This window comes from Pantoea sp. sgz302252, assembly GCF_042610525.1.
Taxonomy (GTDB): Bacteria; Pseudomonadota; Gammaproteobacteria; order Enterobacterales; family Enterobacteriaceae; genus Erwinia.
This window is the reverse complement of the sequence record NZ_JBHDVM010000006.1, coordinates 206,982-322,324: the sequence shown is the minus strand read 5'-3', so window position 1 is coordinate 322,324 and position 115,343 is coordinate 206,982. Positions and strand designations below refer to the sequence as shown.

Below are 115,343 nucleotides of genomic sequence, written 5' to 3'. Positions count from 1 at the left end.
TGCACAAAGCGGTCGCGGCGCGCCTGATAAAAAGCGGGCAGCTCGCGGTAGTGCTCAGGCTCGGCGTTAAGCATATCGGCCAGCGCCAGCTGCGCGGGCGTATTGACCGCGAAGGTCAGATACTGATGCACCTTGCGTACCTCCGCCGTTAAAGCCGCTGGCGCTACGCAATAGCCGACCTTCCAGCCGGTCATATGAAAAGTTTTGCCAAAAGAGGAAACGGCAATCGCGCGTTCGCGTAGCTGAGGATGCGCCAGTACACTGGCGTGACCTTCCTTTGCAAAGCAAATATGTTCGTATACTTCATCGCTCAGGACATAAATTTCCTGCGCTTTGACCGCCTGCCACAGCGACTCAAAATCGCTTTTTTGCCAGACGGTAGCGGAAGGATTATGCGGCGTATTCAGGATCACCAGGCGAGTGCGCGGGGAAAGTAGATCGGTAAACGTCTGCCAGTCAACGTTGAAGGCTGGTGGCTGTAACGCGATACGTTTCATTACGCCGCCAGCCAGCGTTACCGCTGGTGCATAGCTGTCGTAGCTTGGATCAAAGCAAATAACCTCATCGCCCGGGCGTACCAGCGCGGTAATGGCCGCGTAGAGAGCTTCGGTAGCGCCTGCCGTAACCGTAATCTCGCTGTCAACGTCAGGCCTGTAGCCATACAGCTCTGCCGTTTTCGCCGCAATCGCTTCTCGCAGCGGCTGCACGCCGGTCATTGGCGCATACTGGTTGGCGCCTGCGCTCACATGATGTGCCAGCCGCGCTTTCAGATAGTCCGGGCCGTCGAAGTCGGGAAAGCCCTGAGAAAGATTGATAGCGTTATGCTGCTGCGCCAGCGCGCTCATTTGCGAAAAAATAGTGGTGCCCAGTGCGGGAAGCTTACTCTCAGGCGTAATCGACGTCTGGCTCATTATCAGTACCCTTGCGGAACGTTTTGGCCTGCTTTAATCCTGCTTTCGACAACTGCCTGTTGCTCGTTGGAGGGCTGGCTTGCTGTAGCGCGAGGAGTAAAGGGCGTTCATGATGTGTTAGCTCATTGCCGCACTATAACGTCGATGATAGTATTTGGCAATCAAGACGCTTAGACGTCTAAACATATAACGTTATGCCATGCTTAGAAAAAAGGAAGGCTATGACAACATCGCAACTTGACCAGCTGGTGGCGGCCTGCCACTGGATTGGGGCTAAAGGCTGGGCACCCGCAACCGGCGGCAATATGTCGGTGCGTGAAAACGGCGAATTTTGCCTGCTCAGCGAATCCGGCAAGGACAAGGGAACGCTAACCAGTGGGGATTTCATTCGGGTCAGTATTGCTGATAACAGCGTGGCTTCTGGCCGCAAACCTTCTGCGGAAACAGGACTGCATACGCTGATTTACCGACTGTTCCCTGAGGCAGGTGCCGTACTGCATACCCACACGGTGAACTCGACCGTGCTTTCCAGGGTCGAGAAGGGCGCCGCGCTTAAGCTGCAAGGTTATGAAATGCAGAAAACGCTGGCCGGGCAAAGCTCGCATCTCGATAGCGTGAGCATCGCGCTTTTCGATAACGATCAGGATATTGCCGCGCTGGCGGGCCGGATTGAAAGCTTTGCTGCCGTTAATCCGCTGCGCTACGGCTTTCTGCTGCGCGGACACGGCCTTACCTGCTGGGGGCGCGACGTTAACGAGGCTCGCCGCCATCTTGAGGGGCTGGAATTTCTGTTCCAGTGTGAATTACAGCTAAGACTTCTGGAGGCGAAATGATCCGCGCTATTGTCACCGATATTGAAGGCACTACCAGCGATATCCGCTTTGTGCATAACGTGCTTTTCCCTTACGCGCGAGAAAATCTGGCCGCTTTTGTCGCCGCATTCCAGCATCGTGAAGATGTGGCGCAGGCGTTAAGCGATCTGCGGGACGAAATCGCGCAGCCGCAGGCCACGATTGAAGATTTAATCACCGTGCTTTTCGGCTTTATGGATGAAGATCGCAAATCCACCTCGCTAAAAGCGTTGCAGGGCATGATCTGGCGCGACGGTTATCTGAACGGTAGCTTTACCGGGCACCTTTATCCCGATGTGCTGCCCGCGTTTAAAGCCTGGCAGACACAGGGAATAAAACTGTATGTTTATTCATCTGGATCAGTAGCTGCGCAGAAATTGTTATTTGGCTACAGCGACGAGGGTGATATTACCTCATTGTTCAGCGGCTATTTTGATACGCGCGTCGGTGCCAAGCGTGAGACCGCCTCTTATCAGAATATTGCTGCCGATATTGGACTGCCGCCGAATGAATTGCTGTTTTTATCGGATATTCATCAGGAGCTGGATGCCGCGCAGCAAGCTGGCTGGTACACAGTTCAGCTTATTCGCGATGAAGCGGACAGCGGCAGCAGCCATTGTCAGGTCAATCAATTTAGTGAAATTAACACGGAGCGGTTTGCATGAGCGCACTGACTATTTTTACCGACAGCGAAGCCAGCACGCCAGTCTGGCAAAGCAGCGATGCCGAAGAGATTCGCCACAAGCTCAACAGCAAAAACGTGCGCTTCGAGCGCTGGGAAGCGAACCGCGATTTGGGCGTGGATCCCCAGCCGGAAACGGTAATTAAAGCCTACCAGCACGCCATCGATCGGCTGGTGGCAGAGAAGGGCTATCAAAGCTGGGATGTCATCAGCATGCGCTCGGATAATCCGCAAAAAGAGACGCTGCGCGAAAAATTTCTTTCCGAGCACACGCATGGCGAAGATGAAGTACGTTTTTTTGTCGAAGGCGCCGGGCTGTTCTGTCTGCATCTGGATGGGCATATTTACCAGATTCTGTGTGAGAAAAACGACCTGATCTCCGTGCCGGCGGGGACGCCGCACTGGTTCGATATGGGATCTTCGCCACACTTTACCGCAATCCGCATCTTTGATAATCAGGAAGGCTGGATAGCGAATTTTACCGGCGATAACATTGCGGATGCTTATCCACGCCTGCCTTAACTGGGCTGTAAGCAACCAGGCAGGGTAGTAAGCTTTTCAAAGAGCGTAGCGAGAAGCTGCTGCTCTGCATAGCAGCAAAAAGCCCGGGCTGAAACGACCACCGGGCTTTTTGCGTTAAGGGCTACTGTTATTTAGCCATTAATCGGGGCGTTTTTTTGGCTATACGCCACAGTTTGATTAGCCCGGGCATTTATCCGGAAAATATTTTTTTGCGAGTCGCCTTTATTTATTCTGGTGGTGCTTTATTGCATATTTTTACGGGCCGCAAACTGTGGCGAGAAAGTTTTATGGAAATTAATAAGAGTTATCGCGCTAATTAAAGGCGTAATAAATCGTAGAAGGAAGACTGAAATGAGAGAGATAACCACGCAGGAAACAGGCTACGTCAGCGGCGGCTCGTTTGTCAGCAATATTAATCTGGCCGGGCTCTCCTTTGCTGCCGGGCTATTTACAGCCGGTTTTATTATCCTGGGCGGCATAGTCTTGTTAAATGGCATTCACCAGGGGAATAATACTCCTCCGTTTGCATCGCCAGGGCCGACTCCTTATCCATCACCAGCCCCGACTCCCTTTCCAGAGCCTGATGTGACCTGATAAAACCTCTGGCAGTCTGATACACCTTTATTTAAGGCGTATCAGACGCCAGTTTCTTGTTGCTCAGTTTTGTCTGGCTTCCCCCTCTTTTTATGGCAAACTACGTAAAAGCCGATAGTGGGTGGCAGGTATGCGAAGCCTGAACGGATGCGACCAGTAAATTCAGCACATAGCTGCGCATTTACTACCCAAACCATCGTCAAATAAAGCTCGTTGATTAAGAATGGCCCTTAACGATTAACAGGGGTTATTGCTTTTCAAAAAAATAATAAGCACGCATTGGTGTGTAATAACTGCCGTAATTTACTTTTTACCCTATACAGGGTTCTGGATATTTATAAGGTGTTTTATGCACTATAAACAATAATTCCTGAATTATCTATTTTAATTTTTCCAAATATCCCTTATCTCAGGTTAATCTGAAATATAATTATCCTTTAGTTATTTTTAGGGGAAAGGTAAAAATAATTGAAGTAACTAATTTCTCTTGTTACCATGCGCTGGCTATATTTAACTTGCTGTCGCTAATGGCTATGCCGGTTACGTATAGCACCTTGTAAAAATTGCTACTCTCTGTCAGCTAAAAAACCTGGATAAACGCTAATGGTTTTCAGCTGCAGGGACTCACTTATTAATGAAAGGAAACATACAATGAGAGAGTTAAACCCACAGGAAGTTAATGAAGTCAGCGGCGGCTGCTTCAGCAGTTTGGGCACTGTTTTTAATAGTATTTTTAGCGCCTTATTAAGCATTTTTGGCTTGTCCAGTTCAAGCTCTGGCTCAAGTTCCGGTTCCGGCTCAAGCTCTGGTACCGGCACAACATCTTAATTAGTACGGTGTTATTTATCAGGCCGTCCGCGGCGGCCTGATAGTTGGTTCCAATCAGACAACTATTTTAAAAACGTAAAACGGCTGTATAAATTAATTATTACCTTAAAGCCGATAAACAGAACGGCTTTTTTTCTTTTCGTCAATTTCTTCCCGCGCATTGGCAGAGTAGCTACTTTTTTGTCAACGGCGGCCAGCGGCCCTGCAAACAGGCTGCGGATTGGTTTTACTGATAACTTTATCCGCCCGGCCTGAAATTCTTATCCTGAGATTTTGTTATGGCACAGCCTTCCTTGCCCGGTTAACCTGTTGGCGTTTTGCAGGCATAACCTCAAAGGATCCACTATGAAAGATGCACATATTCGCCTGGCTATCGTCGGCGTTACTGGTCGCATGGGGCGCCAGCTGGTTCAGGCTGCTCACGAAGCGCAAGGCGTGTCGTTAGGCGCCGCGCTGGCGCGAGAAGGCTCTTCGCTTATCGGCAGCGATGCGGGCGAACTGGCCGGGATCGGCGCGCTGGGGATCAAAGTCAGCGATCGGCTGGTCGCAGATGAGTTTGACGTATTGATCGATTTTACGCGTCCGGAAGGCACGCTGGAGTATATGGCTTTTTGCCGCCAGCATCAGAAAGCGATGATTATCGGCACCACGGGTTTTGACGAAGCGGGTAAAGCAGCGATTAAAGCGGCTGCGCAGGAGATTGCCATCGTGTTCGCCGCTAACTTCAGCGTTGGTGTGAATCTGGTGCTGAAGCTACTGGAAAAAACGGCCAAAGTGATGGGCGACTATGCTGATATCGAAATCACAGAAGCGCATCATCGGCATAAGGTCGATGCACCATCCGGCACCGCGCTGGCGATGGGAGAGGCTATTGCCGATGCTATGGCATGGGATCTCAACGAGCATGCGGTCTACAGTCGTGAAGGCCATACTGGCGAGCGCAAGCCGCAAACTATTGGTTTTGCTACGGTACGCGCTGGCGATATCGTTGGCGAGCATACGGCGATGTTTGCCGATATCGGCGAACGCATTGAGATTACGCATAAGGCTTCGAGCCGAATGACTTTTGCCAAAGGCGCGGTTCGCGCGGCTGAGTGGGTAAAGTCTAGGAAAACAGGCTTGTTTGATATGCGTGACGTGCTTAATCTCGAAAATATCTGATCTATTCGTTAATTATATATTCTTTATAAACAAATAGTTAAGGGTGCTTAGTGTGCCCTTTTTGTTTTTTTAAGGGTTAAACTAATTATTTATCCATAAATCGGATTTTATGACTATTTGTGCCGTTTTTGTAGCGGAGTTCACATTAATTTTGACCATTTGGTCTGCTATTTATGCTGACTTTCTGCTTTTTGCTATTGATTTCCACAGGCAACCGTTTTTATCACTATGATAGCTGCTGTTTTTGGCGGTTATTGACTATCTTGCTCACCAGTTGCGTAAAAAACCATGCTTAAGGGTGGACATTAGCCAGAGCGATCATTAGAATGCGCGCAATTTGCCAAAAATCGAGCAGTCAGGCGGTTTTTGCATTGATTTAAGGGGTCTCTCTGAATTAATATGCAAATAATGTGACTGTTTATTCTCTGGAGGATGTTTTGATTAAGTCAGCGCTATTGGTTCTGGAAGACGGAACCCAATTCCACGGTCGGGCCATTGGGGCAACCGGAACGGCCGTGGGAGAAGTTGTTTTCAACACTTCGATGACCGGTTATCAAGAAATCCTCACTGATCCTTCCTATTCCCGCCAGATTGTTACTCTTACCTATCCTCATATCGGCAACGTCGGCACTAATATCGCAGACGAAGAGTCCGCTCAGGTTCACGCCGAAGGTCTGGTTATCCGCGATCTGCCGCTGATTGCCAGCAACTTCCGTAATGAAGAAGGGCTGTCTGCCTATCTTCAGCGCCTGAATATCGTGGCTATTGCCGATATTGATACGCGTAAGCTGACCCGCCTGCTGCGTGAAAAAGGCGCGCAGAACGGCTGCATCATCGCAGGCGACGCGCCTGATGCCGAACTGGCGCTACAGAAAGCAAAAGCTTTCCCGGGCCTGAAGGGCATGGATCTGGCGAAAGAAGTCACTACCAAAGAAAGCTATAAGTGGCTGCAGGGCAGCTGGACGCTGGGCGGTCTGCCGACGCCGAAGAAAGAAGAAGAGCTGCCTTACCACGTGGTTGCTTACGATTATGGCGTTAAGCGTAATATCCTGCGTATGCTGGTGGATCGCGGCTGCCGCCTGACGGTAGTGCCGGCGCAAACGCCAGCGGCAGAAGTGCTGAAAATGAACCCGGACGGGATTTTTCTTTCCAACGGCCCGGGCGATCCGGAGCCTTGCGATTACGCTATCGACGCGATTAAAGCCTTCCTGGAAACGGAAATTCCGGTATTCGGCATCTGCCTGGGCCACCAGCTGCTGGCGCTGGCGAGTGATGTAAAAACCGTGAAAATGAAGCTGGGCCACCACGGCGGCAACCATCCGGTTAAAGATCATGATAACAACACCGTGATGATTACCGCGCAAAACCACGGTTTCGCCGTAGACAACAATAATCTGCCAGCGAACCTGCGCATCACCCATACCTCGCTGTTTGACCATACGGTGCAGGGTATTCACCGCACGGATAAACCGGCGTTCAGCTTCCAGGGCCACCCTGAAGCCAGCCCCGGCCCGCACGATGCCGCACCGCTGTTCGATCACTTTATCGAACTGATCGAAGCCTACCGTTCAAATAAATAATCAGGAGCGAGAACATGCCAAAACGTACCGACATAAAAAGTATCCTGATCCTTGGCGCTGGCCCAATCGTTATCGGCCAGGCCTGCGAATTCGACTATTCAGGCGCACAGGCCTGTAAAGCGCTGCGTGAAGAGGGTTACCGCGTTATCCTGGTAAACTCTAACCCGGCGACTATCATGACCGACCCGGAAATGGCCGATGCGACCTATATCGAGCCTATTCACTGGGAAGTCGTGCGCAAAATCATCGAGAAAGAGCGTCCGGATGCGGTGCTGCCAACTATGGGCGGCCAGACCGCGCTGAACTGTGCGCTGGAGCTGGAGCGTCAGGGCGTGCTGGAAGAGTTCGGCGTCGCCATGATTGGCGCGACGGCGGACGCCATCGACAAAGCAGAAGATCGTCGCCGTTTTGACGTGGCGATGAAGAAAATCGGTCTGGAAACCGCACGTTCCGGCATCGCGCACAATATGGAAGAAGCGCTGAAGGTGGCGGAAGACGTAGGCTTCCCGTGCATTATCCGTCCTTCCTTTACCATGGGCGGCACCGGCGGCGGTATTGCTTACAATCGTGAAGAGTTCGAAGAGATTTGCGAGCGCGGTCTTGACCTCTCGCCGACCAACGAGCTGCTGATCGATGAGTCGCTGATTGGCTGGAAAGAGTATGAAATGGAAGTAGTGCGCGACAAAAATGATAACTGCATCATTGTCTGCTCCATTGAAAACTTTGACGCCATGGGCATTCACACCGGCGACTCTATTACCGTAGCGCCTGCGCAAACGTTGACCGATAAAGAATATCAAATCATGCGTAACGCCTCGATGGCGGTGCTGCGTGAAATCGGCGTGGAAACCGGCGGTTCAAACGTGCAGTTCTCGGTCAACCCGGAGAATGGCCGTCTGATCATTATCGAAATGAACCCGCGCGTTTCCCGTTCTTCCGCGCTGGCTTCTAAAGCCACCGGCTTCCCGATTGCGAAAATCGCCGCCAAGCTGGCCGTAGGCTACACGCTGGATGAGCTGATGAACGACATCACCGGCGGACGCACGCCAGCGTCGTTCGAGCCTTCAATCGACTATGTCGTGACTAAAATCCCTCGCTTCAACTTCGAAAAATTTGCGGGCGCTAACGACCGTTTGACCACGCAGATGAAATCCGTGGGTGAAGTGATGGCGATTGGCCGCACGCTGCAGGAATCTATGCAGAAAGCCCTGCGCGGCCTGGAAGTCGGCGCGCACGGTTTCGACCCGAAAGTGGATCTGAACGATGCGGAAGCGCTGACCACTATTCGCCGCGAGCTGAAAGATGCCGGTTCCGATCGTATTTGGTACATTGCCGACGCTTTCCGCGCCGGAATGTCCGTAGACGGCGTCTTCAACCTGACCAATATTGACCGCTGGTTTCTGGTGCAGATTGAAGAGCTGGTGCGTCTGGAAGAGCAGGTAGCGCGTCAGGGCATCAACGGCCTGACGGCAGATTTTCTGCGCACGCTAAAACGCAAAGGCTTTGCTGACGCTCGCCTGGCCGCGCTGGCTGGCGTAGCGGAATCCGAAGTGCGTAAGCTGCGCGAAAGCTATAACCTGTATCCGGTTTACAAGCGCGTGGACACCTGTGCGGCGGAATTCTCTACCGACACCGCTTATATGTACTCAACTTATGAAGAAGAGTGCGAAGCGAATCCAAATCAGGATCGCGATAAAATCATGGTGCTGGGCGGCGGGCCAAACCGTATCGGTCAGGGTATCGAATTCGACTACTGCTGCGTTCATGCCGCGCTGGCGCTGCGCGAAGACGGTTTCGAAACCATCATGGTTAACTGTAACCCTGAGACCGTTTCTACCGACTACGATACTTCCGACCGTCTGTACTTTGAGCCGGTTACGCTGGAAGACGTGCTGGAAATCGTACGTATTGAGAAGCCAAAAGGCGTGATCGTACAGTACGGCGGCCAGACTCCGCTTAAGCTGGCTCGCGAATTAGAAGCTGCTGGCGTGCCGGTTATCGGCACCAGCCCGGATGCTATTGACCGCGCGGAAGACCGCGAGCGTTTCCAGCAGGCAGTAGATCGCCTGGGCCTGAAGCAGCCAGCCAACGCCACGGTAACGGCGCTGGAGCAGGCGGTCGAGAAAGCGGCCGCTATCGGCTATCCGCTGGTAGTGCGTCCTTCTTACGTGCTGGGCGGCCGCGCGATGGAAATCGTCTATGACGAAATCGACCTGAAGCGCTACTTCCAGACGGCGGTATCCGTCTCTAACGATGCGCCAGTACTGCTGGATCGCTTCCTGGATGATGCGGTAGAAGTAGACGTTGACGCGATTTGCGACGGCGAACGCGTGCTGATTGGCGGCATTATGGAACATATCGAGCAGGCTGGCGTGCATTCCGGCGACTCGGCCTGTTCGCTGCCAGCCTATACGCTGAGCAAAGCTATTCAGGATGTGATGCGTCAGCAAGTAGAAAAGCTGGCCTTTGAACTGCGCGTACGCGGCCTGATGAACGTGCAGTTTGCCGTCAAGGATAACGAGGTTTATCTGATTGAGGTCAACCCGCGCGCCGCCCGTACCGTGCCTTTTGTCTCCAAGGCGACCGGCGTGCCGCTGGCGAAAGTCGCTGCGCGCGTGATGGCAGGCAAAACGCTGGCGGAGCAGGGCGTAACGGAAGAAGTGATTCCGCCTTACTACTCCGTAAAAGAAGTGGTACTGCCGTTTAACAAATTCCAGGGCGTCGATCCTATCCTCGGCCCGGAAATGCGCTCTACCGGTGAAGTGATGGGCGTTGGCCGGACTTTCGCGGAAGCTTTCGCCAAAGCAATGCTGGGCGCGCAGAGCAATATGAAAAAGAGCGGCCGCGCGCTGCTTTCCGTGCGCGACGGCGACAAAAAACGCATCGTCGATTTGGCCGCCAAGCTGCAAAAGTTTGGTTTCGAGCTGGATGCCACGCACGGTACTGCGGTGGTGCTGGGTGAAGCAGGCATCAATCCGCGTCTGGTTAACAAGGTGCACGAAGGCCGTCCGCATATTCAGGATCGTCTGAAGAACGGTGAGTATGCCTATATCGTCAATACCACGGCAGGACGCCAGGCAATTGAGGATTCCAAGCTGATCCGCCGCAGCGCGCTGCAGTATAAAGTGCACTACGACACCACGCTGAATGGTGGTTTTGCCACGGCGATGTCGCTGAATGCGGATCCCACCGAGCAGGTGATTTCAGTGCAGGAAATGCATGCGCAGATTAACGGCTAAGCTAGCTACCTGAACTAACAGAATCCCCGCTTCGGCGGGGATTTTTTTATATAGCGTTCAGCAACCCGGACGCTCTCCTGCTGAATTTGTGATCTCGCCAGCGGCGCGGCCAGCGACAATTTCTTATAGTCACCCCCCACCATGGAGCATTACTACTTAGCTAATATATAAGGGATTTTAATGAAGAAAACACTTTTTGCCGCTATTACCCTGGCCATCGCCTTTCCCTCTTTTGCCGTTTTTGACGTCACTACCGACCCCGATCTGTTTTTCCTGAAAGAGTCCCAGTCTTTTGACAGTCTGGCTTTGCTGCCGCCGCCGCCAGCGGGAGACAGCATCGAATTTCTCAACGATAAAGCGCAGTACGATGCGGCTAAATTGCTGAGAAATACGCCGCGCGGGAAGCAGGCGTGGCAGGATGCGCACGTTGGTGGCAACGGCCTGCCAGAGGTCTTTTCCGCGGCCTTCGGCCATGAAATCAGCAAAGAAAAAACGCCGGAAATTCATCGCCTGATGACGAAAATGATCGAAGATGCAGGCACGCTCGCTACCCGCACCGCCAAAAAACGCTATATGCGCATCAGACCCTTTGCTTTTTATAACGAACCGACCTGCCGACCTGAAGATCAGGAACATCTCTCCAGAGACGGCTCTTATCCTTCCGGCCATACCTCAATCGGTTGGGCAACCGCGCTGGTACTCTCTGAAATCAATCCGGCCAGGCAGGATGTCATTCTTAAACGGGGTTACGAGCTGGGGCAAAGCCGGGTTATCTGCGGCTATCACTGGCAAAGCGACGTAACGGCCGCGCGGGTGGTAGGCAGTGCGATTGTGGCCCGCCTGCATGCTGATGAAAACTTTGCCCGCCAGCTGCAAAAAGCGAAAGAAGAGTTCGCTCGTCTCGCCTCGTGAGGCCGGAAGCTGTTGCCGGTAAATAAGGTCGGCTATGCGTATAGAGAAAATTTATAACTGCCTGAAAAAAGAGGCAGGCGAGCAGGGAATTTCCACACTGCGAATCGCACAGCTGACGGGCGTGGGGCGGGCGAACGTCAGTAGCGATTTAAATAAGCTTGTCGCAGCAGGCCGGGTCAGAAAAAGCCGGGGAAAACCGGTGCTCTATTTTCCTCTGGAGCCGCGCGGGCCGATTGATGCCGAGACAGATGCCTTTAGCCGCTTTGCCGATCCCAGCTTACATGCGGCCATCGCCCAGGCGAAGGCGGCCGTGCTTTATCCGCCTGCGGGCATGAATGTTTTGATCTCAGGCGAGACGGGCGTAGGCAAATCTTTGTTTGCCGAGCTGATGTATGATTACGCCAGGGCTGTGCACCAGCTGCCAGCCGCCGCGCCTTTTATTATTTTTAACTGCGCCGACTATGCCAGCAATCCGCAGTTGCTGTCAGGGCAGCTTTTTGGCAGCAAGAAAGGTGCCTATACCGGGTCGACCGAAAATCGTATTGGCCTGCTGGAACAGGCGGATGGTGGCGTACTTTTTCTTGATGAGGTACACCGCCTGCCGCCGGAAGGTCAGGAGATGTTCTTTACTTTTATTGATAAAGGCTTCTTCCGCCGAGTTGGGGAAACGGATAGCGAGCGACGGGTTAAGGTGCGGATTTTCGCTTCCACCACGGAGGAACCAGAAGAAAGCCTGCTGCGAACCTTTACCCGCCGCTTTCCCATGGTGCTTCGGCTTCCCGCATTACGGGAGCGCTCGTGCCAGGCGCGTTTTGATCTGATCCGCCGTTTGTTCAACCATGAAGCGGCCCACCTGAAACAGAACATTACCGTTTCGATTAACGCGCTGCGGGCACTGCTCAGCTATGACTATCCCGGCAATATTGGTCAACTGAAGTCGGATATTCATTTTGCCTGCGCGGGCGCCTATGCCGAATATATTTCCGGCAAGGCCAAAAGAGTCTATTTATGCAGCCGGATGTTGCCAGCTCATAGCCGTTCCGCGCTGTTCGACGCCATCGGGCATCGTCAGCTATGGCCTGTTATAGCCGGCATCAACAAGCAGAGCATAACTTTTACCGGACGCGATGAGCCGATCCTGTTTAACGAGAATCGGACGGAGGATATTTACGATCTGATCGCTCTGCGGGTCTCGGAATTAAAAAGCATGGGCATGGATAATGCCGTGGTCGAAGAAGAAATCGAGAGCGAAATTGCCGGTTATTTGCAGACTTATCTTGCTGAGACAGCACGGCGTTTTGACAGCCGTAAGCTGGCGAATCTGGTGTCGGCCAGGGTTCTTAACCTGACCGAAGAGATCATCAGCTATGCCGGTCATATGCTGCAAAAATCGTTCGACAATAAAATTTATTACGGGCTGGCGACTCATATAGAAAAGGCTGTTGCGCGACTTCGCCAGAACAAACATATTGTTAATCCCCAGCTTAATCGCATTCGTACCGCGCACAAGGCAGTTTTCAACATCGCGCTGGACTGTTTACGCATGATTGAAAGAGTAATGGAAATTACTTTGCCTGTTGATGAAGCAGGTTTTTTGGCCATGTTCTTTCTCTATAGCGAAAGCGAGTTCGGCCAGCCTCGGTCGGCGGGCGTCACCGTGCTGGTAGTTGCGCACGGTAGCCGGACGGCCAGCGCTATCGTTGAGACGGCAAACGAACTGCTTGGCACAGATTATGCCTTGGCTTTTAACGTGCCGCTGGAGGTAAAAGCGCAGACCGTGCTGGAAGATATCGTCAGCTATATTAATGGCCTGCCGGAACAGGCTGACATTCTTTTATTGGTTGATATGGGGTCTCTGACAGCTTTCGGAGCCGCTATCGAAGCGCGCTGCGAGGTTAATGTCCGGGCTTTACAGTTAGTCAGCACTCTGCATGTGATAGAAGCCGTCCAGCACGCCATGAACGGTTGCTCTCTTGATGACATTTATCGTTCGGTTCTGAACGTTAACCTGGAGTTTGAACAGGCTATTTGTCATCACGCTTTGCAGCCAGCGGTCGCCGAGCCGACGATACCAGTGAACAAGCTGGCGCTTATTACGGTATGTACCACGGGTGAAGGCACGGCAAAAGTAGTAGAAAATTTACTCACAACCGTGCTGGCGCATCGCAAAAATATTATCGATATTATTTCGCTGAGTCTTACCGACGAGCAGGATATCTATCGGCAAATCCGGCAGCTGACGCAAACCGTGGTGGCCATAATTAGCCCGTTTCCTTTACAAACGCCGATTCTCCAGTTTGATCTGGCGGATGTTCTGCACCGGCAGGGGCTGAATAAACTTCAGGAAATTATCGATACGGAAGCGACCTGGGTGATGCTCGAAGGCACAGTGCGGCAGATGTTGCGATATCTTCAGCCTGCGGATTTTTTAGCTTACGTCAGGGTATTCACTGCTAATATCGGCGAGGCATTGACGTTTCACTTTTCCGGCAACAGGTTGATTGGTCTGACCCTGCATTTAGCCTCACTGTTTGAACGCTACAGAGAGGGAGCCGTCGGGCATGATTTCCCTGAGAAAGAAGACTATATGCGGGAGCATTCAGCAGCGATAGCGCTGATCCGCCAGCATCTTGAGCCATTAGAGCAGGCGTTCGCCGTCAGGCTGGCCGATGACGAACTCTGCTCCCTCCACCGCTTTTTTCTGCTGGCCTGAAAACGGCATCAACAGGCCAGCAGCGGCGATCCTACTTTTTCGCCAGCAGCAGCGATTTTATTTGCTCAATCGTCGTCGGAGTAATGCCTAACCCCTGTGTCAGATAGCGATTAAATGAACCATATCTGAGGTCGATCTCGTCAAAGGCTGCGGCAAGCCAGGCTTCCCGTGTTTCCATAATCGAAGAGAGAAAAGCCAGAACCTGAGGGTTGCTGGTTTCCTGACGATAGGCCGCCATGCGTTGGCGGTTCCTGTATTTCCTCAGCTCGCCCGTCATCATAAAATCTTTAAATACGCTCTCTTTACGTACCCCCAGCAGGGTCAGGATCAGGGCAGCGCCAAAACCTGTACGATCCTTGCCGCCACGACAGTGCTGATTAACCGGCAGATTTTCAGGGTCGGCAATTAAATTAAGCATATTGCGGTAAGCTGCCAGCGACGCCTCGCTGGTTACGAAGCTACGGTACTGCTCCAGCATCAGCAAACCAGAGCCATCCATCACGCCGCTGTTGATTTTTGCCAGCGTCAGCAGATGAGCGACTTTATCCGCATCGCTGGCCGCTTTAGCTGCCAGTTCGGCAGAGGCTGCATCGGGGATAAACCGGTAAGTAGTGACGCCTTCCGGCATGCAGTTTGGTTGCTTAGCCGCTTCTGCCAGCGTGCGGTAATCGATATTGGATTTTAGCCGCAGCGAGCCAAGATAGTGAAGGTCGTCCTGGGTCAGGCGCGCCAGATGGTCGGAACGGTATAGATTTCCCCATTTGACGTAGCGCCCGTCATCCGTTTCATAACCGCCAAGATCGCGAAAATTATAGGCGCCCTCCAGCGGCAATACCCGTTCAGAAAGGATCGCTTCTTCATCCGGCGCTTTGAGCAGAAAATAGGGTTTATAGTAGTCGCTACAGTGAATAGTTAACCCGGTTTTCCCTTCGCCGATGCGGCGACAAAAAGCTGGATCGTCTAATGACAATTCAAAGACGCTGATATTCTGCTGGCTGCATGCCGGCCATTCAAGACGCAGGACGTTTTTGGAACAGCGCAGTAGCCTGGTGTTTGCAAGAGATTTCATGATGGCTCCTTAACGCTGTCCGTTTTGAGGTGCATTTCCATAGCGAGTTTTTGCCTGTCCATACAGCGCAGGAAGGGATAATAGACCAGCATTGCAACCAGCAATAAGACCAGATGCCAGAGGGCCATCTGCCAGCCGCCGATCATAAATCCTTTAATGATTTCCGGCGTGCCTGCCGCTGGCAGAGGCATCCCGTTAACCCGGGGAATAATATTGGCGTCGGTAGCAAACCAGGAAAGGGCGACATTAATAGTGCCTGCCATAATTAGCGGAATGAACAGAACCGGGTTCAGTACCATCGGCAGACCGAATTTATAGGGTTCGCTGATACCGAAGCAGCCGGGTATAACGCCTATTTTGCCCAAACTTTTCATCTGGGCGCTTTTACATCTGAGCAGTAATATCGACATCGCCAGGTAGCGAGGGCCTTTCTGCGCATTAATGAACGTCATGGTAACGATAAAAGGTAGCGCCGTTCCGGCCTGAAAAGCCTGCAAGTTTGCCACATCAAAGGGATAAAACAGCGTAAATAAAATTGCTGATGTTGCCATAGTGCCATGTATGCCGAAGAACCATAAAAATTCAGCTAAAAATACGATTAGCAAAGCGGCCGTCAGGCTGGCGCCCAGTCCCTGTAGCGGCATCTGGATAATCTGATAGATAAAATCGTGTACGTTGCCGTAGCGGGTAGCGGCTACGGCGGTGCTGAAAAGAGCAAAGATGGCAGCGATAATAAAGGCGGGTAACAGACTGGAAAAAGATTTAGAAACAAAATCGGGAACGGAGTCCGGCATTTTAAGCGAGATATTTAAATCAAGCAGATAAATATATAAGCGGGTCGCCAGCAATGCCGTTATCATCGCCACGATCATCCCGCGAGCCCCGAAAAAGACTATCTCGATAAACTTTGTCTTTTCAAAAGAGGATACCGGCGTCAGTAAAAAAAACACCATCAGGGCAACCAGCAACGCCAGAATGCCGTCTTTTTTGTATGCTTCCGCCATTTTGTAAGAAATGGCCGCAACAACATAGAGAGAGATAACGTTAATGGTGGCTAAAGATCCCAGGTTAAAAGCGCTCTTTAAACTGTAAGCAGCAATGAAATGCTGATAAGAGGCAATATTTATGCTGCCAAGAATACTGGAAAATGCGCCAACCATCATAACGGGCAGCAGTAGCATCATGCCGCCGGAAACGGCCTGAACATATTTGCTGCTCTGGATGGCGCCCATGATTTTTTGCAGCGCGTTTCTGAACGAAGTGAGATTAAAAGTGTGACTCATAGCTTCTCCTTGCTTGCCAGCCTGCCAGAACCCGCAGGTCAGCTTTCCATATCGACCTTAGCCGTTAACGATGCCGTTGCAGTTCCCTGAGTGCCGTATCCAGAACTTTTTCGCCATTCATCATGCCGTAATCCACAGGCTCGATGACCCTCACAGGAAAAGGGAATTGTGTCTGTAGATCTGCCAGCATATGGCTTACCTGCGGCCCAAGCAGAAGAATGTCGGGAAATTCCAGCTTCATGAGTTCTGTCTCGGCGACGGCCTCAATATCAACATCCATATTTTTCTCCTGAGCCGCAGCCCGCATTTTTTTTACCAGCATGCCGGTGGAAAAGCCGCCCATGCAGGCCAGCATGATTTTGTATTTCATTTCGCTATCCTTAATTTAATTTGGTAATCATGATCATTTCAGTAACCAGATCCCGAACCGTCTGCGCATTCATCAAATGATCCTGCGCGTGGATCATAATCAAGCTAATGGGCACAGTTTCTCCTCTAATCTCATCCTGAATAAGCGTTGTTTGTACTGAGTGAGCAGCTGAAAGACGCTCTTTTGCCTGGAAAAGCAGCTCTTCTGCTTCTTCAAATTGGCGCTGCCGAGCCAGTTTAAGCGCATTCAGACACAGGCTCCGGGCTTCTCCGCTGTTGACGATAATTTGCATGATAATTTCTTCTGTTTGCTCCATTTCCGCACTCATTCCTTCTGATGTTTTAATTGAATAACTCTCTTTATCATCAGGAGCATATTTTGTGCCAACAATAAAATTTGCTTTTAAATCAAAGCGCAAGGAGAAACTATTTATGACTGTTTTAATGTGTTTTGCTGATCCCGGCCATCTGTATGCTGGCCGGGAAGCAATTGTTCTTTCCGTTTTTAAGGTCAGTACAGAAGCCAATCGTGACAGGCACAAAGCCGCCCGACCTGCTACAGCGGGCAGACGCGGCACTAACTTTGGTGAGGGACGAAAATGGTCGCCGCGTTCAGCGGTTTTATCCGCTTTAGCGGCAATCTGCAAAGCCGCGCGGCCCTGTGCTCAAAACGGCAAACGGGGCCGCCAGCCGGGCTTTACGCAGACAGCGCCGCCAGCGTTTGCAGCAGCTCAGGATCTTTCTCGACCATTTTGATCAGCAGGATCGCCTGGTTATTGGGTTTGGCACGACCCTGTTCCCAGTTCTGGTAAGTGGTGAGGCCGGTATGCAAATACTGCGCGAACAGGGCCTGGGAGAGCTGCAGCGACTCGCGTATTTTCCGCAGCTCTTCTGCCGTCAGCCTGATATCGCGCGTAATACTCAGCCGATGGGTTTTAAGGGTTTTTTTGCCCGCATTCAGCTCGCCCCAGGCATCCATTCCCTCGACCAGTTCGGTAAATAAATCACGTTTTTTCATGGTTCCGTTTCCGCTATATGTTTATCCAGCAGCTGACGCAGCAGCGTTTTCTGCGCAGGCGTCAGATCGCTCATCTCGCCCTTGTTATAGAGCGTAAAAAGAAGAAACTGCTTTTTCTCCTGCCACCAGTAGTAGACGATCCGCAGGCCGCCGCGTTTTCCCTGTTGACGGTTCGCATCGCCCAGCCTGAGCTTGCGCAGGCCGCCTGTATGCTGCATAACATCGCCGCACCAGGGCGAAAGCAGCAGCAAATTTTGCAGGCTGCGAAAAGCTTCGTCAGACAGGTAATCTGCGCGGTGGCGTGCGAAAGGGGGCAATTCAATAAATAAAGCATCCACTGCCATCACTCCTTTTCCCGGTTAAACTATCCCCATATAAAGGTTAGTTCAATGTGTTTGATCAATGTTTCGCCGCTTATTATGCCTGCGGCAGCGCAAGGCACCCGGAAAAGATGCCGGGATTGCGTAATGTCTCGCAGGTTTTTTGCGCCCGGGGAAAAGAGAGGAAAAGCAAAGGCGCCGCAGGCCTGCGGCACCTCGATCAGGAGAGAGCGACTTTAATGCCGAAGGCTATCAGTACGGTTCCCAGTAGCTTATCGATAACCTTTTGCGCTTTAGCCAGACCGCGACGCACCGGCGCGCTCTGGATCAGGATGACCAGCGTCGGCCACCAGAGGGAAGAGAGCGTTAATATAATGCCCGCATACCAAATTTTTTCGCCCAGGCCTGAGTTTACGTTCAGCACCTGAGTGAACATCGACAGAAAAAACAGGGTCGCTTTCGGGTTCAACAGATTGCAGAGATAGCCCTGCATAAAGGCTTTCTTCAGGGAAGTTTTTTCCGGCGCTACGCCGCTAAGATCCATTTTGCCGCCGCCGCGTGACAGCAGGGCCTGAATGCCCACATAGATAAGGTAAGCCGCGCCAGCATACTTCAGCAGCATAAATAGCCACGGCGTGGTGGTGATCACCACGGCCAGACCGGCGACGCAGTAGGTCATATGTGTCGCTACGGCGCAGTTGACGCCCAGCGCTGTCATTAAGGCCGCTCGGCGAGGATAGCGCGCCGCATTTTTGATGATCAGAAAAAAGTCGGGGCCGGGCGAAAGCATGCCCAGGGCTGCAATAGTAGCGATAAGGAAGCTGGTCTCTAACATGATGTTCTGGCGCTTTTTCAGGAAAAAGGGATAATTAGTCGGTTGCTGCGGCTATTTTAGCCCGAAGTTCTGCTAAAAGACACGCAAAGGCTGGCCAGGAAACCTTTACGTAATTCGCTAACCTTTGCTATCGACGAAAGTTTCGCCTTTACGTATGATGGCGCCAATTTTACACCTTGTGAGTATGTTCAGATGATAAGCCTGATTGCGGCCATGGCGGCCGACCGCGTTATTGGGATGGAAAATGCGATGCCGTGGCATCTGCCAGCCGACCTGGCCTGGTTTAAGCAAAACACCCTGAACAAGCCGGTTATTATGGGGCGCCGCACTTTTGAATCCATCGGCCGTCCGCTGCCGAACAGATTGAATATCGTTATCAGCAGTCAGCAGGGCGAGGCAGAAGGTGTTACCTGGGTCTCCTCAATTGAAGAGGCGCTGAAGGCGGCGGGCGAAGCCGAAGAGATTATGGTTATTGGCGGCGGGCGCGTTTATGAACAGCTGCTGCCGCGCGCCGATCGTCTTTACCTGACGCATATTGATGCAGAAGTCGAAGGCGACACCACTTTCCCGGACTATGAGCCGGATCAGTGGCAGTCAACCTTCAGCGAATTTCACGATGCTGACGAGAAAAATACTCACAGCTACTGTTTCGAAATTCTCGACCGACGTTAAAAACAAGGGCGGATAATCTCCGCCCTTTTTATTTACTCTTCTGTTGCGCGCTCGCGGTTTGAGGCCTGGGTAAACCAGGTTTTATCCTCCCAGCGCAGCATGGTCAGGTTACCGCCCCAGCAGCAGCCGGTATCCAGCCCTAAAATGCCTTCCGGCGTGCCTTTACCTTCCAGCGAAGCCCAGTGGCCAAATACAATGGTATAGTCGCGCGACACCGGGCCGGGAATGGCGAACCACGGCTTCAGCGGCGCGGGTGCCGAAGCAGGCGTATCCTTACAGATCATATCCAGCTGGCCGTTAGGAAAGCAAAAACGCATGCGGGTCAGCGCATTGGTGCTGAAGCGCAGCCGGGCCAGGCCGCTTAACTCCGGCGTCCAGTTGTTAGGCATATCGCCGTACATGGCATCCAGAAACAGCGGATAGGTATCGCTGGCGAGTACGGCCTCGACCTCGCGGGCGCAGGTTTGCGCCGTGGCAAGATCCCACTGCGGCGTAATCCCCGCATGCGCCATCACCAGCTTTTTCTCTTCATCGACCTGCAGCAGCGGCTGGCGACGCAGCCAGTTGATCAGCTCGTCTGCATCTTCCGCCTCCAGCAGCGGCGTCAGACGATCTTTTGGCTTGTTGCGGCTGATGCCGGCAAACACGGCCAGCAGATGCAGATCGTGATTGCCCAGCACTATTTTGACGGCGTCGCCCAGCGAACGGACATAGCGCAGGACTTCCAGCGAATCAGGGCCACGCGCCACCAGATCGCCCGTTAGCCAGAGGCTGTCACGCGCGGGATCGAAGGCCACCTGCCGCAGCAGCGACCGGAATTCGTCATAGCAGCCGTGAATGTCGCCAATCAGGTAAGTGCTCATAAAAAATCCGAACCTCTGCGCCGGGCAGCGCCCGGATCGCAATCAGAATTAGTGAATATGGCTGGGAATGGCCAGACGGAACACCGGGATCGCCACGCGGAAGGCTTCGCCCTCGCTGTCGATCATCTCGTAATGTCCCTGCATGGTGCCCATAGGGGTTTCCAGTACTGCGCCGCTGGTATACTGGAATTCGCTGCCGGACGCGATAAAAGGCTGTTCGCCGATCACACCTTCGCCCTGAACTTCCGTTTCGCGGCCGTTGCCGTTGGTGATCAGCCAGTAGCGGCCCAGCAGTTGCACGGCGTGACGCCCCAGGTTACGGATAGTAATGGTGTAGGCAAAAACGTAGCGGTTCTCTTCCGGCGCGGACTGCGACGCAATATAAGCGCTCTGAACATGCACACAAACTCGGGGCGTATCGCTCATGGTTTAACTCTCCTGCGGCGGCTGCTGAGGATGCGCGGACAGCCAGTTAGCCAGCTGGCAGTACTGTGCCACAGAGATGTTTTCCGCGCGCAGCGTCGGATCGATATTCATCTCCTGCAGCGCTTCCAGCGTGAACAGATGGCCGAGGCTGTTGCGCAGGGTTTTACGGCGCTTGCCGAACGCTTCGGTAGTGATCCTGCTCAGGACTTTGATATCCTGCACCGGATGAGGAAGCGTGGCATGCGGCACCAGACGCACTACGGCGGAATCCACCTTTGGCGCTGGCGTAAAGGATTCCGGCGGCACTTCCAGTACCGGGATCACCTGACAATAATATTGCGCCATCACCGTCAGGCGGCCGTAAGCTTTGCTGCCCGGCCCGGCTACCAGACGGTTGACCACCTCTTTCTGCAACATAAAGTGCATGTCGCGGATCGCATCAGTATAGCTGAAAAGGTGGAACATCAACGGCGTAGAGATATTGTAGGGCAGGTTGCCGAAGACGCGCAGAGACTGGCCTTTTTCACGGGCGTAGGCCGCGAAATCAAAGGTCATGGCATCCTGCTGGAAAATAGTTAACTTAGGGCCCAGGAAAGGATGGGTCTGTAAACGAGCCGCCAGATCGCGGTCGAGTTCAATTACCGTCATCGCTTCCAGCCTGTCGCCAACCGGTTCGGTTAACGCGCCCAGACCGGGGCCGATCTCAACGACCGCCTCGCCCGCCTGTGGGTGGATTGCAGAGACGATGCTGTCGATAATGTACTGATCGTTAAGGAAGTTCTGGCCGAAACGTTTGCGGGCGAAATGGCCCTGATGGACGCGATTATTCATTACTGCTCTTGATCATGGTGATGGCGAGGTTAAGCGCCGTAATAAAGCTGCCCGCATCCGCGTTGCCCTGGCCTGCCAGCTCTAAAGCGGTGCCGTGATCAACGGAGGTGCGGATAAAGGGCAGGCCGAGCGTGATATTCACCGCCCGTCCGAAGCCCTGGTATTTCAATACCGGCAGGCCCTGGTCATGGTACATCGCCAGAACCGCATCGGCATGCTGTAGATATTTGGGCTGAAAAAGCGTGTCGGCCGGCAGCGGGCCGGTTAGCTGCATGCCGCTACGGCGCAGCTCGTCAAGCGCGGGAATGATGACGTCGATCTCTTCACGTCCCATGTGGCCGCCTTCGCCCGCGTGCGGGTTGAGGCCGCAGACAAAGATATGCGGCTGCGCCAGGCCGAATTTACTCTGTAAATCGGCATGCAGAATACTAATAACTTCATGCAGGCTGTCGCGGGTGATGGCAGCAGAAACATCTTTCAGCGGCAGGTGTGTGGTAGCCAGCGCCACCCGCAGCTCTTCCGTTGCCAGCATCATCACCACGCGAGAACAGCTGGCGCGTTCGGCAAAGAACTCCGTATGGCCGCTGAACGGCACGCCGGCATCGTTAATGACGCCTTTATGTACCGGGCCGGTAACCAGCGCCGCGAACTCGCCGTTAAGACAGCCGTCGCAGGCGCGTGCCAGGGTTTCCAGCACGTAGCGGCCATTAGCGACGCTCAGCTCGCCCGCTTTGACCGGCTGTGGCGCCGCGACGGGCAGAACCGTCAGCGTTCCGGCAGCCTGCGGCCTGGCGGCGACGCCCGGCTGATATTCATGCAGCGTCAGAGGAAGGCCCAGCTTTGCTGCGCGAGCGCGCAGCAAAGCTGGATCGGCGACGACGACCAGTTCAACTGGCCAGTCGCGCTGGGCCAGTTGCAGAGTGACATCGGGACCAATCCCGGCGGGTTCGCCGGGAGTGATCGCCACGCGCATATTACTGAGCATTGGCATCCAGAATTTTCACGTAGGCAGAGGCGCGCTGCTCCTGCATCCAGGTTTGCGCTTCTTCTGCGAACTTACGGTTAAACAGCAGGCGGTAGGCACGCTCTTTCTGCGCCGCATCGGTTTTATCCACCTGGCGGGTATCGATCAGCTGGATCAGATGCCAGCCGAAAGAAGAGTGCACCGGCGCGCTCATCTGGCCTTTTTTCAGCTTCAGCAGCGCATCGCGGAATGCCGGATCGTAAACTTCCGGCGAGCTCCAGCCCAGATCGCCGCCCTGGTTGGCAGAGCCCGGATCCTGAGAAAGCTGTTTAGCCGCCTGGGCAAAAGAGGTTTTACCGCTGTTGATGTCGGCTGCAACCTGAGTCAGCTTCTGGCGCGCCTGGTCGTCGGTCATGATCGGCGATGGCTTCAACAGAATATGACGCGCATGCACTTCCGTTACCGAAATGCTCTGCTTGTCGCCGCGGATATCGTTTACTTTCAAAATATGAAAGCCGACGCCGGAACGGATTGGGCCGATGATATCGCCTTTTTTAGCCACGACCAGCGACTGGGCGAACAGTGAAGGCAGTTCCTGAATACGTCCCCAACCCATGTTGCCGCCTTTCAGCGCCTGGGGATCGGCGGAATAGGTGATAGCCAGCTTGCCGAAGTCCGCGCCACCTTTCGCCTGGCTGACCAGCTGCTTCGCCAGATCTTCCTGCTCGTCTACCTGCTGCTGTGTCGGGTTTTCCGGCAGCGGCAGCAGAATGTGGCTGAGGTTCAGCTCGGTAGAAGCGTTATTCTGCGAAGAGACCTGGGTCGCCAGCGAATCCACTTCCTGCGGCAGGATAGTGACGCGACGGCGTACTTCGTTGTTGCGCACTTCGGCAATCGTCATCTCTTTACGGATCTGCTCACGGTAGGTGGCATAGTTCATACCATCGTAGGCCAGACGGCTGCGCAGCTGATCGACGCTCATTTTGTTCTGGGCGGCGATGTTGGCAATAGCCTGATCGAGCTGATCGTCCTGGATCTGGATCCCGGCCTGTTTTGCCATCTGCAACAGAATATTATCCATTACCAGACGTTCAACGATCTGATGGCGAAGCGTTTTATCGTCCGGCAGCTGCTGGCCAGCCTGCTGGGCCTGGCTTTTTACCGAGCGCATCATGCCGTCGACGTCGCTTTCTAAAACCACGCCGTTATTAACTACGGCGGCTACTTTATCAACAACTTGCGGTGCTGCAAACGCGGAGCTGGCGGTTAGCGCGGCTCCCAGGATCAGCATTCTCCAGTTCTTCATACTTTTTCCATTTTCCTATCCGCACTGCGGGTTGGCATACTAATTATCACAACATCAGAAAGAGCGCTGATAAGGCAGGATGCCCTGGCGCAGCATTTGCCCGGTGCCCAGACTGTAGGATGGGCTCAGGCCGCGCAGCTCAATGTTGAACGAGATTTTGTTGTCATACGTACTGCTGTCGTTTTCCCAGCTGGTGATCTTGCGCTCGTAACCCAGACGGATAGCGTAGCAGCAGGAGCTGTACTGCACGCCCAGCAGCTGATCGGCAGGCTGTTTGGCCTTGGTATCGTAATACCAGGCGCCCACTACCGACCAGGCGTCGGCGATTGGCCAGCTTGCCGTCGCACCTACCTGCGAAATCCCCTGCTGATAGCCAGGGTTGGTGATCTGGCTCAGCGTCTGCTGGATATATTCCGGGCTGGTGTAGCGATAGTTCAGCTGCACCATGCGGTCGGCATCCCGGCGATATTCCAGCACGGCATTGCCCTGGGAGACGTTATCGAGGCGGGTATCGTACTGCACGCCGCCGCGCGCGCCCCAGCGATCGCTAATCTTCCAGTAAGTATCGCCAGCCCAGACCAGGCTGCCGCGATCGTCGCTGTCTGCGCTTTCCAGTCCGGTACGGGACGGGGTAAACGAGTAGATTTGACCAATGGAAGCGTTAAAACGTTCAACCAGATCGTTATCAAATATTCGCGTAGTCACGCCGCTGGTGAGCTGATTGGCCGAAGCGATACGGTCCAGGCCGCTGTAGGTACGATCGCGGAACAGGCCGGTATAGTCGCTTTGCAGCAGCGTAGAGTCGTAGGCGCGGATGGTGCTCTGGTCGCGGTAAGGGATGTAAAGGTACTGCAGGCGCGGCTCCAGCGTCTGCGTGTAGCCTTCTGACCAGTCCATATCGCGGTCAAAGACCATCTTGCCGTCAACCTTGAACTGCGGCATCACGCGGTTCACACTGCTTTTTAACTGGTTGACCTTGCTGGTATCGACATTGTTGTTGTAGTACTCGACGTCGTCCTGCTGATAGTGCGTTGCCAGCAGCTTCGCTTCGGTGTTGATGCTGCCCCAGCCGTTGGAAAGCGGCAGGTTAATCGTCGGCTCCAGGTGCAGTCGGGTCGCATCTGGGTAGGATTCGTTAACGTTGGTGAACTTCACTGCCTGCGCATAGAGATGCGTATCGAACGGGCCAACATTGTTCTGATAGTAGTTAAAATCGAACTGCGGCTCGGCGCGATAGACGTCGTTATTGGTTTGGGTAGAGAAGATCTGGAACTGTTTGGTCGACAGCGTCGCGTCCCAGTTTTTTTCTGCGTAGCCTACGCTAAATTTCTGTGTAACGTAGCCGTCGGTCGAGTCGCCGTAGGTGGAATCCAGATCGGTAAAGTAATAGGGATCGCTAACCTTGGTATAGTCGACGTTAAAGCGCCAGTTCTGGTCATAGACGCCGGAATGGCGCCAGAAGAAGAGCCAGCGGTTAGAGTCTTTCTCGTCCGAAAGGCCTCGCGTTGCCGCATCCTTGTTGTACTGATCGTCAGTTGGCAGATAGTCGAACTCGATCAGGCCCGCGCCCGCTTTGGTCAGGTAGCGGAATTCGTTCTGCCATTGCAGCCCGCGCTTGCTCATATAGTGCGGCGTAATGGTAGCATCCGCCTGCGGCGCGATGTTCCAGTAATAAGGCAGAATAAACTCGAAGCCGTTTGAGCTGCCGTATTTGGCATTGGGGATCAGGAAGCCCGAACGGCGGCGATCGCCAATCGGCAGCTGCAGGTAGGGGCTATAGAGCACCGGCACTGCACCGATCTTAAAGCGGGCATTCCAGATTTCCGCCACCTGCTCTTCGCGGTCTTCAATGACCTGCGTGCCCGCCACGCTCCAGCTATTGTCGCCGGGCAGACAGGAGGTAAAAGTGCCGTTTTCCAGAATGGTATAGCGATTCTCGCCGCGCAGCTTCATCTGATCGCCGCTGCCGCGCCCCTGGCGGCCCACCATCTGGTAAGTACCGTTCCAGACGTTAGTGTCTTTGGTGTTCAGATTTGACCAGGCTTTCGGACCTTTCAGGATGACCTGATTGTCGTCGTAATGCACATTACCCAACGCGTCAACGGTTCGCACCGGCGTGGTCTGGCCTGGCTGCTGGCGCTGGTGCAGCTGCACCTCATCGGAAAGCAGCTGGCTGTTGCCCTGACGAATATCGACATTGCCGGTAAATACCGCGTCGTCAGGGTAGTTGCCTTTCGCTTGATCCGCGTTGATAGTAACCGGCAGCTCGTTGGTGTTTTTACCCTGCACCAGCGGCCGATTATAGCTCGGCACGCCCAGCATACACTGCGAGGCAAGGTCATCTGCCAGACCCTGCTGGCTGTAGAGCGCTGAGCCGATAAGCGTGGCCAGCAAAGTAGGTAGTCGTTTTTTCATACGCGGTATCGAAAATTCCGTGATAGCTGGCATCATGCCGACAAACGGTCAGAGACTAACGCACTCAACTGCGTTGCGCTAGTGTTATCCAGGCTGTTTGACCGCGTTGCCGTTAGGCTCAGAGATAAATGACGGGTATGATAATGCAATTTTTAGCCTTCAGCATGGCGAATTGAGGAGTATATGCGCTATTGGGGAAAAGTAATCGGGCTTGTGCTGGGATTGTTAAGCGGCACCGGCTTTTGGGGCATAGCGATTGGCCTGCTGTTTGGTCATCTGATCGATAAGGCGCGAGCGGTACAAGGTCAGGGCTATTTTGCCAATCAGCAGACCCGTCAGGCGCTTTTTTTCAGCACGACCTTTCAGGTTATGGGCCATCTGACCAAGTCCAAGGGCCGCGTCACCGATGCGGATATCCAGATGGCATCGCTGTTGATGGAACGCATGCAGCTGCACGGCGAAGCCAGAACGGCGGCCCAGCAGGCTTTTCGCCAGGGCAAGGAAAGCGGCTATCCGCTGCGCGATAAGCTGCGGGAGCTACGCAGCGCCTGCTTTGGCCGCTTCGATCTGATTAGGATGTTTCTGGAAATCCAGATTCAGGCAGCGTTCGCCGACGGCTCGCTGCATCCCAACGAGCGGCAGGTTCTGTACGTGATTGCGGAAGAGCTGGGCATCTCCCATGCGCAGTTCGATCAGTTTTTACGCATGATGCAGGGCGGACAGCAGTTCGGCGGCGGCAGCCACGGCCACTATCAGTACCAGCAGGGCGGCGGTTCACAGGGCTATGCGCAACAGCGCGGGCCGACGCTGGAAGATGCCTGTAGCGTACTGGGGGTAAAAAGCAGCGACGATGTGGCCACTATCAAACGCGCCTACCGTAAGCTAATGAGCGAACATCATCCGGACAAGCTGGTGGCAAAGGGCCTGCCGCCGCAAATGATGGAGATGGCCAAGCAAAAAGCGCAGGAAATTCAGGCCGCTTACGATCTGATCAAGCGTGAGAAAGGCTTTAAATAGTTATTCCCTGGCCGGAGGGATCGTTTCTTCCGGCCTTGTCCTTTTAACCGCCTGGCTAATTTATTTAGCATAAACCCTGAGTAATTATTAATAATTCGCTGATTAAGTTTTAGACTTCAATTAATAATTTTTTTATAAGGTTGAGTCGGGCTCTGGCTGGCGTTTGCCGCATAATATAACAAATGATAAATGGAGACAAAGCAGGCTGGGCAAAAAGAGAATGTTTATGCTGGGTTTAAAAGCGCGCCGCTATGATAAAACTAAACCCGGAAAAAATTAATCTAAATTAATAATATATGGAAAAATATAAATATTCTCTTTTTCTTTGCATAGCAATAGCCGCAGAAATTACCGCCACTATGCTGCTGGCCTACTCCAGAGGGATGTCATCGCTGCCGCCAACGATAATGGCGCTGGCTTGCTACGTTCTCGCCTATTATTTTCTGACGCTGTCGCTGAAAAGATTCCCGCTGGGCCTGGCCTATGCGCTATGGGCTGGCACGGGCATCGTAATGAGCGCTTTAATTAATTACCTTCGCTTCCATGTTACGTTGAGCACTGGCGGCTTTATCGGTATTACCATGATAATAGCAGGCGTGATGGTTATTAATTTATTAGCAAAAAGCGAAAGAACTTCTGCGATCGAAGGTAGTAAATAATGCACAGTACGCTTATCGGAATGCTGTGGCTTTTTGTTGCTATTTTGCTGGAGGTGCTGGCGACCAGCCTGCTGCCCAAAACCAATAACTTTACACGCTGGCGATTAGCTCTGGGCGTAATGATTATTTATGTTGTCTGTTTCTACGCTTTATCGAAAGCCATTGTTCTGCTTTCCGTCGGGCTTGCTTACGCCCTCTGGGCTGGACTTGGCATTGTTATTATCAGCCTGGTCGGCGCAATTTTTTTTCGCCATAAGCTCGATAAATATTCCGTTATCGGCATCGGGCTTATCGTTATCGGCTGTATCACTTTGGGGATTTTTTAATGACCGACGTCAGCCCAGTGCTTTTACCCAGGATCGATCGTTTGCGCGAGCGCTATCTACAGGCGAAACCTTTTATTTCCGCAGCCCGCGCCAGAGCAGTCACCGAAATTTATCGCCGCTATCCCGGCATGCCCGCCATTCTTCTGCGCGCGATGGCCTTTCGGCACGCCTGTCAACAGGCACCCTTAGTGATTGCAGATGATGAGCTGATTATCAGCCATCCGGCTGGGGCGGCTCGCGGTGGCGAGATCTCGCCGGAGATAGCCTGGCGCTGGGTAGCGGATGAGCTGGAAACGATGTCAACGCGCGCCCAGGATCCTTATGAAATTAGCGAAGAGGTCAAGCGCGAGCTGCGCGAAGAGATCTTTCCTTTCTGGCAGGGACGCTCGCTGGATGAAATGGCGGAAACGCAACTGCGCCATGCCGGCCTCTGGGAATGGAGCACGGTGGAAGGTATCTGCGATTTAAGCATTAAAACGCAGAACGGCGGCGGCGACACCTGTCCTGGCTACGATATCATTCTGCTGCAGAAAGGCATGGGCGGCGTGTGTGCTGAAGCAGAAGCGGCGCTAAACGCCCTGTCATCGACCTGTCCGGAAGATCAGGAGAGGCGCTACTTTTACCAGGCGATAGTTGAAACCTGCCGGGGCGTGGTGGATTACGCAAACCGCTATGCCGACTATGCGCAGGCGCTGGCGCAGGAAACGGCAGATGCGCAGCGCAGGGCCGAACTGGAACAGCTGGCTGCTATCTGCCGTCGCGTACCGGAACAGCCGCCAGCTAATTTTTACGAGGCGCTGCAGGCGATCTGGTTCGCCCAGTCGCTGTTTATCCTTGAAGAGAACCAGACCGGCATTTCGCTGGGACGCGTCGATCAGTATCTCTGGCCGCTGCTGGAGGCGGATCTGGCTGCGGGAAGGCTGACGCTGGAACAGGCGGAAGAGCTGCTCTGCTGCTGGATGATCAAAATGTCGGAGTGCATGTGGATCTGCAGCGCCGACTCCGCTATGTATTTCGCTGGCTATCAACCTTTCGTCAATCTGGTGGTCGGCGGTCAGAAGCGCGAGGGCGGCGATGCCACCAATCCGCTTTCTCTGCTGATTATGGACTGTTCGCGCAGGCTGAAAATTTATCAGCCAAGCCTGGCGGTGCGTATTCATAACCAGTCGCCGCAGCCCTTTATGCGCAAAATCGTTGAGGTAATCCGCGCGGGTATCGGCTTCCCGGCGTGCCATTTTGACGATGCCCATATCAAAATGATGCTGCGTAAAGGTTTTGATTACGAAGATGCTCGCGACTATTGCCTGATGGGCTGCGTAGAACCGCAGCGCGCCGGGCGCATCTACCAGTGGACCTCGGTAGGCTATACCACCTTTACCTGTGCCATAGAGCTGGCGCTTAACGACGGCAAAAGCGCCAGCGGCCGCCAGATGGGGCCGCAAACCGGCACGGCGGCGGATCTGAAAAGCTGGGAGGCGTTTGAAGAAGCGGTTAAAGCGCAGCTGCGCCATATCGTTAAGCAGGCTGCCGAAGCCACGCTGATGCTACAAAAGCTGCACAGGGAGCTGGCGCCCAAGCCTTTTATCTCCTGTCTGGTGGAAGGCTGCCTGGCGCAGGGCAAGGATGTGATGCAGGGCGGCGCGCTGATTAACAACGGGCCGGGTTTGATCTGGACAGGCATGGCGGATTACGCCAACGCGATGATGGCGATGCGCGAGCTGGTCTATCAGCGGCAGATAGCGACGCCGGAAACGATGGCGCAGGCGCTGCGCGATAATTTTAGCGGCCACGAAGCGCTGCGTACGGCCTGTCTGAACGTTGCTAAATTCGGCAACGATATCGAAGAGGTCGATCTGATTGCCCGCGACCTGATCCGCTTTATTGAAAACGAACATCGGCAGTACCGCATGCTTTACGGCCCGTTTACGCACGGCACGCTTTCTATCTCCAATAACACGCCTTTTGGCCTGGCGACCGGCGCGCTGCCCAGCGGCAGGCTGGCTGGCATGCCGCTGGCGGATGGCATCAGTCCTTCGCAGCAAACCGACTACGCGGGCCCAACGGCCATTATCAATTCCGTAGGCCGTATCAATGTCGAAGAGATGGAGATCGGCATGGTGCATAACTTCAAGCTGCTGCACGGTATTCTGGATACGCAAGAGGGTGAGCAGGGCCTTATTACGCTGTTGCGCAGCGCCAGCATGCTGGGCAATGCCCAGATGCAGTTCAGTTACGTGGATAACGAAACGCTGAAAAAAGCGCAGGAAAACCCTGAGCAGTACCGCAATCTGATGATTCGGGTGGCGGGCTACAGCGCTTTTTTTGTCGAGCTAAGCCGTGAGGTTCAAAATGAAATTATCAGCCGTAGCGAGCTGCGCGCATTTAGCTGAGGTGAGCGGCAGGGTTTTTAATATCCAGCGTTTCTCTTTGCATGACGGGCCTGGCGTGCGCACCGTGGTGTTTCTGAAAGGCTGCCAGATGCGCTGTGTCTGGTGCGCTAATCCTGAAAGCCTGGCACCCCAGCCGGAAGTGCTGTTCGATCGCCAGCGCTGCGCCAAAATGGCATGCTGGCACTCTTGTCCGGGCAAGTCTGCGATGAAGACGGATGCCATAAGCTATGCAAGCTGGCCGGATGACGGCGACTGCCCGGCGGCAGCATTGCGCAAAGTGGGCAAAACGCTCAGCGTGGCGGAAGTTATGCGCGCGGTGGCGGCGGATGAAATTTATTACCGTACTTCTGGCGGCGGCATGACGCTTAGCGGCGGCGAGATCGCCATGCAGCCTGAGTTTTCCCGTGCTTTGCTGCACAGCGCCAGGCAAGAGGGAATTCATACCGCCGTGGAAACATCCGGTTTCGCCGCCTGGCCCGCGCTCTGGCAGGCTTGCGAGGCTAGCCAGCTAATTTTGTACGATCTTAAGCTGGCCGACGATGCGCTGCATCAGCGCTATACCGGCGTCAGCAACCGCAGCATTTTACAGAATCTGGCGCGGCTGCTGGAGCAAAATATCCCGCTGCGGATCCGCATTCCGGTCATACCCGAAGTTAACGACAGCGGCGAACAAGGGGAAAAGATAATAGGGCTTATCGCTGACATAACGCGGAACAGCCGCTGCTTTCAGGGTATCGACCTCTTGCCTTATCACAACTTTGGCCTGCGTAAATACACGCTGTCAGACAGGCACTATCTGTATGATGAGATGCACGCGGGGCACGGCAAGCCGCAGGTGGCGGTGTTGGAAGAGCTGGCTGGCCGCTATGGGTTGGCGACCGCCACGCTTTCTCACTGTATAGGATAGCGCCGATCAGAAATCCGCAGGCTGGCGGAAAGTCATCGGCGTCTGGTATTTGGGATGGGTGATAGTCAGCACCTCTGCATGCAGCAGCAGGCGCGGCGCCATTGCTCTGGCCTCTTCGTGCGCGTAGAAATTATCGCCCAGGATTGGATGGCCCAGCGCCAGCATATGCACCCGCAGCTGGTGGGAACGGCCTGTAATAGGTTTTAGCTGCACGCGCGCGCTGTTATCCGCCGCGTACTCCAGCACCTGGTACTCCGTCTGCGCCGGTTTGCCGGTTTCAAAGCAGACTTTCTGCTTTGGCCGTTGCGGCCAGTCGCAGATCAGCGGCAGATCGATTAACCCCTTTTCCTGCTCAGGATGGCCCCAGACGCGCGCCAGATAGGTTTTTTGCGGTTCACGCTCGCGGAACTGTCGCTTTAATTCGCGCTCGGCCGCTTTGGTCAGCGCCACCGCGATAATGCCGCTGGTTGCCATATCCAGACGGTGAACGGACTCCGCCAGCGGAAAATCGCGCTGGATACGCGTCATCACGCTGTCTTTATGCTCGGGCAGACGACCGGGCACCGACAGCAGGCCGCTGGGTTTATTGACCACGATAATGTGCTCGTCCTGGTAGAGAACGGCTAAGGGATCTTGCGAAGGGTTATAGGGTTCCATCTTTCTGCCTGTGTGGGGCGACCGAAGCCGCCCCGTGCCAATTACTGATGCGTTACCACGATCAGACGCAGCGCGTCCAGACGCCAGCCCGCTTCATCAAGCGCCGCCAGCACCTGCTCGCGGTTGCTTTCCAGCGCGTCAATCTCATCCTGACGGATGTTAGGATTGACGGCGCTCAACGCCTGCAAGCGCGACAGCTCCGCGCTCAGGTTCTCGTTGGCTTCCGCGCGTGCCGTCTCAATCAGCTTACGCGCTTCTTCCGCCGCCTGATCTTCCGCCAGCTTCAGGATGGCGTGTACATCCTGCTGCACCGCATTGACCAGCTTGCTGCCGGTATGGCGATTGACCGCATTTAGCTGGCGGTTAAAGCTTTCGAACTCTACTTTGCCCGCCAGGTTAGTGCCTTTACGGTCAACCAGCATGCGTACCGGCGTTGGCGGCAGGAAGCGGGTCAGCTGTAGCTGCTTCGGCGCCTGCGCCTCAACCACGTAGATGAGCTCCAGCAGCAGCGTACCGACCGGCAGCGCTTTGTTTTTCAGCAGCGACAGGGCGCAGCTACCGGTATCGCCGGAGAGGATCAAATCCAGACCGTTGCGAATAATCGGATGCTCCCAGGTAACGTACTGCGCATCTTCACGCGACAGCGCCTGGCCGCGATCGAAGGTGATGGTGCAGCCATCTTCCGGCAGGCCAGGGAAATCCGGCACCAGCATATGATCGCCCGGTGTCAGCACAATCAGGTTATCGCTGCGATCTTCCTGGTTGATGCCAACGATATCGAACAGGTTCAGCGCGAAGTTGACCAGTTCGATATTATTATCCTGCTCGCTAATGGTCTCTGCCAGCGCCTGCGCTTTCTCGCCGCCGTTGGAGTTGAGCTCCAGCAGGCGATCGCGCCCTTGTTCCAGCTGGCTTTTCAGCGCGTTATGCAGTTCGCGGCACTCGCCGATAAAGTCGTCCAGGCCTTCGGTATTCTCCGGCGAGGCGAGGTAGTCGACCAGCTGGCCGCTGACTTTATCGTACACCGTGCGGCCGGTCGGGCAGGTATGTTCAAAGGCATCCAGACCTTCGTGATACCAGCGCACCAGCACCGACTGCGCGGTTTTTTCCAGGTAAGGCACGTGGATCTGGATATCGTGCGCCTGGCCGATGCGGTCGAGACGGCCAATACGCTGCTCCAGCAGATCCGGGTTAGCCGGCAGATCGAACATCACCATCTGGCTGGCGAACTGGAAGTTGCGGCCTTCGGAACCGATTTCCGAGCAAAGCAGTACCTGTGCGCCATCCTCTTCGGAAGCGAACCAGGCCGCCGCGCGGTCGCGTTCAATAATCGAAAGGCCTTCATGGAACACGGCGGCGCGGATGCCTTCGCGCTCGCGCAGCACCTGCTCAAGCTGTAAGGCGGTAGCGGCTTTAGCGCAGATCACCAGCACCTTGCTGTCGCGGTTGCTGGTCAGAAAGCCCATCAGCCACTCAACGCGCGGATCGAAGTTCCACCAGGTGCCGCTGTCGCCTTCAAACTCCTGATAAATCTGCTCCGGATAAAGCATATCGCGAGCGCGCTCGTCGGCCGCTTTACGCGCGCCCATGATGCCGGAAACTTTGATCGCAGTCTGATACTGCGTCGGCAGCGGCAGGCGGATCTGGTGCAGTTCGCGTTTCGGGAAGCCTTTTACGCCATTGCGGGTATTACGGAAGAGCACGCGGCTGGTGCCGTGACGATCCATCAGCATGCTGATCAGCTCCTGACGCGCCTCCAGCTTGCCTTCGCGATCGCTGTTGGCGACCTGTAGCAGCGGCTCGATATCCTGCTCGCCCATCAGATCGTTAAGCATGTTCATTGCGTCGTTGTCGATCGGCTTATCGGCCAGCAGACCGGCTACGGCATCCGCAATCGGGCGGAAGTGCTGCTGCTCTTCAACAAAAGCATCGAAATCGTGGAAGCGATCCGGATCCAGCAGGCGCAGACGGGCGAAGTGGCTTTCCATCCCCAGCTGTTCCGGCGTAGCGGTCAGCAGCAGCACGCCAGGGATCTGCTCGGCCAGCTGTTCTATTACCTGGTATTCGCGGCTTGGCTGACCTTCTTCCCAGGCCAGGTGGTGCGCTTCGTCTACGATCAGCAGATCCCACTCCGCTTCTGCCAGCATCTCCAGACGCTGCTTGTTGCGGCGCACGAAATCCAGCGAGCAGATCACCAGCTGTTCGGTGTCGAAAGCATTGTCGCTATCCAGACGTGCCTGCGCGTAGCGGTCATCATCAAAGAGTGCGAAACGCAGGTTAAAGCGGCGCAGCATCTCGACCAGCCACTGGTGCTGTAAGGTCTCCGGCACTACGATCAGTACGCGCTCGGCGCGACCAGCCAGCAGCTGCTGATGAATAATCATACCCGCTTCAATAGTCTTACCGAGACCTACTTCGTCTGCCAGCAGTACGCGCGGCGCATGGCGACGGCCAACATCGTGCGCAATATGTAGCTGATGCGGGATCAGGCTGGTGCGCATACCGCGCAGGCCGCTAACCGCCAGGCGATACTGTTCGCTCTGGTATTTGCGCGCGCGAAAGCGAAGGGCGAAACGATCCATGCGATCCAACTGGCCTGCGAACAGACGATCCTGCGGCTTGCTGAACACCAGCTTGCTGTCGAGCATCACCTCGCGCAGCAGCACGCCGGCTTCCTCGGTGTCCAGACGAGTGCCGAGGTAGGCGACCAGGCCGTTTTCTTCAACCACTTCGGCAACTTCCAGCTGCCAGCCTTCGTGGCTGGTCACGGTGTCGCCCGGATTAAAGATCACACGAGTAATGGGCGAATCATTTTTAGCGTAAAGACGGTTTTCGCCGGTGGCGGGGAAAAGCAGCGTTACCATGCGCGTGTCTACCGCGACCACAGTTCCTAATCCCAGTTCGCTTTCCGTATCGCTGATCCAGCGTTGACCAAGTGTAAAAGGCATAGATATTCGGCTCGATTCTCGTAGAGGTTATTTCAGGCAATAGCGCTGCTGCCCGGCGAAAAAAGCCCGGCAGTGTTATCTCGTTTTGCAGGAAGGGCGCTATGGTACTGGAAGGTGGCGCGTTCGTCACCTGTCAAAAAAGCCCCAACTGACCTGTAACCAGTGTAGCAAAGTCATCCTGCACGAAAGGCAGAATGCCTTCCGCCACCGGCTGTAGCTGGCGGGAAAGGTAGTGTTCGTAGTCCAGCGGCGTCTGGCGCGCCTCCAGCGGTTCGGGGCCGGAAGTCGCCATAACGTAGCGGATCCGGCCGCCTTTTTGATACTGCAACGGCCGCCCGAGCTTGCGGTTTTGCTCATCGGCAAGGCGCGCGGCGCGCACATGCGGCGGAACGTTGCGCTGATAATCATCCAGCGGGCGCCGCAGTTTTTTGCTGTAGGTCAGCTGCTCGTCCAGTTTGCCGTCCAGCAGCTGGCTAACGGTTTCACGAATATAATCCTGGTAAGGCTGCTTTTTGAAAATCCGCAGATAAAGCGCCTGCTGAAAATTTTTCGCCAGCGGCGTCCAGTCGGTGCGTACCGTCTCCAGCCCTTTAAATACCATGCGCTCTTTATCGCCTTCGCGGATTAAACCGGCGTAGCGCTTTTTGCTGCCCTGTTCGGCGTTGCGAATGGTCGGCATCAGAAAACGGCTGAAGTGGGTTTCATACTCCAGCTCCAGCGCGCTCTCCAGCCCGAAATTTTCTTTGAGATGGCGCTGCCACCAGGCGTTAATTTTTTCCACCAGCTGCTGGCCGATCGCGGCTGCCTGACCTTCGTCATGCGGAGTCTTCAGCCAGACGAAAGTGGAGTCCGTATCGCCGTAAATCACGTCATAGCCCTCTGCCTCTACCAGCTCTTTGGTCTGGCGCATGATTTCGTGACCGCGCAGCGTAATGGAAGAGGCGAGGCGCGGGTCGAAAAAACGGCAGGAACTGGTGCCCAGCACGCCGTACAGCGCGTTCATAATGATTTTCAGCGCCTGCGACAGCGGCTTGTTACCCTGTTTTTTAGCCGCCTCGCGGCCCTGCCAGATTTGCCCGACTATTTCTGGCAGGCAGTGCGTGACGCGGGAGAAGCGCGCGCCGCGAAAGCCGCTGACTGAATCTTGATCGTCGGGATGCGCCAGACCTTCCACCAGCCCGACCGGATCGATGAGAAAGGTGCGGATAATTGAGGGATAGAGGCTTTTGTAATCCAGCACCAGCACGGAATCGTACAGGCCTGGACGCGAATCCATCACGTAGCCGCCAGGACTCGCTTCCGGCGCCACTTCGCCAATGCCTGGCGCAACAAAACCGGCGCGGTGCATACGCGGCAGATAAAGATGGCTGAATGAGGCCACCGAGCCGCCATGACGATCTACGGGCAAACCGTTGACGGTGGCGCGCTCCAGCAGAAAAGGCATGATTTCGGTGCGCTGGAAGATACGGGTAACCAGCTCGCAGTCTTTCAGGTTGTAGTGCGCCAGCGCCGGTTTATCCTCCGCAAAACGCTGCTCGATCTCCTGCATTCTGTCCCAGGGATTATTAATGGCCTTGCCTTCGCCCAGCAGCTCGCGCGAGACCGATTCCAGGCTGAAAGAGGGGAAATCCCAGAAGGCGGATTTCAGCGCATCGATGCCGTCGATAAGCAGCCGACCGGCAGCCTGGGCAAAATAAAACCCCGGCTTGAAGCCGTGCTCGCGCCACTCCAGCGCCTCGCCATCGCGGCCCAGCCGCAGCGGAATATTATAGCGATCGGCATGTTTTTGCAGTACCCGCAGATCGAACTGCACTACGTTCCAGCCAATCAGCACATCCGGATCGTGCTCGGCAAACCAGGCGTTCAGCTTTTCTATCAGCGCGGGACGCCCGGCTACGTATTCCAGCTGAAAATCCAGGCCGCTGGCATCGCCGTTTTCCGGCCCCAGCATGTAGACCACGCGCTGGCCACAGCCTTCAAGACCGATACAGGAAAGCTCGCCATGGCGCGTGGTTTCAATATCCAGCGAGACCCACTTTAGCGGCGGACGATAGTCAGGATTAGGCTTCAGACGGGCTTCTGTCAGGCCGCCGCTGGCCGCCCGGCCGCTGAACCAGACCGGCGCGGTGATAAAGCGCTCCATCAGAAAACGATCCGGCGGACGGATATCCGCTTCGTAAACCATGACGCCGTTTTCGCGCAGCAGTTTTTCCAGTTTTTGTAGCTGGCGATACTGTTTGCAGTAAAGCCCGGCTACCGGACGCTGGCGGAAATCTTTTAGCTCAAGCGGCGTCAGCCGGTAATCCCGCTCGGCACGCAGCAGTGTCTCCGCCTGCGCCATCTGCTGCTGCGGGATAAAGGCGACCGATTCCTGCGGCGGCAGCATTATCCGCTGCGGGCCTGCGTCCGTAGCCAGCCACAGCACGATTTCCGTGCCGTTGGGCGTATCCCGCCAGTGTCTGGTCAGCAGAAAGCCTGCGCGTGCGTCGTTCACCTGAATCTCCTGAGTTGCCTTTTAGCCGGGCCTGTTAGCGCCGCCATCATAACATGTTTATTTATACAGTTCTTTGTTCAATTTTGCGGCTTTGTTGTGCAACAGCAAGGCCGTTCCGGTCTGGCAACATATCCGCATTCCCATACAAAACAGCGCTTGACGGATCCCGGCAGGGTCAGGACAATCCGACCTCTTATTAAAAAAAATGTGAAATATATGGAAGCCTGGCTACAACATCTTATTACTCAATCCGTGGCCTGGTCCCTGCTGGCGGTCGGTCTGGTCGCCTTTTTTGAATCCCTTGCGCTGGTAGGGCTGCTGCTGCCCGGCACGGTGATGATGGCGTCGCTGGGCGCGCTGATCGGCAGCGGGCAAATCAGTCTTTATCCTGCCTGGGGCGTGGGTATCATCGGCTGTCTGCTGGGCGACTGGCTTTCCTATTATATCGGCTGGCAGTTCAAAGGGCCGCTGCATCGCTGGTCGTTTATTAAGAAACATCAGGCCATGCTGGATAAAACCGAACACGCGCTGCACCAGCACAGCATGTTCACTATTATTGTAGGCCGTTTCGTCGGCCCAACCCGTCCGTTAATTCCGCTGGTGGCCGGGATGCTGGAGCTGCCGGTAAAAAAGTTTATTCCGCCTAACCTGATTGGCTGCCTGCTGTGGCCGCCTCTTTATCTGTTGCCGGGCATTTTGGCTGGCGTAGCGATAGATGTGCCGAAGGATGCACAAAGCGGCCTGTTTAAATGGCTGCTGCTGGCGGTGGCGCTGCTGGTATGGCTCGGCGGCTGGCTGGGCTGGCGCTGGCTGCGCGCCAAAAAGCAAAACGACTGGGCGACGGCTTATCTGCCCGCTGGCCGCCTGCGCTGGCTGGCACCGCTGATGATGACGGCTGGCCTGGCCAGCTTTGTGGCTATTCAGTTCCATCCGATGATGCCGGTGTTCCGACATTTGCTGCGGCAGGTATTTATCGGCTAGTTTTGTTCTGGCCGCCACACTTGAAGGAACAAACAGCGATGCCGGTAAATTTTGACCTGAACGATCTTTATGCCTTCCGGGCGCTGGTGGAATATGGCAACTTCCGCCTGGCGGCGGAATCGGTCTGCCTTTCCCAGTCGGCGCTAAGCCGCAGAATTGATAAGCTGGAGAGCTCGCTGGGCCTGAAACTGTTTGAGCGCACTACCCGGCGCGTCAGCCTGACGCTGGTCGGGCAGAGCTTTGCCGAACGCTCGGGGCGGTTGCTGAACGATTTTGAAGAGGTGATGGCGGATCTCAGCGAGGTTAACCAGAACCGTACCGGCCTGGTCACCGTTGCCTGCGTTCCCTCAGCAGCTTATTACTTTATGCCCGATGTTATCCGCCGATTTCAAAGCCGCTATCCGCGCGTGCGCGTCAAACTTATCGACAGCAGCGCCAGCAATGTGTATGACTCGGTGGTCAGCGGCCAGGCAGATTTTGGCATCAGTTTTTCTGGCCGAACGCAGGCGGATATCGAATTTTTACCGCTGCTGGAAGATAGCTATGTCGCCGCCTGTCGGCATGAGCATCCCCTGGCTAAGCGTAAAAGCGTTACCTGGGAAGCGTTCTACCAGCATGACTGGATCGGCCTGGATAAAACCTCCGGCAATCGTAACCTGCTTGATCAGGCGCTGGCGCAAATCGTTCCGTCGCGGCCCAGCATCTGTGAAACAAGGCACGTTACTACCATGCTGGGCATGGTTGAAGCGGGGCTCGGCATCGCTGCGGTGCCCGCTATGTCGATGCCGTCTTCGGGACATTCCGTGCTGACCAGCCTGCCGCTTACCGAACCTGTGGTGCAGCGTACGGTTGGTCTGCTCAGGCGTAGCGGGCGCGTGCTGTCGCACGTCGCCGCTGAACTTGAGAAGTTGATTACTGAACGGTATCCGGCTGCCTGACCGTCTGCGCCGCAGCAGTTTTCAGACCGGTGGCGCGGACGGTTTGCTGAACCGCTGGCGAAGCGAGATAACGCAGCAGCTTTTGCGCCTCTTGCCTGTTGGCGGAGGTTTTCGTAACGGCACCAGCGAAACGGGTCGTGTACTGCACGCTGGCTGGCAGCTCGCCGATAAAAGTTACGCCGGGAACGGGCAGCAGCTCGCTGACCTGCTGAAAACCCAGCGCATATTTTCCCTCTGCCACTACCGAGGCGACAGGGATCCTTTCTATTATCCGCGCCTTACTTTTTACCCGATCCGCGATACCCAGCTTCTCAAACAGCTGGCCGCTGACATATCTGCCGCTGGCGCTGTCTGAATAGGCAACCGACTGGGCTTGCAGCAATACAGCGCGCAGCTCTTTTTCTGTTTTGATGCTGACAGGTGTCGCGCCTTTTTTGACCACCGCGCCCACAGGCGAATCAGCCAGTTCGATGCGAGAGCCTTTGAGGATCCAGCCTGTTTTATCCAGCTTGTCCACCGCATCGCCGACCATGATCACCACATCCGCCCGTTCACCACGGGCCAGTCTGGCGGGAATGGCCTGCGGCGACTGGCCCATTGAAGGCCCGGCAACCGTAATCACTTTATAGCCTTCCTGCGCGGCGAAACGCGGGGCCAGCTGCTCCCACGCGGCTTTGAAACCGCCGGAGATCATGACCGTTAATTCTTTTGCCTGTACGCCCATGCTGAGAAAAAGCAGCGCAGCTAAATAACCTTTTTTAATCATGATTTTCCCTTAGCTAAATGGTTTGACCGCTGGTTGCAAATGCGCGGAACTGCGGCGATAGAGATAAAGCGTCGCCAGCAGCGCGCAAACGGCGGCAAAACTCATCCAGTAAGCGGGTGAAGCCTTATCGCCCGTCAGTTCGATCAACGCGGTGGAAACTACAGGCGTAAATCCGCCAAAAATTGCGGTCGCCAGGCTGTAGGCCAGCGAGAAACCGGCAACCCGGACTTCCGCTGGCATGATTTCCGTCAGCGCCGGGATCATCGCACCGTTGTAAAGACCGTAGATAAAGGACAGCCACAGCAGCACGCCCAGCATCATGTAAAAGCCCGGCGCGTCCGCCAGCAGGCTCAGGGCAGGCCAGGAAGTGGCCAGCGCCAGCAACGTCATAGCTATCAGTACCGGTCTGCGGCCAAAACGGTCGGACAGCGCGCCGCCTATCGGCAGCCAGAAGAAATTGGATATAGCGACCAGCAGCGTGACCAGCAGGCTGTCGGAAGCGCTGAGCATCAGCACTCTTTTGCCGAAGGTAGGGGCATAAACGGTAATCAAATAGAAAGTTGTAGTGGTCATCGCCACCATCAGCATGCCCGCGATAACCACCTGCCAGTTAGCCAGCAGCGTTTTAAATACCTGGCTCATCGCCAGATGAGTGCGGCGCGCGCTGAATTCCTGAGTTTCTTCCAGCCTGCGACGCAGGAAAAAAATAAAAGGTACGATTAGACAGCCGAACAGAAACGGAATGCGCCAGCCCCATTCACGAATAGCGGTTTCCTCAAGCAAGGCGTTAAGGGCAAAGCCCATCGCCGCCGCCACCATTATGGCGACCTGCTGGCTACCTGACTGCCAGCTGGTATAGAAGCCTTTACGGCCCGGCGTAGCGATTTCAGCCAGGTAGACCGAAACGCCGCCCAGCTCTGCGCCAGCGGAGAAACCCTGTAACAGACGTCCTGTCAGCACCAGCAGAGGCGCCCAGAGTCCGATAGCCTGATAGGACGGGATCAGCACGATCAGAAAGGTGCCTGCCGCCATAATCGAAAGCGTGACTATCAAGCCTTTGCGTCTGCCCACTTTATCGATATAAGCACCCAGCACGACTGCGCCGATGGGCCGCATCAGAAAGCCCGCGCCGAAAACGGCGAAAGTCATCATCAGCGAAGCGAATTCGCTGCTGGCCGGGAAAAAAGCCTGCGCGATATAGGTGGCGTAAAAGCCGAACAGGAAAAAATCGAACTGCTCCAGAAAGTTGCCTGAGGTAACGCGGAAGATAGCGCCAATACGGGCGCGGGTGCCAGGTAAGCCAGAAGTAAGTTGCATAGCGATCTCCAGTTTTTTTATGGCGCTTTTGCCGCGCCTGCCCTGAAGACTGGCTGAGTAAAACCAGCTAAATAAGTGCAATTAATACATTGATTCATGCGCTGGCTGCATTAATCCGCGCGCGTAAAGCAAAAACCTTTGGATTTATTGGGATTTCCTTTTCAGCTGTTTCTGTACAGGCGAGAAGCAATGTTAATACGATATTGCTTATTTGTGACGTAATTCATAAAGGTGCAGATCAGGAATTGTATGTGGCAAAGACGGGCTGCCGATCATCGGTCAGAATCCGGGTTTTTCCGCAGCGCTGCTGCTTGAGCAATTCGCGCAGTAATTGTGGCTCCCTGCGGTACAGCACCGCAGGGGTTTTTAAGGCGCTGACAGCCAGCCTGAAAAAAGCGAGTGGGAGAGTCTGCGGCGAACGGGCTAAACGGTCAGGCCGTTAACCCTTAACATAAAGAGGTCGCCGTCCCGAATTTCTCTCTTTTTATCCATCAGTAAACCCAAATCGTCTCTGACGGTAAGATAAAGCCCGCTCAGAGATTTATATTTGCCGCTACAGAGTTTTTCAATATTTATCAGGCTCTGCTTTTCGTCAACCGTATTGCCCGCATCTTTTTCATCATAAACCCATTGCAGAGCTTTACCGCGCGCGCTGTTGCTGTCCGTGATAGTTTCAATCAAATCCGTCACCATGCCCGTTGAGTGAACCAGTCCGGGATGATAAGCATAGAGAGAAATATTTTCCCGTTTCATTTCTACAGCCAGGTTTTCGGTTAACTTAATTACCGCGGCTTTGGTTACGGAATAGGCGGTGCAATAAGGCCAACGGTAAACTCCGGCATTGCTGACAATATTAATTATAATGCCGCGCTTTTTCTGGCGCATAGGCTTGAGCGCTTCATGCGTGCAGTAAGAGAGACCCAGCAGATTAATGTTAATCGCTTCGAACCAGTCATCCAGCGCGATATCGGCAAACTTATCTACCGGGCCCCAGACGCCCGCATTATTGATAACCACATCGATATGACCGAATTTAGCGGCGATATTGGCAAAACAGGCGGCGACTGCGGCCCGGTCGGTCACATCGCATTGCAGACAGTGGATCTCGCCCTGAAACTCTTTTTCCAGCTCGGCCAGCCTTTGCGTGTCTCTGCCGGTAATAATGACCCGATGACTTTTCGCCAGGGCTCTGGCGTAAGAAAGACCAAGACCTTTGGAACCGCCGGTGATTAATATCGTTTTCTTTTGCGCATCAATCATTGCCTGTTTCCTTTAATGAAATTACCGGGCTCACTTAATTTGTTATCGCATTAGTAACACATTATTATGAATATTACATGACATCCGTCATTCATTTTAATTATGTCAATGTCATGTTTCTTTTGAAAAAAGGCAAGGCGGAGTTACTTTTTGAGTTTAATGTAGCTATAGGGCATAAATAATATTTATTTCCGTTATTAACTATTTTTTAATATAAATGGAGGCTTTGTCTTGCAGAAGGATAAAAACAGGGCCGTTTTATAATGGAGTTAATTGTGCCGGATAATAAACTGGCCCGGCCAGCAGACTGAAGATTGACTTGATGGCCTATCCTCTGAAGGGTCAGGCCAGCTGGAACAGGCTTTTCCCTGGCAAGATCGGCGGCCAGTGATTTGGGCTGGTTTCCAGCCAGCCTGAAAGTGACTGAAAGCGACTTATCGTTAGCGAGAGCCAATTCCTAAGACGGCAGCTTCTTTGACCTCGCCGTTAAGCAGGGAAGCCGTGCTGCCGTCCCAGTAAATTCGGCCATCCACCACCAGTACGCTACGCGGCGTGATGCGCGCTGCATCTTCAATACTGTGTGAAACCATCAGCAGCGTGATATTTCGCTCAAGGCAAACCTCATCCACCAGTGCCAGCATTTCTTTGCGCAGCGCCGGGTCCAGAGCGGAAAAAGGCTCGTCCAGTAACAGGATTGGCTGCTGGCGTACCAGGCAACGGGCCAGCGCGGCGCGCTGCCGCTGGCCGCCGGAAAGTTCGCCCGGCAGACGCGACAGATAGCTTTCCAGGCCGACTCTCTCCGCTATCTTTTGTAAACGCTGCTGCTGTCCGGCATCCAGCCGTAATCCCGGATGCAGGCCCAGCCCGATATTTTGCGCCACGGTCAGGTGGGGAAACAGGTTATTTTCCTGAAACAGCATGGAGACGGGCCGTTTGGCCGGTGGCGTAGAACGGTGGTCTGCACCATTGAGTTGGAGTTCGCCGCTATCGGCGGCCAGAAAACCGGCGATCAGGCTCAGCAAAGTGCTTTTGCCTGCGCCGCTGGGGCCAAGGATCGCCAGGCGTTCTCCGGCCTGCATCGACAGTGAGAAACGCATCGGCAGATGCTGATAAATCCAGGTTAAATTAGTCAGCGTCAGCATGGCGTCCCGGCAGTTTTTCAATCAGGGTAAATAACAAAAAGCAGAGTAATAGCAGCAGCAGAGCGGTTACCGCGCCATCCTCGCTGCGATAGGAGCCCATCTGCTGATAAAGATAGAAGGGCAGGGTGCGGAAATCTTCGTTGCCGAACAGCGCTACCACGCCAAAATCACCGACCGAGAGCACGCTGGCGAAAGCCATTGCCTGGGCCAGCGGCCGTTTTAACGCGCGCAGCTCTATTAGCCGCAAACGATTCAGGCCGCGAATATCCAGCGCCAGGCACAGGCGATTATAGCGTTCGGCGATATCGCGTAGCGGATTCTCAAGGACTTTCATGGCGTAGGGCACGGCCATCAGCGCATTGGTAAAGATAACGATATCGTCAGCCGACTGCGGCAAACCGACGGTATCGTTCAGCAGCAGGAAAAAGCCGGTAGCCAGCACAATGCCGGGCATCGCCAGGATCAGCATGCCACTCAGTTCCAGCATCTGGCCCGCAAAGGGCTGCTGGCGCAGGCGCAGTTCCCGGCTGCTCCACAGCAGCATCAGGGTCAGAATTACGCACAGCACGCCCGCAGCCAGCGCTATCCGTACCGACGTGAAAACGGCCTGCCAGAGCGCGGGCTGTTGTAATACGGTAAACAGATTACGGTTAAGGCCGTCTGCGATTACCGCCAGCAGCGGCGGCGCTATTAACAGCAAGGCCAGCGTCAGCATAATGGCATCAATGATTTTTGCGCCAAAGCTGTCCTGCGGATCCCGCCAGCCTTGCAGGCTTGCGCTACCGGAGGGCAGCGCTTTGCTTAGCCGCTGGCTCAGCAGCACCAGGCCCAGACAGCAGATCATTTGTAACAGCGCCAGCAACGCCGCGCGCCCGGGATCGTAGTCAAAATTCAATGCCTGAAAAATCGCCAGCTCAATAGTAGTAGCTTTTGGGCCGCCGCCCAGCGCCAGCACGGTAGCAAAGCTGGCGAAGCAGAGCATAAAAATCAGCGAGCCTGTCGGCAGTAGCTGGCGCCGCAGCCATGGCCATTCCACCAGGCGAAAATGGTGCCAGCCCGTGATGCCGAGCTGCGCTGCAAGCTGGCGCTGTTCGGACGGGATCTGCTCCAGCGTTTGCAGCAGCAGCCTGGCGGCCAGCGGCAGGTTGAAAAAAACGTGCGCCAGCAAAATGCCCTGAAGTCCGTAGGGCGTGAAGTGATAGTCCAGACCCAGCCAGCCGCAAAGCGCGGCAAGCCAGCCTGTACGGCCATAGACGCTCAGAATGCCGAAGACGGCCACCAGCACCGGCAGCACCAGCGTCATAGCACAAAGTCGCAGCAAAATATCTCTGCCGGGAAAGCGGCGGCGATAGAGCGATCTCGCCAGCGGCACGGCGGGCACCAGCGCCAGCAAAGTAGAGAGAAAAGCCTGCAGGAAGGAGAAGCGCAGCACGTGCCAGAGATAGCTATCCTGCCAGAGCGCGCCTGCGCTGACTGGCGCATTGCGCCACAGCGCCATAAAGGCACAAAGCGCAACGGCGACCAGCAGCGTAGCGGCAGTGATGCCGGGAGCGAGGCTGAGGCTGGCTAGCGGCTGACGGCGCGTTGCCATGCACTGATCCATTCGCTACGATGACTGGCAACTTCCTGCGACGAATACTGTAGCGTGGTTTTCGGCATCGTCAGCGTGTCGAAACCCGCGGGTAATTTCGTCGGCACTACCGGATACATCCAGTTGCCCTGCGGAATGGTCTGCTGGAAAGGTTTATCGAGCATAAACTGCATAAATTTTTGCGCCAGCTGCGGTTGCTTGCTGGCCTTAAGCTGACCGGCTACTTCAACCTGCAAATAGTGTCCTTCGCTAAAATCCGCCGCTGCGTACTGCGTCTTTTTCTCTTCGATCAGGTGGTAAGCCGGAGAAGTGGTATAGCTCAATACCATATCAGCTTCGCCCTTCAGAAACAGGCCGTAGGCTTCGCTCCAGCCTTTGGTGACGGTAACGGTTTTCTGCGCCAGCTTTTGCCAGGCGGCGGGCGCGTCATCGCCATAGACTTTTTGCATCCACAGCAGCAGACCCAGACCCGGCGTGCTGGTACGCGGATCTTCATAGATTATTTTCAGCGGCTGATTGCTTTCAACCAGCTCTTTCAGGCTCTTTGGCGGATTGGTCAGCCTGGTTTTGTCATAAACAAAGGCAAACCAGCCGTAGTCATAGGGAACGAAAGTGCTGTTTGTCCAGCCGCCCGGCACCTTAACGCTGCTGGTATCGACATGGCTTTCGGCAAACAGACCGGTTCTTTCCGCTGCGTTCAGCAGATTATTATCCAGCCCCAGCACGATATCCGCCTTGCTGTTTTTTCCTTCCATACGCAGGCGATTCAGTAGCGCGACGCCGTCAGCCAGCGCGACATACTTCAGTTCGCAGTTGCATTCGGCCTCGAAGGCTTTTTTAATTGCCGGGCCAGGGCCCCAGTCGGAAGAAAATGAGTCGTAGGTATAGACCGTCAGCGCGGGTTTAGCGGCAACAGCGGGAAGCGAGCAGAGCAGCAGCAGAGGCAGGACTTTTTTTAGCACTTTGCGTTCCTTGATGGTCGGGAGGAGGCGCGAGCTGAGCCGTGTGACCCAAACCCCAGCGCGCCTGAGCCGCGCGCCATTGAGCGCGCACTATTCTAATGATTTCCAAAGAGTAGCGAAAGCATCATGATTCCGGCGGCGCAAACCAGGCGGACTTGAAATCGAACCAGCCCAGCGTATTCATGCGGATCCCGCGCATGCTGCGCTCGCCTTCCAGCAGCAGCCAATGATGGAAAAGAGGATGAAAATAGCAGTTGGCTACCAGCTCTCTGCCCCAGTCGGCCAGCGGTAGCCGCTGTTCGCGCCACTGCTGAGCGGCCTGCTGCCAGTCAATGGGCACGCAGTGCTGCAATAAAGGGGTTTCATACAGCAGTGCGAACAGCGAAAACTCAAGCGGCAAGGTAAAATTAGCACTGCCCAGCCAGATATCGCTTTCCGCCTCGCCGCGATGCCAGTTGGCGTAATCCACCTGCCGGGTCAGTAATTCCACGCCCTGCGCGGCCAGCAACGGCCGCAGCAGATTGGCGATAGCCTGATGCTCAATATGATCGCCATACCAGGCGATCCTGAGCGAAGTCAGGCCTGCGGGTTTTTCCGGCGCGTCGAAATCGCGGCGATGGTGCCAGCGCGGCAGCAGTCCATAAGCCGGAAACCAGTAGCGCTGATAGCCCGTCCCGGCCTGGCTTAACAGCGTGATTGGATTAGCGATGGCGCTGACCCAGCGTCGCACCTGCTCATCACGGCCCTGCGGCGAACGCTGATCGAACAGTAGAAAATAGCAGCCTTCTTCCAGGCGGCTCTCTTCCGATTTTTCTTCCAGGCTGCCGCCTTCCAGCCTTACGCCCGAGTAAACCAGCTCCTCGCTGATTTCCGGCAATACCCAGATATTGACCTCATCAATCAAGGCGCGGTAACCGAAATAGTCGTCGAAAGCTTCGATCCGCAGCTGGCTTTGCTGATTACGCACCACTGCATAGGGGCCAGTGCCAACAGGCTGGCGGCTGAAATCCGCCATAAACGGCCACTCTTTTGGCAGGATCAGCGCGCTGACACCAGCCAGCAGCCACGGCAGCCAGCGATCGGGCTGATGCAGGTGGATATCCAGCGTCCAGGGTGCAGAAGAGCGGATGTACTGAATATTGGCGAAAAGCGGCTGCGCATTGGCCCGCTCCAGCGTTGCTATCACATCCGCCATTTCCAGCTCACGTCCATGATGGAAATGAACGGCGGGCCGCAAATAAAAACGCCAGTGCAGCGGCGTTACGGGCTGCCAGTGATGAGCGACATCCGGCTCGATTTCCCCGTTTTCCTCATTTATGCGCATGAGGCTACTAAAGATCTGTCTGGCAAGGTGTGTTTCCGAGCGGCGTAGTGGCGTGGCTGGATTAAGATTTGGCAGAGAGCGGTAGTAGAGCACCCGGAGAATATGCTTTCCCTGACGAAAACTACGGCCCAGATGCGAGATCAGCATTTGCCGCACGGCATTTTTGTCGCCGACTAACTGCACCAGCTGATCGATGCGATCCTGTTCCAGCAGATCCTCAGCCCGCTGCTGCTGCAGCGCCAGGCCTGTATAGTGGAAGGTAAGGGTTGAGCGTTTACCGCGCCCGGCCTCGGCCTGCCACTCCAGCCAGCCTGCCTGCTGCATGGCGCCAAGCAGGTTGCGCATATGGCGGCGCGAACAGCTGAGCTGCACGGCCAATTGGTCGAGCGTAGTTTCCTGCGGCTGGCCTTCGCAACTCTGCCATAGCCGGATAAACTGCTGCTGTAAACGCTTTGATGTCATAAAAGAGGAACTCTCAGCCAAATCTCGCCTGTTTTTTCTGCCCTATATTACGACCATACTGGGCAGTGTTGAAAGCGCGGGAGGCATTCTTTTGAATGGCGCGTTTTCAAAGACTTTATATCTGAGTATGGTGCGTTTTCACCGGCCAGCGGCCTTTTGCCCGCTGGCTTTTTTCATTCCCGCTTTTCTTCTATGCTTGCTGTTCGTGTCTGCCTGTCGGCGGACATTTTTGCTTTTAAAGGACTCGGTATGAAATCGCTGCTTATGCGTCGTCGAATTAACCCGATTTACCTCGCTTTTATGGCTGTCTCTTTTATGGTGGGCGTAGCGGGCGCATTGCAGGCGCCGACGCTGAGCCTGTTTTTGACGCGTGAGGTGGCGGTGCGGCCTTTCTGGGTCGGGCTGTTTTATACCGTAAATGCGATCGCCGGGATCGTGGTTAGCCTGCTGCTGGCGAAAAGATCGGATAACAGTGGCGATCGCCGTATGCTGATCCTTTTTTGCTGTCTGATGGCGGTGGGCAACGCACTCCTTTTCGCTTTTAACCGCCATTATCTGACGCTGATAACTTTTGGCGTGCTGCTGTCGGCGCTGGCCAGCGTAGCCATGCCGCAAATTTTTGCCCTGGCACGAGAATATGCGGACAGTTCCGCACGTGAAGTGGTGATGTTCAGTTCAGTGATGCGGGCCCAGCTTTCGCTGGCATGGGTGATCGGGCCGCCACTCTCTTTTGCCCTGGCGCTGAACTATGGCTTTACCACTATGTTTACCGTCGCCGCCGGGCTGTTTGTCATTTGTATCGCACTAATCTGGTTTGCATTGCCTTCCGTGCCGCGCGTTGAACAGCCGACGGAAGTCGTGATTACCCAAATCAGCGCCTGGAAAAACCGGGATGTGCGACTGCTGTTTATTGCCTCGCTGCTGATGTGGACCTGCAATACCATGTATATCATTGATATGCCGATTTACATCAGTAGCGTACTGGGATTGCCGGACAGGCTCGCCGGTCTGCTGATGGGTGTAGCGGCAGGGCTGGAAATCCCGGCAATGCTGCTGGCGGGCCATTATGTTAAACGTTTTGGCAAACGCAAAATGATGTTGTTTGCCGTAGCCGCTGGCGCGCTTTTCTATCTGGGGCTGGTGCTGTTTCATTCACGTGCTGCGCTAATGGCGCTACAGATTTTCAACGCCGTTTTTATCGGCATTATTGCTGGGATCGGCATGCTTTATTTTCAGGATTTAATGCCGGGCAGGCCTGGCGCGGCTACCACGCTTTTCACCAACAGTATCTCAACCGGCGTTATTCTGGCGGGCGTTTTACAGGGGGCGCTGGCCGAGACGTTTGGGCATTATTCTGTTTATTGGGGGGCACTGATCCTCTCCGTAGCGGCGCTGGCGATGTCGGCAAAGGTAAAGGATGTTTGAGCTATAGAGTGCTAAAAATTTTCAAAAACAGTACCGTTTTTTCTTGTAAAAGCGAGCGGGGCGCTGCACAATTCGTCTGGTTATAATTTGTTCTGGCGGGCGCAGGGGCAGCATTGAACGCGCTGCCTTTTAATCATGATGGATGGAGTCAACATGTTGGCAATCAAGGAAATCCCCAAGCCTTCCAGGACAGAAAAGGCTTGGTATGGCTACCCTCTGGCTATGGAGAATCAGGAAGGAGCAGTTATGGATAACGTAAAGGAAAGAATCGCCCTGCTGGAAAGCCAAACCAGCCAGATTCAAAAGGATGTAGCGGTGCTGGTTGAACGTTCAAAGCATGCCGCCAATCAGTCCTCGCTGGATACGCTGGCGGAACAGGCGAAAGGGTTTGCCAGCCAGGCGGCGCTGGATGCGCTGGCGGAAAAGGCGAAAGGGTTTGCCAGTCAGGCGGCGCTGGATACGCTGGTCGAACGCTCGGAGAGCTTTGCGACCAAAACCGATGTCAGTCTGCTACGAAGCGATCTTTATAAGGAAATAGGGCTGCTACATAAGGAAGTAGGGCTGGTGCGAAGCGATCTTCAAAAAGAGATTTACGCTTCTGAAAGCCGCATGAACGATAAGTTTGACGCTATCAATAACAAAATTACCTGGACGCTGCTGCTGCCCGCGCTGACGGCCATTGTTCTCTGGTTCGTTAAGGTCGCCATCCTGAAAGTGTAAACAGGGCAGGTATTTGCCGCCAGGCTATCGGGGCCGCAGCCCCAATGGCCTTTAACGCAAAAATGCCGGCTGGCGCTGCTCGTAATCGCTGATGCTGGCTTCATGCTGGAGCGTCAGGCCAATATTATCCAGGCCATTCAGCAGACAGTGGCGGCGGAAGGCGTCGATAGCAAACGCATAGCGCTGTTCGCCAGCAATAACTTCCTGCTTTTCCAAATCCACCGTAAAGCGGATGCCCGGTTCGGTGGCGACCAGCCGGAACAGCTCATCCATTTCCGCTTCGCCCAGCTTCACCAGCAGCAGCTGATTATTAAAGGCGTTGTTGGCAAAAATATCGGCAAAATCACTGCCGACAATCGCCTGAATACCGTAATCGGTCAGCGCCCAGGGGGCATGCTCTCTTGAGGAGCCACAGCCGAAATTTTCCCGCGTCAGCATAATGCTGGCACCGCGGAATTCCGGTTTATTCAAAACAAAATCCGGGTTGGGGATTTGGCCTTCGGCATCCGTGTAGCGCCAGTCGTAAAACAGATTGCGGCCAAAGCCGGTGCGCGTCACCATCTGCAAAAACTGCTTGGGGATAATCGCGTCGGTATCGACGTTGGCGGCATCCATCGGCACCACAACGCCGGTGTGCTGCGTAAATTTCTTCGCCATAGTTACTCCTGAGTCAGCTCGCGGATATCGGCAAAATGGCCTGCAACTGCTGCCGCTGCGGCCATCGCCGGGCTGAGCAGATGCGTACGGCCGCCGCGTCCCTGGCGTCCTTCAAAGTTACGGTTGCTGGTAGAGGCGCAACGCTCGCCGGGGCTTAAACGATCGTTGTTCATCGCCAGGCACATGGAGCAGCCCGGTAGACGCCATTCAAAACCGGCCGCCAGAAAAATTTTATCCAGGCCTTCTGCTTCGGCCTGCGCCTTAACCGGACCGGAGCCGGGAACCACGTAGGCCTGCACGCCCGCAGCAATTTTATGGCCTTTAACTACGGAAGCCGCCGCGCGTAAATCTTCAATGCGCGAATTGGTGCAGGAACCGATAAAGACCTTATCGATGCGGACTTCAGTGAGTTTGACGCCCGGTTTGAGATCCATATAGGCCAGCGCTTTTTCCGCTGAGGCGCGCTCAATAGGGTCGCTAAAGCTGGCCGGATCGGGAATGGCCTCGTTCACGGCGATAACCTGGCCCGGATTGGTGCCCCAGGTAACCTGCGGCGCAATATCGGCGGCGTTAAGCGTAACGACTTTATCAAACCGCGCGCCGCTGTCTGACTTCAGCGTGCGCCAGTAAGCAACGGCTTCTTGCCAGTCCTGCTCTTTTGGCGCGAACTGGCGGCCCTTAACATAGTTAAAAGTAGTGTCGTCCGGCGCTACCAAACCTGCTTTCGCGCCCAGCTCAATCGCCATATTGCACAGCGTCATGCGGCCTTCCATACTGAGCTGCTCTACTGCCGGGCCGCAAAACTCCACCACATGACCATTGCCGCCGCCGCTGCCGGTTTTGCCAATAATCGCCAGCGCGATATCTTTGGCGGTAATGCCCGGCGCGGTTTCTCCCACTACTTCAATCTTCATGGTTTTAGCGCGCGCCTGCTTCAGCGTCTGCGTTGCCAGCACGTGTTCAACCTCTGAAGTGCCGATGCCGAACGCCAGCGCGCCAAACGCGCCATGGGTAGAAGTGTGCGAGTCGCCGCAGACAATAGTCATACCGGGCAGCGACATCCCTTGTTCAGGGCCGATAACATGCACTATGCCCTGAAAAGGATGCTTCAGGTCATACAGGCGTACGCCGAACTCTTCGCAGTTTTTAATTAGCATGGACATCTGGATCCGCGCCATCTCGCCGCTGGCGTTGATATCGCGCGTTTGGGTAGAAACGTTGTGATCCATAGTGGCGAAAGTTTTTGTCGGCTGACGCACCGGACGGCCGTGCGTGCGCAGGCCATCAAATGCCTGTGCCGAAGTCACCTCATGCACCAGATGCCTGTCGATATAGAGCAGCGGCGTTTCATCAGGCGCTTCATACACCACATGGGCGTCAAACAGCTTCTCGTATAATGTTTTCATAATCAGGCTTCGCGGATAAATCGGGCGATAACGGCACCCATTTCCTCTGTGCTGACGGCCTCGCCGCCGCCGGCCAAATCGCCGGTACGGTAGTTTTCCGCCAGCGCGCGGCTGATGGCCTGCTCAACGGCATCGGCCGCTTCGGCGGCGTCCAGGCTATAGCGCAACAGCAGCGCCAGCGACAGGATTTGGGCTATAGGGTTAGCAATGTTCTTTCCGGCAATATCCGGCGCGGAGCCGCCAGCGGGCTCAAACAGACCAAAACCTTGTTCGTTCAAACTGGCGGAAGGCAGCATGCCCATGGAGCCAGTGATCATCGCACACTCGTCAGAAAGAATATCGCCAAACAAGTTAGAGCAGAGCATCACGTCAAACTGCGACGGCTCTTTAATCAGCTGCATAGTGGCATTGTCGATATACATATGATGCAGTTCGACGTCCGGATAATCCTGCGCCACTTCCGTGACGATTTGCCGCCATAAAATAGAGGATTGCAGCACATTGGCTTTATCGATCGACGTCACTTTTTTGCGGCGCTTGCGAGCGGACTCGAATGCGATACGCGCAATGCGTTCGATCTCAAAGCGGTGATAGACCTCGGTGTCAAAGGCGCGCTCATATTGACCGCTGCCTTCACGGCCTTTTGGCTGGCCGAAGTAAATGCCGCCGGTCAGTTCGCGCACGACCAAAATATCAAAGCCCTTCGCCGCGATATCGGCGCGCAGCGGGCAGAAGGCTTCCAGACCCTGATGCAGGCTGGCCGGACGCAGATTGCTGAAAAGTTTAAAGTGCTTGCGCAGCGGCAGCAGCGCGCCGCGTTCCGGCTGTTCGGCTGGCGGCAGATGTTCCCATTTTGGGCCGCCAACAGAACCGAACAGAATCGCATCCGCCTGTTCACAGCCTGCGATGGTGGCTGGTGGCAACGGTTCACCATGACGATCGATAGCGATGCCGCCAACATCATATTCGCTGGTAGTGATACGCAGCCCAAAACGCTGGCGTACCGCTTCCAGCACTTTACCTGCCTGAGCCATTACTTCCGGCCCGATACCGTCTCCTGGTAAAACGGCGATATGATAGGTCCTTGTCATTATACGGCTTCCTTCTCGTTGGCTTTACGCTGCAGTTCCTGCTCGACCTGACGCGAACGCCAGATATTATTCAGGGCGTTGACCATAGCTTTAGCGGAGGATTCCACGATATCCGTCGCCAGGCCTACGCCATGGAATTTACGGCCGTTGTAGTTCACCACGATATCGACCTGGCCCAGCGCGTCTTTGCCGTGGCCTTTCGCGGTCAGCTGATATTTCACCAGCTCCGCATCGAATTCGGTAATGCGGTTGATCGCCTGATATACGGCATCGACCGGGCCGTTACCCGTTGCCGCTTCGGCGATAGATTCGTCGCCGCAGGCCAGCTTGACCGAGGCGGTCGCCATTACGCTGGAACCGGACTGTACGCTGAAGTAATCCAGGCGAAAATGCTCCGGCTCTTCGTTTTGTTTGTTGATAAAGGCCAGCGCTTCCAGATCATAATCGAACACCTGGCCCTTTTTATCGGCCAGCTTCAGGAAGGCGTCATACAGGCTGTCCAGATTGTAATCGTTCTCTTTGTAGCCCATCTCGTCCATACGGTGCTTCACGGCGGCGCGGCCGGAGCGCGAAGTCAGGTTCAGCTGGATTTGATGCAGGCCGATCGATTCCGGCGTCATGATTTCGTAGTTTTCGCGGTTTTTCAGCACGCCGTCCTGGTGAATGCCGGATGAGTGGGCGAAAGCGCCGCTGCCGACCACTGCCTTGTTCGCCGGGATCGGCATATTGCAGATCTGGCTGACCAGCTGGCTGGTACGATAGATTTCCTGATGATGGATATTGGTATGCACGTTCATCATCTGGCTGCGGGTTTTGATCGCCATGATGACTTCTTCCAGCGCGCAGTTGCCTGCACGTTCGCCCAGACCGTTGATGGTGCCCTCGATCTGGCGCGCGCCAGCCTGTACGGCGGCGATAGAGTTGCCGACCGCCATGCCCAGATCGTCGTGGGTATGTACGGACAAAATAGCTTTATCTATGTTCGGCACGCGGTTGCGCAGTTGGGTGAAAATGTTGCTGTACTCGTCAGGCAGAGTATAACCTACAGTGTCCGGGATGTTGATGGTAGTTGCACCTGCGTTAATAGCAGCCTCCACCACGCGGCACAAATCGTCAATCGGCGTACGGCCACCGTCTTCGCAGGAGAATTCAACATCGTCCGTATAGTTACGGGCATGTTTCACCATGCGCGCGGCGCGTTCGATCACTTCCGGCAGCGTACTGCGCAGCTTGGTAGCGATATGCATTGGCGAGGTCGCCAGAAAGGTATGAATACGATAAGCCTCAGCTACACGCAGTGCTTCATAAGCCGCGTCGATATCCTTTTCCACACAGCGGGCCAGCGCGCAAACACGGCTGTTCTTGATCTGGCGGGCGATGGTCTGTACGGATTCAAAATCGCCCGGCGAAGAAACGGGAAAACCGACCTCCATCACGTCAACGCCCATACGCTCCAGCGCCAGCGCTATTTGTAATTTCTCTTTCACGCTCAGGCTGGCCTGTAATGCCTGTTCGCCGTCACGCAGCGTGGTATCGAAAATAATAACTTGTTGGCTCATCAGATCATTCCTTTCATGTTTGCATCGCTAATGCTACGAGCATAAAAAAACCCGCGCAGTAGCGCGGGTTTCTTAGGTTTGCAAGCCTGAATCAGTGATTCATTCCGCCCACAAGTCTACCGCGCATAAATCTGCGTTTAGTAGTAGACCGAGTAGGAGGAGGGTACGAATCATTGAGTCAGGCCTCGTAAATTTACTGTTCCTTTATTGATACTTGAAAGCAGGGGGCGATGTCAAGACGAGTTGCAAGGTTATAAACCACGGTGAAAAAACCGCGGCAGGGAAATTATTCTGGCTCAGCGAGCTCATACAGAAGAAACGGGCAACCTTGCCGTGCAACAGCACAAGTGGGGCGTAAATAAAACGGATTTTAAACGCTCATATTCGTTAAAAAATTATTTATATTCATGTGGTTGCATAAGCTTTTCTTATCACCCTCGCTCGCTATTAAACGCGGGTTTGTCAGTTCATTGTATTATAAAAATAAATTCGGATAGCAGAAAAAACTAAATCAGCGGCGTTGTTTGAACGGGTCAGCTCTATTCAAATAATTTCACCTGTAAATAACAAAACGATCGCGCTGAAAAAGAAGTTCCTGTCAGCATAATTCGCTTTTTTCCTGGCGCATCATTAGCGCAAACGTCGCTACCTGAGCGGAACAGGCAGTGCCTTAGCGCTTCTCTTTATTGTTTATTCACGTGCCGGAGGTTTGCCTGCCAGGTTTTCTGCGGTTATGGTAAATCCTCATTTTAAAGTAAAAATAAAACGGGCATCGCCCTGTACCTGGCGGCTGAAAATATTTTCAGCGTCTGAATTAACACAGGTTTTGAACTTATCGGCGCGTGGGCCCTGAATAAAGCACGCTGGTAAATCAGCACCTTAAAGCCTGGAGGCAAAAATGGAGATGTTGTCAGGAGCCGAAATGGTAGTCCGATCGTTGATCGATCAGGGCGTAAAACATGTGTTCGGTTACCCCGGCGGGGCTGTACTGGATATTTATGACGCATTGCAAACCGTGGGTGGCATCGACCACGTGCTGGTGCGGCATGAACAGGGCGCTGTGCATATGGCGGATGGCTATGCGCGCGCGACCGGCGAAACGGGCGTGGTGCTGGTCACTTCCGGGCCTGGCGCCACTAACGCTATTACCGGCATCGCTACCGCCTATATGGATTCTATTCCTATGGTGGTGCTCTCCGGGCAGGTTCCCTCTTCGCTGATCGGCTATGATGCCTTTCAGGAGTGCGATATGGTCGGCATTTCACGGCCGATCGTGAAACACAGTTTTATGGTGAAGCAGGTCGAAGATATTCCCACCGTGGTGAAAAAAGCTTTCTGGCTGGCGGCCAGCGGGCGTCCTGGGCCAGTGGTTATCGATCTGCCGAAAGATATGATGAACCCGGCAAACAAGCTGCCTTACCAGTGGCCGGAATCGGTCAGCATGCGCTCATATAATCCAACGACGCAGGGCCATCGCGGCCAGATCAAGCGTGCGCTGCAAAGCCTGCTGGCCGCCAAAAAACCAGTGCTTTACGCGGGTGGCGGCGTAATTAACGCCGACTGCGCTAAAGAACTGCGCGAGATCGCTGAACAGCTTAATCTGCCGGTGACCTGCTCGCTGATGGGCCTGGGCGCTTTTCCCGGCACGCACCGCCAGTGTTTGGGGATGTTAGGCATGCACGGCACCTATGAAGCCAACATGACCATGCACAATGCCGACGTCATTTTCGCTGTTGGCGTACGCTTCGACGATCGTACTACCAATAACCTGATGAAGTATTGCCCGAACGCGACCGTGCTGCACATTGATATCGATCCTGCTTCTATCTCCAAGACAGTGTCGGCAGATGTGCCAATCGTCGGAGATGCGCGTGACGTACTGCAACAGATGCTGGAGATGACGAAACAGAGCAGCGAGCAGGATTATGACAGCCTGCGCGACTGGTGGCAGAGCATTGAACAGTGGCGCGCCCGCAAGTGTCTGGACTTCGACCGCAGCAGCGAAAAGATTAAGCCGCAGTCGGTCATTGAAACTATCTGGCGTTTGACCAATGGCGATGCCTATGTGACTTCGGATGTAGGCCAACATCAGATGTTCGCCGCGCTTTATTATCCTTTCGACAAGCCACGCCGCTGGATCAACTCGGGCGGTCTGGGCACCATGGGTTTTGGGCTGCCTGCCGCCCTGGGCGTGAAGCTGGCGCTGCCGGACGAAACGGTAGTGTGCGTCACCGGCGACGGCAGTATCCAGATGAATATTCAGGAGCTGTCGACCGCGCTGCAATACGATCTGCCGGTGCTGGTGTTAAGCCTTAATAACCGTTATCTGGGTATGGTTAAGCAGTGGCAGGATATGATCTACTCGGGCCGCCATTCGCAATCCTATATGGAGTCGCTGCCTGATTTTATTAAGCTGGCGGAAGCTTACGGTCATGTCGGCATCAGCATCGACCATCCGCACGAGCTGGAGGCTAAACTGAGCCAGGCGCTGGCGGAGTTGCAAAAAGGCCGCCTGGTGTTTGTCGATGTCAACGTTGACGGCAGCGAGCACGTCTACCCGATGCAGATCCGCGGCGGCGGAATGGATGAAATGTGGCTGAGCAAAACGGAGAGGACATAATTATGCGTCGTGTTTTATCGGTACTGCTGGAAAACGAATCCGGCGCATTATCGCGCGTGGTGGGGCTTTTTTCCCAGCGCGGCTACAACATCGAAAGCCTGACCGTGGCGCCTACGGACGATCCCACGCTGTCGCGAATGACGATCCAGACCGTCGGCGATGAAAAGGCGCTGGAGCAGATTGAAAAGCAGCTGCATAAACTGGTGGATGTACTGCGGGTGACGGAGCTGGGTCAGGGCGCTTTCGTCGAGCGCGAGATCATGCTGGTGAAAATTCAGGCGACCGGCTACGGCCGCGAAGAGGTAAAACGCAGCGCGGAAATTTTCCGTGGCCAGATCGTCGACGTCACGCCTTCGCTTTATACGGTTCAGCTCGCTGGCACCAGCGACAAGCTGGATGCCTTTTTAAATACCGTTCGTGAAGTGGCGGAAATCGTTGAGGTCGCGCGTTCAGGTGTTGTCGGCGTCGCCCGTGGCGAGCGAATTATGCGCTAATTTCCTGCCGTGATTATTACAAAAACCCTCTAACCCGGCGTAATGCCGGGTTTTTTTATTTTTGCCGGAAAGCTCCCGCCTGGCGCTAAAAGAGGTTGCTGGCGCCGCTATTCTGCTGTTAGATGTAAAGATAATCTTATCCTTAGCCGCGACGTGGCTATTTTTTCTGCGTCGTCACGGTGCCTGAAGCGTGGAGCTATTGTGAAACTGGATGAAATTGCGCGTCTTGCTGGTGTATCGCGCACGACGGCCAGCTACGTTATAAACGGTAAAGCCCGGCAGTATCGTGTCAGCGACAAGACGGTAGAAAAAGTCATGGCGGTGGTGCGCGAACATAATTACCATCCAAACGCGGTCGCCGCCGGGCTGCGTGCTGGCCGTACCCGCTCAATAGGCCTGGTTATTCCCGATTTGGAGAATACCAGCTATACGCGTATCGCTAACTACCTTGAGCGCCAGGCGCGTCAGCGCGGCTATCAGCTGCTGATTGCCTGCTCAGAAGATCAGCCAGACAACGAAATGCGCTGCGTGGAGCATCTGCTGCAGCGCAAAGTAGATGCCATCATCGTTTCCACCTCTTTACCGCCGGAACACCCTTTCTATCAGCGCTGGATCAACGATCCGCTGCCGATAGTCGCACTGGATCGCGCGCTGGACCGCGAACACTTTACCAGCGTGGTTGGCGCAGATCAGGATGATGCAGAGATGCTGGCCGCGGAACTGCGCAAGCAGCCTGCTGAATCCATTCTTTATCTTGGCGCGCTACCGGAGCTCTCCGTGAGCTTTCTGCGCGAGATGGGTTTCCGTCAGGCCTGGCAGGGCGATGAGCGTCAAATCGATTTTATCTATGCCAACAGCTTCGAGCGTACTGCGGCGGCGGCGCTGTTTGAAGAGTGGCTGGAAACGCACGCCATGCCGGATGCGCTGTTTACCACCTCTTTTGGCCTGTTGCAGGGCGTAATGGACGTGGCGCTAAAGCGTGAAGGCCGTATGCCAACAGATCTGTCGATCGCAACCTTCGGCGATCACGAGCTGCTGGATTTTCTGGACTGCCCGGTGCTGGCGGTGGGGCAGCGTCATCGCGACGTAGCGGAACGCGTGCTGGAGCTGGTGTTGGCCAGCCTGGATGAGCCGCGTAAACCCAAGGCGGGCCTGACCCGCATTCGGCGTAATCTTTACCGGCGTGGCCGATTAAGTCGTAAAGAGAATTAATGATTGAAGAAAAGGGTGACTTTTATTGTCACCTTTCTTTTTACGGTTTGCCTCCGCCTGGTCGGCTTTCTATCGCCTAATTACCCGTGTTTCACGATTAAGCATTTGCGTAAATAAAAGTAAAGATAAAGTTTCAAACTATTTTAGCGTTATTAAACTCGCCACTTATTAAAAAGTTAGCCTGCCACCGCGCCCGGGATGTCAGGCAGAACGGGGCTGTCAGCGCCATTTATTAGGAAATTCCTTAAAATGTCGACTGGCTCGCAAAGCCTGCAGCGGATTTTTTATAACCGTTAGCTGGTATATTTTTGAACAATTTGAAAATTCCAAAAAAATTCCTGCCATTATTCATCAGCTTAATTTCTAATTACGGGCTAAAGCCTCGTCTTTTTTAACTCTTTGCCGTTTTTTCAGGAAAAGAAATAATCCATCAGGTCCTGCGCTGTCGCTTGACAAGGATTTCCTCCGCTCCGTAAACTCCTCCGGGTGGGAATTTGTGGTGTAAAGTGGGGCTTAAGGATAACTGAAGGGGAAGGCTGGCATGTTCCGTGGAGCAACGTTAGTCAATCTCGACGGCAAAGGGCGACTCGCTGTACCTGTGCGCTATCGCGAAAAGCTGATCGGGGAATCTCAGGGGCAAATGGTTTGCACTATTGACCTCCATCAGCCGTGCCTGCTGCTTTACACCCTGCCTGAATGGGAAATTATTGAACTTAAGCTGGCTCGCTTATCGAGCATGAACCCCGTAGAGCGCCGAATTCAGCGCCTGCTGCTGGGGCATGCCAGCGAATGCCAGATGGATAATGCAGGCCGTCTGCTGATTGCGAGCACGCTCCGTCAGCACGCGAATCTGACCAAAGAAGTGATGCTGGTTGGACAGTTTAACAAGTTTGAGCTGTGGGATGAACAGACCTGGTATCAACAAGTCAGGGAGGATATTGACGCGGAGCAGTCGTCTCAGGAACCGCTATCTGAGCGCTTGCAGGATTTGTCATTATAACTATGCAGGAAAATTTCAAACATACCACGGTGCTGTTGGACGAGGCCGTTAACGGGCTCAATATCAAACCCGACGGCATCTATATCGATGGCACTTTTGGACGAGGCGGGCATTCCCGGCTGATCCTTTCCGCGCTGGGCGAACAGGGGCATCTTTACGCTATTGACCGCGATCCGCAGGCCATCGCTGCGGCTGCTGCTATTACCGATCCGCGCTTCACCATTATTCACGGACCTTTTTCCGCGCTGGCGGAGTATGCCGAAGCGCGCGGGCTAACCGGTCGCATTGACGGTATCTTGCTCGATCTTGGCGTTTCGTCGCCGCAGCTGGACGATGCCGAACGCGGTTTTTCGTTTATGCGCGACGGCCCGCTGGATATGCGTATGGATCCAACCAAAGGGGTGTCCGCAGCCGAGTGGCTATTGCAGGCAGAAGAGAGCGATATCGCCTTTGTGCTTAAAACCTTTGGCGAAGAGCGGTTTGCGAAACGCATTGCGCGAGCCATCGTTGAGCGCAACCGAGAACAACCGATGACCCGCACTAAAGAGCTGGCGGACGTTATCTACGCCGCTACGCCGGTTAAAGACAAGTATAAGCATCCGGCGACGCGTAGCTTCCAGGCTATTCGCATCTGGGTAAACAGCGAGCTGGAAGAGATCGAACAGGCGCTGAAAGGTGCATTGACCGCGCTGGCGCCCGAAGGCCGCCTGTCGGTGATCAGCTTCCACTCGCTGGAAGATCGTATCGTGAAGCGCTTTATGCGCGAGCAGAGCCGCGGCCCGCAGGTGCCTGCCGGTCTTCCGATGACGGAAGAGCAATTGAGTAAGCTTGGCGGCCGCCAGCTGAAAGCGCTGGGCAAAATGATGCCGGGCGAAGCGGAAGTCGCGGAGAACCCGCGTGCCCGCAGCTCGGTATTACGTATCGCTGAGAGGACGAGCGCATGATTGGCAACGAGCGACACAGTTTACCGGGCGTTATTGCGGGCGATCTTTTACGCCACGGAAAAATCCCGCTGATTCTGGCTGTCGCCGTGCTGGTCTCCGCGGTGCTGGTAGTCACCACAGCGCATAAAACCCGCCTGCTTACCGCTCAGCGTGAACAGCTGGTTCTGGAACGCGATGCGCTGGATATCGAATGGCGTAACCTGATTCTGGAAGAAAACGCGCTGGGCGATCACAGCCGCGTGGAAAGAACAGCCATGGAAAAACTGCAGATGCAGCATGTGGATCCATCGCAGGAAAATATTGTGGTACAGCCATAAGGGCATAAATGAAAGCCGCAGTTAAGACGCTTAAGACAAAACGTCAGGAAGATCAGGCCAGCTTTGTCAGCTGGCGTTTTGCGTTGTTGTGCGGCTGTATTTTACTCGCGCTGGGCGGGCTGCTGGCGCGGATGGCTTATCTCCAGGTGATAAATCCGGATAAGCTGGTACGGGAAGGCGATATGCGCTCACTGCGCGTGCAGGCCGTGCCGACCTCGCGCGGCATGATCACCGATCGCGCCGGGCGTCCGCTGGCGGTCAGCGTGCCGGTCAACGCCATCTGGGCCGATCCCAAAGAGCTGCATGCCAAAGGTGGCATCACCTTAGATAGCCGCTGGCAGGCGCTTTCCGATGCGCTCTCCATACCGCTGGATCAACTGGCGGCACGCGTTAACGCCAATCCCAAAGGCCGCTTTGTTTATCTGGCGCGCCAGGTCAATCCCGCCATCGGCGACTACGTCAAAAAGCTCAAGCTTCCCGGTATCTTTTTACGCGAAGAGTCGCGCCGCTATTATCCAGCGGGCCAGGTTACCTCACATCTGATCGGTTTTACCAATATCGACGGTCAGGGCATTGAGGGCGTGGAAAAAAGCTTTGATAAGTGGCTGACCGGCGAGCCGGGCGAACGTACCGTGCGTAAAGATCGCCATGGCCGAGTTATTGAGGATGTCTCTTCCGTGGACAGCCGCGCCGCGCATAACCTGGCGTTAAGTATCGACGAACGTTTGCAGGCACTGGTTTACCGCGAGCTGAATAACGCCGTTGCCTTTAACAAAGCGGAGTCGGGCACTGCTGTACTGGTAGATGTGAATACCGGCGAAGTGCTGGCGATGGCCAACAGCCCGGCCTATAACCCCAATAATCTCACCGGCACAACCAAAGACGTTATGCGCAACCGCGCCATCACCGATATCTTCGAGCCTGGCTCGACCGTCAAGCCGATGGTAGTGATGACCGCGCTCCAGCGCGGCGTGGTGCGCGAGAACAGCGTGCTGAATACGGTGCCTTACCGGATCAACGGCCATGAAATCAAAGACGTGGCGCGCTATAACGAATTGACTCTTACCGGAGTATTGCAGAAATCGAGTAACGTCGGCGTTTCCAGGCTGGCGTTAGCGATGCCCTCCTCAGCGCTGGTAGAAACCTACGCGCGCTTTGGGCTGGGCAAGGCGACCAATCTGGGACTGGTCGGAGAAAGCAGTGGCTTATATCCCCAAAAACAACGGTGGTCTGACATAGAGAGGGCCACCTTCTCTTTCGGCTACGGGCTAATGGTAACGCCGTTACAGTTAGCGCGAGTCTACGCCACAATCGGCAGCTATGGCCTCTATCGCCCACTGTCGATTACTAAAGTCGATCCGCCCGTTGGCGGACAGCGCGTATTTCCTGCAGAGCTGGTACGTACCGTTATGCACATGATGGAAAGCGTAGCGCTGCCCGGCGGCGGCGGCGTAAAGGCGGCCATCAAAGGCTATCGCATCGCGATTAAAACCGGCACGGCGAAAAAAGTCGGGCCGGATGGACGCTACGTTAACAAATATATTGCTTACACCGCTGGCGTGGCGCCGGCAAGCCGTCCCCGTTTTGCGCTGGTAGTGGTGATCAACGATCCCCAGGCCGGTAAGTATTATGGCGGCGCGGTTTCCGCACCGGTATTCGGCGCCATTATGGGCGGTGTATTGCGCACCATGAATATTGAACCTGATGCGCTGCCTGTCGTTGAGAAAAACGAGGTGGCGGACAACAGAAGTGAGGGATCAAGTGACAGATCGTAATCTGTACGACCTGGTGGCGCCCTGGGTGCCCGGCGCGCCTTCGCTGCCGCTTCGTGAAATGATTCTGGACAGTCGCCAGGCGGCTGCCGGCGATCTCTTTGTGGCCGTGAAGGGCCATGCAGCAGACGGCCGCCGTTTTATTCCCCAGGCCATCGCCCAGGGCGTGGCGGCGGTGATTGCCGAAGCGGAAGGCGAAGCGGAAGATGGCGACATCGTTACGCAGCACGGCGTGCCGATAATTTACCTGGCGCAGCTGAGCCAGCGCCTTTCTGCGCTGGCCGGACGTTTTTACCAGCAGCCGGGTGAAAAGCTGCGGCTGATTGGTGTAACCGGCACTAACGGTAAAACCACCACCACACAGCTGCTTGCCCAGTGGGCGCAGTTATTGGGTGAAACTGGCGCGGTTATGGGCACTACGGGCAACGGCCTTTATGGACGTCTTACGCCAGTTGAAAATACCACAGGCTCGGCCGTTGAAGTGCAGCAGACATTGGCCTCGCTGGCAGAGCAGGGCGCAACGCTGGCCGCGATGGAGGTTTCCTCGCATGGCCTGGTGCAGCATCGCGTAGCGGCGCTGCCTTTCGCCGCTGCCGCTTTTACCAATCTCAGCCGCGATCATCTGGACTATCACGGCGATATGGCGCGCTACGAATCCGCCAAATGGCTGCTCTTTTCCGAGCACAGGGTTGGCCAGGCAATTATCAATGCCGATGATGAAACGGGCCGCCGCTGGCTGGAAAAATTGCCCGATGCCGTCGCCGTCACCATGGAAAATAATTTGCAGCCAGGCTGTCATGGGCGCTGGCTAAAAGCGACAGAAGTTCGCTATCAGGATAACGGCGCGGCGATCCGCTTCGACTCCAGCTGGGGCGGCGGCGAACTGCAAAGCCGCCTGATGGGGGCATTTAACGTCAGCAATCTGCTGGTGGCGCTGGCGACCTTACTGGCGCTTGGCTATCCGCTAAGCGAGCTGGTCGCGACGGGCAGCCAACTGCAGCCGGTTACGGGACGAATGGAAGTGTTTAGCGCGCCAGCAAAACCAACGGTGGTAGTGGATTATGCCCATACGCCCGACGCGCTGGAAAAGGCGCTGGAAGCGGCGCGTCTGCATTGCAAAGGCAAGCTATGGTGCGTCTTTGGCTGCGGCGGCGATCGCGACAAGGGCAAACGTCCACTGATGGGCGCTATTGCCGAACAGTTTTCCGATGTAGTGGTGATCACCGACGACAACCCGCGTAGCGAAGATCCTGCCGCCATAGTGGCAGATGTGCTGACCGGTTTGCTCGATCCGGGCCGCGCTCGCGTAGTCGCCGGACGTGCGCAAGCGGTCACTAACGTCATTATGCAGGCCAAAGAAGAGGATATCGTGCTGGTTGCCGGTAAAGGTCATGAAGATTATCAAATCGTCGGCAATCGTCGGCTGGATTACTCCGACCGCGACACTGTCGCGCGGCTGCTGGGGGTGATGGCATGATCGCGCTTTCCCTGCAGAAACTGGCGGAAATTACCGGCGGCGAGCTGATTGGTAGCAACCTTACTTTTAATGAAGTCACTACCGACACACGCAAAGTCAGCGCTGGCTGCCTGTTTATCGCCTTAAAGGGCGAGCGTTTCGACGCGCACGATATGGTCGGCGACGCAATAGCCGCCGGTTCGGCGGCTCTGTTGGTCAGTAAGCACTTACCTGTGGCGGTGCCTCAGGTGGTGGTGAAAGAGACGCGGCTTGCGCTGGGCCAGCTGGCTGGCTGGGTACGCCAGCAGTCAACGGCTCGTGTCGTGGCGCTGACCGGTTCTTCCGGCAAAACCTCGGTTAAAGAGATGACCGCAGCTATTTTGCGCCAGTGTGGCGAAACGCTCTATACCGCTGGCAATCTGAATAACGATATCGGCGTGCCGCTGACGCTGCTGCGTTTAACTGCAGAGCATCAGTACGCGGTCATCGAACTGGGCGCCAACCATCAGGGCGAAATAGCCTATACCACTGCGCTGGCGCGGCCGGAAACGGCGTTGGTTAATAACCTGGCGGCAGCGCATCTGGAAGGCTTCGGTTCACTGGCGGGCGTAGCCAAAGCCAAAGGCGAAATCTTTCAGGGACTGCCGGATAGCGGCACAGCCATCCTGAACGCCGACAGCAACGATTTGCCAAACTGGCAGCCGATGCTGGCCGGCAAAAGAGTCTGGCGCTTCTCTCCGCAGCCTCAGGCGGAAAGCGAGTTTTCCGCCAGCGAAGTGCGCATCACCAGCGAAGGCACGCAGTTTCTGATGAAGACGCCAGCGGGCGAAATTGCCGTGCTGCTGCCGCTGCCGGGACGGCACAATATTGCTAATGCGCTGGCCGCAGCCGCACTGGCTCTCTCTGTTGGTGCTTCCCTTGAAACAGTACAGCAAGGGCTTAGCCAGCTTAAAGCCGTACCGGGCCGTTTGTTTCCGGTACGACTGGCGGAAAACAAGCTGCTGCTGGATGACAGCTACAACGCCAACGTTGGCTCTATGACCGCTGCGGCACAGGTGCTGGCGGAAATGCCGGGCTACCGCGTTATGGTCGTTGGCGATATGGCGGAATTAGGCGAAGAAGCTGAAGCCTGCCATCGTGAAGTGGGCGAAGCAGCGCGTCGTGCCGGTGTCGATAAGGTGCTGAGCGTAGGCACTTTAAGCCGCGTTATCAGCGAAGCAAGCGGCGCAGGCGAGCATTTTACCGATAAGGTTGCGGCCACCGCGCGTCTGCAAGAGCTGCTGGCCGACCATGCCGTTATTACCGTTTTAGTTAAAGGTTCACGTAGTGCCGCCATGGAGCAGGTAGTACAGAGCTTACAGGAGAAAGGAACATGCTAGTCTGGCTGGCCGAACATCTGGTCACTTTTTATTCTGGCTTTAACGTCTTTTCCTATCTGACGTTTCGCGCCATTGTCAGCCTGCTGACCGCCCTGTTTATTTCATTGTGGATGGGCCCGCGCATGATTGCCCGTCTGCAGGAGATGTCATTTGGCCAGGTCGTTCGTAACGACGGCCCGGAGTCGCACTTCAGCAAGCGCGGCACGCCGACAATGGGCGGCATCATGATCCTGTTTTCCATTACTGTGTCGGTGCTGATGTGGGCCTATCCATCCAATCCTTACGTCTGGTGCGTACTGGTGGTACTGATAGGCTTTGGCATTATCGGCTTTGTGGACGATTACCGGAAAGTGGTGCGCAAAGACACGAAAGGCCTGATTGCGCGCTGGAAATATTTCTGGATGTCGGTAATTTCGCTGGGCGTAGCCTTTACGCTGTATGCCACCGGCAAGGGAACGCCAGCGACGCAGCTGGTGGTACCGTTCTTCAAAGATATTATGCCGCAGCTTGGGCTTTTCTACGTGCTGCTCGCTTACTTCGTTATTGTCGGTACCGGCAATGCGGTTAACCTGACCGATGGCCTGGATGGCCTGGCGATCATGCCTACCGTTTTTGTGGCTGCTGGTTTCGCCCTCGTTGCCTGGGCGACCGGTAATATGAACTTTGCCAACTACTTGCATATTCCGTATCTACGCCACGCTGGTGAGCTGGTGATTGTCTGTACGGCTATTGTCGGCGCCGGTCTGGGCTTTTTATGGTTCAATACCTATCCGGCACAGGTATTTATGGGCGATGTCGGCTCGCTGGCGCTGGGCGGCGCGCTGGGCACTATCGCCGTGCTGCTGCGCCAGGAGTTCCTGCTGGTGATTATGGGCGGCGTTTTCGTGGTGGAGACCCTGTCAGTGATCCTGCAGGTCGGTTCGTTTAAGCTGCGCGGTCAGCGTATTTTCCGCATGGCGCCAATCCATCACCACTATGAACTCAAAGGCTGGCCAGAGCCGCGCGTGATCGTGCGCTTCTGGATTATTTCACTGATGCTGGTGCTGATTGGCCTGGCGACGCTGAAGGTGCGGTAACCATGGCAGATTACCAGGGAAAAAAAGTCGTCATTATCGGCCTGGGGCTCACCGGGCAGTCGTGCGTTGACTTCTTTTTAGCGCGTGGCGTAACGCCGCGCGTGATGGATACCCGCATCGTCCCACCGGGTCTGGAAAAGCTGCCGAAGAATATTGAGCGCTGGCTCGGCTCGCTAAATGACGACTGGCTGCAGGCGGCCGATCTGATTATCGCCAGTCCCGGTCTCGCGCTGTCGCATCCTTCGCTGACGGCGGCGGCGAAAGCGGGCGTGGAAATTATTGGCGATATTGAGCTTTTCTGCCGTGAGGCGCAGGCGCCGATTGTGGCGATCACCGGTTCCAACGGCAAAAGCACGGTGACTACCCTGGTAGGCGAAATGGCGAAAGCTGCGGGTTGGCAGGTTGGCGTAGGCGGCAATATTGGCCTGCCCGCGCTGATGCTGCTGGAAAAACCCGCTCAGCTTTACGTACTGGAGCTTTCCAGCTTCCAGCTCGAGACAACCCATAGCCTGAAAGCGGCGGCGGCAACCATCCTGAACGTTACGGAAGATCATATGGACCGCTATCCGTTCGGTATGCAGCAGTATCGTGCAGCCAAGCTGCGTGTTTACGAACAGGCAGAAGTTTGCATCGTCAATGCGGACGACGCCATGACTATGCCAGTGCGCGGCGCGGATAAACGCTGCGTCAGCTTTGGCGTGGATGTCGGCGATTACCATCTGACGCGCCAGCAGGGTAGTACCTGGCTGCGCGTCAAAGGCGAAAAAGTACTGAATACCAACGAGATGGCGCTGGTTGGCCAGCATAACTACACCAATGCCCTGGCGGCGCTGGCGCTGGCGGATGCTGTTGGCCTGCCGCGCGCCTCCAGCCTGAAAGCCTTAACCACTTTCACCGGCCTGGCGCACCGCTTCCAGTTGGCGCACGAGCGTAACGGTATTCGCTGGATTAACGATTCCAAAGCCACCAACGTCGGCAGCACCGAAGCGGCGCTGAGCGGCCTGGAAGTAAAAGGCACGCTCTGGCTGCTGCTGGGCGGCGACGGCAAATCAGCCGACTTCAGCCCGCTGGCTCGCTACCTGCAAGGTGATAACGTCAGAATTTACTGCTTTGGCAGAGATGCCGCTGCGCTGGCAGCGCTGCGTGCGGAAATCGCGGTGCAAACGGAAACGCTACAGGAAGCGATGCGGCAAATAGCAGCCAAAGCGCAGCCCGGCGATATGGTGCTGCTGTCACCTGCCTGCGCCAGCCTCGATCAGTTTAAAAACTTTGAGCAGCGCGGCAGCGTATTTACTCAACTGGCGAAGGAGCTTGGCTGATGCGCGTACCCGGATTAAGCCTGGCGACCTGGCTGTCAGAACGGCTGAAAGAGTGGGTGATGGGCTCACGCGAAAGCGATGCCAGCACCATGGTGCTTTACGACCGCACGCTGCTCTGGCTGACGATAGGGCTGGCGATCGTCGGCTTTGTGATGGTGACTTCGGCTTCCATGCCGGTAGGGCAGCGTCTGTCGGACGATCCTTTTTACTTCGCCAAGCGCGACGCCTTCTATATCGCGCTGGCGTTCGGCATCGGGCTGGTAACGCTGCGGGTGCCGATGGCTTTCTGGCAGCGCTATAGCAATATTATGCTGCTGATCACGGTGTTGATGCTGCTGGTAGTACTGGTGGTCGGCAGCTCGGTGAACGGTGCCTCGCGCTGGATAGCGCTTGGCCCGCTGCGCATCCAGCCTGCCGAACTCTCTAAGCTTTCGCTGTTCTGCTATCTCGCCAGCTATCTGGTGCGCAAAGTGGATGAAGTGCGCAACAACTTCTGGGGCTTCTGCAAGCCGATGGGCGTGATGGTGGTGCTGGCAGTGCTGCTGCTGGCGCAGCCGGATCTTGGCACCGTGGTAGTGTTGTTTGTGACTACGCTGGCGATGTTGTTCCTGGCGGGCGCGAAATTATGGCAATTTTTGGCAATTATCGGCTCCGGTATCTTTGCCGTTTGCCTGCTGATTATCGCTGAACCTTATCGTATGCGCCGCGTAACCTCTTTCTGGAACCCGTGGGAAGATCCCTTCGGCAGTGGCTACCAGCTCACCCAGTCGCTGATGGCTTTTGGCCGCGGCGAATTCTGGGGCCAGGGGCTCGGTAACTCGGTACAGAAACTGGAATATTTACCAGAGGCGCACACCGACTTTATCTTCTCGATTATTGGGGAAGAACTGGGTTATATCGGTGTGGTTCTGGCGCTGTTAATGGTATTCTTCGTCGCTTTTCGCGCGATGTCTATCGGGCGGAAAGCGCTGGAGCTGGATCAGCGCTTCGCCGGTTTTCTGGGCTGCTCTATCGGCGTCTGGTTCAGCTTCCAGGCGCTGGTTAACGTTGGCGCCGCAGCGGGGATGCTGCCGACCAAAGGCCTGACGCTGCCGCTGATCAGTTACGGCGGCTCGAGCCTGATCATTATGTCCACCGCCATCGTATTTTTGTTACGTATAGATTATGAAACGCGTTTGGCTAAAGCCCAGGCGTTTACGCGAGGTAGTCGATGAAAGGGAAGCGACTGATGGTTATGGCCGGTGGCACCGGAGGACACGTTTTCCCCGGTCTGGCGGTCGCGCACCATCTGATGGCGCAGGGCTGGCAGGTGCGCTGGCTCGGCACGGCTGACCGTATGGAAGCCGATCTGGTGCCGAAACACGGCATAGATATCGATTTTATTCGCATCAGCGGCCTGCGCGGCAAAGGGCTAAAGGCCCAGCTGGCTGCGCCACTGCGGATTTTTAACGCCGTGCGTCAGGCTCGGGCCATTATGAAAGCGTATCAGCCTGACGTGGTGCTGGGCATGGGCGGCTACGTTTCCGGGCCTGGCGGTCTGGCAGCGTGGAGCTGCGGCATACCTGTAGTGCTGCACGAGCAAAACGGCATCGCCGGGCTGACCAATAAATGGCTGGCGAAAATTGCCAAAAAAGTGATGCAGGCTTTTCCCGGCGCGTTTCCGCATGCGGATGTGGTCGGCAACCCGGTACGTACAGATGTGCTTGCTCTGCCACTGCCTGCTGAGCGCCTTGCCAACCGCAGCGGGCCGATTCGCGTACTGGTGATTGGCGGCAGTCAGGGCGCTCGCGTACTGAACCAGACGCTGCCACAGGTGGCCGCGAAGCTAGTTGACAGCATTACGCTATGGCACCAGACCGGCAAGGGCGCGCTGGCAGAGGTCAACGAAGCCTACCGCGAGGTCGGGCAGACACAGCACAAGGTCACCGAATTTATTGATGATATGGCAGCAGCCTACGCCTGGGCGGACGTTATTGTCTGCCGCTCCGGCGCGCTGACGGTCAGCGAAGTGGCTGCCGCAGGTTTACCGGCCATTTTCGTGCCGTTTCAGCATAAAGATCGCCAGCAGTACTGGAACGCGCTGCCGCTGGAAAAAGCGGGCGCGGCGAAAATTTACGAGCAGCCGCAGTTTACGGCTGACACCGTGGCGCAGACGCTGGCCGCATGGGATCGCCCAACGCTGATGGCGATGGCAGCGAAAGCCCGTGCCGTAGCGATACCGGACGCGACCGAACGAGTGGCGGCCGAAGTCAGCAAAGCGGCTTTATAGCACAGGACGAGGACTCGTCCCGGAACAAGGTGCGATAAAGCACCGACAGGCAGAAAGAGATGAATACACAACAACTGGCAAAACTGCGTTCTATCGTGCCCGAGATGCGTCGCGTCCGGCACATTCACTTTGTCGGCATCGGCGGTGCCGGCATGGGCGGTATTGCCGAAGTGTTGGCCAACGAAGGCTATGAAATCAGCGGTTCCGATCTGGCGCCGAACGCCGTCACGCAGCATCTGAGCGCGCTTGGCGCGACCATCTATTTTAACCATCGCCCTGAAAACGTCAGCGACGCCAGCGTAGTGGTGGTTTCAACTGCGGTTTCGCAGGATAACCCTGAGATCATCGCGGCGCGCGAAGCGCGTATTCCGGTAATCCGTCGGGCAGAAATGTTGGCGGAGCTGATGCGTTTCCGTCACGGCATCGCTGTCGCCGGTACGCATGGCAAAACCACCACAACAGCGATGGTTTCCAGCATCTATGCAGAAGGCGGTTTGGATCCTACTTTCGTCAACGGCGGCCTGGTAAAAGCAGCCGGCACGCATGCGCGGCTGGGTAGCAGCCGCTATCTGATCGCGGAAGCGGACGAAAGCGATGCATCTTTTCTGCATCTTCAGCCGATGGTGGCTATTGTTACTAATATCGAAGCCGATCATATGGATACCTACCAGGGCGACTTCGAAAACCTGAAGCAGACGTTTATCAATTTCCTGCACAATCTGCCGTTTTATGGGCGTGCGGTGCTGTGTGTGGACGATGCGGTAATCCGCGATTTGCTCCCGCGTGTTGGGCGACAGATTACTACCTATGGCTTTAGCGAAGATGCTGATGTGCGTATTGCAAGCTATGAGCAGCATGGCGCACAGGGGCACTTTACGCTGGCGCGCCACGACAAGCCGCTGATGCGCGTAACGCTGAATGCACCGGGCCGCCATAACGCTCTGAATGCGGCGGCGGCGGTTGCGGTCGCTACAGAAGAAGGTATTGAAGACGAAGAGATCCTCAGCGCGCTGGAGAGTTTTCAGGGCACTGGTCGCCGCTTCGATTTCCTGGGGGAATATCCGCTGCAGGAAGTTAACGGCGCAGAGGGTACCGCGATGCTGGTGGACGACTATGGCCACCATCCAACGGAAGTGGATGCGACCATCAAGGCCGCTCGCGCAGGCTGGCCGGACAAACAGCTGGTGATGATTTTCCAGCCGCATCGCTACACGCGTACTCGCGATCTCTATGATGATTTCGCCAACGTCCTGTCGCAGGTGGATGTGCTGCTAATGCTGGATGTCTATTCAGCTGGCGAGACGCCAATTCCTGGCGCGGATAGCCGCTCGCTGTGCCGCACCATCCGTGGTCGCGGCAAAGTCGATCCTATTCTGGTTTCGGATCATGACGCGGTGGCGGAGATGCTGGCGCCGAAGCTGAACGGCAACGATTTAATTCTGGTGCAGGGCGCGGGCAACGTTGGCCGTATCGCGCGCAGCCTTGCTGAGCAAAAGTTACAACCGCAGACGAAAGAAGGTAAACATCATGGCTGAGAAAGTAGCGGTATTGCTGGGTGGCACCTCTGCGGAACGTGAAGTTTCTTTAATGTCCGGCAAAGCGGTGCTGGCCGGACTGATCGAAGCGGGCATCGATGCGCACGGCGTCGATACTCGTGATTTTCCGGTCACGCGTCTGAAAGAAGAGGGCTTTGATAAAGCCTTTATTGCGCTGCACGGTCGCGGCGGCGAAGACGGCACCCTACAGGGCATGCTGGAGTTTTTAGGCATGCCTTACACCGGTAGCGGCGTGATGGCGTCCGCTATCACTATGGACAAGCTGCGCACCAAATGCCTGTGGCAGGGCTGCGGTTTGCCGGTATCGCCTTACGTAGCTATTACCCGTAAAGAGATGGATGCCGGTCTGAATGACGATATCCGTGCCCGTATCGTGGCACTTGGGCTGCCGGTATTTGTTAAGCCAAGCTGCGAAGGCTCCAGCGTCGGCATCAGCCGCGTTAACGAAGCTGGTTCGCTCCAGGCCGCGCTGACCGAGGCGTTCCGTCATGACGACGAAGTACTGGTAGAAGCTTTTCTGAGCGGCCCTGAATATACCGTGGCGGTAATCGGTGATGCTATTCTGCCCTCAATCCGCATTCAGGTGGCTTCCGAGTTCTATGACTATGAAGCTAAATACTTTTCTGACGATACTCAGTACTTCTGCCCAAGCGGTTTATCGGCAGAACAGGAAGCGGAGCTGAGCGAAATCGTGATCAAAGCATGGCGAGCGCTGGGCTGCAGCGGCTGGGGACGCGTCGATCTGATGATGGGCGGCGACGGCCAATTCTATCTGCTGGAGGTTAACACCTCGCCAGGCATGACCAGCCATAGCCTGGTGCCGATGGCGGCCAAACAGGCCGGCATGAGCTTCTCGCAGCTGGTAGCCCGTATCCTGGAACTGGCGGACTGATATGTCCCAGGCTGCTTTGAATGTTCGCAATCGCGAGGCGCAGGAAAAAGTGCGCACCGGCCGCAGCAACGGGTCGCGGCTGGCCGGCATTCTGTTCCTGCTGATGGTGCTTGGCGTAATGGCGGCAGGCGGCTACGTGGTGGCGCGCTGGATGAACGACGCTTCGCGGCTGCCGCTGTCGAAGCTGGTGGTGACGGGGCAAATGCACTACACCACCAACGACGATATTCGCCAGGCGATCCTGTCTTTAGGCGCACCTGGTACCTTTATGTCGCAGGACGTAGACGTTATCCAGCAGCAGATTGAAAGGCTGCCGTGGATCCAGCAGGTCAGCGTTCGCAAGCAGTGGCCGGACGAATTAAAGATTCATCTGGTTGAATATGTGCCGGTTGCCCGCTGGAATGACCTGCATCTGGTTGACGCGAATGGTAAATCGTTCAGCGTACCGGCTAATCATCTCGGCAAAGAGAAGATGGTGATGCTTTATGGGCCGGAAGGCAGCGAATCAGAGGTGCTGGCAGGCTGGCACCAGATGGAGGCGATGCTGGCCGCCGGAAAATTTAAGCTAAAGGCGGCGTCAATGACGGCGCGGCGCTCGTGGCAGCTGGTGCTGGACGACGATACGCGTCTGGAGCTGGGGCGCAACGACGACATGAAGCGGCTGAAACGCTTCATACAGCTCTGGCCGACGCTGCAGCAGCAGGCGCAGACGGAAAATAAGCGAATCGGCTACGTGGACCTGCGATACGACTCTGGCGCGGCAGTAGGCTGGGCACCGCCACTTATTCAGACCACTGACGGTAATGAGCAACAGAATCAGGCACAGGTTAAACAACAATGATCAAGGCGACGGACAGAAAACTGGTAGTTGGACTGGAAATCGGCACCGCGAAGGTCGCCGCTTTGGTAGGGGAAATTTTGCCCGACGGTATGGTTAATATCATCGGCGTAGGTAGCTGTCCTTCTCGCGGCATGGATAAAGGCGGCGTTAACGATCTGGAGTCGGTGGTGAAGTGTGTGCAGCGCGCCATCGATCAGGCGGAACTGATGGCGGACTGCCAGATTTCATCAGTTTATCTGGCGCTATCCGGAAAACATATCAGCTGCCAGAACGAAATAGGGATGGTTCCTATTTCCGAAGAAGAAGTGACCCAGGAAGATGTGGAAAACGTGGTGCACACCGCGAAATCCGTGCGTGTTCGTGACGAACACCGGATTTTGCACGTTATTCCGCAAGAATATGCAATCGACTATCAGGAAGGCATCAAAAATCCGGTAGGGTTATCAGGCGTACGCATGCAGGCGAAGGTGCATTTGATCACCTGTCATAACGATATGGCGAAAAACATCGTTAAAGCCGTTGAACGATGTGGGCTGAAAGTTGACCAACTGATTTTCGCCGGTCTCGCTTCCAGTTTTGCCGTGCTGACGGAAGATGAGCGCGAACTGGGCGTTTGCGTTGTAGACGTCGGCGGCGGCACAATGGATATTGCCGTCTATACTGGCGGGGCTTTGCGGCATACTAAGGTGATCCCGTATGCGGGCAACGTCGTGACCAGCGACATCGCCTATGCGTTTGGCACGCCACCGACGGATGCGGAAGCCATTAAAGTGCGTCACGGTTGCGCACTGGGCTCAATTGTCGGCAAAGACGAAAACGTCGAGGTGCCGAGCGTTGGCGGTCGTCCACCGCGCAGCCTGCAACGTCAGACGCTGGCAGAGGTAATCGAACCGCGTTACACGGAACTGCTGAACCTGGTCAACGATGAAATTTTACAGCTGCAGGAGCAGCTGCGTCAGCAGGGCGTTAAGCACCATCTGGCGGCAGGCATCGTCCTGACCGGCGGCGCGGCGCAAATTGAAGGCCTGGCGGCCTGCGCCCAGCGCGTATTCCATACGCAGGTACGCATTGGGCAGCCGCTGAATATCACCGGCTTAACAGATTATGCGCAGGAGCCTTACTACTCGACGGCGGTCGGGCTGCTGCACTACGGAAAAGAGTCTCACCTCAGCGGTGAGGCGGATGTAGAAAAAAGAGCTTCAGTGGGCAACTGGTTCAAGCGAATCAACAGCTGGCTGAAAAAAGAGTTTTAATTTAGAGAAAAGGAGATCATGCTAGGCTTATTTTATGATCTCCAGGCGACAGGCACATAACGGAGAGAAATTATGTTTGAACCTATGGAATTAACCAATGACGCGGTGATTAAAGTCATCGGCGTCGGCGGCGGCGGCGGTAACGCCGTAGAGCATATGGTGCGTGAGCGCATCGAAGGCGTAGAATTCTTTGCCGTTAACACCGACGCGCAGGCGTTGCGTAAAACGGCGGTAGGCCAGACCATTCAAATCGGTAACGGGATTACCAAGGGTCTGGGTGCCGGGGCGAACCCGGAAGTAGGACGCAATTCAGCGGAAGAAGATCGCGAAGCCCTGCGCCAGGCGCTGGAAGGCGCGGATATGGTATTTATCGCTGCCGGTATGGGCGGCGGCACCGGTACCGGCGCTGCGCCGGTAGTGGCCGAAGTAGCGAAAGATTTAGGTATCCTGACCGTTGCCGTCGTGACCAAGCCTTTTAATTTTGAAGGCAAAAAACGTATGGCTTTCGCTGAGCAGGGTATCGCCGAGCTCTCCAGGCATGTCGATTCTCTTATTACTATTCCGAACGACAAGCTGCTGAAAGTGCTGGGTCGCGGTATCTCTCTGCTGGACGCGTTCGGCGCGGCTAACGACGTGCTGAAAGGCGCAGTGCAGGGTATTGCCGAGCTGATCACCCGTCCGGGCCTGATGAACGTCGACTTCGCTGACGTGCGCACCGTGATGTCCGAAATGGGCTACGCGATGATGGGCTCCGGCGTAGCGTGCGGCGAAGACCGCGCGGAAGAGGCGGCGGAAATGGCTATCTCCAGCCCGCTGCTGGAAGATATCGACCTTTCTGGCGCGCGCGGCGTGCTGGTCAACATCACGGCGGGCTTCGACCTGCGTCTGGACGAGTTCGAAACCGTAGGTAACACTATCCGCGCCTTCGCTTCCGACAATGCGACCGTAGTTATCGGTACCTCGCTGGATCCGGAAATGAACGATGAGCTGCGTGTTACCGTGGTCGCTACCGGTATCGGCATGGATAAACGTCCTGAAATTACGCTGGTCACCAACAAGCAGTCGCAGACTCAGCCTGTGATGGATCATCGCTATCAGCAGCACGGTATGGCCCCGCTGCCTCAGGAACAAAAGCCTGCGGCGAAAGTGGTCAACGAGCCCGGCACGCAAACCAACAAAGAGCCTGACTATCTGGATATTCCGGCCTTCCTGCGCAAGCAGGCGGACTAAGAATTTCCCGAAGGTTGGGGTTCTCCGCTCTTTGTGTTAAAGTGTTCGCCCGTCAGTGATTTATACTGGCGGTCGGATGAGTAATTTTGCGAGATAATGCGATGATCAAACAACGGACATTAAAACGTATTGTTCAGGCGACTGGCGTCGGTTTGCATACCGGCAAAAAAGTCACCCTGACGTTACGCCCTGCGCCGGCTAACACCGGGGTCATCTATCGTCGCACTGACTTGAATCCACCGGTTGATTTCCCGGCTGATGCCAAATCCGTGCGTGATACCATGCTCTGTACTTGCCTGGTTAATGAGCATGACGTGCGTATTTCCACGGTTGAGCATCTGAATGCCGCGCTGGCTGGCCTTGGCATCGATAATATTGTGGTGGAAGTGAACGCGCCTGAAATTCCAATTATGGATGGCAGCGCCGCCCCCTTTATTTATCTGCTGATGGACGCGGGTATCCAGGAACTGAACAGCGCGAAAAAATTTGTGCGCATCAAACAGCCCGTGCGGGTTGAAGATGGCGACAAATGGGCCGAACTGGTGCCGCATAACGGGTTTAAACTCGATTTTACCATCGACTTTAAACACCCGGCCATCGACGCCAGCTCGCAGCGCTACAGCATGGACTTCTCTGCAGAAGCCTTTGCTCGTCAGATCAGCCGCGCACGCACCTTCGGCTTTATGCGCGACATCGAGGCGCTGCAGTCTCGCGGTCTTTGCCTGGGCGGCAGCTTCGACTGCGCCATCGTGGTAGATGATTATCGCGTGCTGAACGAAGACGGCCTGCGTTTCGAGGACGAGTTCGTGCGCCATAAGATGCTGGATGCAATCGGCGACCTGTTTATGTGCGGGCACAATATCATTGGCGCGTTTACCGCGTTCAAAGGCGGCCACGCGCTGAATAACAAGCTGCTGCAGGCCGTGCTGGCTAAGCAGGAAGCCTGGGAATGGGCGACGTTCGAAGACGAAGCCGAACTGCCGGTGACCTTCAGGGCGCCAAACCTGGTGTTGGCGTAAGCACTACTTATCACGACTGGCTGAGCGGGTACTCTCTCCGGCCAGCAAGGCCAGTCGTTCAAGCGTTTTTTTCAGTTTCTCCGGGCTACGGCTCGCGACTCCCCGTAAAATTTCCGCGCTCTGCTCGCTGAGCTGCCGCCCCGGCCCCTGCTCTTTTTGCTGCCGATTGCTGCTTTCCTGCGCGTTTTCCTGCGCTTTTGCTGCAAGCGTTGGATTTATCCTGATGTCGATTGACGTCAATGATGGTAATATCTGCGCTCGTAAAGCTGACAGCAGGCTGGACTGTTCATAGCGTAAACGCATCATCCAGCTGGCGTTAGCGGTTTCAAGCACCAGAATGCCCTGGCGAAAATTAGCCACGCGGCACCAGGGATGCAGCTGCGCGGGAATAACGCCCTGAACCGCGCGGTTCAGCTTATTCAGCGCGATCGCGCGTTGCTGAATGGATTGCAGCATGCTCTGGCCTTCGGCGGCTTCGAAAAAACTTTCAATAGATTGCGGGCGACTATCGCGCATAGCAGGCTCCGGCGGAAAACAGTGGGTATTCTTAATTGTTGGCGACAATTTGGCAGACGGTACTTTTGGCCGCATCTCCTGTTGGGGATGGTCGCGGCAAGCTTTGGTCTGCCTCACGCCTCGGGTGATACCTTACCAGAAAGCGCTCCCAGAAGCCTGAATATCAACAGCGGCGTACGCTTTGAAAGCCTGGCGCTGCTGCATGCCCGCCGTCCCAGCCTTAACGTGGACTACTGGCATCAGCATGCCATCCGCACCGTTATCCGCCACCTCTCCTTCTCGCTTACGCCAGCCAGCGTCGTGGTCGAACAGGCGACGCCGCTTGAGGTACACCGGCTGGCGCTGCTGGATACGCTGAACGCGCTGCTGACTCATGAAGCCAGGCCGCCAGCGATTGTGCGCCACACTGCACTACAACAAACCGGCCATGCGCCACGCTATCAGGCAGGTCTGTGGCTCGCCAGCGTGCAGGGTATTCGCGCCGGGCCTGGTTCTCTCGTCTAAATCGACTATAGTTCCCCCATTAAAAGTTTAGCGATATGCCGCCATAGCGGCCGAGAGAATATTTTTTATGTTAATCAAATTATTAACCAAGGTTTTTGGTAGCAGCAACGATCGTACGCTGCGTCGTATGCGTAAAGTGGTCGAGCAGATCAATAAGATGGAGCCAGACTTCGAAAAACTGTCTGACGACGAGCTGAAGGCGAAAACCGCCGAATTCCGCGCGCGTCTGGCAAAAGGCGAAGTGCTGGAAACCCTGATCCCGGAAGCTTTTGCCACCGTACGCGAGGCCAGCAAACGCGTCTTCGGCATGCGTCACTTTGACGTACAGCTACTGGGCGGCATGGTGCTGAACGATCGCTGCATCGCGGAAATGCGTACTGGTGAAGGTAAAACCCTGACCGCTACGCTGCCAGCCTATCTGAACGCACTGAGCGGCAAAGGCGTGCACGTAGTCACGGTGAACGACTACCTTGCGCAACGCGATGCGGAAAACAACCGCGCGCTGTTCGAGTTCCTGGGACTGAGCATCGGCATTAACCTGCCGGGCATGCCTGCGCCAGCCAAGCGCGAAGCCTATGCTGCCGACATTACTTACGGCACCAACAACGAGTATGGCTTTGACTACCTGCGTGACAATATGGCGTTCAGCCCGGAAGACCGCGTACAGCGTAAGCTGAACTATGCGCTGGTGGATGAAGTTGACTCCATCCTGATCGATGAAGCGCGTACGCCGCTGATTATTTCCGGCCCGGCGGAAGACAGCTCCGAGCTTTATATCAAAGTTAACAAAATTATTCCTCATCTGATCCGCCAGGAGAAAGAAGACTCCGACACCTTCCAGGGCGAAGGCGATTTCTCGGTGGATGAGAAAGCTCGTCAGGTGCACCTGACCGAGCGCGGCCTGATGAAGGTAGAAGAGCTGCTGGTCAGCGAAGGTATCATGGAAGAGGGCGAGTCTCTTTATTCGCCTTCCAATATCATGATGATGCATCACGTAACGGCGGCGCTGCGCGCTCACGCGCTCTTTACCCGCGATGTGGACTATATCGTGAAAGACGGCGAAGTCATTATCGTCGATGAGCATACTGGCCGTACCATGCAGGGTCGCCGCTGGTCAGATGGCCTGCATCAGGCGGTAGAAGCGAAAGAAGGCGTTGAGATCCAGAATGAAAACCAGACGCTGGCTTCCATCACCTTCCAGAACTACTTCCGCCTGTACGACAAGCTGGCCGGGATGACGGGTACGGCGGACACCGAAGCTTTTGAATTCAGCTCTATCTACAAGCTGGAAACCATTGTGGTGCCGACCAACCGCCCAATGGTGCGTAAAGATCTGCCGGATCTGGTCTACATGACCGAGAAAGAGAAGATCGACGCAATTATCGAAGATATCCGCGAGCGTACCGCCAAAGGCCAGCCGGTGCTGGTGGGTACCATCTCTATCGAAAAATCGGAAGTAGTGTCAGCCGAGCTGACCCGTGCCGGTATCAAACATGCGGTACTGAACGCCAAATTCCACGCCCGCGAAGCGGATATCGTGGCCCAGGCCGGTCAGCCAGGCGCGGTAACTATCGCGACCAACATGGCGGGCCGTGGTACGGATATCGTGCTGGGCGGTAGCTGGCAGGCGGAAATCGCTGAGCTGGTGGACCCGACGCCAGAGCAGATCGAAGCCATCAAGAGCGCGTGGAAAGAGCGTCACGATGCGGTTCTGGCCTCCGGCGGTCTGCATATTATCGGCACCGAGCGTCACGAATCACGCCGTATCGATAACCAGCTGCGCGGCCGTTCCGGTCGTCAGGGCGATAACGGTTCTTCCCGTTTCTACCTGTCGATGGAAGATGCGCTGATGCGTATTTTCGCCTCGGATCGCGTTTCTAATATGATGCGCAAGCTGGGCATGAAGCCGGGCGAAGCGATCGAGCACCCGTGGGTTACCAAGGCAATCGCCAACGCCCAGCGTAAAGTGGAAAGCCGCAACTTCGATATTCGTAAGCAGCTGCTGGAATATGACGATGTGGCTAACGATCAGCGTCGCGCTATCTATACCCAGCGTAATGAGCTGCTGGATGTTTCCGACGTCTCTGAAACCATCGCCAGCATCCGCGAGGATGTGTTTAAAACCACTATCGATACCTATATTCCGCCGCAGTCGCTGGAAGAGATGTGGGACGTGCCTGGCCTGCAGGAACGCCTGAAAAACGATTTCGATCTGGACCTGCCGATTGCAGAATGGCTGGATAAAGAGCCGGATCTGCATGAAGAGACGCTGCGCGAGCGCATTATGACGCAGGCCAGCGAGCAGTATCAGCGCAAAGAAGAAGTGGTTGGCGCAGAAATGATGCGCAACTTCGAAAAAGGCGTAATGCTGCAAACGCTGGATTCTCTGTGGAAGGAGCACCTGGCCGCAATGGACTATTTGCGCCAGGGCATTCATCTGCGCGGCTATGCACAGAAGGATCCTAAGCAGGAGTACAAGCGCGAATCTTTTGCTATGTTCGCCGCGATGCTGGAATCGCTGAAATATGAAGTGATCAGCACGCTGAGCAAAGTCCAGGTTCGTATGCCGGAAGAAGTGGAAGCGATGGAAGAGCAGCGCCGCGAAGAGGCCGAACGCCTGGCGCAGCAGCAGCAGCTGAGCCATGTGGATACCGAAACCGAAGCGGCGATGGCGCTGGCCGAACAGACCGGCGAGCGTAAGGTCGGACGTAACGATCCTTGCCCTTGTGGGTCTGGTAAAAAGTACAAGCAGTGCCATGGCCGTCTGGCATAACGGCAGCCATTGATAACATTTAGCGAAACCGGGGACTCCCCGGTTTTTTTATGGCTGGCGTTAGCCAGAGGTCAGGCGGGCAATAAGTGCCGCAGCCAAATCCCAAATCTGGAACCCGGAGCGCAAAGCTAAAATCAGCAGGTATAGCCTGAGCCGCTATCCATATAGCCAGAGAAATACCGCCCAGCCGGCAAAAGCCAGCGGCGGGCCGAAGGGGAAAGGCGCGTGCAGCGAATGCCCTGTTGCCAGCCATACAATAAAAAGCGCTAAAGCGGCGATTAGCGTTGCCAGCAACACTATCCAGGGCAACCGCTCTATGCCTGTCCATGCGCCCAGCGCCGCCAGCAGTTTAGCGTCGCCCAGTCCCAATCCTTCTTTGTTTCTTAGCAGCCTGTAACCGCGCGAAAGTAGCCAGAGAGCGCCGTAACCACCCGCCGCGCCGTAAATGGCCTGTTCGGCCGTCATGCCCGGCAGCGCTCCGGCCGCGCTGGCGAGCAACCCAAGCCACAGTAAGGGTAGCGTCAGGGTGTCTGGCAGCAGCAGGGATTTGAGATCCACCAGCGCCAGCATTAGCAATATCCAGCTCAGCAGCAGACCTGGTAGCCACAGGCTGACAGGAACTCGCCACATCAACACCAGCGTGACCGCCAGCAGCACCGGCGCTATGACAAACTTTTCCCGACGGCTGAGTAATAGACGCATTTTTCACCTCTTGTCTTGTCCATAAGTCGGTGACTTTCACCGTTCCTGTTTCGCCTGGGCGAATGTACTGAGCGGAATTTTACGCTTAGTTTTTATTCTGGGAACGGCACTTGAACGATTTCATGCCGTTACATAACGGATTCTGGAAACACGCCGCAAATTTCAGCCAGGCTTGTTATCGTGTGGCAACACTGGAATAGTGACGGGGAGATTTGAGCTATTCAGAGAGCGGCTATGAAACATTTGCAGGTAGCAGTAGGCATCATTCGCGATGCGCAGCAGAAAATATTTTTAACCCAGCGTTCCGCTAAATCCCATATGGCTAACCGTTGGGAGTTTCCCGGCGGAAAAATTGAGGTGGGCGAAACGCCTGAGCAGGCGCTGAAGCGCGAACTCCAGGAAGAGACGGGAATAACAGTACTGGATGCATCCGCCTGCGGCACCGCCAGCCATAAAGAAAGCGATCTCCAGATAACGCTGCATTTCTTTCTGGTAGAAGCATGGCAGGGCGAACCCTGGGGACGAGAAGGGCAGCCGCAGCGCTGGGTCGCGCAGCAGGAACTGCTGGCGGAAGAGTTTCCTCCCGCCAACACCGAGCTAATTGGTCAGTTAAAAGCGGGGCTTATCTGACAGGCCCTGCCTTAAAGCAAAAAAAGCGGGCGGCAGGGCCGCTCGCTTTTTCGGCCAGCAACATTTGTCAGTAGCGATCTTTCGGTTCTTCGCTCCACTCATCGCTGTCGGAGAGGTCGCCCTCGCTGGGAATACGTTTCTCTTCGTTGGCCCATTCGCCCAAATCAATGAGCTGGCAGCGCTTGCTGCAAAAAGGCCGGAAAGGGCTAAGTTCGTCCCAGATAACCTCTTTGTTGCAGGTCGGGCAGTTAACAGTCATTACTTCATTCATTAGCCGTCTCCTCAGCAGCAGGCGAGTTGAAAATCGAGGCGCGCCGGCACTTCGCCACGTTCGCTGTCGAGTGGAAGAAAACGAATCGCGTAGCGGCTTTTATGCCCGGAAACCTGTGGGTAGAGCGAGGAGTCCAGCGCCAGCTCCAGACGCAGCAGCTCAGCATCTTCTGCATTATCCTGATAAAAACCGTTCAGGCTGGTTTGATGGCGAAAAGCACCCGACTGGCGAATCAGATCCAGGATCAGCGTCAGCGCTTCGCGGATAGGCGACAGCGAATCCATCCACTGCGCCACCTGGCTGTCGCGTTTCTCCTGCTCTATGTGCAGCCAGATATGCAGCGTCGGCAAATCGAAACTGCAACAGCCGCCGGGAATGCTCAGACGCTGACGCACCAGGCCGATCAGACGATCTTCCCGCATTAGCTGGCCCATACGCGGTGCAGCCATCAGTACAGCCGAGCGTGATTTCAGGCTGTCGTTCAGCTTATGCACCACGTCCATATCAACGCCTGGTACTTCCGCCCAGGAGCGCAGCTTCTGCTGCTGCTTATCCAGCTCTTTAACGATCTCGGTGCGCAGCTCGCCGCGTTCAAACACATCCAGCAGCTCTGCCGCATTGCGAAAGAAGGTCAGGGCGCTTAGCGAGTCAACAATAGCCCGGCTACGCTCCAGCTGGTTGATTAAAAATTCAATGCGCAGCCAGGTACGCATTTTTTCATTTAAAGGGTACTCAAATAAAACCGTTGTGCTCATGCTTTAATCCCGATCTGTTGCCCCGGCGAGCTGGCGATAACGCTGGTCCAGCAGGGCAACTCTGGCGGCCACCTCATCAGGTGCGCCGCCGTTATCAATAATGTCGTCGGCTACCGCAAGCCGCGCTTCGCGCGTGGCCTGCGCAGCCAGAATATGTTCAGCCTGTTCACGGCTTATATTGTCTCTTGCCATAGTGCGCGTTAGCTGCGTTTCGCGATCGACGTCCACCACCAGCACCCGATCCGCCAGGTGCTGCAAATTGTTTTCGACCAGCAGAGGAACGACCCACAAGCACCAGACCGAGCGGGCTAGCGCCAGCTGGCGACGGGTTTCGCTATGGATCAACGGATGCAGAAGGGCGTTCAGCCAGGTTTTTTCTTGTGGAGAACTGAAAACCCGCTGGCGCAGCGCGGCGCGATCCAGGGTTCCATCAGGTTGGATGATCTCCTTGCCGAACCGCTCGCTAATAGCCGCCAGCGCGGGCTCGCCTGGCTTAACGACCTGACGGGCGATAACGTCGGCATCAACGATATCCACGCCTTTTGCCGCAAAAGCGTTAGCAATAGTGGATTTTCCGCTGCCGATCCCGCCGGTCAGCGCAACAGTATAGCTCATAAGCTCCGACCCTCGCGGCTTTGATGTGAATGCCTCTCGAAGTAGCTGTTAACTTAGCTAACATTAACCGGCGCAAAAATTGCGGCGCAGATCACATGAGAGAATCACAGATAAATTTATCGGATTGTAGCCTAAATAAACCTGTTTTCGCAGTCTTGCCCGTGGGTTTTTAGCGCGTATGATAAGGCTACTGGAGCTGGTCGCAGCACCCAATCGTTATGATTGCGCCATCAACCAGGAAGTGATTTATGCGTATTGAAGAAGATATTAAGTTAGGTTTTAAAGATGTGCTGATCCGTCCCAAGCGCTCGACCCTGAAAAGCCGTTCGCAGGTCGAGCTGAGCCGGCAGTTCACCTTTAAACACTCCGGCGCCGCCTGGTCAGGCGTGCCCGTTATCGCAGCCAACATGGATACCGTCGGCACCTTCAGCATGGCGGAAGCGCTCGCCTCGTTCGAACTGCTCACCGCCGTCCACAAGCACTACAGCGTGGCGCAATGGCAGGAGTTTATCGCTCGCGTACCAGAGAACGTACTAAAGCATGTGATGGTCTCCACCGGTACCTCCGATGCCGATTTTGTGAAAATGCAGCAGATCCTGGCGCTGTCGCCCGCGCTCAATTTTATCTGCATTGATGTAGCCAACGGCTACTCGCAACATTTTGTCGACTTTCTACAGCGTGCGCGTGAAGCCTGCCCGGATAAAACTATCTGCGCCGGTAACGTGGTCACGGGCGAAATGGTGGAAGAGCTTATTCTTTCCGGTGCCGATATCGTTAAGGTCGGCATCGGGCCCGGCTCAGTTTGCACTACTCGCGTTAAAACCGGCGTCGGCTATCCGCAGCTTTCCGCCGTAATAGAGTGCGCAGATGCGGCTCATGGCCTTGGCGGCCAAATCGTCAGCGACGGCGGCTGTTCGGTGCCGGGCGATGTCGCGAAAGCCTTCGGCGGCGGCGCAGATTTCGTGATGCTTGGCGGCATGCTGGCCGCGCACGATGAGTGCGAAGGGACGGTAGTAGAAGAAAACGGCGAACAGTTTATGCTGTTTTACGGCATGAGCTCCGAGTCGGCGATGAATCGTCACGTTGGCGGCGTTGCGGATTATCGCGCCGCAGAAGGCAAGACGGTTAAGCTTCCTGTTCGCGGCCCGGTAGACAATACGGCGCGGGATATCCTTGGTGGTTTGCGCTCAGCCTGTACCTATGTAGGCGCAGAGCGGTTAAAAGAGCTGACCAAACGCACTACTTTTATCCGCGTGGCGGAGCAAGAGAATCGGGTATTTAACCGCTAATATCGTTGGCCCGCTGCGTGCAGCGGGCTTTTTCTGCCTGACCTCTTGTGTTGCATATAGCGCCCTCTGGCGCACGGGCGTCTTTTAAATGACTGTTTTATTTCACCTTTATCTATCCGCTTTCCGGCGCATGCGCGTGCCGGAGCCTGCACCGTCCTGTTCTTATCCCAGCGCATCGCCCAAATTGAAGATCGGCAGATACATTGCGACAACCAGCGTACCGACCAGTACGCCGGTGACAAGCATCATCAGCGGCTCCAGCGCGGCGGCCAGATTATCTGCGAGTTCGTGCGTATTGGCCTCGTGCCATTCGCCGAGCCGCAGCAGCAGGCTGTCTAAAGCCCCTGCCTCTTCGCCAACCTTGATCAGCTGATAGCAAAGAGGGGTAAAAAGCGCATGCTGCGCCAGAGCCTGATGCAGCGGGTTGCCGCTGGCGATATGCTGCTGTAGCGCTATTATCGCTTCACGCCACAGTCGGTGGGCGAGCGTTTTTTCCACCGCCTGCAACCCTTCCAGCAGCGTCAGGCCAGCTTGCTGGGTCAGGGCCAGCGTAAGAAAAATACGGCTGAGCTGGCCGCCGCGGTAAAGCCTGCCGATAAGCGGCAGCCGCAGAAGCCACCGCTGTTCACTACGTTGCCATCCGGGCTGCCGTCGACTCTGCCAGCGCCAGCAGGCGAAGCTGGCACATGCCAGCGGCAGAATAACCATCCCGTAGCGCTGCAGTGCCCCGGACAGCGCAATAACGGCGGCGGTAAAGGCGGGCAGCGGCGCATTAAACGACTGATAGATGCTGACGAATTCCGGCAAAACGAAAACCAGCATGCCGATACTGACCAGCAGCGCCACGGCAATCACGAACAGCGGATAGCGCAGCGCCTTGATCACTTTCTTTTGCAGCAGCTGTTCTCTTTCCTGCTGGCTGGCCAGCCGCAGACAGCACTCGTCCATTCTGCCGGTTAGCTCGCCGACCGCAATCAGCGCAGGGTAGAGCGGGGGAAAAACCACGGGCCACTCAGCCAGCGCTTGTGAAAACGGCACGCCTTCCGACACGCTTTGCTCTGTTTGCATCAGCAGCGCCTGCCAGGCGGGATCGGCATGGCCCTCGCCTGCAAGCCGCAGGCTGGCCGATAAGGTCATTCCGGCCTGTAGCAGCGTGGCCAGCTCACGGAAAAAAGCGATTTTATGCTGCCATTTCCAGTCGCTGGCGCGATAGCGCCGTTTTTTAGTTAACTTTAACGGCAGCAGATCAAGCGCCATCAGCCGCTCCGCCGCCTCTTGCTGACCGCTGCAAAGCAAAAAGCCCTGATGAAAAGCGCCTTCTTTGTCCGTAGCCTGCCAGTTAATCAGCAGCGGATCAGCCATCGTCATTCGCCACGATCCGGTTAAGTTCGGCCAGCGTGGTCTCGCCCCTGTTGACGCAGCGCAGACCTTCCACAAACAGTGAGTTGTGATTCTGCTGGCGGGCTATTTCCAGCAATGTTTCCTGCGAGCTTTCTGCGGCGATAGCATTTTGTAATCGGGCATTGACGGGAAGCATTTCAAACAGGGCCAGCCTGCCGTAGAAACCCGAATAACAGCGTTCGCAGCCTACTGCTCGCCAGTCCTGCAGCGTGCCTGACCAAAGATCTGGCGGAAAGTGCGCCTGAGCTTCTGCCGGCTGGCGACAGTGCGGACAGAGGCGGCGCACCAGGCGTTGAGCAATCACCAGCTTTAGCGCAGAGGCCAGCAGATAGCCCGGAATGCCTATTTGCCTGAGTCGGGTTAAAGTCTCCGCCGTGGAATTCGTGTGCAGCGTAGAAAGCACCAGATGACCGGTTTGCGCCGCTTTAATAGCGATTTCCGCCGTTTCGGCATCGCGGATTTCACCGATCATAATGACATCGGGATCCTGGCGCAGCAGGGCGCGCAGTACCAGATTGAAATCCAGCCCGGCTTTAGGATGTACCTGGGTTTGATTAACTCCCGGCAACGGAATTTCGACCGGATCTTCCACGCTGCACAGATTGCGGCCCGGCGTGTTAAGCGAGCTCAGGCCGCTGTACAACGTAAAAGTTTTGCCGCTGCCGGTAGGGCCGGTGACCAGGATCAGGCCCTGCGGCCGCGCCAGCGCCTCGCGGTAATGGCGCAGCGATGTTGGCGACATGCCAAGGTTTTCCAGCGCCACGGACTGAGTGTCGTTTTGCAGCAGGCGGATAACCGCTTTTTCGCCGCAGCGTGTGGACAGCGTCGAGAGGCGAAAGGAGGCCGGTTTTCCCTGTAGCGGCAGCGTAAACTGGCCGTCCTGCGGGATGCGCCGTTCGGCGATATCCAGGCTGGCGAGTATTTTTAGCCTGGCCAGCAGCGCCGCGCCGTTATCGCCAGGCTGCGCCGGAACATTCTGCAGCACGCCGTCTACCCGAAAGCGTATGCGCAAGGCTTCTGGCTGAGGTTCGATATGGATATCGGAAGCGCGCTGCTGTACGGCCAGCGCCAGCAGATTATCGATACGTTGGATCGTGGTTTCGCTGTTTTCCGCATCGGTTACGGCTGCGGCAGGCCGCTCCTGGCGATACTGCTCCAGCCGCGCTGGCGGCCAGTACTCTACCTCAATAGCGCCCTGCGCGGTAAAACGCAGTGCGGCCATCATTTCGGCTGTGGGCGGCGTAGCCACTGCAATGTGCAGCCGCTGCGGAGTAAAAGAGAGCACGACCGCCTGATATTTTTGACAGAGGGCCTCAATAGCCCTCAGAGAAGAAGAGGAAGTCATTCGGCCACCTCTTCACTGTCGTCAAAGCGGAAGATATTTTCACAGGCTTCTTTCATGCCCGCCTGTTCTGTGGCACAGCTACGCTGCCAGGCTATCTGGCCCTCTGCACCGTCCCAGGTTGGCTTCATTGTTACTGTTAACCCGTTCAGACTCTCCTGGCCCGTTAGCGTTAGCGTTCCGCTCTGAACCGTTACGGCGGAAACATAGCGTGAGCCTTTGCCAGAAGGTACGCCGTTGCTGCCTTCGCTACAGTTTTCCGCGCCGCCATGTTCAATAGCGCAGAGTTCAACCGCCGTTTTGAACGGCATCGCCGTTTGCAGCATATCGGTCAGCGCGGCTTTTTGCAGATAGTTCTGGTAAGCCGGTAATCCGATAGCGCTGAGAATAGCGATAATAGCGATAACTATCATCAGCTCGACAAGGGTAAAGCCCTGTTGGTTTTTCATGGTACTGACCTCCGTGTATTTAAGAAGTCAGCAAGGTAACGCTGTAAAAAAACGCCTTCCAGCAGCAAAAAAAGGTTCTTCGAGAAGGGCCGTAGAGAATGTTTTGCTGTTGCAGCAATAGACGACAAAGCGTGAAGGCGGCTCGCAAAATTAGCCGAAGGAGGAAAGAACGCCATCCCGGGATGGCGCTATAAGCAGGCTGCGTTAGCAAAAACGCATTGAGAGATCCAGCGCCCGCACGTGCTTGGTCAGCGCGCCGACCGAGATATAATCCACGCCGGTTTCAGCGAAGAGCCGCAGCGTGGCATCCGTGACGTTGCCGGATACCTCCAGCAGCGCCCGACCGTCAGTTTGCCGTACCGCTTCCCGCATTTGCTCAACGCTGAAGTTATCCAGCATGATAATATCGGCGCCTGCCTCAATGGCCTGGTTAAGCTCCGCCAGCGATTCAACTTCGACCTCGACCGGCACGTCAGGATGAAGCCAGAACGCTTTCTCTACTGCCTGGCGAATAGAACCGGTGGCGATAATGTGATTTTCCTTGATCAGGAAAGCATCGGAAAGGCCAAGGCGATGGTTGGCGCCGCCGCCGCACAACACCGCATATTTCAGCGCGGTGCGCAGTCCCGGCAGCGTTTTTCTTGTGTCCAGTAGCTGGGTGTTAGTGCCTTCAAGAATAGCTACGTAGCGGCTGACCTCGGTTGCCACGCCGGAAAGCGTCTGTACGAAATTCAGCGCTGTGCGTTCGGCGGTTAGGATCAGCGCAGAAGGACCGGTGACCTCAAATAGTGACTGACTGGCCTGAATAGCGTCTCCGTCTTCAACGTGCCAAACAAGCTGCGTTTTGTTGCCAAGCTGAATAAATACTTCTTCCACCCAGCGTTTGCCGCAAAAAATACCCGGCTCGCGTGTTATGACCACGGCATGGGAATTGGCATCCGCTGGCAGCAGGCTGGCGGTAATATCGTTGTTAGCATCGATTTCGCCACCCAAATCTTCTCGTAGCGCCTGGGCCACGGCGGGTGGAATATCATCCTTAATACGTTCCAGCAGCGCGGCGCGGCGGCTGTCCGGATCGTAGCGGCGGGTTGTCATGGTCAAACTCCGAAGAAGCGGATTGAAAGTTTGACCATGCTAGCTTTTTTGCCTGCGGCTGGCGAGCCGGTTACTCTGCAGCCAGCGCTAAATTTCCGCCACCTGCCCGCTGAACACCACTGGTCCTGTCGGTTGCCCGGTTGACGAACCGCCTTTAGGCTCCAGGCTAATCGCCAGGAGTGGCGCAGCGGAAAGCCGGTCGACCGCCAGTTTGACGCGAGTTACGCTGCCAGCCTGCACCAGACCGAGCGACTGCGGCTTTTCACCCTGCGGAATTAGCCAGAGTTGAAGGCTGCGATCGGCTGGCAGGCTGATGGTATTTACTGCCGTCAGGCTCAGCTCACCTTTATTCCGGTCAAGGGCGGCTACCCAGGAGCCTTGTTGCGCATTGCTGGCGTTCAGGACGGCTACGGCCTGCTGTTCAGGCGGAGATTGCGAAATGTTAAAAAGCAGCGCGCCTGCGAATGAGGCTGCCAGCGCCCAGCCGAGATAGTGCCAGCGAAAGGGTTTACGGGCCAGGGGCTGCGGTGGCAAATCTCTCTCAATCTTTTGCCAGATTTCCGGCGGCGGCGTGATGGGCGGCAAAGCATTATCCAGATGACCCAGTACGTTTTGCCAGCGTGCGACCCGCTTAGTCAGATCCGGATGCTGCGTTAAGCGGCGCTGGAAACGCTGTCTGGCCGGGCCTCTCAGCGTACCCAGCGCATATTCTGCCGCCAGCGCCTCGTCATATTCTTCTCTTTTTTTCATATCCCAACACACTCCTTTAGCTGGGCCAGCGCGCGGCGGATCCAGCTCTTTACCGTGCCGACTGGCTGTTGCAGATGCCCGGCAACCTCACTGTGCGAGAGCCCCTGATAATAAGCCAGCGCCAGGCTTTGTTTCTGATCGCCCGGCAGGCTGTTCAGACACTCTGATAGCCGTCGGGCTTCTGATGTTGACGATAAACCCTCAGCAAAAGTACTGGAAAGAGTCTGAAGTGCTTCGCTATCCGGTGCGTCGAAATCCATCGCTTCAAGGGATGCTGTCTGGTTTGCCCGCAGCCGGGCATAGTCAATAGCACGGTGGCGAACAATAGTGCTCATCCATGTTTTGGGTGAGCTTTGTTGCTGGTCGTAGCTGGCCGCTCGCTGCCAGATGGTCAGCATGGCGTCATGCAGGACCTCTTCGGCCCAGCTTCGCTGACGAAGTATGCGTAGCGCAACGGCGAAAAGATAAGGAGAAAGCTGGTGATAGAGCTGTTCGAAAGCTCGCCTGTCGCCCTGTCCCGTCGCCTGGAGTAAAAGGGTATGGCTGTCGGTAGTGTTTTCTGTCATGCCGCGTCCTGTAGAAAAGGTGCAGAGGATGAAATAAATTCCTGCTGCACCTGGTATAACGCGTTTTTTTATGTTTGGCATAAGGTCGGATGGTACTTTATCTCGCCTTCGCTTCTGTGTACTGCATAACTGGTGTTGGCAATGTTCCCTGGGTGCTGTGTGCGGCGTCTTTGCCTCACATAGCGATATACGGATGAGGTGAAGAAACGGATGCAAAAAAGCGAGAAAATATTTTTTGCGCCTTTTCCGATGAAAAACCAGGGCTTTTTGGGAAAGGGATTCATGTTACTCTGAGGATCGCTAAAAAAAAGGAGAGCAGGGCATGCAGTTGCAGGCAGGATGGCTGAGCGGCGTGAAACGGGTGGCGTCGCCCCATTTTAATCAGCGTCCGGAAAACGAAATCCCGACGCTGCTGGTTATTCACAATATCAGCCTGCCGCCGGGCGAATTCGGCGGCCCGTGGATCGATGACTTATTTACCGGCAAGCTGGAGGCCGGTGCCCATCCTTATTTTGCGGATATTGCTCATTTGCGGGTTTCCGCCCACTGCCTGATCCGCCGCGACGGCGAAATCGTCCAGTACGTTCCCTTTCATTTACGGGCCTGGCATGCGGGCGTTTCCTGCTATCAGGGCCGCGAAGGCTGCAATGATTTTTCTATCGGTATTGAGCTTGAAGGCACCGATGTTCTTCCCTATACGGATAAGCAGTATCGGGCGCTACAGGCAGTGACCCGTTTATTGACAGAGCATTTTCCGCAAATAGCGGAAAATATTACCGGGCATAGTGATATCGCGCCGGAAAGAAAAACCGATCCCGGGCCGGCGTTTGACTGGAAAAGATTTCGGGAAGGGCTGGAGCAGCCCCACAGCAGGAGTGGCAGATGACGCTTTTTAGTTTGTTATTGGTTTTAGGTTGGGAACGCCTGTTTAAAATGGGCGAGCGCTGGCAGTTGGATCACCACCTTTCCGGGCTGTTCCTCCGCCAGCACCGCTTTTCCCTGTGGCGTACGCTGGCTATGACGCTGGTGGCAATGGCGGCCATCGCTTTCTGCCTGCTGGCGCTGAAAGGGCTGTTTTTTGGTTTTTTACAGCTGCTGTTCTGGATAGCTATCGGCCTGTTATGTATTGGCGCAGGTTCGGCGCGGCTGCATTATCACGCCTATCTGAAGGCGGCAAGCCATAATGATACGGATGCGCATAAAGCGATGGCCGAAGAGCTGACGCTGATCCACGGGCTGCCGATTGAGTGCAGCGAACGGGAATATCTGTGTGAACTGCAAAATGCGCTGCTGTGGATCAACTACCGATTTTATCTGGCACCGCTGTTCTGGTTTATTGTGGGTGGCGCCTGGGGGCCGGTGCTGCTGGTGGGCTATGCCTTTTTACGAGCCTGGCAAAGCTGGCTGGCGCGACATCATTCGCCTCTTCAACGTTCACAATCCGGCGTGGATGTAATTCTGCATTGCGTAGACTGGATCCCGGTGCGGCTTGCGGGTGTAGCCTATGCGCTGCTGGGGCATGGCGAGCGTGCGCTGCCTGCGTGGTTTGCCTCGCTGGGCGACCGGCATACTTCGCAGTACCAGGTGCTGACCCGTCTGGCGCAATTCTCGCTGGCACGCGATCCGCATACGGATAAGGTCGAAACACCGCGTATCGCCGTGGCGCTGGCAAAGAAAGTTTCGCTGGTGATCGTGGTAGTGGTAGCGCTGTTAACGATTTACGGGGCGCTGGTGTAGAAGAAAAGATCCGGCTGCACAGCCGGATCGAGACGGCACTGCCGCAGCGATTTCAGGCGGTAGTGCTGTTGCCGGAACCCTTATTGAAAATGCCTTCAATCAAGGATCCGAAGGCGCTACCGAGCCAGCCGCCAATTTTTTTGCCAACGAAGCTGGTGACTTTAGAAACCACGGTCGATAACACGGGAACGGTGACCAGGCTGCCGACAGCGCCGCCGATAAAGTCGCCGAGCTCACCGCCCAGCCAGGCCGTGGTATCGCTAAAAAAGCCTGCGCCGCTAACAATATTAATTTCCTGGTTTGTAAGTTCTCTCATCTTTAATCTCCTTATTAAATTGTAATGAGGCCGCAGAGTTATAAATCAAATTCAACAGGGTTACAAACCAGGATTTACCTGCGCTACTTCATATTAATAATTAATTGATTATTATCAAATTAACCAACATTTCCTGGCGGCTCGCCAAACTCCGGCATGCCGTCGCTATCCCAGCCGAAGGTTTTAATACAGGTATGACGATTCGGGTCGTAAAGCGGATCGCCCTCAATCTCCGTATAATCCCTGGCGTGATAAACCAGTACATCCTCACCGTTTTCCGCCGTGGTAAAACTATTGTGTCCGGGACCGAACTGGCGGTTTTCCCGGCTGGTTTTAAATACTGGTTCAGACGATTTTTGCCAGTTTTCCACTTGCACAGGATCGGCGTTAATATCGATCCACAGCAGCCCCATGCAGTAGTTTTCATCCGTGGCACTGGCCGAATAACTGACGAACAGACGATTACCGTGGCGGATAACCGCTGGCCCTTCGTTTACGCTAAAACCCACGCATTCCCAGGCAAGCTCCGGTTTACTCAGCATGACCGGCTTGCCCTTCAGCGACCAGGGCGTTTCCAGTTCAGCAAGATAAAGATTTGAGTTGCCCGGAATAGCCGGATCTTTTTGTGCCCACAAATACCAGTTTTTTTGCTGATGCACGAAATGGGTGGCATCCAGCGCAAAGCTGTCAATCGGTGTAACAATCTGGCCGCATTCGCGCCAATTGCCGGTAATGGGATCTTCCTCCTGACAGGTAATAGCAAACATACGATGTTGAAACAGGCCGTCTTTGATCTCCCGCGTCGGCGCGGCGGCAAAATAGATAACCCAAACGCCATCAATGCGATGCAGTTCCGGTGCCCATATCAGCTCGCTCATCGCGCCGCCGTCATGCTTTTTCCAGACCACCACGGCTTCCGCCTGCGCCAGCCCGGCCAGCGTGGTAGCGCGACGCAGCTCAAGCCGGTCGTACTCCGGCACGGAAGCGATAAAATAGTAGTACTGTTGATAGCGCAGAATAAAAGGATCGGCACGTTGTTCAATTAACGGAATCGGCCAGTGGTTGCTCATGCTCCTGTTCCTTCTGGTTTAACCGGCGCTTTGCCGTGATGATAGTCGTTAAGCTCGCGGAAGTTATGGCGACGCTGTTCCAGATCGAGCTGAATTTTCTGCATAGTAGGGCGATCTACTTTTAACAGCCTGACCACACCAGCCGTAATCAGATAGCCGACGCCGGGAATTACCGTAAAGAGCAGAACAATACCGTTAACCGCCGTCGGCGACTGCGCTTTGGCGCCCGCGTCGTAGCCATAGTAAGAGAGCAGGAAGCCTACCATGGCGCCCGCAACCGCCAGGCCGACCTTCAGGAAAAACAGATTGCCGGAGAAGCTGATGCCAGTGATGCGTTTGCCGGTTTTCCATTCACCGTAGTCGTCCACGTCAGCCATCAGTGACCAGTGCAGCGGCGAAGGGATTTGATGCAGGATATTCAATAAAAAGTACATGACGACGACCAGCGCCGTGGCCTGCGGATTCAGGAAATAGAAGCCGCAGGAGAAAACCGCCAGCACGATATTGGTCCAGAAAAAGACTTTCAGTTTGCACCAGCGGTCGGTCAACACTTTTGCCAGCGTGCTGCCCAGCATCATGCCGACCACGCCCAGGCTGATAAACAACGTGGCAAAATGTGTGGTCTGGCCCATTACCCAGGTAACGTAATACATAGTGGCCGCCATGCGGATAAAGCCGGGACAGACGTTGCAGAAGGTCAGCAGCAGGATGCGCACCCACTGATCGTTTTTCCATACGTCGCGTAAATCCGACTTCAGATCGCTGTTGCTGGGAACCGCCGGGCGAATACGTTCACGTACGGTGGCGAAGCAGAACAGGAACATGCAGAGTCCGATAAAAGCCAGCACGCTCATCGCCATCTGGTAGCCGCGCGCTTTATTCTCACCGCCGAACCATTCTGCCAGCGGCAGTAGTGAAAGCGACAGGATCAGCGTAGCGATGCCGACCATAACAAAGCGGTAAGACTGACAGGAGACACGCTCGCCGGGATCGTTAGTGATTACGCCGCCAAGCGAGCAGTAAGGGATGTTGATAGCGGTATAGGTCAGCGACATCAGAAAGTAGGTAGCAAAGGCATAAATTACCTTGTTGTCATAGCTCCAGTCCGGCGTGGTGAACATCAGCACGCTAAACAGCACGTAGGGCAGGGAAATCCACAGCAGCCACGGGCGAAAGCGTCCCCAGCGGCTCTGCGTTCGGTCGGCAATCGCGCCCATAATAGGATCGGTAATCGCATCCACCACGCGCACCGAGAGCAGCAGCACGCCGACCAGCGCAGGCGCCAGGCCAAAGACATCCGTGTAGAAATAGTTAAGGAAAAGCATGATGGCGCCGCCGATCATATTGCAGCCCGCGTCCCCCATACCGTAGCCAATCTTCTCTTTTACCGACAGCGCCGCGCCCTTCATGGATAATTCTCCCGCACCGGATGAAGTAAACAGTATCACTGGCTTAGCCGGGTTTCGCGCGGGCGGAAAAGGTCGCAGAAATGGACAAAACGGCTGCGAGTAAAAAACTGTGAGTAAGGCTGCAATTCAGCGCGGCGGCATAGTAGCAGAACAGGAAAGGTAAGGTTGGCTGGAGTAAAAAAGGGCGCCGTAGCGCCCTGTTGGTCAGGTTTTTTTCAGCCTGTTTTTAATCGCGTAGCCAATGGCTAACACGGCGACCCACGGCGGGATCAGCCAGACGGAGATCGCCATGCCCGGCGTTAGTGCCATCACTACCAGGATACCAACAATAAACAGCAGGCAAATCCAGTTGCCGACAGGATAGAGCAGCGCTTTGAAACGCGTTTGCACGCCCTCGCGGGCCTTACCCTGACGAAACTTCAGATGGGTATAGCTGATCATCGCCCAGTTGATCACCAGCGCAGAAACCACCAGCGCCATAAACAGGCCAAGCGCCTCGCCCGGCATCAGGTAGTTTACCAGCACGCAGATTGCCGTTGTGGCAGAGGAGAGCGCGAGCGCCATATAAGGCACGCCGCGACGGTCGACTTTCAGCAAAGATTTCGGGCCGTTGCCCTGACGAGCCAGGCCGTAAAGCATGCGGCTATTGGAGTAGACGCTGCTGTTATAAACCGACAGCGCGGCGGTCAGGAACACCAGGTTCAGCACGTTGGCCGCCAGGTTTTCGCCCAGATCGTGGAAAATCATGACAAAGGGGCTGCTATTGGCGGTGACTTTCGTCCACGGATAGAGCGAGAGCAACACGATAATAGAGCCGACATAAAAAATCAGGATACGCCAGATTACCTGGTTAGTGGCCTGAGGAATGGTTTTGTGCGGGTTGTCTGCTTCTGCTGCGGCAATGCCGACCAGCTCCAGGCCACCGAAGGAGAAGACGATAATCGCCATCGCCATCACCAGGCCGTTTACGCCGTGCGGGAAGAAGCCGCCGATAGCCCAGATATTGCTGACTGCCGCCTCCGGGCCGCCGTGACCGCTAAACAGCAGCCAGCAGCCGAAGACGATCATCGCTATGACGGCAATGACTTTAACAATAGCCAGCCAGAACTCCATTTCGCCGAACACTTTTACGCTGCTCAGGTTGATAGCGTTAATCAGTACGAAGAAAATAGCGGCGGTCGCCCAGCTGGGGAAATCCGGCCACCAGACCTGAACGTACTGGCCCACGGCGGTCAGCTCCGCCATCGCTACCAATACGTACAGCACCCAGTAGTTCCAGCCGGAAGCGAAACCGGCAAAGTCGCTCCAGTATTTAAAAGCAAAATGGCTAAAAGAGCCGGCAACCGGCTCCTCGACCATCATTTCGCCCAGCTGGCGCATAATCATAAAAGCAATAAAACCGGCGATGGCGTAGCCCAGTAAAACGGACGGGCCAGCCATTCTGATGGTTTGCGCTATTCCCAGAAAAAGGCCGGTGCCGACGGCGCCGCCTAATGCAATCAGCTGAATATGCCGGTTTTTTAAGCCGCGCTTCAGCGTATCGCCCTGCTGTTGTTCCATAGTCTTCCTCTTGGTCTCGTTATTGTACTAAGGGCGAGCCTTTGTCATTTTTATCTTACAGTAGCTGTAATTAAAAATTTACATAATTAAACCCACAAAACTGTGGCTGCTACTACTTTCGCGACAAGAATAATGATAAGCGCCAGGCAATGCACTCGCTTTCTGATGAAGAAAAGGAAAGCCGTAAAAAAAACGATTTTGGGCAGTTCCTGTTTTTGTCATAAATTTTTCATTAAGACGAATTGGTTTTACTTATGCCTGGCTGAATTACCTGCTTTAACCGCCTGCCATCGCTAAGAAAGTTAATTTTTTTAACATTTAATCTGGCCATTTTATCCTTGTCAAAAGGTGCCGGCTGTAGCTGATAAACGAGACATGCGTCTGGTTTCGCGGCGTTGCCATATAGACATCAGGTGAATACTTTGTTACTTTACGGGCTCTTTTTGGTAATTGGTATGACCAATTGACTCAGGCAAATGGCACCTGGAAGGGATGATGGCCTACAGCAAAATCCGCCAACCAAAGCTATCCGATGCTATCGAGCAGCAGCTTGAATCCCTGATCATGGAAGGGACGCTGCGTCCCGGTGAAAAGCTACTCCCTGAACGCGAGCTGGCTAAACAGTTCGACGTCTCCCGTCCCTCTTTGCGTGAAGCTATCCAGCGTCTGGAAGCAAAAGGCCTGCTGCTGCGCCGTCAGGGCGGCGGCACTTTTGTGCAGAGCAGCCTGTGGCAAAGCCTGAGCGATCCGCTGGTGGAGCTGCTGGCTGGGCATCCCGAATCCCAGTTTGATCTGCTGGAAACGCGTCACGCGCTGGAAGGAATAGCTGCGTATTATGCGGCGTTGCGGGGCACGGAGGAGGATATAGAGCGCATCCGTCATTGCCATTTGCAGATTCAGACCGCGCAGGAAAGCGGCGATCTTGACGCTGAAGCCAACGCGGTCATGCAGTATCAGATAGCTGTCACAGAGGCGGCGCATAATGTGGTGCTGCTGCATTTGCTACGCTCTATGGGCCCGATGCTGCAACAGAACGTCCGACAGAATTTTGAATTGCTCTACTCGCGCCGCGAAATGCTGGCAAAAGTGAGCGGTCACCGCGCCAGTATTTTCGAGGCGATTGTGGCACGCGAACCCGAACAGGCACGCGAGGCCTCACACCGCCATCTGGCGTTTATCGAGGAAATATTGCTGGACAGAAGTCGTGAGCAGAGTCGCCGCGAGCGCTCCCTTCGACGCTTACAGCAACGTAAGGATTAACGCGTAATCATAACGCGACAACCACGAAGGGCCTGTCTCTCTGTGCTTTGAACCGAACCAGAGCACAGAGAGACAGGCTCCAGACAATTCAACGTATTAGACACAGATAAGGAATACCCCCATGTCAGAACGTTTACACAATGACGTGGATCCGATCGAAACTCGCGACTGGCTACAGGCGATCGAATCGGTCATCCGTGAAGAAGGTGTGGAGCGCGCGCAGTTCCTGATCGATCAGGTATTAAGCGAAGCGCGCAAAGGCGGCGTAAAGGTAGCGGCAGGCGCTGGGGCCAGCAACTATATTAACTCTATCGCCGTTGAGGACGAACCTGACTATCCGGGCAATACCTCGCTGGAGCGCCGTATTCGTTCCGCTATCCGCTGGAACGCCATCATGACCGTTCTGCGTGCGTCGAAAAAAGATCTGGAGCTGGGCGGCCATATGTCCTCTTTCCAGTCTTCCGCAACCATCTATGAAGTGTGCTTTAACCACTTCTTCCGCGCACGCAGCGAAAAAGACGGCGGCGACCTGGTTTACTTCCAGGGCCATATCTCGCCGGGCGTTTACGCGCGTGCCTTCCTGGAAGGCCGTCTGACCGAAGAGCAGATGAATAACTTCCGTCAGGAAGTGCACGGCAAAGGTCTTTCTTCCTATCCGCATCCGAAACTGATGCCGGACTTCTGGCAGTTCCCGACCGTTTCTATGGGCCTTGGTCCAATCGGTGCGATCTACCAGGCAAAATTCCTTAAGTACCTTGAGCACCGTGGCCTGAAAGATACTTCTCAGCAGACCGTGTACGCCTTCCTGGGCGACGGCGAGATGGACGAGCCGGAATCCAAAGGCGCGATCACTATCGCGACACGCGAAAAGCTGGATAACCTGGTCTTCATCATCAACTGTAACCTGCAGCGCCTGGACGGCCCGGTAACCGGCAACGGCAAGATTATCAACGAGCTGGACGGCATTTTTGGCGGCGCCGGCTGGGAAGTGATCAAAGTCATCTGGGGCGGACGCTGGGACGAACTGCTGCGTAAAGATACCAGCGGCAAGCTGATTCAGCTGATGAACGAAACCGTTGACGGTGATTACCAGACCTTTAAATCCCGCGATGGCGCTTACGTGCGCGAGCACTTCTTCGGTAAATATCCAGAGACCGCCGAGCTGGTCAAGGATATGAGCGACGACGAGATTTGGGCGCTGAACCGTGGCGGCCACGATCCGAAGAAAGTCTACGCGGCGCTGAAAAAAGCGCAGGATACCAAAGGCAAACCTGTGGTAATCCTGGCGCATACCATTAAAGGCTATGGTATGGGCGACACGGCGGAAGGCAAAAACATCGCCCACCAGGTGAAGAAAATGAACATGGATGGCGTCCGCTACATCCGCGATCGTTTCAACGTGCCGGTGGAAGACGATAAAATCGAAAGCCTGCCGTACGTTACCTTCGACAAAGAGTCCGAAGAGTATAAATACCTGCACGGCCAGCGCGAAAAACTGGGCGGCTATCTGCCAACCCGCCAGCCGAACTTCAGCGAGAAGCTGGAGATGCCTGCGCTGGAAGATTTCCGCCAGCTGCTGGATGAGCAGAACAAAGAGATCTCTACCACTATCGCTTTTGTGCGCGCCCTGAACGTGATGCTGAAGAACAAGTCGATCAAAGATCGTCTGGTGCCGATCATCGCCGACGAAGCGCGTACCTTTGGTATGGAAGGCCTGTTCCGCCAGATCGGTATCTACAGCCCGAACGGCCAGCAGTATACGCCGCAGGACCGTGAGCAGGTTGCCTACTACAAAGAAGACGAGAAAGGTCAGATCCTGCAGGAAGGCATCAACGAACTGGGCGCGGGCGCATCCTGGCTGGCGGCGGCAACGTCTTACAGCACCAATAACCTGCCGATGATCCCGTTCTACATCTATTACTCGATGTTCGGCTTCCAGCGTATCGGCGATCTTTGCTGGGCGGCGGGCGATCAGCAGGCGCGCGGCTTCCTGGTCGGCGGCACCTCTGGCCGTACCACGCTGAACGGCGAAGGTCTGCAGCATGAAGATGGCCACAGCCATATTCAGTCGCTGACTATCCCTAACTGTATCTCCTACGATCCGGCTTACGCTTACGAAGTTGCTGTCATCATGCATGATGGCCTGGTGCGTATGTACGGCGAAGCGCAGGAAAACATCTACTACTACATCACCACGCTGAACGAAAACTACCACATGCCTGCGATGCCGCAGGGTGCGGAAGAGGGTATCCGTAAGGGTATCTACAAGCTGGAAACGGTAGAAGGCAGCAAAGGCAAAGTTCAGCTACTGGGCTCAGGTTCTATCCTGCGTCACGTGCGCGAAGCGGCGCAGATCCTGGCGAAAGATTACGGCGTAGGCTCTGATGTTTACAGCGTAACCTCCTTTACCGAGCTGGCTCGCGACGGCCAGGACTGCGAGCGCTGGAACATGCTGCACCCAACTGAAGAACCACGCGTGCCGTACGTTGCGCAGATCATGCACGATGCGCCAGCCGTGGCTTCAACCGACTATATGAAACTGTTCGCCGAGCAGATCCGTACCTATATTCCAGCCAGCGACTACCGCGTGCTGGGTACAGACGGTTTCGGTCGCTCCGACAGCCGCGAAAACCTGCGTCACCACTTTGAAGTGGACGCGTCTTACGTAGTGGTTGCAGCGCTGGGCGAACTGGCTAAACGCGGCGAGATCGATAAGAAAGTGGTGGCGGAAGCTATCACCAAATTCAATATCGATGCCGATAAAGTCAACCCGCGTCTGGCATAAGAGGTAAAGAGTAATGGCTATCGAAATTAAAGTGCCGGACATCGGTTCCGACGAAGTAGAAGTAACCGAGATCCTGGTCAAGGTTGGCGACAAGGTGGAAGCCGAGCAGTCGCTGATCACCGTAGAAGGCGATAAAGCCTCTATGGAAGTGCCTTCGCCGGAAGCGGGCGTGGTAAAAGAGATCAAAATCGCGACCGGCGATAAAGTAGAAACCGGCTCGCTGATCATGATCTTTGAATCTGCCGACGCGGCTGCTGAAGCGCCAGCTAAAGCGGAAGAGAAAAAAGAATCTGCTCCGGCTTCTGCTCCTGCTGCCAAAGCGGAAAGCAAAGAAGTGAACGTGCCGGATATCGGCGGCGACGAAGTCGAAGTCACCGAGATCCTGGTGAAAGTTGGCGACAAAGTCGAAGCTGAACAGTCGCTGATCACCGTGGAAGGCGATAAAGCTTCCATGGAAGTGCCTGCGCCATTCGCGGGGACGGTTAAAGAGATCAAAATCGCTACCGGCGACAAGGTCAACACCGGCTCGCTGATTATGATCTTCGAAGCGGAAGGCTCTGCGCCTGCCGAAGCGCCGAAACCTGCAATGAAAGAAGAAGCGGCGGCGGCTCCGGCTGCGGGCGGCGCGAAAGAAGTGCAGGTGCCGGATATCGGCGGCGATGAAGTCGAAGTCACCGAAGTGATGGTTAAAGTCGGCGACAAAGTAGCAGCCGAGCAGTCGCTGATCACAGTGGAAGGCGACAAAGCTTCTATGGAAGTGCCAGCACCATTTGCGGGTACAGTTAAAGAGATCAAAATCGCCACCGGCGACAAGGTCAGCACCGGCTCGCTGATTATGATCTTCGAAGTGGAAGGCGCGGCGCCGGCTCCTGCGGCGAAGCAGGAAGCGGCTCCGGCTCCGGCTAAGAAAGAAGAGAAGGCTGCTCCGGCTTCCGCACCGGCTGCGGCGAAAGCTGAAAGCAAGGGCGAGTTCTCCGAGAACGATGCCTACGTGCACGCTACGCCGGTTATCCGTCGCCTGGCGCGCGAGTTTGGCGTTAACCTGTCGAAGGTTAAAGGAACGGGACGTAAGGGCCGTATCCTGAAAGAGGACGTGCAGGCTTACGTGAAAGACGCGGTGAAACGCGCCGAAGCGGCTCCGGCCGCCGCAGCCAGCGGCGGTAGCCTGCCAGGCCTGCTGCCGTGGCCAAAAGTGGACTTCAGCAAGTTCGGTGAGATCGAAGAAGTGGAGCTGGGCCGCATCCAGAAAATTTCTGGCGCGAACCTGAGCCGTAACTGGGTAGTTATTCCGCACGTTACCCATTTCGACAAAACCGATATCACCGATCTGGAAGCGTTCCGCAAACAGCAGAATGCCGAAGCCGAGAAGCGCAAGCTGGATGTGAAATACACGCCGGTGGTGTTTATCATGAAAGCGGTAGCCGCCGCGCTGGAACAGATGCCGCGCTTTAACAGCTCGCTGTCTGAGGATGCGCAGAAGCTGACGCTGAAGAAATACATCAATATCGGCGTGGCGGTAGATACGCCGAACGGCCTGGTGGTTCCGGTCTTTAAAGACGTTAACAAGAAAGGCATCACCGAGCTTTCCCGCGAGCTGATGGCGACCTCGAAAAAGGCGCGCGACGGCAAGCTGACCGCCAGCGATATGCAGGGCGGCTGCTTTACCATCTCCAGCCTGGGCGGTCTTGGCACCACGCACTTTGCGCCTATCGTCAACGCGCCGGAAGTGGCTATCCTGGGCGTATCCAAATCGGCAATGGAGCCGGTCTGGAACGGCAAAGAGTTCGTGCCGCGTCTGATGATGCCAATCTCGCTCTCCTTTGACCACCGCGTGATCGACGGAGCCGACGGCGCCCGCTTTATTACCATCATTGGCAATATGCTGTCCGATATTCGCCGACTGGTGATGTAAAGGTAGGCCGGCTTATGCCGGCCTTCTTATAGCCGCCGCAGGTTGGCGAAAGAGTTGTTGTGGTTTGGGGCAGGTTGTTTGCACTCTGTTAACAATTCTGTAAACTCTTGCCCTGAATACGAACCGGTGGAGGGATCTCCGCCAGTTAACTAAGAGGTCATGATGAGTACAGAAATTAAAACTCAGGTCGTGGTACTTGGGGCAGGTCCGGCAGGTTATTCTGCGGCTTTTCGCGCTGCCGATTTAGGTCTGGAGACCGTTATCGTTGAGCGTTACAGCACCCTGGGCGGGGTTTGTCTGAACGTGGGCTGTATCCCTTCCAAAGCGCTGCTGCACGTGGCGAAAGTGATTGAAGAAGCGAAAGCGCTGGAAGAGCACGGCGTGGTGTTCGGCAAGCCGCAGACCGACATCAATAAAATCCGTACCTGGAAAGAGAAAGTCATCAATCAGCTGACCGGCGGTCTGGCCGGCATGGCGAAAGGCCGTAAAGTGAAGGTTGTCACGGGCGAAGCTAAATTCACCGGCGCGAACACCATGTTTGTTGACGGGGAAAACGGCGGCACCACTATCAACTTCGACAATGCGATTATCGCTGCCGGTTCTCGTCCTATTCAGCTGCCTTTTATCCCGCACGAAGATCCACGCGTATGGGATTCCACCTCTGCGCTGGAACTGAAAGAAGTACCGGAGCGTATGCTGGTGATGGGCGGCGGTATTATCGGCCTGGAAATGGGCACCGTTTACCATGCACTGGGTTCGCAGATTGATGTGGTCGAAATGTTCGATCAGGTCATTCCTGCGGCAGATAAAGACGTGGTGAAAGTCTTTACCAAGCGCATCAGCAAGCAGTTCAACCTGATGCTGGAAACCAAAGTGACCGCGGTAGAAGCCAAAGAAGACGGTATCTACGTCACGATGGAAGGCAAAAAAGCGCCAACCGAGCCGCAGCGTTACGACGCGGTGCTGGTAGCAATCGGCCGCGTACCTAACGGTAAAGGCCTGGATGCCGGTAAAGCAGGCGTGGAAGTAGACGATCGCGGCTTTATCCGCGTCGACAAGCAGATGCGCACCAACGTGCCGCACATTTTCGCTATCGGCGACATCGTCGGCCAGCCAATGCTGGCGCATAAAGGCGTGCATGAAGGCCACGTAGCGGCGGAAGTTATCTCCGGTAAGAAGCACTACTTCGATCCGAAAGTGATTCCATCCATCGCCTATACCGAGCCGGAAGTTGCCTGGGTTGGTCTGACCGAGAAAGAAGCGAAAGAGAAGGGCATCAGCTATGAGACAGCGACCTTCCCATGGGCGGCATCAGGCCGCGCTATCGCTTCCGACTGCGCAGACGGCATGACCAAGCTGATCTTCGATAAAGAAACGCATCGCGTTATCGGCGGCGCGGTTGTCGGCACCAACGGCGGCGAGCTGCTGGGCGAAATCGGCCTGGCGATCGAAATGGGCTGCGACGCAGAAGATATCGCGCTGACTATTCATGCGCACCCAACCCTGCACGAGTCGGTAGGCCTGGCGGCGGAAATCTTCGAAGGCAGCATCACCGATTTGCCTAATGCCAAAGCGAAGAAGAAGTAAGTAAATTGATTAATGGAAAAGCTCCCGATATGGGAGCTTTTTTTTGGAAATAATTCAGGTGGCGGCCTGGTTGTCGAAATTTTGATTAAAATTGCGCAAGTATTCAATAAAACAGCGCAGCGCGGTGGAGTAATATTTTCGGCCGGGGTAATAGAGCCAGAAACCTGCCGAAGGAGCCGCAAAATCGGCCAGCACTTCAACCAGCTCGCCGCTATCCAGCCGCTTCTGCGCCATGCCTTTTATCACAAACGCCAGCCCGGCGCCGTCACTGGCCGCTTCAATCATCATCGCGTCGTTATCCAGCGATAAATCGCCTTTTACGGCCACTTCCAGCGGCTGGGCGTTATCGTTGAACTCCCATTTGTAGTTCACACCGCTGGGAAAACGATGCTGGATACAGGAAAAATTCACCAGATCGCGGGGATGCTGCGGCGCACCGTAACGCGCAATAAAATCAGGGCTGGCAATCACAGCACCACATATTTTGGGGCCAAAAGGGATAGCGACCATATCCTGCGGGATCGCTTCGCCAAAACGCACGCCCGCATCAAAGCCGCTCTCGACGATATTCACAAAACTGTCGCTGGTAGTGACTTCCAGCGCGATATCGGGATAGCGATACCGGAAAGGTAGCAGTAGCGTACGCAGGTAAAGCGCCTCCGCGCTGCGCGGCAGATTCAGCCTTAAAGTGCCTCGCGGCTCGCTGCGCCAGTCGTTCAATTCATCTACGGCCAGCGCCAGATCCACCATCGCAGGCTCAATACGCAGTAAAAAGGCACGGCCTGCCTCAGTGAGAGAAACGCTTCTTGTCGTCCGGCTAAGCAAGCGTACGCCGATGCGCTGTTCCAGATTACTGAGCGTATGGCTAAGCGTAGAAGGCGTCACGTTTCGTTCTTCTGCCGCTTTGCGAAAATTCAGATGGCGGGCGATAGCGATAAAAATTTCCAGTTCCTGTAACGAAGCGCGCGTTTTCATATTAGTGATATTCCTTCATCAATCCGCTGTAAAAGTGCCAATTGTTGATTTTAATGGCGCAAAGTATAACTGCTCCATCGCTTATCAATGGAGAAAAATAATGAAACGCAGAACGTTAGGAAAATTAGAAGTTTCCGCACTGGGTCTTGGCTGCATGGGAATGTCATTTGCCTATGGCGAAAGCGACGAGCAGCAAGCGATCGCTACACTGCACCGGGCCTTTGAACTGGGCGTGGATTTTCTGGATACGGCGGAAGTCTATGGCCCTTTTGAAAATGAAAAACTGATAGCGAAAGCGCTAAAAGGCTATAGCGGAAAAATTAAGGTTGCTACCAAATTCGGCTTTAATATTACCGAGCAGGGGGAAGGCTGGGAGCGAATCAAAGGTGTAAACAGCCAGCCAGCGAATATTCGCAAGGTGGCCGAAGCCTCATTAAAAAGACTGAATGTTGAAGCGATAGACCTGTTTTATCAGCATCGCCCGGATCCAGCTGTACCGGTCGAAGAAGTGATGGGAACGCTGGCCGATTTAGTCCGTGAAGGCAAAATTTTACACATTGGTCTGTCAGAGGTTTCCGCTGAAACGCTGCGCCGCGCTCATGCCGTCTATCCCGTTACCGCTTTGCAAAGCGAGTATTCGTTGTGGAGCCGGGGTGTAGAAAATAGCGTGTTGGCTGCCTGTAGCGAACTAAACATTGGTTTTGTGCCTTATAGCCCGCTGGGCCGTGGCTTTCTTACCGGGAAAATGGCGGCGCCTTCAACGCTGGATGAGCAGGATTATCGCCGGACGCTACCGCGCTTTCAGGCGGAAGCGCTGGCGCATAATGAAAAGCTGGTGGCTCAGCTGAACGAAATGGCCCTGGGCTATAACAGTACGGCGGCGCAGCTTGCCCTGGCCTGGGTGCTGGCGAAAGGGCCGAATATAGTGCCGATCCCGGGCGCGCGTAAGATTGTGCATCTGGAAGATAACTGCCGTGCGGCGGATATTGCTCTGGCAGCGGACGACGTGGCTTTGCTGGATCGTCTTTTCAGTCCGGAAAATATTGCGGGCGAACGCTACAGCGATAAAGAGTTTGCGCTGGTAGAGCGGTAACCGACCTGTTTTGTTGATGGTTAGAGCCTGTGGCGACATGCTGTTTATCAGCTCTGTCGCTACGGGCTTTTTTTATACAACGAATGCGGAAAGGCGAATGAAAAACCAGCCTGGACTGGCGAACCCTTTTTTTTGAAGCTGTTTTTAAGTAGTTGATATGTAATCATTTTTAGTGAGGGGAAAAAAGAGGGTTTTTACCGGGTTTTGGTCAAATACCTTTATTAATGAAAGCGGTATGCTGCATCGGCAACAGTTCACTGCCGTACAGGCAGCTTAGAAATTAACCGGGCAGGGATTCGCACGTCCAAAATTGTTCACTGCCGTACAGGCAGCTTAGAAAATACGCCGCCAACATCCTGATACGGTTCATAGGTTCACTGCCGTACAGGCAGCTTAGAAACCAGCTGGAATATGAGCAGAAGGCCGGGTTACTGTTCACTGCCGTACAGGCAGCTTAGAAACCCGTGCTGGCAGCCGTCAGCGGGTTTTCCAAGTTCACTGCCGTACAGGCAGCTTAGAAAGGAGGAACCGATACAGCAATTGGTTTCGGGGTGTTCACTGCCGTACAGGCAGCTTAGAAATTGCGAAAGTTCGTTAAAAAACGGCTCAAGGCGTTCACTGCCGTACAGGCAGCTTAGAAAAGATATCAGTATAACGCTCATAAGATTTATGAGTTCACTGCCGTACAGGCAGCTTAGAAATCAGTGATATCAGGTCGGTTTAAGATGAAAAAGTTCACTGCCGTACAGGCAGCTTAGAAAATAACCAGCCAGCCGCGCGCCTTCCACGTTGTGTTCACTGCCGTACAGGCAGCTTAGAAAATTACAGACCTGCCGCAAACTATCCCCCAATTGTTCACTGCCGTACAGGCAGCTTAGAAAATGAATTTGGCGCGCCTAAGTTCACCCGCGAAGTTCACTGCCGTACAGGCAGCTTAGAAAACCTACCGCTTGATGAAGCCATGACGCTGAACGTTCACTGCCGTACAGGCAGCTTAGAAAATCTAGCGACCGGACAGCTAGTTGCCATTAGTGTTCACTGCCGTACAGGCAGCTTAGAAACGATGTCGCCACAGGTTTGGCCAAAACTGCCAGTTCACTGCCGTACAGGCAGCTTAGAAATGATTATCCAGCCGCGCGAGTCGGATGCGGAAGTTCACTGCCGTACAGGCAGCTTAGAAAAAACCGGATTAATAGTTTTAGCGGCCCCTGTTGTTCACTGCCGCACAGGCAGCTTAGAAATGGTATTGCGGAGAACGCGAAATCGAAACGATGTTCACTGCCGTACAGGCAGCTTAGAAATACACCCGCTAAATGCTCTCGCCTGTTGTGCCGTTCACTGCCGCACAGGCAGCTTAGAAATCATAAACTCATGAGGAGATAACGATGGATGAGTTCACTGCCGTACAGGCAGCTTAGATACGACGCTTTTGTACTGATTCCCGCGAATAGGAGTTCACTGCCGTACAGGCAGGCTGGTCATGCATCGTGCCGAAGTCTTTGCGTCAGTAACAGATAAAATTGCTACCATTCTCTCTTTAATTTTTTTGATGTTTTAATACACTGTTCGGTCTCTAAAAGTAAAACCGGGCCGATATTCTGTTGGCCAAACGCAAGGAATGCGTATGGAACAGCTTAAACCTTCCGATCTAAAAACTATCCTTCATTCAAAGCGCAGTAATATCTATTACCTGCAATATTGCCGCGTGTTGGTTAACGGCGGGCGCGTAGAATATGTCACGGATGAGGGAAAGCGTTCGCTTTACTGGAATATCCCCATCGCCAATACCACGGTCATTATGTTGGGCACGGGCACTTCCGTTACTCAGGCCGCCATGCGCGAATTTGCCAGAGCTGGCGTGCTGGTGGGTTTTTGCGGCGGTAACGGCACGCCGCTCTATGCCGCTAATGAAGTAGAAACAGCCGTATCCTGGCTAACCTCGCAAAGTGAATATCGTCCCACCGAGTACCTGCAAAATTGGGTAAGCTTCTGGTTCGACGAAGAGAAAAGAGTTTCGGTGGCAATCGCTTTCCAGCGGGTTCGCATCGAACAAATAAAAAAGCATTGGTTAAACGAGCGTGTAGCGAGGCAAGAGAAATTTATTATTCAGCCATCCGCGCTTCAGTTCCTGCTTGAACGTTTCGAAAAAAGCCTGATTACCTGCACCAGCGTGCAATATCTGTTAACGCAGGAAGCAGTGCTGACAAAAGCACTTTATAAGCTGGCGGCGGAAGCCACAAAATATGGTGACTTTACCCGGGCAAAGCGTGGCGGCGGTTCGGATGTCGCTAACCGTTATCTGGATCATGGCAATTATTTGGCCTACGGGCTGGCTGCTACCGCCTGTTGGGTTACAGGTTTGCCGCACGGCCTGGCGGTATTGCATGGTAAAACCAGGCGCGGCGGCCTGGTTTTTGATGTGGCAGATATAATTAAAGACGCGTTGATTTTACCACAGGCGTTTATTTCCGCGATGGCGGGAGAAGACGAGCAGGAATTTCGTCAGCGCTGCATCGCCAGACTGCAAAAGGCAGATGCGCTGGATCTGATGATCGAAACGCTGCAAACCACGGCAGACTACTTTGGCCGGGCGAATAAATGAATATTTTACTGATATCCCAGTGCAACAAGCGAGCGCTGGATGAAACGCGGCGTATTATCGATCAGTTTGCAGAGCGTAAAGGCGAAAGAACCTGGCAGACAGCTATCACGCTGGAAGGCGCGAATACACTGCGAAAATTACTGCGTAAAACCGCCAGGCGCAATACCGCCGTTGCCTGCCACTGGATTAAAAGCTCCGGCCAGACTGAACTGCTCTGGATTGTCGGAAATTTACGGCGTTTTAATCGTGACGGCAGCGTACCGACAAATACTACAGAACGCGACGTGCTGAAAAGCCAGGATGAAAACCAGTGGCAAAGCGCGCACGCGATTGGCCTGCTAGCGGCTATAGCGGGCCTGTTCCATGACTTCGGCAAAGCAAACCAGCTTTTTCAACAAAACCTGTTTGGCGAAGGAAAAACTTATCAGCCTTATCGTCATGAATGGGTATCGCTACGGCTTTTCTGTGCCTGGGTTGGCGAAAGAACTGATGCGCAATGGTTACAGGCCCTGGCCAATGTTCACACCGAAGATGAAGCGGAAATGCTTAACAGGTTAATACATGAACCCACTACAACAAATCCTTTTACTACTCTGCCGCCCGTAGCTGCGACGGTTGCCTGGCTTATCGTGTCGCACCATCGCTTGCCGGTGTATCCTACAGGCCGGAGCAATCCGCCGCAGCTGAACGAAACGGAGAGCTGGCTGACTCATCAGCTGGAACCGGTCTGGAATGCGCTGAATCATTTAAAACATGACTGGCAGAGCAAGGAGCTAAAAAAGCAGTGGTCTTTTGCGCAGGGAACGCCGATCGGAAGCCGCATCTGGCGCGCCAAAGCGCAAAAAATTGCTCGCCGCGCGCTTGCTCAACCTTCTTTGTTGCGTTTTGCTCAGATCAGTCAGCTGTTCACCTGCCATATGGCAAGGTTGACGCTGATGCTTGCCGACCATTACTACTCCTCTTTACCCGCCACGCCTGGCTGGCAGGATGCCGACTATGCAGCATTCGCCAATACTGAAGCACAGCGTTTGGGTAAGCAGAAGCTGGATGAACATAATCTTGCCGTAGCGCAGAACGCTTTATTATTGGGCAACAGCCTGCCGCACCTGCGCAAAACGCTACCGTCGATTTCGCGGCACAAAACCTTCCGCGCCCGTGCGACAAATAAAAATTACCAATGGCAGGATCGCGCATTCGATCTGGCTGCTTCGGTACGCGATAAAACCGAAAGCCAGGGGTTTTTCGGCGTAAATATGGCTTCCACAGGCTGCGGGAAGACTTTTGCTAATGCCCGTATTATGTATGCCCTGAGCGATGAAAAGCTGGGCTGTCGTTTTAGCGTTGCTTTGGGGTTGCGTACCCTGACGCTGCAAACAGGAGAAGCCCTGCGCGAAAGACTACGGCTTGAAGAAGACGATCTGGCAATGATGATTGGCTCTCAGGCGGTAAAAGATCTGCATCAGCATTACAACTTCAGTGATGAAGAAGAAAAGGATACAGGCAGCCAGTCTACCGAAGCGCTTTTTTATGAGCATCAATACGTACGCTACGACGGTAGCCTGGACGATGGCAGGCTCAGCCGCTGGCTGCAAAAAAAAGGAAAACTGCATCAGTTGCTGAGCGCGCCAGTGCTAATAAGCACCATTGACTACCTTATTCCTGCCACAGAAGGGCTGCGCGGTGGCAAGCAGATAGCGCCGATGCTCAGGTTATTAACGAGCGATCTGGTGCTGGATGAGCCAGACGACTTCGATATCAACGATCTTCCCGCGCTATGCCGACTGGTAAATTGGGCGGGGATGCTGGGATCGCGCGTCCTGCTTTCTTCGGCGACTTTACCTCCCGCATTAGTGCTTGCGCTTTACAACGCCTATCGTTATGGCCGCGCCGAATGGCATAAAAACGCCGGGCTGACGGAAGCTGCGCCGCCGGTCTGCTGTGCCTGGTTCGATGAGCATGAAGCGCTATATCAGGATATTACGACGGGCAGCGAATTCCGGCAGCAGCACGATGCATTTGTAGTGAAAAGAGTAATTAAGTTACAACATGCTAAGGCGCTCAGAAGAGGCAAGCTGGTGGAAGTTACTCCCAGGAGCGTCAAAGAAAGCGATGTGCTGGATGCGCTGGCGGCAACGTTTTATCAATCTATGCTTGCGCTTCATCAGGCGCATCATCAAAAACATGAGAGAAGCGGAAAGTGCATATCGCTGGGCGTGATCCGCATGGCGAATATCAATCCGCTGGTTGCGGTGGCAAAGCGTTTGCTGGCAAAGGCCGCGCCGGAAAATACGCAGATCCATTACTGTATCTATCACAGCAGGCACCCTTTGGCGATGCGTTCATATATAGAAAACCGGCTGGAAGCAGTCCTGACGCGCCACGATGAACAGGTGATCTGGAAAGTCCCGGAAATAGAACAGGCGTTGAAAAACAGCCAGGCACAGCACCACCTGTTTGTGGTGCTGGCCAGCCCCGTATGTGAGGTTGGCAGGGATTTCGATTTCGACTGGGCTATTGCCGAACCTAGCTCAATGCGCGCATTAATCCAGCTGGCCGGACGCGTGCAGCGCCACAGGCAGCTTGCGCCTTCAGAGGCCAATATTTATCTGCTGCGAAAAAATTATCGGGCATTGCGCTCTCCGAGTGAGGTCGCCTATAGCCATCCCGGCTTTGAAAGCGACAGGTTTCGGTTTGCCAGTCATGATCTTCACGATTTGTTGCCCGAAACAGAAAATTTTGTAATTGATGCCAGGCCGCGCGTGCAGGAACGCAAAGGCATGCAAACGAGCGGGCCTTTTGAGCATTTTGTCGATCTGGAACACGTCAGATTGCGTACAGAGTTGCTGGGAAAAAAGCGGGAGCCAGAAAAATATTGCGCGGCGCTGTGGTGGCGTAAGCCGGTGAGCTGGTGTGGCGAGATGCAAAAGCGGCGGCCTTTTCGGCAGTCATCGCCCGATCGGCTGCATTATTTGCTGATTGAGGACGAGGGGGAAAAGCCGACTTTTTACCAACCGGATGAGGGATTCGCCGGGCAGAAAACAAGTGCTATTGATAATATTGCCGATCCTGAGCTGGCGGAAGACGTAACCATGTGGATAAAGCCGGACTATCAGCAGCTTTATACGGGACTGGCCGATGAACTGCGTATGGAGCTGGTGGAAGTCAGCAAAAGGTTCGGGGAGATACGGCTGCCTGAACGTGATGAGGAGTGGCGTTTTCATCCGCTGTTGGGCGTGTTTGGCGCACTCGACTGAGTGCGCCGCTGCCTGTACGGCAGGAAGGAAGTTTATCACCTTAGGTGACAGAAACTTATTTCTAAGCTACCTGCTCGGTAGTGGTTAAATGATAACGTTTCAATGCTGCTATGCAAGTATATTTTAAATAAAAGTCAATTAATTCCATAAGCTTAATTAAAATCCCCAATAAGTATTTTAAAGAAGCGTTTCAGTCTTAAATTCATAATAATTTATTTACTTTTTGTTTAATTATCAGCTTGAGCGGTGTATAAGGGCGTGACATATAAGGCCGCAGTGGTGATTTGCATACAAATACTTAGGTGGAATTATGAGATTTAAGAGTTTGAAGAAAAGTTCTTTAATTGGGCTAGGGGTTATCATATTGATAGTGCTTTGTATAGCCATATCAAAGCAAGGCATCAAAAATGTAAACATAATGGATAGCCAAGGTTCGGTAAAATCGATATATTTTTCATTAATCTCAGTTTTTGTAGATAAATAAGTTTTAATAATGTGGAGGCAAAGGATGCCAAAAGAAGGACTTTCATCATTTATCGTCTCGTATATAGCAGAGCGGAAATCGCTGAAGCATGAGGATTTGGAAAAAAAAGAGGCAAAAGTGCTGGCAGGTGCGCAGTTAGGAGTGGAACAGGCCGCAGTCAAAAACGACTATGCAAGCCAGTACGCAGAGTTGGATCGGAAGTACGAAACGCGAAATTGGCTAAGCGATGCGGCCAGGCGAGCGAGCCAGATTAGCCTGGTGACTCACGCCCTGAAATATACGCATAGCGATGCCAAAGGCAGCAGCTTTTATCAATCCTCTGGCGCTAAAAAAACAGATTGTCTTTCTTCCGCTTTTTTAAATATTCCTGAACTTGACGCAGTCGGCAACGCTGCCGCGCTTGATGTTGCCAAATTATTGCAAACTGAATATCGGGGCGACTCGCTGATTGCCAGCCTGCTCCGAAACGATAGTTCCGCGCTGGCGGCACTGGCGGAAAATGAGCAGCAGCTGGCGGAATGGGTTGCAGGGTTCAAACAGGTGTTATCTGCTTTTAATCCAGCCTCACACAAGCTGGCAAAACAGATTTATTTTCCAATTGGCGATGGCCGGTATCATCTTCTCAGCCCGCTTTTCCCGACGTCATTGGCTCATGCGCTACATGAACGCCTGACGGTATCGCGTTTTAGCGATGAGGCTAAAGAGATTGCCGCCGCAGTTAAAGCCGGAACCTGGCACAGTCAGCTCAGAACCCTTTACCTAAATACTGCTATCCAAAACTTTGGCGGCACTAAACCGCAAAATATCTCTTACCTTAACAGCACTCGCGGCGGCAGAGTCCGGCTATTGTCCTGCGCTGCCCCGGTCTGGCAATCTATCAATAAGCCGCCTTTAAAATACAAGTCAATTTTCCATTTCCGCAGTGAGTTTTCACGGCTGGCGCGCTCGAGCGTGGAAAGTCTGAAACGGCATTTGATCGGTGTTTATAACAAAGCTAACAATGAACAAATCCGCCAGCAGCGCGCAAGTTACGTCGATGAAATTATCGATATCTTATTTAACTACGTAACCGGTATTCAGCAGCCAGAATTCGCCCGCTGGAGTGAAAATGAAAACTGCGAGCTAAAAAAAGCGCAGCAGTTTTGGCTGGACCCGTTTCGGAGTAATACTGACGAAAATTTTCGATTTGAGCGGGAGGCGGGCGACTGGAAAATTGAAGTCGCACGGGATTTTGGCTACTGGCTAAGCCGCCAGCTTAGCGTTACTCCGCTGAATATGGGGGAGGTGGAACGGCGTTATTTCTCAACGGCAGCATTATTTAAAAATCGCCTGCGTGAAATGGAACAGGATTTGAAAGAGGAGCTGTTATGAGCCATCTGATTATTTTGCGCCGCCTGCGCGTGGAAAACGCCAATGCCATTGCAGGATTTACATGGGGTTTTCCCGCTATTACTAATTTTCTCGGCTTTACACATGCACTGTCGCGCAAGCTGGAAAAAAGCCACAGGTTAAGCCTGAACGGCTGCGGCGTTATTTGCCATCAGCAGCAGATCCATGCGCACTCATCCGGTTACGATCATCTCTTTTCCCTGACGCGGAATCCATTAACCAAAGAGGCAAAAACAGCCC

At 54.9% G+C, this 115,343-nt stretch carries 97 protein-coding genes, 1 pseudogene and 1 CRISPR repeat array (2 of these 99 cut by a window edge); of the genes and pseudogenes, 54 read left to right on the top strand and 44 right to left on the bottom strand.

Features of this window, described 5'->3' with window-relative positions:
* Positions 1-911, bottom strand: partial view of a pyridoxal phosphate-dependent aminotransferase gene (locus ACETPC_RS13740; RefSeq protein ID WP_380182125.1) — the 5' portion only. Its footprint begins 250 nt before the window's first position; the window shows 911 of its 1,161 coding nt (coding positions 1-911); the start codon lies at positions 909-911; its stop codon lies beyond the left edge, outside the window.
* Between the two features lie 221 nt (positions 912-1,132).
* Here ACETPC_RS13740 and ACETPC_RS13735 point away from each other — a divergent pair, with 221 nt between their 5' ends.
* The 10 genes from ACETPC_RS13735 to ACETPC_RS13690 all read left to right on the top strand — a co-directional run bounded on the left by ACETPC_RS13735 (position 1,133) and on the right by ACETPC_RS13690 (position 13,993).
* Positions 1,133-1,744, top strand: a complete 612-nt coding sequence (locus ACETPC_RS13735) for a methylthioribulose 1-phosphate dehydratase (RefSeq protein WP_380182123.1) — start codon at positions 1,133-1,135, stop codon at positions 1,742-1,744.
* The gene (gene mtnC, locus ACETPC_RS13730; RefSeq protein WP_380182121.1) at positions 1,741-2,427 is read left to right on the top strand and encodes an acireductone synthase; all 687 of its coding nucleotides are present in this window, start codon (positions 1,741-1,743) and stop codon (positions 2,425-2,427) included. Before ACETPC_RS13735 ends, mtnC begins: the two co-directional genes overlap by 4 nt.
* Entirely contained in the window at positions 2,424-2,966 is a 543-nt protein-coding gene (locus ACETPC_RS13725; RefSeq protein WP_380182119.1) for an acireductone dioxygenase, read from the top strand. The genes mtnC and ACETPC_RS13725 overlap by 4 nt, the downstream gene beginning before the upstream one ends.
* Positions 2,967-3,317: 351 nt before the next feature.
* On the top strand, positions 3,318-3,560 hold the full coding sequence (locus ACETPC_RS13720; RefSeq protein WP_380182117.1) for a hypothetical protein: 243 nt from the start codon (positions 3,318-3,320) through the stop codon (positions 3,558-3,560).
* Positions 3,561-4,211: 651 nt separating this feature from the next.
* A complete protein-coding gene (locus ACETPC_RS13715; protein ID WP_380182115.1) occupies positions 4,212-4,388 on the top strand; it encodes a hypothetical protein in 177 nt (58 codons plus the stop codon).
* A 345-nt stretch (positions 4,389-4,733) separates the two neighbouring features.
* The gene (dapB, locus tag ACETPC_RS13710) at positions 4,734-5,549 is read left to right on the top strand and encodes a 4-hydroxy-tetrahydrodipicolinate reductase (RefSeq protein ID WP_380182113.1); all 816 of its coding nucleotides are present in this window, start codon (positions 4,734-4,736) and stop codon (positions 5,547-5,549) included.
* Between the two features lie 437 nt (positions 5,550-5,986).
* Positions 5,987-7,129 (top strand): glutamine-hydrolyzing carbamoyl-phosphate synthase small subunit, encoded by a 1,143-nt coding sequence (carA, locus tag ACETPC_RS13705; RefSeq protein ID WP_380182111.1) that lies wholly within the window; start codon positions 5,987-5,989, stop codon positions 7,127-7,129.
* 14 nt (positions 7,130-7,143) lie between these two features.
* The gene (gene carB, locus ACETPC_RS13700; protein WP_380182109.1) at positions 7,144-10,368 is read left to right on the top strand and encodes a carbamoyl-phosphate synthase large subunit; all 3,225 of its coding nucleotides are present in this window, start codon (positions 7,144-7,146) and stop codon (positions 10,366-10,368) included.
* A gap of 180 nt (positions 10,369-10,548) precedes the next feature.
* Complete coding sequence (locus tag ACETPC_RS13695) at positions 10,549-11,280, top strand: phosphatase PAP2 family protein (RefSeq protein ID WP_380182107.1); 732 nt, start codon at positions 10,549-10,551, stop codon at positions 11,278-11,280.
* 34 nt (positions 11,281-11,314) lie between these two features.
* Positions 11,315-13,993 (top strand): sigma 54-interacting transcriptional regulator, encoded by a 2,679-nt coding sequence (locus tag ACETPC_RS13690; RefSeq protein ID WP_380182105.1) that lies wholly within the window; start codon positions 11,315-11,317, stop codon positions 13,991-13,993.
* A gap of 31 nt (positions 13,994-14,024) precedes the next feature.
* Here ACETPC_RS13690 and ACETPC_RS13685 read toward each other — a convergent pair whose 3' ends face one another.
* The 7 genes from ACETPC_RS13685 to ACETPC_RS13655 all read right to left on the bottom strand — a co-directional run bounded on the left by ACETPC_RS13685 (position 14,025) and on the right by ACETPC_RS13655 (position 18,887).
* On the bottom strand, positions 14,025-15,062 hold the full coding sequence (locus tag ACETPC_RS13685; RefSeq protein ID WP_380182103.1) for a tyrosine-protein phosphatase: 1,038 nt from the start codon (positions 15,060-15,062) through the stop codon (positions 14,025-14,027).
* Positions 15,059-16,345: a PTS sugar transporter subunit IIC gene (locus tag ACETPC_RS13680; RefSeq protein WP_380182101.1), complete on the bottom strand. Its 1,287-nt coding sequence runs from the start codon at positions 16,343-16,345 to the stop codon at positions 15,059-15,061. Before ACETPC_RS13680 ends, ACETPC_RS13685 begins: the two co-directional genes overlap by 4 nt.
* A 64-nt stretch (positions 16,346-16,409) precedes the next feature.
* The gene (locus tag ACETPC_RS13675; RefSeq protein ID WP_380182099.1) at positions 16,410-16,715 is read right to left on the bottom strand and encodes a PTS sugar transporter subunit IIB; all 306 of its coding nucleotides are present in this window, start codon (positions 16,713-16,715) and stop codon (positions 16,410-16,412) included.
* Positions 16,716-16,725: 10 nt separating this feature from the next.
* Positions 16,726-17,361, bottom strand: coding sequence for a PTS lactose/cellobiose transporter subunit IIA (locus ACETPC_RS13670; RefSeq protein ID WP_380182097.1), 636 nt, complete (start codon positions 17,359-17,361; stop codon positions 16,726-16,728).
* Positions 17,362-17,411: 50 nt separating this feature from the next.
* Positions 17,412-17,732: a helix-turn-helix domain-containing protein gene (locus ACETPC_RS13665; RefSeq protein WP_380182095.1), complete on the bottom strand. Its 321-nt coding sequence runs from the start codon at positions 17,730-17,732 to the stop codon at positions 17,412-17,414.
* On the bottom strand, positions 17,729-18,070 hold the full coding sequence (locus ACETPC_RS13660; protein WP_380182093.1) for a toxin: 342 nt from the start codon (positions 18,068-18,070) through the stop codon (positions 17,729-17,731). Before ACETPC_RS13660 ends, ACETPC_RS13665 begins: the two co-directional genes overlap by 4 nt.
* A 202-nt stretch (positions 18,071-18,272) precedes the next feature.
* Positions 18,273-18,887 (bottom strand): LysE family translocator, encoded by a 615-nt coding sequence (locus tag ACETPC_RS13655; RefSeq protein WP_380182091.1) that lies wholly within the window; start codon positions 18,885-18,887, stop codon positions 18,273-18,275.
* 192 nt (positions 18,888-19,079) lie between these two features.
* Between ACETPC_RS13655 and folA the strand changes: the two genes are divergently transcribed.
* The gene (gene folA / locus ACETPC_RS13650) at positions 19,080-19,559 is read left to right on the top strand and encodes a type 3 dihydrofolate reductase (RefSeq protein ID WP_380182089.1); all 480 of its coding nucleotides are present in this window, start codon (positions 19,080-19,082) and stop codon (positions 19,557-19,559) included.
* Between the two features lie 32 nt (positions 19,560-19,591).
* On the opposite strand, the gene apaH is transcribed toward folA, so the two are convergent.
* Genes apaH through lptD form a run of 6 tightly spaced genes read right to left on the bottom strand, consistent with a single transcriptional unit; the run spans position 19,592 to position 26,400 of the window.
* Positions 19,592-20,422: a bis(5'-nucleosyl)-tetraphosphatase (symmetrical) ApaH gene (apaH, locus tag ACETPC_RS13645; protein WP_380182087.1), complete on the bottom strand. Its 831-nt coding sequence runs from the start codon at positions 20,420-20,422 to the stop codon at positions 19,592-19,594.
* A 48-nt stretch (positions 20,423-20,470) separates the two neighbouring features.
* Entirely contained in the window at positions 20,471-20,848 is a 378-nt protein-coding gene (apaG, locus tag ACETPC_RS13640) for a Co2+/Mg2+ efflux protein ApaG (RefSeq protein ID WP_380182085.1), read from the bottom strand.
* Positions 20,849-20,851: 3 nt separating this feature from the next.
* Complete coding sequence (gene rsmA, locus ACETPC_RS13635) at positions 20,852-21,679, bottom strand: 16S rRNA (adenine(1518)-N(6)/adenine(1519)-N(6))-dimethyltransferase RsmA (RefSeq protein ID WP_380182083.1); 828 nt, start codon at positions 21,677-21,679, stop codon at positions 20,852-20,854.
* Positions 21,672-22,664, bottom strand: a complete 993-nt coding sequence (gene pdxA, locus ACETPC_RS13630; RefSeq protein ID WP_380182081.1) for a 4-hydroxythreonine-4-phosphate dehydrogenase PdxA — start codon at positions 22,662-22,664, stop codon at positions 21,672-21,674. Before pdxA ends, rsmA begins: the two co-directional genes overlap by 8 nt.
* Complete coding sequence (gene surA / locus ACETPC_RS13625) at positions 22,654-23,949, bottom strand: peptidylprolyl isomerase SurA (protein WP_380182079.1); 1,296 nt, start codon at positions 23,947-23,949, stop codon at positions 22,654-22,656. Before surA ends, pdxA begins: the two co-directional genes overlap by 11 nt.
* Before the next feature lie 54 nt (positions 23,950-24,003).
* Positions 24,004-26,400 (bottom strand): LPS assembly protein LptD, encoded by a 2,397-nt coding sequence (lptD, locus tag ACETPC_RS13620; RefSeq protein ID WP_380182077.1) that lies wholly within the window; start codon positions 26,398-26,400, stop codon positions 24,004-24,006.
* A 147-nt stretch (positions 26,401-26,547) separates the two neighbouring features.
* Between lptD and djlA the strand changes: the two genes are divergently transcribed.
* The 5 genes and pseudogenes from djlA to ACETPC_RS13595 all read left to right on the top strand — a co-directional run bounded on the left by djlA (position 26,548) and on the right by ACETPC_RS13595 (position 31,663).
* Positions 26,548-27,381, top strand: a complete 834-nt coding sequence (djlA, locus tag ACETPC_RS13615) for a co-chaperone DjlA (protein WP_380182075.1) — start codon at positions 26,548-26,550, stop codon at positions 27,379-27,381.
* Positions 27,382-27,677: 296 nt separating this feature from the next.
* Complete coding sequence (locus ACETPC_RS13610; protein WP_380182073.1) at positions 27,678-28,040, top strand: DMT family transporter; 363 nt, start codon at positions 27,678-27,680, stop codon at positions 28,038-28,040.
* Positions 28,040-28,366 (top strand): DMT family transporter, encoded by a 327-nt coding sequence (locus tag ACETPC_RS13605; protein WP_380182071.1) that lies wholly within the window; start codon positions 28,040-28,042, stop codon positions 28,364-28,366. The genes ACETPC_RS13610 and ACETPC_RS13605 overlap by 1 nt, the downstream gene beginning before the upstream one ends.
* Positions 28,367-28,386: 20 nt before the next feature.
* Positions 28,387-30,756 (top strand): annotated as a pseudogene (gene cutC, locus ACETPC_RS13600) (choline trimethylamine-lyase); the annotation flags it as partial.
* Positions 30,716-31,663, top strand: a complete 948-nt coding sequence (locus ACETPC_RS13595) for a glycyl-radical enzyme activating protein (protein ID WP_380182069.1) — start codon at positions 30,716-30,718, stop codon at positions 31,661-31,663. The pseudogene cutC and the gene ACETPC_RS13595, both read left to right, overlap by 41 nt.
* A gap of 6 nt (positions 31,664-31,669) precedes the next feature.
* Here the strand turns inward: ACETPC_RS13595 and rluA are convergent, their stop codons facing one another.
* The 3 genes from rluA to polB form a co-directional block, all read right to left on the bottom strand.
* Positions 31,670-32,320, bottom strand: coding sequence for a bifunctional tRNA pseudouridine(32) synthase/23S rRNA pseudouridine(746) synthase RluA (gene rluA / locus ACETPC_RS13590; RefSeq protein WP_380182067.1), 651 nt, complete (start codon positions 32,318-32,320; stop codon positions 31,670-31,672).
* Positions 32,321-32,361: 41 nt separating this feature from the next.
* Positions 32,362-35,268 carry an RNA polymerase-associated protein RapA gene (gene rapA / locus ACETPC_RS13585; RefSeq protein ID WP_380182065.1) on the bottom strand — a complete coding sequence of 969 codons (2,907 nt, stop codon included), beginning with the start codon at positions 35,266-35,268 and terminating at the stop codon, positions 32,362-32,364.
* A 133-nt stretch (positions 35,269-35,401) separates the two neighbouring features.
* Entirely contained in the window at positions 35,402-37,762 is a 2,361-nt protein-coding gene (gene polB / locus ACETPC_RS13580) for a DNA polymerase II (RefSeq protein ID WP_380182063.1), read from the bottom strand.
* A gap of 216 nt (positions 37,763-37,978) precedes the next feature.
* On the opposite strand from polB, the gene ACETPC_RS13575 reads away from it, so the two are divergent.
* Together ACETPC_RS13575 and ACETPC_RS13570 are read left to right on the top strand one after the other, a co-directional pair.
* Entirely contained in the window at positions 37,979-38,743 is a 765-nt protein-coding gene (locus ACETPC_RS13575) for a DedA family protein (protein ID WP_380182061.1), read from the top strand.
* Between the two features lie 38 nt (positions 38,744-38,781).
* Positions 38,782-39,681: a LysR family transcriptional regulator gene (locus tag ACETPC_RS13570; RefSeq protein ID WP_380182059.1), complete on the top strand. Its 900-nt coding sequence runs from the start codon at positions 38,782-38,784 to the stop codon at positions 39,679-39,681.
* Here the strand turns inward: ACETPC_RS13570 and ACETPC_RS13565 are convergent.
* From ACETPC_RS13565 to sgrR, 7 genes are all read right to left on the bottom strand, one after another.
* Positions 39,656-40,447 carry a substrate-binding domain-containing protein gene (locus tag ACETPC_RS13565; protein ID WP_380182057.1) on the bottom strand — a complete coding sequence of 264 codons (792 nt, stop codon included), beginning with the start codon at positions 40,445-40,447 and terminating at the stop codon, positions 39,656-39,658. The genes ACETPC_RS13570 and ACETPC_RS13565 overlap by 26 nt on opposite strands.
* Positions 40,448-40,456: 9 nt before the next feature.
* Positions 40,457-41,764: an MFS transporter gene (locus tag ACETPC_RS13560; RefSeq protein ID WP_380182055.1), complete on the bottom strand. Its 1,308-nt coding sequence runs from the start codon at positions 41,762-41,764 to the stop codon at positions 40,457-40,459.
* A 423-nt stretch (positions 41,765-42,187) separates the two neighbouring features.
* Positions 42,188-43,024, bottom strand: coding sequence for an SDR family oxidoreductase (locus tag ACETPC_RS13555; protein ID WP_380182053.1), 837 nt, complete (start codon positions 43,022-43,024; stop codon positions 42,188-42,190).
* A 440-nt stretch (positions 43,025-43,464) separates the two neighbouring features.
* Positions 43,465-44,166 (bottom strand): thiamine ABC transporter ATP-binding protein ThiQ, encoded by a 702-nt coding sequence (gene thiQ / locus ACETPC_RS13550; protein WP_380182051.1) that lies wholly within the window; start codon positions 44,164-44,166, stop codon positions 43,465-43,467.
* Positions 44,150-45,757: a thiamine/thiamine pyrophosphate ABC transporter permease ThiP gene (gene thiP, locus ACETPC_RS13545; protein ID WP_380182049.1), complete on the bottom strand. Its 1,608-nt coding sequence runs from the start codon at positions 45,755-45,757 to the stop codon at positions 44,150-44,152. The genes thiQ and thiP overlap by 17 nt, the downstream gene beginning before the upstream one ends.
* Positions 45,733-46,719, bottom strand: coding sequence for a thiamine ABC transporter substrate binding subunit (thiB, locus tag ACETPC_RS13540; RefSeq protein ID WP_380182048.1), 987 nt, complete (start codon positions 46,717-46,719; stop codon positions 45,733-45,735). Before thiB ends, thiP begins: the two co-directional genes overlap by 25 nt.
* Positions 46,720-46,843: 124 nt before the next feature.
* On the bottom strand, positions 46,844-48,505 hold the full coding sequence (sgrR, locus tag ACETPC_RS13535; RefSeq protein ID WP_380182046.1) for an HTH-type transcriptional regulator SgrR: 1,662 nt from the start codon (positions 48,503-48,505) through the stop codon (positions 46,844-46,846).
* 249 nt (positions 48,506-48,754) lie between these two features.
* Here sgrR and ACETPC_RS13530 point away from each other — a divergent pair, with 249 nt between their 5' ends.
* Together ACETPC_RS13530 and ACETPC_RS13525 are read left to right on the top strand one after the other, a co-directional pair.
* Positions 48,755-49,930 carry a sugar efflux transporter gene (locus ACETPC_RS13530; RefSeq protein WP_380182044.1) on the top strand — a complete coding sequence of 392 codons (1,176 nt, stop codon included), beginning with the start codon at positions 48,755-48,757 and terminating at the stop codon, positions 49,928-49,930.
* A 246-nt stretch (positions 49,931-50,176) separates the two neighbouring features.
* A complete protein-coding gene (locus ACETPC_RS13525; RefSeq protein WP_380182043.1) occupies positions 50,177-50,650 on the top strand; it encodes a hypothetical protein in 474 nt (157 codons plus the stop codon).
* A 51-nt stretch (positions 50,651-50,701) separates the two neighbouring features.
* Here the strand turns inward: ACETPC_RS13525 and leuD are convergent, their stop codons facing one another.
* The 4 genes from leuD to leuA are packed head-to-tail and all read right to left on the bottom strand — an operon-like array spanning position 50,702 to position 55,363.
* The gene (gene leuD, locus ACETPC_RS13520) at positions 50,702-51,307 is read right to left on the bottom strand and encodes a 3-isopropylmalate dehydratase small subunit (protein ID WP_380182041.1); all 606 of its coding nucleotides are present in this window, start codon (positions 51,305-51,307) and stop codon (positions 50,702-50,704) included.
* Positions 51,308-51,309: 2 nt separating this feature from the next.
* Entirely contained in the window at positions 51,310-52,713 is a 1,404-nt protein-coding gene (gene leuC, locus ACETPC_RS13515) for a 3-isopropylmalate dehydratase large subunit (RefSeq protein WP_380182039.1), read from the bottom strand.
* A 2-nt stretch (positions 52,714-52,715) separates the two neighbouring features.
* A complete protein-coding gene (leuB, locus tag ACETPC_RS13510) occupies positions 52,716-53,804 on the bottom strand; it encodes a 3-isopropylmalate dehydrogenase (RefSeq protein ID WP_380182037.1) in 1,089 nt (362 codons plus the stop codon).
* Entirely contained in the window at positions 53,804-55,363 is a 1,560-nt protein-coding gene (leuA, locus tag ACETPC_RS13505) for a 2-isopropylmalate synthase (RefSeq protein WP_380182035.1), read from the bottom strand. The genes leuB and leuA overlap by 1 nt, the downstream gene beginning before the upstream one ends.
* Positions 55,364-56,261: 898 nt before the next feature.
* Here leuA and ilvI point away from each other — a divergent pair.
* From ilvI to lpxC, 19 genes are all read left to right on the top strand, one after another.
* The gene (gene ilvI / locus ACETPC_RS13500; RefSeq protein WP_380182033.1) at positions 56,262-57,983 is read left to right on the top strand and encodes an acetolactate synthase 3 large subunit; all 1,722 of its coding nucleotides are present in this window, start codon (positions 56,262-56,264) and stop codon (positions 57,981-57,983) included.
* A 2-nt stretch (positions 57,984-57,985) separates the two neighbouring features.
* Positions 57,986-58,477, top strand: coding sequence for an acetolactate synthase small subunit (gene ilvN / locus ACETPC_RS13495; RefSeq protein WP_380182031.1), 492 nt, complete (start codon positions 57,986-57,988; stop codon positions 58,475-58,477).
* 201 nt (positions 58,478-58,678) lie between these two features.
* Positions 58,679-59,689: a catabolite repressor/activator gene (gene cra / locus ACETPC_RS13490; RefSeq protein WP_380182030.1), complete on the top strand. Its 1,011-nt coding sequence runs from the start codon at positions 58,679-58,681 to the stop codon at positions 59,687-59,689.
* A 541-nt stretch (positions 59,690-60,230) separates the two neighbouring features.
* Positions 60,231-60,689: a division/cell wall cluster transcriptional repressor MraZ gene (gene mraZ, locus ACETPC_RS13485; protein ID WP_380182028.1), complete on the top strand. Its 459-nt coding sequence runs from the start codon at positions 60,231-60,233 to the stop codon at positions 60,687-60,689.
* 2 nt (positions 60,690-60,691) lie between these two features.
* Positions 60,692-61,633 carry a 16S rRNA (cytosine(1402)-N(4))-methyltransferase RsmH gene (gene rsmH, locus ACETPC_RS13480; RefSeq protein ID WP_380182026.1) on the top strand — a complete coding sequence of 314 codons (942 nt, stop codon included), beginning with the start codon at positions 60,692-60,694 and terminating at the stop codon, positions 61,631-61,633.
* On the top strand, positions 61,630-61,950 hold the full coding sequence (gene ftsL, locus ACETPC_RS13475; RefSeq protein ID WP_253455285.1) for a cell division protein FtsL: 321 nt from the start codon (positions 61,630-61,632) through the stop codon (positions 61,948-61,950). The genes rsmH and ftsL overlap by 4 nt, the downstream gene beginning before the upstream one ends.
* Before the next feature lie 8 nt (positions 61,951-61,958).
* Positions 61,959-63,725 (top strand): peptidoglycan glycosyltransferase FtsI, encoded by a 1,767-nt coding sequence (locus tag ACETPC_RS13470; RefSeq protein WP_380182023.1) that lies wholly within the window; start codon positions 61,959-61,961, stop codon positions 63,723-63,725.
* Positions 63,712-65,199, top strand: a complete 1,488-nt coding sequence (gene murE / locus ACETPC_RS13465) for a UDP-N-acetylmuramoyl-L-alanyl-D-glutamate--2,6-diaminopimelate ligase (protein ID WP_380182021.1) — start codon at positions 63,712-63,714, stop codon at positions 65,197-65,199. Before ACETPC_RS13470 ends, murE begins: the two co-directional genes overlap by 14 nt.
* On the top strand, positions 65,196-66,557 hold the full coding sequence (murF, locus tag ACETPC_RS13460; protein WP_380182019.1) for a UDP-N-acetylmuramoyl-tripeptide--D-alanyl-D-alanine ligase: 1,362 nt from the start codon (positions 65,196-65,198) through the stop codon (positions 66,555-66,557). The genes murE and murF overlap by 4 nt, the downstream gene beginning before the upstream one ends.
* Positions 66,551-67,633 (top strand): phospho-N-acetylmuramoyl-pentapeptide-transferase, encoded by a 1,083-nt coding sequence (gene mraY / locus ACETPC_RS13455; RefSeq protein ID WP_380182017.1) that lies wholly within the window; start codon positions 66,551-66,553, stop codon positions 67,631-67,633. Before murF ends, mraY begins: the two co-directional genes overlap by 7 nt.
* 2 nt (positions 67,634-67,635) lie before the next feature.
* Positions 67,636-68,952, top strand: a complete 1,317-nt coding sequence (gene murD, locus ACETPC_RS13450; protein ID WP_380182016.1) for a UDP-N-acetylmuramoyl-L-alanine--D-glutamate ligase — start codon at positions 67,636-67,638, stop codon at positions 68,950-68,952.
* Positions 68,952-70,166: a cell division protein FtsW gene (gene ftsW / locus ACETPC_RS13445; RefSeq protein WP_380182014.1), complete on the top strand. Its 1,215-nt coding sequence runs from the start codon at positions 68,952-68,954 to the stop codon at positions 70,164-70,166. Before murD ends, ftsW begins: the two co-directional genes overlap by 1 nt.
* Positions 70,163-71,221 (top strand): undecaprenyldiphospho-muramoylpentapeptide beta-N-acetylglucosaminyltransferase, encoded by a 1,059-nt coding sequence (murG, locus tag ACETPC_RS13440; RefSeq protein ID WP_380182013.1) that lies wholly within the window; start codon positions 70,163-70,165, stop codon positions 71,219-71,221. The genes ftsW and murG overlap by 4 nt, the downstream gene beginning before the upstream one ends.
* A gap of 59 nt (positions 71,222-71,280) precedes the next feature.
* Positions 71,281-72,756 (top strand): UDP-N-acetylmuramate--L-alanine ligase, encoded by a 1,476-nt coding sequence (gene murC, locus ACETPC_RS13435; RefSeq protein ID WP_380182011.1) that lies wholly within the window; start codon positions 71,281-71,283, stop codon positions 72,754-72,756.
* Positions 72,749-73,669 carry a D-alanine--D-alanine ligase gene (locus ACETPC_RS13430; RefSeq protein ID WP_380182010.1) on the top strand — a complete coding sequence of 307 codons (921 nt, stop codon included), beginning with the start codon at positions 72,749-72,751 and terminating at the stop codon, positions 73,667-73,669. Before murC ends, ACETPC_RS13430 begins: the two co-directional genes overlap by 8 nt.
* Before the next feature lies 1 nt (position 73,670).
* On the top strand, positions 73,671-74,510 hold the full coding sequence (ftsQ, locus tag ACETPC_RS13425; protein WP_380182009.1) for a cell division protein FtsQ: 840 nt from the start codon (positions 73,671-73,673) through the stop codon (positions 74,508-74,510).
* Positions 74,507-75,763 carry a cell division protein FtsA gene (gene ftsA / locus ACETPC_RS13420; RefSeq protein ID WP_336142995.1) on the top strand — a complete coding sequence of 419 codons (1,257 nt, stop codon included), beginning with the start codon at positions 74,507-74,509 and terminating at the stop codon, positions 75,761-75,763. The genes ftsQ and ftsA overlap by 4 nt, the downstream gene beginning before the upstream one ends.
* Positions 75,764-75,835: 72 nt before the next feature.
* On the top strand, positions 75,836-76,993 hold the full coding sequence (gene ftsZ / locus ACETPC_RS13415) for a cell division protein FtsZ (protein ID WP_380182008.1): 1,158 nt from the start codon (positions 75,836-75,838) through the stop codon (positions 76,991-76,993).
* Positions 76,994-77,094: 101 nt separating this feature from the next.
* Positions 77,095-78,012, top strand: a complete 918-nt coding sequence (gene lpxC / locus ACETPC_RS13410; RefSeq protein ID WP_380182007.1) for a UDP-3-O-acyl-N-acetylglucosamine deacetylase — start codon at positions 77,095-77,097, stop codon at positions 78,010-78,012.
* Between the two features lie 3 nt (positions 78,013-78,015).
* On the opposite strand, the gene ACETPC_RS13405 is transcribed toward lpxC, so the two are convergent.
* Positions 78,016-78,528 (bottom strand): DUF721 domain-containing protein, encoded by a 513-nt coding sequence (locus ACETPC_RS13405; RefSeq protein WP_380182006.1) that lies wholly within the window; start codon positions 78,526-78,528, stop codon positions 78,016-78,018.
* 21 nt (positions 78,529-78,549) lie between these two features.
* On the opposite strand from ACETPC_RS13405, the gene secM reads away from it, so the two are divergent.
* The gene (gene secM, locus ACETPC_RS13400; protein WP_380182005.1) at positions 78,550-79,032 is read left to right on the top strand and encodes a secA translation cis-regulator SecM; all 483 of its coding nucleotides are present in this window, start codon (positions 78,550-78,552) and stop codon (positions 79,030-79,032) included.
* A 67-nt stretch (positions 79,033-79,099) separates the two neighbouring features.
* Positions 79,100-81,805 (top strand): preprotein translocase subunit SecA, encoded by a 2,706-nt coding sequence (gene secA, locus ACETPC_RS13395; RefSeq protein ID WP_380182004.1) that lies wholly within the window; start codon positions 79,100-79,102, stop codon positions 81,803-81,805.
* Positions 81,806-81,961: 156 nt separating this feature from the next.
* Here secA and ACETPC_RS13390 read toward each other — a convergent pair whose 3' ends face one another.
* Positions 81,962-82,507 carry a prepilin peptidase gene (locus ACETPC_RS13390; protein ID WP_380182003.1) on the bottom strand — a complete coding sequence of 182 codons (546 nt, stop codon included), beginning with the start codon at positions 82,505-82,507 and terminating at the stop codon, positions 81,962-81,964.
* A 234-nt stretch (positions 82,508-82,741) separates the two neighbouring features.
* On the opposite strand from ACETPC_RS13390, the gene mutT reads away from it, so the two are divergent.
* Positions 82,742-83,137 carry an 8-oxo-dGTP diphosphatase MutT gene (gene mutT / locus ACETPC_RS13385; protein ID WP_380182002.1) on the top strand — a complete coding sequence of 132 codons (396 nt, stop codon included), beginning with the start codon at positions 82,742-82,744 and terminating at the stop codon, positions 83,135-83,137.
* Positions 83,138-83,204: 67 nt separating this feature from the next.
* Here mutT and yacG read toward each other — a convergent pair whose 3' ends face one another.
* Genes yacG through coaE form a run of 3 tightly spaced genes read right to left on the bottom strand, consistent with a single transcriptional unit; the run spans position 83,205 to position 84,778 of the window.
* Positions 83,205-83,408, bottom strand: coding sequence for a DNA gyrase inhibitor YacG (gene yacG / locus ACETPC_RS13380; RefSeq protein WP_380182001.1), 204 nt, complete (start codon positions 83,406-83,408; stop codon positions 83,205-83,207).
* A gap of 11 nt (positions 83,409-83,419) precedes the next feature.
* On the bottom strand, positions 83,420-84,163 hold the full coding sequence (zapD, locus tag ACETPC_RS13375; protein ID WP_380182000.1) for a cell division protein ZapD: 744 nt from the start codon (positions 84,161-84,163) through the stop codon (positions 83,420-83,422).
* 3 nt (positions 84,164-84,166) lie between these two features.
* Positions 84,167-84,778: a dephospho-CoA kinase gene (coaE, locus tag ACETPC_RS13370; RefSeq protein WP_380181999.1), complete on the bottom strand. Its 612-nt coding sequence runs from the start codon at positions 84,776-84,778 to the stop codon at positions 84,167-84,169.
* A gap of 248 nt (positions 84,779-85,026) precedes the next feature.
* On the opposite strand from coaE, the gene ACETPC_RS13365 reads away from it, so the two are divergent.
* The gene (locus tag ACETPC_RS13365; RefSeq protein ID WP_380181998.1) at positions 85,027-86,067 is read left to right on the top strand and encodes a GMP reductase; all 1,041 of its coding nucleotides are present in this window, start codon (positions 85,027-85,029) and stop codon (positions 86,065-86,067) included.
* 162 nt (positions 86,068-86,229) lie between these two features.
* On the opposite strand, the gene hofC is transcribed toward ACETPC_RS13365, so the two are convergent.
* From hofC to ACETPC_RS13335, 6 genes are all read right to left on the bottom strand, one after another.
* Positions 86,230-87,429 (bottom strand): protein transport protein HofC, encoded by a 1,200-nt coding sequence (gene hofC / locus ACETPC_RS13360; RefSeq protein WP_380182232.1) that lies wholly within the window; start codon positions 87,427-87,429, stop codon positions 86,230-86,232.
* Positions 87,422-88,813, bottom strand: a complete 1,392-nt coding sequence (gspE, locus tag ACETPC_RS13355) for a type II secretion system protein GspE (protein ID WP_380181997.1) — start codon at positions 88,811-88,813, stop codon at positions 87,422-87,424. Before gspE ends, hofC begins: the two co-directional genes overlap by 8 nt.
* Complete coding sequence (gene ppdD / locus ACETPC_RS13350) at positions 88,810-89,259, bottom strand: prepilin peptidase-dependent pilin (protein WP_380181996.1); 450 nt, start codon at positions 89,257-89,259, stop codon at positions 88,810-88,812. Before ppdD ends, gspE begins: the two co-directional genes overlap by 4 nt.
* 204 nt (positions 89,260-89,463) lie before the next feature.
* Entirely contained in the window at positions 89,464-90,354 is an 891-nt protein-coding gene (gene nadC, locus ACETPC_RS13345) for a carboxylating nicotinate-nucleotide diphosphorylase (protein ID WP_380181995.1), read from the bottom strand.
* 87 nt (positions 90,355-90,441) lie between these two features.
* Entirely contained in the window at positions 90,442-91,104 is a 663-nt protein-coding gene (locus tag ACETPC_RS13340) for an anti-sigma factor domain-containing protein (protein WP_380181994.1), read from the bottom strand.
* A complete protein-coding gene (locus ACETPC_RS13335; protein ID WP_380181993.1) occupies positions 91,101-91,670 on the bottom strand; it encodes an RNA polymerase sigma factor in 570 nt (189 codons plus the stop codon). Before ACETPC_RS13335 ends, ACETPC_RS13340 begins: the two co-directional genes overlap by 4 nt.
* Positions 91,671-91,992: 322 nt before the next feature.
* Here ACETPC_RS13335 and ampD point away from each other — a divergent pair, with 322 nt between their 5' ends.
* Both ampD and ampE read left to right on the top strand, forming a co-directional pair.
* Complete coding sequence (gene ampD, locus ACETPC_RS13330) at positions 91,993-92,556, top strand: 1,6-anhydro-N-acetylmuramyl-L-alanine amidase AmpD (protein ID WP_380181992.1); 564 nt, start codon at positions 91,993-91,995, stop codon at positions 92,554-92,556.
* The gene (gene ampE / locus ACETPC_RS13325) at positions 92,553-93,407 is read left to right on the top strand and encodes a beta-lactamase regulator AmpE (RefSeq protein ID WP_380181991.1); all 855 of its coding nucleotides are present in this window, start codon (positions 92,553-92,555) and stop codon (positions 93,405-93,407) included. The genes ampD and ampE overlap by 4 nt, the downstream gene beginning before the upstream one ends.
* A 52-nt stretch (positions 93,408-93,459) precedes the next feature.
* Here ampE and ACETPC_RS13320 read toward each other — a convergent pair whose 3' ends face one another.
* From ACETPC_RS13320 to ACETPC_RS13305, 4 genes are all read right to left on the bottom strand, one after another.
* Positions 93,460-93,723, bottom strand: coding sequence for a hypothetical protein (locus tag ACETPC_RS13320; RefSeq protein ID WP_380181990.1), 264 nt, complete (start codon positions 93,721-93,723; stop codon positions 93,460-93,462).
* A 119-nt stretch (positions 93,724-93,842) separates the two neighbouring features.
* Positions 93,843-94,793: a family 43 glycosylhydrolase gene (locus ACETPC_RS13315; RefSeq protein ID WP_380181989.1), complete on the bottom strand. Its 951-nt coding sequence runs from the start codon at positions 94,791-94,793 to the stop codon at positions 93,843-93,845.
* Entirely contained in the window at positions 94,790-96,202 is a 1,413-nt protein-coding gene (locus ACETPC_RS13310; RefSeq protein ID WP_380181988.1) for a glycoside-pentoside-hexuronide (GPH):cation symporter, read from the bottom strand. The genes ACETPC_RS13315 and ACETPC_RS13310 overlap by 4 nt, the downstream gene beginning before the upstream one ends.
* A gap of 204 nt (positions 96,203-96,406) precedes the next feature.
* Positions 96,407-97,762 carry an amino acid permease gene (locus ACETPC_RS13305; protein WP_380181987.1) on the bottom strand — a complete coding sequence of 452 codons (1,356 nt, stop codon included), beginning with the start codon at positions 97,760-97,762 and terminating at the stop codon, positions 96,407-96,409.
* Positions 97,763-98,257: 495 nt separating this feature from the next.
* Here ACETPC_RS13305 and pdhR point away from each other — a divergent pair, with 495 nt between their 5' ends.
* The 4 genes from pdhR to lpdA all read left to right on the top strand — a co-directional run bounded on the left by pdhR (position 98,258) and on the right by lpdA (position 105,306).
* Complete coding sequence (gene pdhR, locus ACETPC_RS13300) at positions 98,258-99,022, top strand: pyruvate dehydrogenase complex transcriptional repressor PdhR (RefSeq protein ID WP_380182230.1); 765 nt, start codon at positions 98,258-98,260, stop codon at positions 99,020-99,022.
* A gap of 121 nt (positions 99,023-99,143) precedes the next feature.
* Complete coding sequence (gene aceE, locus ACETPC_RS13295) at positions 99,144-101,807, top strand: pyruvate dehydrogenase (acetyl-transferring), homodimeric type (RefSeq protein WP_380181986.1); 2,664 nt, start codon at positions 99,144-99,146, stop codon at positions 101,805-101,807.
* A gap of 13 nt (positions 101,808-101,820) precedes the next feature.
* A complete protein-coding gene (aceF, locus tag ACETPC_RS13290; RefSeq protein ID WP_380181985.1) occupies positions 101,821-103,719 on the top strand; it encodes a pyruvate dehydrogenase complex dihydrolipoyllysine-residue acetyltransferase in 1,899 nt (632 codons plus the stop codon).
* A gap of 162 nt (positions 103,720-103,881) precedes the next feature.
* Entirely contained in the window at positions 103,882-105,306 is a 1,425-nt protein-coding gene (gene lpdA, locus ACETPC_RS13285) for a dihydrolipoyl dehydrogenase (RefSeq protein WP_380181984.1), read from the top strand.
* A gap of 54 nt (positions 105,307-105,360) precedes the next feature.
* Here lpdA and ACETPC_RS13280 read toward each other — a convergent pair whose 3' ends face one another.
* Complete coding sequence (locus tag ACETPC_RS13280) at positions 105,361-106,281, bottom strand: LysR family transcriptional regulator (protein ID WP_380181983.1); 921 nt, start codon at positions 106,279-106,281, stop codon at positions 105,361-105,363.
* A 100-nt stretch (positions 106,282-106,381) separates the two neighbouring features.
* On the opposite strand from ACETPC_RS13280, the gene ACETPC_RS13275 reads away from it, so the two are divergent.
* The 5 genes from ACETPC_RS13275 to csy2 form a co-directional block, all read left to right on the top strand.
* Positions 106,382-107,374 (top strand): aldo/keto reductase, encoded by a 993-nt coding sequence (locus tag ACETPC_RS13275; RefSeq protein ID WP_380181982.1) that lies wholly within the window; start codon positions 106,382-106,384, stop codon positions 107,372-107,374.
* A gap of 252 nt (positions 107,375-107,626) precedes the next feature.
* Positions 107,627-108,855: a CRISPR direct-repeat array (repeat unit 28 nt; unit sequence GTTCACTGCCGTACAGGCAGCTTAGAAA).
* A gap of 143 nt (positions 108,856-108,998) precedes the next feature.
* Entirely contained in the window at positions 108,999-109,976 is a 978-nt protein-coding gene (gene cas1f / locus ACETPC_RS13270; RefSeq protein ID WP_380181981.1) for a type I-F CRISPR-associated endonuclease Cas1f, read from the top strand.
* Positions 109,973-113,230: a type I-F CRISPR-associated helicase Cas3f gene (cas3f, locus tag ACETPC_RS13265; protein ID WP_380181980.1), complete on the top strand. Its 3,258-nt coding sequence runs from the start codon at positions 109,973-109,975 to the stop codon at positions 113,228-113,230. Before cas1f ends, cas3f begins: the two co-directional genes overlap by 4 nt.
* Before the next feature lie 508 nt (positions 113,231-113,738).
* Positions 113,739-115,085 (top strand): type I-F CRISPR-associated protein Csy1, encoded by a 1,347-nt coding sequence (csy1, locus tag ACETPC_RS13260; RefSeq protein ID WP_380181979.1) that lies wholly within the window; start codon positions 113,739-113,741, stop codon positions 115,083-115,085.
* Positions 115,082-115,343 carry the 5' portion of a type I-F CRISPR-associated protein Csy2 gene (gene csy2 / locus ACETPC_RS13255; protein ID WP_380181978.1) on the top strand. It continues 695 nt past the right edge of the window, so 262 of the gene's 957 nt are visible here — the first part of the coding sequence; it begins with the start codon at positions 115,082-115,084; its stop codon lies off the right edge, out of view. The genes csy1 and csy2 overlap by 4 nt, the downstream gene beginning before the upstream one ends.

Coding starts and splice junctions, on each gene's coding strand:
- ACETPC_RS13735 (WP_380182123.1), top strand. CDS start 1,133: ATGACAACATCGCAACTTGACCAGCTGGTGGCGGCCTGCCACTGGATT.
- mtnC (WP_380182121.1), top strand. CDS start 1,741: ATGATCCGCGCTATTGTCACCGATATTGAAGGCACTACCAGCGATATC.
- ACETPC_RS13725 (WP_380182119.1), top strand. CDS start 2,424: ATGAGCGCACTGACTATTTTTACCGACAGCGAAGCCAGCACGCCAGTC.
- ACETPC_RS13720 (WP_380182117.1), top strand. CDS start 3,318: ATGAGAGAGATAACCACGCAGGAAACAGGCTACGTCAGCGGCGGCTCG.
- ACETPC_RS13715 (WP_380182115.1), top strand. CDS start 4,212: ATGAGAGAGTTAAACCCACAGGAAGTTAATGAAGTCAGCGGCGGCTGC.
- dapB (WP_380182113.1), top strand. CDS start 4,734: ATGAAAGATGCACATATTCGCCTGGCTATCGTCGGCGTTACTGGTCGC.
- carB (WP_380182109.1), top strand. CDS start 7,144: ATGCCAAAACGTACCGACATAAAAAGTATCCTGATCCTTGGCGCTGGC.
- ACETPC_RS13695 (WP_380182107.1), top strand. CDS start 10,549: ATGAAGAAAACACTTTTTGCCGCTATTACCCTGGCCATCGCCTTTCCC.
- ACETPC_RS13690 (WP_380182105.1), top strand. CDS start 11,315: ATGCGTATAGAGAAAATTTATAACTGCCTGAAAAAAGAGGCAGGCGAG.
- ACETPC_RS13685 (WP_380182103.1), bottom strand. CDS start 15,062: ATGAAATCTCTTGCAAACACCAGGCTACTGCGCTGTTCCAAAAACGTC.
- ACETPC_RS13680 (WP_380182101.1), bottom strand. CDS start 16,345: ATGAGTCACACTTTTAATCTCACTTCGTTCAGAAACGCGCTGCAAAAA.
- ACETPC_RS13675 (WP_380182099.1), bottom strand. CDS start 16,715: ATGAAATACAAAATCATGCTGGCCTGCATGGGCGGCTTTTCCACCGGC.
- ACETPC_RS13665 (WP_380182095.1), bottom strand. CDS start 17,732: ATGAAAAAACGTGATTTATTTACCGAACTGGTCGAGGGAATGGATGCC.
- ACETPC_RS13655 (WP_380182091.1), bottom strand. CDS start 18,887: ATGTTAGAGACCAGCTTCCTTATCGCTACTATTGCAGCCCTGGGCATG.
- folA (WP_380182089.1), top strand. CDS start 19,080: ATGATAAGCCTGATTGCGGCCATGGCGGCCGACCGCGTTATTGGGATG.
- apaH (WP_380182087.1), bottom strand. CDS start 20,422: ATGAGCACTTACCTGATTGGCGACATTCACGGCTGCTATGACGAATTC.
- apaG (WP_380182085.1), bottom strand. CDS start 20,848: ATGAGCGATACGCCCCGAGTTTGTGTGCATGTTCAGAGCGCTTATATT.
- rsmA (WP_380182083.1), bottom strand. CDS start 21,679: ATGAATAATCGCGTCCATCAGGGCCATTTCGCCCGCAAACGTTTCGGC.
- pdxA (WP_380182081.1), bottom strand. CDS start 22,664: ATGCTCAGTAATATGCGCGTGGCGATCACTCCCGGCGAACCCGCCGGG.
- surA (WP_380182079.1), bottom strand. CDS start 23,949: ATGAAGAACTGGAGAATGCTGATCCTGGGAGCCGCGCTAACCGCCAGC.
- lptD (WP_380182077.1), bottom strand. CDS start 26,400: ATGATGCCAGCTATCACGGAATTTTCGATACCGCGTATGAAAAAACGA.
- djlA (WP_380182075.1), top strand. CDS start 26,548: ATGCGCTATTGGGGAAAAGTAATCGGGCTTGTGCTGGGATTGTTAAGC.
- ACETPC_RS13610 (WP_380182073.1), top strand. CDS start 27,678: ATGGAAAAATATAAATATTCTCTTTTTCTTTGCATAGCAATAGCCGCA.
- ACETPC_RS13605 (WP_380182071.1), top strand. CDS start 28,040: ATGCACAGTACGCTTATCGGAATGCTGTGGCTTTTTGTTGCTATTTTG.
- ACETPC_RS13595 (WP_380182069.1), top strand. CDS start 30,716: ATGAAATTATCAGCCGTAGCGAGCTGCGCGCATTTAGCTGAGGTGAGC.
- rluA (WP_380182067.1), bottom strand. CDS start 32,320: ATGGAACCCTATAACCCTTCGCAAGATCCCTTAGCCGTTCTCTACCAG.
- rapA (WP_380182065.1), bottom strand. CDS start 35,268: ATGCCTTTTACACTTGGTCAACGCTGGATCAGCGATACGGAAAGCGAA.
- ACETPC_RS13575 (WP_380182061.1), top strand. CDS start 37,979: ATGGAAGCCTGGCTACAACATCTTATTACTCAATCCGTGGCCTGGTCC.
- ACETPC_RS13570 (WP_380182059.1), top strand. CDS start 38,782: ATGCCGGTAAATTTTGACCTGAACGATCTTTATGCCTTCCGGGCGCTG.
- ACETPC_RS13565 (WP_380182057.1), bottom strand. CDS start 40,447: ATGATTAAAAAAGGTTATTTAGCTGCGCTGCTTTTTCTCAGCATGGGC.
- ACETPC_RS13560 (WP_380182055.1), bottom strand. CDS start 41,764: ATGCAACTTACTTCTGGCTTACCTGGCACCCGCGCCCGTATTGGCGCT.
- ACETPC_RS13555 (WP_380182053.1), bottom strand. CDS start 43,024: ATGATTGATGCGCAAAAGAAAACGATATTAATCACCGGCGGTTCCAAA.
- thiQ (WP_380182051.1), bottom strand. CDS start 44,166: ATGCTGACGCTGACTAATTTAACCTGGATTTATCAGCATCTGCCGATG.
- thiP (WP_380182049.1), bottom strand. CDS start 45,757: ATGGCAACGCGCCGTCAGCCGCTAGCCAGCCTCAGCCTCGCTCCCGGC.
- sgrR (WP_380182046.1), bottom strand. CDS start 48,505: ATGACATCAAAGCGTTTACAGCAGCAGTTTATCCGGCTATGGCAGAGT.
- ACETPC_RS13530 (WP_380182044.1), top strand. CDS start 48,755: ATGAAATCGCTGCTTATGCGTCGTCGAATTAACCCGATTTACCTCGCT.
- ACETPC_RS13525 (WP_380182043.1), top strand. CDS start 50,177: ATGGATAACGTAAAGGAAAGAATCGCCCTGCTGGAAAGCCAAACCAGC.
- leuD (WP_380182041.1), bottom strand. CDS start 51,307: ATGGCGAAGAAATTTACGCAGCACACCGGCGTTGTGGTGCCGATGGAT.
- leuC (WP_380182039.1), bottom strand. CDS start 52,713: ATGAAAACATTATACGAGAAGCTGTTTGACGCCCATGTGGTGTATGAA.
- leuB (WP_380182037.1), bottom strand. CDS start 53,804: ATGACAAGGACCTATCATATCGCCGTTTTACCAGGAGACGGTATCGGG.
- leuA (WP_380182035.1), bottom strand. CDS start 55,363: ATGAGCCAACAAGTTATTATTTTCGATACCACGCTGCGTGACGGCGAA.
- ilvI (WP_380182033.1), top strand. CDS start 56,262: ATGGAGATGTTGTCAGGAGCCGAAATGGTAGTCCGATCGTTGATCGAT.
- ilvN (WP_380182031.1), top strand. CDS start 57,986: ATGCGTCGTGTTTTATCGGTACTGCTGGAAAACGAATCCGGCGCATTA.
- mraZ (WP_380182028.1), top strand. CDS start 60,231: ATGTTCCGTGGAGCAACGTTAGTCAATCTCGACGGCAAAGGGCGACTC.
- rsmH (WP_380182026.1), top strand. CDS start 60,692: ATGCAGGAAAATTTCAAACATACCACGGTGCTGTTGGACGAGGCCGTT.
- ftsL (WP_253455285.1), top strand. CDS start 61,630: ATGATTGGCAACGAGCGACACAGTTTACCGGGCGTTATTGCGGGCGAT.
- ACETPC_RS13470 (WP_380182023.1), top strand. CDS start 61,959: ATGAAAGCCGCAGTTAAGACGCTTAAGACAAAACGTCAGGAAGATCAG.
- murF (WP_380182019.1), top strand. CDS start 65,196: ATGATCGCGCTTTCCCTGCAGAAACTGGCGGAAATTACCGGCGGCGAG.
- mraY (WP_380182017.1), top strand. CDS start 66,551: ATGCTAGTCTGGCTGGCCGAACATCTGGTCACTTTTTATTCTGGCTTT.
- murD (WP_380182016.1), top strand. CDS start 67,636: ATGGCAGATTACCAGGGAAAAAAAGTCGTCATTATCGGCCTGGGGCTC.
- ftsW (WP_380182014.1), top strand. CDS start 68,952: ATGCGCGTACCCGGATTAAGCCTGGCGACCTGGCTGTCAGAACGGCTG.
- murG (WP_380182013.1), top strand. CDS start 70,163: ATGAAAGGGAAGCGACTGATGGTTATGGCCGGTGGCACCGGAGGACAC.
- murC (WP_380182011.1), top strand. CDS start 71,281: ATGAATACACAACAACTGGCAAAACTGCGTTCTATCGTGCCCGAGATG.
- ACETPC_RS13430 (WP_380182010.1), top strand. CDS start 72,749: ATGGCTGAGAAAGTAGCGGTATTGCTGGGTGGCACCTCTGCGGAACGT.
- ftsQ (WP_380182009.1), top strand. CDS start 73,671: ATGTCCCAGGCTGCTTTGAATGTTCGCAATCGCGAGGCGCAGGAAAAA.
- ftsA (WP_336142995.1), top strand. CDS start 74,507: ATGATCAAGGCGACGGACAGAAAACTGGTAGTTGGACTGGAAATCGGC.
- ftsZ (WP_380182008.1), top strand. CDS start 75,836: ATGTTTGAACCTATGGAATTAACCAATGACGCGGTGATTAAAGTCATC.
- lpxC (WP_380182007.1), top strand. CDS start 77,095: ATGATCAAACAACGGACATTAAAACGTATTGTTCAGGCGACTGGCGTC.
- ACETPC_RS13405 (WP_380182006.1), bottom strand. CDS start 78,528: ATGCGCGATAGTCGCCCGCAATCTATTGAAAGTTTTTTCGAAGCCGCC.
- secA (WP_380182004.1), top strand. CDS start 79,100: ATGTTAATCAAATTATTAACCAAGGTTTTTGGTAGCAGCAACGATCGT.
- ACETPC_RS13390 (WP_380182003.1), bottom strand. CDS start 82,507: ATGCGTCTATTACTCAGCCGTCGGGAAAAGTTTGTCATAGCGCCGGTG.
- mutT (WP_380182002.1), top strand. CDS start 82,742: ATGAAACATTTGCAGGTAGCAGTAGGCATCATTCGCGATGCGCAGCAG.
- yacG (WP_380182001.1), bottom strand. CDS start 83,408: ATGAATGAAGTAATGACTGTTAACTGCCCGACCTGCAACAAAGAGGTT.
- zapD (WP_380182000.1), bottom strand. CDS start 84,163: ATGAGCACAACGGTTTTATTTGAGTACCCTTTAAATGAAAAAATGCGT.
- coaE (WP_380181999.1), bottom strand. CDS start 84,778: ATGAGCTATACTGTTGCGCTGACCGGCGGGATCGGCAGCGGAAAATCC.
- ACETPC_RS13365 (WP_380181998.1), top strand. CDS start 85,027: ATGCGTATTGAAGAAGATATTAAGTTAGGTTTTAAAGATGTGCTGATC.
- hofC (WP_380182232.1), bottom strand. CDS start 87,429: ATGGCTGATCCGCTGCTGATTAACTGGCAGGCTACGGACAAAGAAGGC.
- gspE (WP_380181997.1), bottom strand. CDS start 88,813: ATGACTTCCTCTTCTTCTCTGAGGGCTATTGAGGCCCTCTGTCAAAAA.
- ppdD (WP_380181996.1), bottom strand. CDS start 89,259: ATGAAAAACCAACAGGGCTTTACCCTTGTCGAGCTGATGATAGTTATC.
- nadC (WP_380181995.1), bottom strand. CDS start 90,354: ATGACAACCCGCCGCTACGATCCGGACAGCCGCCGCGCCGCGCTGCTG.
- ACETPC_RS13340 (WP_380181994.1), bottom strand. CDS start 91,104: ATGAAAAAAAGAGAAGAATATGACGAGGCGCTGGCGGCAGAATATGCG.
- ACETPC_RS13335 (WP_380181993.1), bottom strand. CDS start 91,670: ATGACAGAAAACACTACCGACAGCCATACCCTTTTACTCCAGGCGACG.
- ampD (WP_380181992.1), top strand. CDS start 91,993: ATGCAGTTGCAGGCAGGATGGCTGAGCGGCGTGAAACGGGTGGCGTCG.
- ampE (WP_380181991.1), top strand. CDS start 92,553: ATGACGCTTTTTAGTTTGTTATTGGTTTTAGGTTGGGAACGCCTGTTT.
- ACETPC_RS13320 (WP_380181990.1), bottom strand. CDS start 93,723: ATGAGAGAACTTACAAACCAGGAAATTAATATTGTTAGCGGCGCAGGC.
- ACETPC_RS13315 (WP_380181989.1), bottom strand. CDS start 94,793: ATGAGCAACCACTGGCCGATTCCGTTAATTGAACAACGTGCCGATCCT.
- ACETPC_RS13310 (WP_380181988.1), bottom strand. CDS start 96,202: ATGAAGGGCGCGGCGCTGTCGGTAAAAGAGAAGATTGGCTACGGTATG.
- ACETPC_RS13305 (WP_380181987.1), bottom strand. CDS start 97,762: ATGGAACAACAGCAGGGCGATACGCTGAAGCGCGGCTTAAAAAACCGG.
- pdhR (WP_380182230.1), top strand. CDS start 98,258: ATGGCCTACAGCAAAATCCGCCAACCAAAGCTATCCGATGCTATCGAG.
- aceE (WP_380181986.1), top strand. CDS start 99,144: ATGTCAGAACGTTTACACAATGACGTGGATCCGATCGAAACTCGCGAC.
- aceF (WP_380181985.1), top strand. CDS start 101,821: ATGGCTATCGAAATTAAAGTGCCGGACATCGGTTCCGACGAAGTAGAA.
- lpdA (WP_380181984.1), top strand. CDS start 103,882: ATGAGTACAGAAATTAAAACTCAGGTCGTGGTACTTGGGGCAGGTCCG.
- ACETPC_RS13280 (WP_380181983.1), bottom strand. CDS start 106,281: ATGAAAACGCGCGCTTCGTTACAGGAACTGGAAATTTTTATCGCTATC.
- ACETPC_RS13275 (WP_380181982.1), top strand. CDS start 106,382: ATGAAACGCAGAACGTTAGGAAAATTAGAAGTTTCCGCACTGGGTCTT.
- cas1f (WP_380181981.1), top strand. CDS start 108,999: ATGGAACAGCTTAAACCTTCCGATCTAAAAACTATCCTTCATTCAAAG.
- cas3f (WP_380181980.1), top strand. CDS start 109,973: ATGAATATTTTACTGATATCCCAGTGCAACAAGCGAGCGCTGGATGAA.
- csy1 (WP_380181979.1), top strand. CDS start 113,739: ATGCCAAAAGAAGGACTTTCATCATTTATCGTCTCGTATATAGCAGAG.